The organism is Sulfurimonas sp. HSL3-1, from assembly GCF_039645995.1.
Taxonomy (GTDB): domain Bacteria; phylum Campylobacterota; class Campylobacteria; order Campylobacterales; family Sulfurimonadaceae; genus Thiomicrolovo; species Thiomicrolovo diazotrophicus.
On sequence record NZ_CP147920.1, the window covers coordinates 2,088,262 to 2,203,604 of the forward strand.

97 protein-coding genes, 3 tRNA genes and 3 rRNA genes (2 of these 103 only partly in view) are annotated in these 115,343 nt (G+C 57.5%); 30 read left to right on the forward strand and 73 right to left on the reverse strand.

The window, feature by feature from the left end:
- Together WCY31_RS10710 and gspG are read right to left on the reverse strand one after the other, a co-directional pair.
- Nucleotides 1-98: the 5' portion of a type II secretion system protein gene (locus tag WCY31_RS10710; RefSeq protein WP_345972369.1), read on the reverse strand. The gene continues 469 nt to the left of window position 1, outside the view; only the first 98 of its 567 coding nucleotides appear in the window; it begins with the start codon at nt 96-98; its stop codon lies off the left edge, out of view.
- Nucleotides 76-528 (reverse strand): type II secretion system major pseudopilin GspG, encoded by a 453-nt coding sequence (gene gspG / locus WCY31_RS10715; protein ID WP_345969802.1) that lies wholly within the window; start codon nt 526-528, stop codon nt 76-78. The genes WCY31_RS10710 and gspG overlap by 23 nt, the downstream gene beginning before the upstream one ends.
- A gap of 131 nt (nt 529-659) precedes the next feature.
- Here gspG and WCY31_RS10720 point away from each other — a divergent pair, with 131 nt between their 5' ends.
- From WCY31_RS10720 to WCY31_RS10760, 9 genes are read left to right on the forward strand one after another with little or no spacing between them, the layout of a single operon-like run.
- Nucleotides 660-1,589, forward strand: coding sequence for a hypothetical protein (locus WCY31_RS10720; protein WP_345972371.1), 930 nt, complete (start codon nt 660-662; stop codon nt 1,587-1,589).
- Nucleotides 1,590-1,611: 22 nt separating this feature from the next.
- Nucleotides 1,612-2,529 (forward strand): hypothetical protein, encoded by a 918-nt coding sequence (locus WCY31_RS10725; RefSeq protein ID WP_345972373.1) that lies wholly within the window; start codon nt 1,612-1,614, stop codon nt 2,527-2,529.
- A complete protein-coding gene (locus tag WCY31_RS10730) occupies nt 2,522-2,929 on the forward strand; it encodes a hypothetical protein (protein ID WP_345972374.1) in 408 nt (135 codons plus the stop codon). The genes WCY31_RS10725 and WCY31_RS10730 overlap by 8 nt, the downstream gene beginning before the upstream one ends.
- Nucleotides 2,926-3,456: a hypothetical protein gene (locus tag WCY31_RS10735; protein WP_345972376.1), complete on the forward strand. Its 531-nt coding sequence runs from the start codon at nt 2,926-2,928 to the stop codon at nt 3,454-3,456. Before WCY31_RS10730 ends, WCY31_RS10735 begins: the two co-directional genes overlap by 4 nt.
- Complete coding sequence (locus tag WCY31_RS10740; protein ID WP_345969807.1) at nt 3,440-4,249, forward strand: PDZ domain-containing protein; 810 nt, start codon at nt 3,440-3,442, stop codon at nt 4,247-4,249. Before WCY31_RS10735 ends, WCY31_RS10740 begins: the two co-directional genes overlap by 17 nt.
- Nucleotides 4,233-6,140 carry a type II secretion system secretin GspD gene (gene gspD, locus WCY31_RS10745; RefSeq protein WP_345972378.1) on the forward strand — a complete coding sequence of 636 codons (1,908 nt, stop codon included), beginning with the start codon at nt 4,233-4,235 and terminating at the stop codon, nt 6,138-6,140. The genes WCY31_RS10740 and gspD overlap by 17 nt, the downstream gene beginning before the upstream one ends.
- Nucleotides 6,141-6,142: 2 nt before the next feature.
- Nucleotides 6,143-7,657: a GspE/PulE family protein gene (locus tag WCY31_RS10750; RefSeq protein WP_345969809.1), complete on the forward strand. Its 1,515-nt coding sequence runs from the start codon at nt 6,143-6,145 to the stop codon at nt 7,655-7,657.
- The gene (locus WCY31_RS10755; protein ID WP_345969810.1) at nt 7,657-8,130 is read left to right on the forward strand and encodes a prepilin-type N-terminal cleavage/methylation domain-containing protein; all 474 of its coding nucleotides are present in this window, start codon (nt 7,657-7,659) and stop codon (nt 8,128-8,130) included. The genes WCY31_RS10750 and WCY31_RS10755 overlap by 1 nt, the downstream gene beginning before the upstream one ends.
- The gene (locus tag WCY31_RS10760; RefSeq protein ID WP_345972380.1) at nt 8,127-8,741 is read left to right on the forward strand and encodes a type II secretion system protein; all 615 of its coding nucleotides are present in this window, start codon (nt 8,127-8,129) and stop codon (nt 8,739-8,741) included. Before WCY31_RS10755 ends, WCY31_RS10760 begins: the two co-directional genes overlap by 4 nt.
- A gap of 6 nt (nt 8,742-8,747) precedes the next feature.
- Here WCY31_RS10760 and dxs read toward each other — a convergent pair whose 3' ends face one another.
- The 21 genes from dxs to WCY31_RS10865 form a co-directional block, all read right to left on the reverse strand.
- The gene (dxs, locus tag WCY31_RS10765; RefSeq protein ID WP_345972381.1) at nt 8,748-10,583 is read right to left on the reverse strand and encodes a 1-deoxy-D-xylulose-5-phosphate synthase; all 1,836 of its coding nucleotides are present in this window, start codon (nt 10,581-10,583) and stop codon (nt 8,748-8,750) included.
- A 74-nt stretch (nt 10,584-10,657) separates the two neighbouring features.
- A complete protein-coding gene (locus WCY31_RS10770) occupies nt 10,658-11,524 on the reverse strand; it encodes a hypothetical protein (RefSeq protein ID WP_345972382.1) in 867 nt (288 codons plus the stop codon).
- A gap of 12 nt (nt 11,525-11,536) precedes the next feature.
- Nucleotides 11,537-12,631: a histidinol-phosphate transaminase gene (hisC, locus tag WCY31_RS10775; RefSeq protein ID WP_345972384.1), complete on the reverse strand. Its 1,095-nt coding sequence runs from the start codon at nt 12,629-12,631 to the stop codon at nt 11,537-11,539.
- Nucleotides 12,628-13,734: a prephenate dehydratase gene (gene pheA, locus WCY31_RS10780; RefSeq protein WP_428837491.1), complete on the reverse strand. Its 1,107-nt coding sequence runs from the start codon at nt 13,732-13,734 to the stop codon at nt 12,628-12,630. The genes hisC and pheA overlap by 4 nt, the downstream gene beginning before the upstream one ends.
- On the reverse strand, nt 13,731-14,516 hold the full coding sequence (locus WCY31_RS10785; RefSeq protein WP_345972385.1) for an HAD-IIA family hydrolase: 786 nt from the start codon (nt 14,514-14,516) through the stop codon (nt 13,731-13,733). The genes pheA and WCY31_RS10785 overlap by 4 nt, the downstream gene beginning before the upstream one ends.
- A gap of 4 nt (nt 14,517-14,520) precedes the next feature.
- Entirely contained in the window at nt 14,521-15,735 is a 1,215-nt protein-coding gene (gene lysA / locus WCY31_RS10790; protein ID WP_345969816.1) for a diaminopimelate decarboxylase, read from the reverse strand.
- Between the two features lie 95 nt (nt 15,736-15,830).
- The gene (locus tag WCY31_RS10795; protein ID WP_345972387.1) at nt 15,831-16,910 is read right to left on the reverse strand and encodes an LptF/LptG family permease; all 1,080 of its coding nucleotides are present in this window, start codon (nt 16,908-16,910) and stop codon (nt 15,831-15,833) included.
- Nucleotides 16,911-16,933: 23 nt separating this feature from the next.
- Nucleotides 16,934-17,494, reverse strand: coding sequence for an aminoacyl-tRNA hydrolase (pth, locus tag WCY31_RS10800; protein WP_345973785.1), 561 nt, complete (start codon nt 17,492-17,494; stop codon nt 16,934-16,936).
- Nucleotides 17,494-18,030 (reverse strand): 50S ribosomal protein L25/general stress protein Ctc, encoded by a 537-nt coding sequence (locus WCY31_RS10805; protein WP_345969818.1) that lies wholly within the window; start codon nt 18,028-18,030, stop codon nt 17,494-17,496. Before WCY31_RS10805 ends, pth begins: the two co-directional genes overlap by 1 nt.
- Nucleotides 18,031-18,099: 69 nt before the next feature.
- The gene (locus WCY31_RS10810) at nt 18,100-19,320 is read right to left on the reverse strand and encodes a PilT/PilU family type 4a pilus ATPase (RefSeq protein WP_345972388.1); all 1,221 of its coding nucleotides are present in this window, start codon (nt 19,318-19,320) and stop codon (nt 18,100-18,102) included.
- A 3-nt stretch (nt 19,321-19,323) separates the two neighbouring features.
- The gene (locus WCY31_RS10815) at nt 19,324-20,307 is read right to left on the reverse strand and encodes a transaldolase (protein WP_345972389.1); all 984 of its coding nucleotides are present in this window, start codon (nt 20,305-20,307) and stop codon (nt 19,324-19,326) included.
- 70 nt (nt 20,308-20,377) lie between these two features.
- Nucleotides 20,378-22,162, reverse strand: coding sequence for a DUF4105 domain-containing protein (locus WCY31_RS10820; RefSeq protein ID WP_345972390.1), 1,785 nt, complete (start codon nt 22,160-22,162; stop codon nt 20,378-20,380).
- Nucleotides 22,163-22,254: 92 nt separating this feature from the next.
- Nucleotides 22,255-22,701, reverse strand: coding sequence for a DUF3015 family protein (locus WCY31_RS10825; protein WP_231019126.1), 447 nt, complete (start codon nt 22,699-22,701; stop codon nt 22,255-22,257).
- Between the two features lie 95 nt (nt 22,702-22,796).
- Nucleotides 22,797-23,369, reverse strand: a complete 573-nt coding sequence (locus WCY31_RS10830; protein WP_345969823.1) for a hypothetical protein — start codon at nt 23,367-23,369, stop codon at nt 22,797-22,799.
- 12 nt (nt 23,370-23,381) lie between these two features.
- Entirely contained in the window at nt 23,382-24,053 is a 672-nt protein-coding gene (gene aat / locus WCY31_RS10835; protein ID WP_345972391.1) for a leucyl/phenylalanyl-tRNA--protein transferase, read from the reverse strand.
- Nucleotides 24,050-26,254: an ATP-dependent Clp protease ATP-binding subunit ClpA gene (clpA, locus tag WCY31_RS10840; protein WP_345973787.1), complete on the reverse strand. Its 2,205-nt coding sequence runs from the start codon at nt 26,252-26,254 to the stop codon at nt 24,050-24,052. The genes aat and clpA overlap by 4 nt, the downstream gene beginning before the upstream one ends.
- Nucleotides 26,254-26,553, reverse strand: coding sequence for an ATP-dependent Clp protease adapter ClpS (gene clpS, locus WCY31_RS10845; protein ID WP_345969825.1), 300 nt, complete (start codon nt 26,551-26,553; stop codon nt 26,254-26,256). The genes clpA and clpS overlap by 1 nt, the downstream gene beginning before the upstream one ends.
- 173 nt (nt 26,554-26,726) lie before the next feature.
- Nucleotides 26,727-27,440 carry a Rieske 2Fe-2S domain-containing protein gene (locus WCY31_RS10850; protein WP_345972392.1) on the reverse strand — a complete coding sequence of 238 codons (714 nt, stop codon included), beginning with the start codon at nt 27,438-27,440 and terminating at the stop codon, nt 26,727-26,729.
- A 10-nt stretch (nt 27,441-27,450) separates the two neighbouring features.
- A complete protein-coding gene (locus tag WCY31_RS10855) occupies nt 27,451-28,815 on the reverse strand; it encodes an FAD/NAD(P)-binding oxidoreductase (RefSeq protein ID WP_345969827.1) in 1,365 nt (454 codons plus the stop codon).
- A 188-nt stretch (nt 28,816-29,003) separates the two neighbouring features.
- A complete protein-coding gene (locus WCY31_RS10860; RefSeq protein WP_345972393.1) occupies nt 29,004-30,695 on the reverse strand; it encodes an SUMF1/EgtB/PvdO family nonheme iron enzyme in 1,692 nt (563 codons plus the stop codon).
- 122 nt (nt 30,696-30,817) lie between these two features.
- Nucleotides 30,818-32,053, reverse strand: coding sequence for an aminotransferase class I/II-fold pyridoxal phosphate-dependent enzyme (locus WCY31_RS10865; RefSeq protein ID WP_345972394.1), 1,236 nt, complete (start codon nt 32,051-32,053; stop codon nt 30,818-30,820).
- Between the two features lie 54 nt (nt 32,054-32,107).
- On the opposite strand from WCY31_RS10865, the gene bioD reads away from it, so the two are divergent.
- From bioD to WCY31_RS10880, 3 genes are read left to right on the forward strand one after another with little or no spacing between them, the layout of a single operon-like run.
- Entirely contained in the window at nt 32,108-32,749 is a 642-nt protein-coding gene (bioD, locus tag WCY31_RS10870; protein WP_345972395.1) for a dethiobiotin synthase, read from the forward strand.
- Between the two features lie 23 nt (nt 32,750-32,772).
- Nucleotides 32,773-33,654, forward strand: coding sequence for an aspartate carbamoyltransferase catalytic subunit (locus tag WCY31_RS10875; RefSeq protein ID WP_345969831.1), 882 nt, complete (start codon nt 32,773-32,775; stop codon nt 33,652-33,654).
- On the forward strand, nt 33,641-34,573 hold the full coding sequence (locus WCY31_RS10880) for an aminodeoxychorismate synthase component I (protein WP_345972396.1): 933 nt from the start codon (nt 33,641-33,643) through the stop codon (nt 34,571-34,573). Before WCY31_RS10875 ends, WCY31_RS10880 begins: the two co-directional genes overlap by 14 nt.
- A 128-nt stretch (nt 34,574-34,701) precedes the next feature.
- Here WCY31_RS10880 and rrf read toward each other — a convergent pair.
- From rrf to mqnE, 11 genes are all read right to left on the reverse strand, one after another.
- Nucleotides 34,702-34,817: ribosomal RNA gene (rrf, locus tag WCY31_RS10885) — 5S ribosomal RNA — on the reverse strand.
- A gap of 133 nt (nt 34,818-34,950) precedes the next feature.
- Nucleotides 34,951-37,817, reverse strand: a 23S ribosomal RNA gene (locus WCY31_RS10890).
- 193 nt (nt 37,818-38,010) lie between these two features.
- A tRNA-Ala gene (locus WCY31_RS10895) sits at nt 38,011-38,086 on the reverse strand.
- Nucleotides 38,087-38,098: 12 nt separating this feature from the next.
- Nucleotides 38,099-38,175 (reverse strand) — tRNA-Ile (locus tag WCY31_RS10900).
- Between the two features lie 127 nt (nt 38,176-38,302).
- Nucleotides 38,303-39,806 (reverse strand): 16S ribosomal RNA (locus WCY31_RS10905).
- The 16S, 23S and 5S rRNA genes sit together here with 2 tRNA genes alongside, the layout of an rRNA operon.
- A 347-nt stretch (nt 39,807-40,153) precedes the next feature.
- Nucleotides 40,154-40,765 carry a type II secretion system protein gene (locus WCY31_RS10910; RefSeq protein ID WP_345972397.1) on the reverse strand — a complete coding sequence of 204 codons (612 nt, stop codon included), beginning with the start codon at nt 40,763-40,765 and terminating at the stop codon, nt 40,154-40,156.
- Between the two features lie 142 nt (nt 40,766-40,907).
- A complete protein-coding gene (locus WCY31_RS10915) occupies nt 40,908-42,725 on the reverse strand; it encodes a citrate/2-methylcitrate synthase (RefSeq protein ID WP_345969834.1) in 1,818 nt (605 codons plus the stop codon).
- 10 nt (nt 42,726-42,735) lie between these two features.
- Nucleotides 42,736-44,055, reverse strand: coding sequence for an ATP citrate lyase citrate-binding domain-containing protein (locus tag WCY31_RS10920; RefSeq protein ID WP_345969835.1), 1,320 nt, complete (start codon nt 44,053-44,055; stop codon nt 42,736-42,738).
- 85 nt (nt 44,056-44,140) lie between these two features.
- Nucleotides 44,141-45,334, reverse strand: coding sequence for a hypothetical protein (locus WCY31_RS10925; protein WP_345972398.1), 1,194 nt, complete (start codon nt 45,332-45,334; stop codon nt 44,141-44,143).
- Nucleotides 45,331-45,900, reverse strand: coding sequence for an aminodeoxychorismate/anthranilate synthase component II (locus WCY31_RS10930; RefSeq protein WP_345969837.1), 570 nt, complete (start codon nt 45,898-45,900; stop codon nt 45,331-45,333). The genes WCY31_RS10925 and WCY31_RS10930 overlap by 4 nt, the downstream gene beginning before the upstream one ends.
- Before the next feature lie 14 nt (nt 45,901-45,914).
- Nucleotides 45,915-46,964 (reverse strand): aminofutalosine synthase MqnE, encoded by a 1,050-nt coding sequence (mqnE, locus tag WCY31_RS10935; protein WP_231019143.1) that lies wholly within the window; start codon nt 46,962-46,964, stop codon nt 45,915-45,917.
- Between the two features lie 100 nt (nt 46,965-47,064).
- Here mqnE and WCY31_RS10940 point away from each other — a divergent pair, with 100 nt between their 5' ends.
- Both WCY31_RS10940 and glmS read left to right on the forward strand, forming a co-directional pair.
- Entirely contained in the window at nt 47,065-49,581 is a 2,517-nt protein-coding gene (locus WCY31_RS10940) for an HD domain-containing protein (RefSeq protein WP_345972399.1), read from the forward strand.
- Nucleotides 49,581-51,395 carry a glutamine--fructose-6-phosphate transaminase (isomerizing) gene (gene glmS, locus WCY31_RS10945; RefSeq protein ID WP_345972400.1) on the forward strand — a complete coding sequence of 605 codons (1,815 nt, stop codon included), beginning with the start codon at nt 49,581-49,583 and terminating at the stop codon, nt 51,393-51,395. The genes WCY31_RS10940 and glmS overlap by 1 nt, the downstream gene beginning before the upstream one ends.
- Before the next feature lie 285 nt (nt 51,396-51,680).
- Here glmS and WCY31_RS10950 read toward each other — a convergent pair whose 3' ends face one another.
- The 4 genes from WCY31_RS10950 to WCY31_RS10965 form a co-directional block, all read right to left on the reverse strand.
- Nucleotides 51,681-52,862, reverse strand: coding sequence for an ammonium transporter (locus tag WCY31_RS10950; protein WP_345969841.1), 1,182 nt, complete (start codon nt 52,860-52,862; stop codon nt 51,681-51,683).
- 8 nt (nt 52,863-52,870) lie between these two features.
- A complete protein-coding gene (locus WCY31_RS10955; RefSeq protein ID WP_345969842.1) occupies nt 52,871-53,209 on the reverse strand; it encodes a P-II family nitrogen regulator in 339 nt (112 codons plus the stop codon).
- A 147-nt stretch (nt 53,210-53,356) separates the two neighbouring features.
- Nucleotides 53,357-53,695, reverse strand: a complete 339-nt coding sequence (locus WCY31_RS10960) for a P-II family nitrogen regulator (protein WP_231018425.1) — start codon at nt 53,693-53,695, stop codon at nt 53,357-53,359.
- 67 nt (nt 53,696-53,762) lie between these two features.
- The gene (locus WCY31_RS10965) at nt 53,763-55,067 is read right to left on the reverse strand and encodes an ammonium transporter (RefSeq protein ID WP_345972005.1); all 1,305 of its coding nucleotides are present in this window, start codon (nt 55,065-55,067) and stop codon (nt 53,763-53,765) included.
- A gap of 224 nt (nt 55,068-55,291) precedes the next feature.
- On the opposite strand from WCY31_RS10965, the gene gyrA reads away from it, so the two are divergent.
- The 6 genes from gyrA (at nt 55,292) to WCY31_RS10995 (ending at nt 61,547) form a co-directional block, all read left to right on the forward strand.
- Nucleotides 55,292-57,811, forward strand: coding sequence for a DNA gyrase subunit A (gyrA, locus tag WCY31_RS10970; RefSeq protein WP_345969844.1), 2,520 nt, complete (start codon nt 55,292-55,294; stop codon nt 57,809-57,811).
- Nucleotides 57,812-57,833: 22 nt separating this feature from the next.
- A complete protein-coding gene (locus WCY31_RS10975) occupies nt 57,834-58,868 on the forward strand; it encodes an aspartate-semialdehyde dehydrogenase (RefSeq protein WP_345969845.1) in 1,035 nt (344 codons plus the stop codon).
- The gene (locus WCY31_RS10980; RefSeq protein ID WP_345969846.1) at nt 58,861-59,379 is read left to right on the forward strand and encodes a YqhA family protein; all 519 of its coding nucleotides are present in this window, start codon (nt 58,861-58,863) and stop codon (nt 59,377-59,379) included. The genes WCY31_RS10975 and WCY31_RS10980 overlap by 8 nt, the downstream gene beginning before the upstream one ends.
- 33 nt (nt 59,380-59,412) lie before the next feature.
- The gene (gene hemE, locus WCY31_RS10985) at nt 59,413-60,462 is read left to right on the forward strand and encodes a uroporphyrinogen decarboxylase (protein WP_345972401.1); all 1,050 of its coding nucleotides are present in this window, start codon (nt 59,413-59,415) and stop codon (nt 60,460-60,462) included.
- Nucleotides 60,463-60,485: 23 nt separating this feature from the next.
- Nucleotides 60,486-61,430, forward strand: coding sequence for a radical SAM protein (locus WCY31_RS10990; RefSeq protein WP_345972403.1), 945 nt, complete (start codon nt 60,486-60,488; stop codon nt 61,428-61,430).
- A 42-nt stretch (nt 61,431-61,472) separates the two neighbouring features.
- Nucleotides 61,473-61,547 (forward strand) — tRNA-Asn (locus WCY31_RS10995).
- A 248-nt stretch (nt 61,548-61,795) separates the two neighbouring features.
- Here the strand turns inward: WCY31_RS10995 and WCY31_RS11000 are convergent.
- Nucleotides 61,796-63,505: an ABC transporter ATP-binding protein gene (locus WCY31_RS11000; protein WP_345972404.1), complete on the reverse strand. Its 1,710-nt coding sequence runs from the start codon at nt 63,503-63,505 to the stop codon at nt 61,796-61,798.
- Nucleotides 63,502-65,508, reverse strand: coding sequence for an LTA synthase family protein (locus tag WCY31_RS11005; RefSeq protein ID WP_345972405.1), 2,007 nt, complete (start codon nt 65,506-65,508; stop codon nt 63,502-63,504). The genes WCY31_RS11000 and WCY31_RS11005 overlap by 4 nt, the downstream gene beginning before the upstream one ends.
- Before the next feature lie 74 nt (nt 65,509-65,582).
- On the opposite strand from WCY31_RS11005, the gene WCY31_RS11010 reads away from it, so the two are divergent.
- Nucleotides 65,583-67,406 carry a sulfatase-like hydrolase/transferase gene (locus WCY31_RS11010; protein ID WP_345972407.1) on the forward strand — a complete coding sequence of 608 codons (1,824 nt, stop codon included), beginning with the start codon at nt 65,583-65,585 and terminating at the stop codon, nt 67,404-67,406.
- Nucleotides 67,407-67,423: 17 nt separating this feature from the next.
- On the opposite strand, the gene rffA is transcribed toward WCY31_RS11010, so the two are convergent.
- The 5 genes from rffA to WCY31_RS11035 are packed head-to-tail and all read right to left on the reverse strand — an operon-like array spanning nt 67,424 to nt 71,755.
- Nucleotides 67,424-68,554 (reverse strand): dTDP-4-amino-4,6-dideoxygalactose transaminase, encoded by a 1,131-nt coding sequence (gene rffA / locus WCY31_RS11015; RefSeq protein ID WP_345972409.1) that lies wholly within the window; start codon nt 68,552-68,554, stop codon nt 67,424-67,426.
- Entirely contained in the window at nt 68,551-69,450 is a 900-nt protein-coding gene (locus WCY31_RS11020) for a methionyl-tRNA formyltransferase (RefSeq protein WP_345972411.1), read from the reverse strand. Before WCY31_RS11020 ends, rffA begins: the two co-directional genes overlap by 4 nt.
- A complete protein-coding gene (locus WCY31_RS11025; RefSeq protein ID WP_345972412.1) occupies nt 69,447-70,514 on the reverse strand; it encodes a TDP-N-acetylfucosamine:lipid II N-acetylfucosaminyltransferase in 1,068 nt (355 codons plus the stop codon). The genes WCY31_RS11020 and WCY31_RS11025 overlap by 4 nt, the downstream gene beginning before the upstream one ends.
- Entirely contained in the window at nt 70,511-71,278 is a 768-nt protein-coding gene (locus tag WCY31_RS11030; RefSeq protein ID WP_345972413.1) for a glycosyltransferase family 2 protein, read from the reverse strand. Before WCY31_RS11030 ends, WCY31_RS11025 begins: the two co-directional genes overlap by 4 nt.
- A gap of 15 nt (nt 71,279-71,293) precedes the next feature.
- Nucleotides 71,294-71,755 carry an acyltransferase gene (locus WCY31_RS11035; RefSeq protein WP_345969856.1) on the reverse strand — a complete coding sequence of 154 codons (462 nt, stop codon included), beginning with the start codon at nt 71,753-71,755 and terminating at the stop codon, nt 71,294-71,296.
- Between the two features lie 298 nt (nt 71,756-72,053).
- On the opposite strand from WCY31_RS11035, the gene WCY31_RS11040 reads away from it, so the two are divergent.
- Nucleotides 72,054-72,809, forward strand: a complete 756-nt coding sequence (locus WCY31_RS11040) for a lipopolysaccharide kinase InaA family protein (protein ID WP_345972414.1) — start codon at nt 72,054-72,056, stop codon at nt 72,807-72,809.
- On the opposite strand, the gene WCY31_RS11045 is transcribed toward WCY31_RS11040, so the two are convergent.
- The gene (locus tag WCY31_RS11045) at nt 72,806-73,894 is read right to left on the reverse strand and encodes a glycosyl transferase family 90 (RefSeq protein ID WP_345972415.1); all 1,089 of its coding nucleotides are present in this window, start codon (nt 73,892-73,894) and stop codon (nt 72,806-72,808) included. The genes WCY31_RS11040 and WCY31_RS11045 overlap by 4 nt on opposite strands.
- Nucleotides 73,895-73,981: 87 nt before the next feature.
- Here WCY31_RS11045 and WCY31_RS11050 point away from each other — a divergent pair, with 87 nt between their 5' ends.
- Nucleotides 73,982-75,028 carry a glycosyltransferase family 4 protein gene (locus WCY31_RS11050; RefSeq protein ID WP_345972416.1) on the forward strand — a complete coding sequence of 349 codons (1,047 nt, stop codon included), beginning with the start codon at nt 73,982-73,984 and terminating at the stop codon, nt 75,026-75,028.
- Nucleotides 75,029-75,098: 70 nt separating this feature from the next.
- Entirely contained in the window at nt 75,099-75,956 is an 858-nt protein-coding gene (locus WCY31_RS11055; RefSeq protein WP_345972417.1) for a sulfotransferase, read from the forward strand.
- On the opposite strand, the gene WCY31_RS11060 is transcribed toward WCY31_RS11055, so the two are convergent.
- Nucleotides 75,946-76,677, reverse strand: coding sequence for a sulfotransferase (locus tag WCY31_RS11060; protein ID WP_231019167.1), 732 nt, complete (start codon nt 76,675-76,677; stop codon nt 75,946-75,948). The genes WCY31_RS11055 and WCY31_RS11060 overlap by 11 nt on opposite strands.
- Nucleotides 76,678-76,720: 43 nt before the next feature.
- On the reverse strand, nt 76,721-78,043 hold the full coding sequence (locus WCY31_RS11065; protein WP_345972418.1) for a UDP-glucose/GDP-mannose dehydrogenase family protein: 1,323 nt from the start codon (nt 78,041-78,043) through the stop codon (nt 76,721-76,723).
- Between the two features lie 156 nt (nt 78,044-78,199).
- Between WCY31_RS11065 and WCY31_RS11070 the strand changes: the two genes are divergently transcribed.
- The 3 genes from WCY31_RS11070 to waaF are packed head-to-tail and all read left to right on the forward strand — an operon-like array spanning nt 78,200 to nt 82,342.
- Nucleotides 78,200-80,086 carry an LTA synthase family protein gene (locus tag WCY31_RS11070; protein ID WP_345972419.1) on the forward strand — a complete coding sequence of 629 codons (1,887 nt, stop codon included), beginning with the start codon at nt 78,200-78,202 and terminating at the stop codon, nt 80,084-80,086.
- A 25-nt stretch (nt 80,087-80,111) separates the two neighbouring features.
- Complete coding sequence (locus WCY31_RS11075; protein ID WP_345972420.1) at nt 80,112-81,374, forward strand: glycosyl hydrolase; 1,263 nt, start codon at nt 80,112-80,114, stop codon at nt 81,372-81,374.
- On the forward strand, nt 81,371-82,342 hold the full coding sequence (gene waaF, locus WCY31_RS11080; RefSeq protein ID WP_345972421.1) for a lipopolysaccharide heptosyltransferase II: 972 nt from the start codon (nt 81,371-81,373) through the stop codon (nt 82,340-82,342). The genes WCY31_RS11075 and waaF overlap by 4 nt, the downstream gene beginning before the upstream one ends.
- Nucleotides 82,343-82,520: 178 nt before the next feature.
- Here waaF and WCY31_RS11085 read toward each other — a convergent pair whose 3' ends face one another.
- The 3 genes from WCY31_RS11085 to rfaD are packed head-to-tail and all read right to left on the reverse strand — an operon-like array spanning nt 82,521 to nt 85,557.
- A complete protein-coding gene (locus WCY31_RS11085; RefSeq protein ID WP_345969864.1) occupies nt 82,521-83,123 on the reverse strand; it encodes a YfaZ family outer membrane protein in 603 nt (200 codons plus the stop codon).
- A complete protein-coding gene (gene rfaE1 / locus WCY31_RS11090; RefSeq protein WP_428837492.1) occupies nt 83,117-84,553 on the reverse strand; it encodes a D-glycero-beta-D-manno-heptose-7-phosphate kinase in 1,437 nt (478 codons plus the stop codon). The genes WCY31_RS11085 and rfaE1 overlap by 7 nt, the downstream gene beginning before the upstream one ends.
- Nucleotides 84,550-85,557 carry an ADP-glyceromanno-heptose 6-epimerase gene (rfaD, locus tag WCY31_RS11095; protein ID WP_345972422.1) on the reverse strand — a complete coding sequence of 336 codons (1,008 nt, stop codon included), beginning with the start codon at nt 85,555-85,557 and terminating at the stop codon, nt 84,550-84,552. The genes rfaE1 and rfaD overlap by 4 nt, the downstream gene beginning before the upstream one ends.
- 182 nt (nt 85,558-85,739) lie before the next feature.
- Between rfaD and WCY31_RS11100 the strand changes: the two genes are divergently transcribed.
- A complete protein-coding gene (locus WCY31_RS11100) occupies nt 85,740-86,036 on the forward strand; it encodes a c-type cytochrome (protein WP_345972423.1) in 297 nt (98 codons plus the stop codon).
- Between the two features lie 161 nt (nt 86,037-86,197).
- Here WCY31_RS11100 and mqnP read toward each other — a convergent pair whose 3' ends face one another.
- Both mqnP and WCY31_RS11110 read right to left on the reverse strand, forming a co-directional pair.
- A complete protein-coding gene (mqnP, locus tag WCY31_RS11105) occupies nt 86,198-87,058 on the reverse strand; it encodes a menaquinone biosynthesis prenyltransferase MqnP (protein WP_345972424.1) in 861 nt (286 codons plus the stop codon).
- Between the two features lie 4 nt (nt 87,059-87,062).
- Nucleotides 87,063-87,935 carry an alpha/beta hydrolase gene (locus WCY31_RS11110; RefSeq protein WP_345972425.1) on the reverse strand — a complete coding sequence of 291 codons (873 nt, stop codon included), beginning with the start codon at nt 87,933-87,935 and terminating at the stop codon, nt 87,063-87,065.
- Between the two features lie 62 nt (nt 87,936-87,997).
- On the opposite strand from WCY31_RS11110, the gene miaA reads away from it, so the two are divergent.
- Both miaA and WCY31_RS11120 read left to right on the forward strand, forming a co-directional pair.
- A complete protein-coding gene (gene miaA, locus WCY31_RS11115) occupies nt 87,998-88,894 on the forward strand; it encodes a tRNA (adenosine(37)-N6)-dimethylallyltransferase MiaA (RefSeq protein WP_345972426.1) in 897 nt (298 codons plus the stop codon).
- A gap of 89 nt (nt 88,895-88,983) precedes the next feature.
- Nucleotides 88,984-90,168 carry a diguanylate cyclase gene (locus tag WCY31_RS11120; protein WP_345972427.1) on the forward strand — a complete coding sequence of 395 codons (1,185 nt, stop codon included), beginning with the start codon at nt 88,984-88,986 and terminating at the stop codon, nt 90,166-90,168.
- On the opposite strand, the gene WCY31_RS11125 is transcribed toward WCY31_RS11120, so the two are convergent.
- The 20 genes from WCY31_RS11125 to WCY31_RS11220 all read right to left on the reverse strand — a co-directional run.
- Nucleotides 90,152-90,703 carry a DedA family protein gene (locus WCY31_RS11125; protein WP_345969870.1) on the reverse strand — a complete coding sequence of 184 codons (552 nt, stop codon included), beginning with the start codon at nt 90,701-90,703 and terminating at the stop codon, nt 90,152-90,154. The genes WCY31_RS11120 and WCY31_RS11125 overlap by 17 nt on opposite strands.
- Before the next feature lie 9 nt (nt 90,704-90,712).
- Nucleotides 90,713-91,963 carry a DUF4010 domain-containing protein gene (locus WCY31_RS11130; protein ID WP_345972428.1) on the reverse strand — a complete coding sequence of 417 codons (1,251 nt, stop codon included), beginning with the start codon at nt 91,961-91,963 and terminating at the stop codon, nt 90,713-90,715.
- Between the two features lie 62 nt (nt 91,964-92,025).
- Nucleotides 92,026-94,602 carry an HAD-IC family P-type ATPase gene (locus tag WCY31_RS11135; RefSeq protein ID WP_345972429.1) on the reverse strand — a complete coding sequence of 859 codons (2,577 nt, stop codon included), beginning with the start codon at nt 94,600-94,602 and terminating at the stop codon, nt 92,026-92,028.
- A gap of 162 nt (nt 94,603-94,764) precedes the next feature.
- Complete coding sequence (gene nuoN / locus WCY31_RS11140; protein WP_345969873.1) at nt 94,765-96,273, reverse strand: NADH-quinone oxidoreductase subunit NuoN; 1,509 nt, start codon at nt 96,271-96,273, stop codon at nt 94,765-94,767.
- Nucleotides 96,273-97,847 (reverse strand): NADH-quinone oxidoreductase subunit M, encoded by a 1,575-nt coding sequence (locus tag WCY31_RS11145; RefSeq protein ID WP_345972430.1) that lies wholly within the window; start codon nt 97,845-97,847, stop codon nt 96,273-96,275. Before WCY31_RS11145 ends, nuoN begins: the two co-directional genes overlap by 1 nt.
- Nucleotides 97,848-97,850: 3 nt before the next feature.
- Nucleotides 97,851-99,755 carry an NADH-quinone oxidoreductase subunit L gene (gene nuoL, locus WCY31_RS11150; RefSeq protein WP_345972431.1) on the reverse strand — a complete coding sequence of 635 codons (1,905 nt, stop codon included), beginning with the start codon at nt 99,753-99,755 and terminating at the stop codon, nt 97,851-97,853.
- Nucleotides 99,756-99,760: 5 nt separating this feature from the next.
- Nucleotides 99,761-100,069, reverse strand: a complete 309-nt coding sequence (nuoK, locus tag WCY31_RS11155) for an NADH-quinone oxidoreductase subunit NuoK (protein WP_231019190.1) — start codon at nt 100,067-100,069, stop codon at nt 99,761-99,763.
- The gene (locus WCY31_RS11160; protein ID WP_345969876.1) at nt 100,066-100,641 is read right to left on the reverse strand and encodes an NADH-quinone oxidoreductase subunit J; all 576 of its coding nucleotides are present in this window, start codon (nt 100,639-100,641) and stop codon (nt 100,066-100,068) included. The genes nuoK and WCY31_RS11160 overlap by 4 nt, the downstream gene beginning before the upstream one ends.
- A 9-nt stretch (nt 100,642-100,650) precedes the next feature.
- On the reverse strand, nt 100,651-101,265 hold the full coding sequence (gene nuoI, locus WCY31_RS11165; RefSeq protein WP_231019192.1) for an NADH-quinone oxidoreductase subunit NuoI: 615 nt from the start codon (nt 101,263-101,265) through the stop codon (nt 100,651-100,653).
- A gap of 9 nt (nt 101,266-101,274) precedes the next feature.
- Nucleotides 101,275-102,267 (reverse strand): NADH-quinone oxidoreductase subunit NuoH, encoded by a 993-nt coding sequence (nuoH, locus tag WCY31_RS11170; RefSeq protein ID WP_345969877.1) that lies wholly within the window; start codon nt 102,265-102,267, stop codon nt 101,275-101,277.
- Nucleotides 102,268-104,763 carry an NADH-quinone oxidoreductase subunit G gene (locus WCY31_RS11175; protein WP_345973791.1) on the reverse strand — a complete coding sequence of 832 codons (2,496 nt, stop codon included), beginning with the start codon at nt 104,761-104,763 and terminating at the stop codon, nt 102,268-102,270.
- Nucleotides 104,756-107,023 (reverse strand): 2Fe-2S iron-sulfur cluster-binding protein, encoded by a 2,268-nt coding sequence (locus WCY31_RS11180; protein WP_345972432.1) that lies wholly within the window; start codon nt 107,021-107,023, stop codon nt 104,756-104,758. The genes WCY31_RS11175 and WCY31_RS11180 overlap by 8 nt, the downstream gene beginning before the upstream one ends.
- A 9-nt stretch (nt 107,024-107,032) precedes the next feature.
- Nucleotides 107,033-109,066 carry an FAD-dependent oxidoreductase gene (locus WCY31_RS11185; protein WP_345972433.1) on the reverse strand — a complete coding sequence of 678 codons (2,034 nt, stop codon included), beginning with the start codon at nt 109,064-109,066 and terminating at the stop codon, nt 107,033-107,035.
- Between the two features lie 12 nt (nt 109,067-109,078).
- Entirely contained in the window at nt 109,079-109,300 is a 222-nt protein-coding gene (locus WCY31_RS11190; RefSeq protein WP_231019198.1) for an NADH-ubiquinone oxidoreductase subunit E family protein, read from the reverse strand.
- A 14-nt stretch (nt 109,301-109,314) separates the two neighbouring features.
- Nucleotides 109,315-110,553 carry an NADH dehydrogenase (quinone) subunit D gene (nuoD, locus tag WCY31_RS11195; RefSeq protein ID WP_231019199.1) on the reverse strand — a complete coding sequence of 413 codons (1,239 nt, stop codon included), beginning with the start codon at nt 110,551-110,553 and terminating at the stop codon, nt 109,315-109,317.
- 8 nt (nt 110,554-110,561) lie between these two features.
- Entirely contained in the window at nt 110,562-111,368 is an 807-nt protein-coding gene (locus WCY31_RS11200; protein WP_345972434.1) for an NADH-quinone oxidoreductase subunit C, read from the reverse strand.
- Entirely contained in the window at nt 111,368-111,877 is a 510-nt protein-coding gene (locus WCY31_RS11205) for a NuoB/complex I 20 kDa subunit family protein (protein WP_231019201.1), read from the reverse strand. The genes WCY31_RS11200 and WCY31_RS11205 overlap by 1 nt, the downstream gene beginning before the upstream one ends.
- Complete coding sequence (locus WCY31_RS11210; protein ID WP_231019202.1) at nt 111,859-112,248, reverse strand: NAD(P)H-quinone oxidoreductase subunit 3; 390 nt, start codon at nt 112,246-112,248, stop codon at nt 111,859-111,861. The genes WCY31_RS11205 and WCY31_RS11210 overlap by 19 nt, the downstream gene beginning before the upstream one ends.
- 237 nt (nt 112,249-112,485) lie before the next feature.
- Nucleotides 112,486-114,222, reverse strand: a complete 1,737-nt coding sequence (locus WCY31_RS11215; protein ID WP_345972435.1) for an ATP-binding protein — start codon at nt 114,220-114,222, stop codon at nt 112,486-112,488.
- A 30-nt stretch (nt 114,223-114,252) separates the two neighbouring features.
- On the reverse strand, nt 114,253-115,343 hold the 3' portion of the coding sequence (locus WCY31_RS11220) for an OmpP1/FadL family transporter (protein WP_345972436.1). Its footprint extends 157 nt past the window's final position; only the last 1,091 of its 1,248 coding nucleotides appear in the window; its start codon lies off the right edge, out of view; it ends in the stop codon at nt 114,253-114,255.

Here is a 115,343-nt window from a genome sequence, read left to right on the forward strand (position 1 = left end):
TTGTTGATGAAAACGCCGTAGAGAATGGCGATCAGTATGACAACCAGCAGCAGTTCAAAGAGGGTAAACCCCCTCCTACTGCTTGATGCACTCGGCATAGGTGATATCTTTGCTCTCCGCGCTGCCGCCCTCTTTACGGTCAGCCCCCAACGAGATCAGGTTGATCCCCTCTTCGCCCGGGACGTAGATGTAACGGTTCTTCCAGGGATCTTTGGGCAGGACGCCGTCTTGGAAATAGCCGCCCGCGCTGTAGTTGGGGTACTTCTCCGCATCCGGGTTCTTCGCCAGAGCCTCCAGTCCCTCCTCCGCGTCGGGGTAACTTCCGTTATCGAGCCGGAACATATCCAGGGCGTTCTTGATCCCCTTCATCTGGACGCAGACGAGTTTCTGTTTCGCCTCTTCGCTCTTGCCGATCAGGTTCGGCATGACCAGCGCCGCCAGCAGCCCCAGAATGATGATGACGATCATCAGCTCCATCAACGTAAACGCCCGGCGGGCCGCACCGCGGTAGACTTTTTTGCTCTGCATGCACATCCTTGGAACCCTTCGCAACATACGGTATCACCCCGCTTCACGAAAGATAATTTTTTCGGCGATTATAGTATACTTAAAATAAACAGAGATAAAATGCTGGTCCAAAGCACGGAAAGAGGTATGATTTGCACCGAAAAGGGATAGCGCTGCTGATGACGCTCGCCTTCGTTACCGCCATCGCAGCCCTGATCGCCGTCGGGGGAAGCATCCTAGAACGGGGCTATAGCCAGACGGAGACGAAAGCCTTCCTCGTGCAGAGCAACACCCTGCTGCCGAGCATCTATGCGATCCTGAAACAGAATACGGGAGACATCAACGACTCCGACACCCTCGATATCCTCTTGAGCGTGCCCCTCTTCTTCGAGAACAAGCGCAACGGGATGATGATGGACATCACCTTCGCTTCGGATGCCGGGAAAGTCAACATCAACCACCTCGTCAAAAGTAACAGCGAGGTTACGGCGGACCCCTATGCCCCCCTCCCCCTCGACCCCGCGGTAGAGGGTTACCTTGAACGTATACTGACCGTTTACAATGTTTCCGATACCATTCTGCTCATTTCCATGGTAGCGGACAGTATTGATATGGACACCAACGAACGTTTTCCGGGCTCTGAACTCAGCCTGAAAAGCCCGGATTTCACCCAGGGGCACCTTTACGACATGCAGCATTTCAAGCAGGTGCTCGACGCCTACAAGCTGCTGACGCAGGATTTCAACATCGACGACATCCCCTGGGAACACCTCATCGGCTTCCGCAATGAGGCCATCGACTTCAACCATATCGAACCCGACACCCTCCACTTCATCGACCCCGCCATCGACCCGGCGACTCTGGCGGAGATCACGACCAAGCGGGTCGCGACCTATGCCTCCCTCGACACCCTGCCCTTCGAACCGGAAACGAAACAGCTGCTGGAGGACCTCGGTGTCGCCTTTTACTCCCCGGACGTGATCGGCACCATGAACCTCCTGAGCAAAACCCGTAAGACGGCGTACACCTTTACCTATAATCTAGCCAACCAGAAAGTGAGCGAAATTGCAGTTTCCAATTAAGTTCCCCCGCTCGGAAACGCCCGTGACCACCCTGCTCCTTGACAAAGAGGCGCAGCCTGTCGACGTTCAGGGGAGGGTCGATCTGGTCCTCTCCCCGTCCCTGTACTGGTTCCGTTCCGAGGCGCTTCCCGTCAAAACGGTCTTCCAGGCCAGAAAACTCGCCCCCTCCGTCTTTGACGCCATTGTCCCGGAGGGCGTCTACAGCTACCATGTGCTCAAGCGCGACGACACTTTCTGGCTTTTTGCCTACAACGAAGAGCAGATCATCGATACCATCGCCCGGTCGGGTATCCGCCCCACCGACGTCCGGCACCTCTATTTCGCTCAGACCGAGTGCGCCGCCCTGGAAACCCCGCTGCGCCTCGGGGGGACACGGATCCTCTCCAGCGTCGACGGCGTCGTCACGGAACTGCCCGCCCGGTATGCCGCCGATGCCGAGGATGCGCGCCATTTCTTCGAGACCCATGCACGCAAAGGGCCCGCCGTCGGCATCACTCTCTACCACAGTGCCCTGCTGGACAAGAAGCAGTTCAAACGCCTCAGCATCGTCGCCGCCGTTTTCGCCCTGCTCTACGGCATCGAATATTTTACGGCCCGCGCCCATCTGGCCAGCGTGCTCGAGGAGCAGGCGAAGATCGCGGACACCTACCGCCTTCCCCAGACCTCCTTTGAGCGCAACGGGCTCATCAGCGCCCTGGAAAAGAAGCAGAAGCGTCAGACCCGGCTGCGGGAGACGGCCAAAGCCCTCTTTGACCTGCCCGCCGATACGGAGAACCACCTGGAACGTCTGACCCTGACCCCGCGCAACCTGACGGTCAGCGCCGTTTTCAAAGAACCGGCGAAGGCCGAGGCGTTCAAAAAAGCGCTCATGCGCATCGGAACCATCTCCTCGGACAAACGCAAGGGCGACACCCTCTACCTGGAGGTGGCGTATGAATAAGATCAATATCGTCTACGTCTTCGGCGCAGCCCTTTTTCTTGCCCTGCTGATGTTCGTACAGAGCAGCCGTACGGAGCACGCCGTCCAGAACGCCCTCAAAGAGAATGCGGAAACGGCACGGTTGGGCAAGCAGATCCGCACCGCGCAGCAGCAGTGGGATGACAGCAAGCAGATACAGCGTCGCATCGACGCCATCTTGATGCAGGGCGAGTTCAAATCTTTTGTGGACCGGAAAAACAAGAACGGACGTACCTACCAGGTACAGTTCACCCCGCTGCCGGCGCAGACCTTTGACCGCCTGACGACGAAACTCTTCAACACCCCGGTCACGATCTCGAAAATGACCGTCAGCCGGGGGAGCGACCAAAACGTCAGCCTGAGCGTGGAGTTTGCCCTATGAGCCGCCTGAAGATGCCCCTGTTCTACAGCGTTGCCTTCGTGCTCTTCCTCCTCGTTTTCCTGCCGAAGACGGCCCTCTACCACGCGGCGGAGGAGCAGATCAAGCCCTTCGGCCTCGCCGTCGCCGACGAAACCCCGGTAGACCGCGGGTTCGACTTCGTCCTCAGGGGCGGCAGCCTCTACTTCGAGGATCTGCACGTCGCAGACCTCGAACGGATCACCGTGACCCCCTGGCTGCTTTACAACACTGTCCGTATCGCCCCTTTTGCGTTCAGTCCGGATATGGAGGGGTTCACCCCGACCGGCGTCGACGGCTTCAGCGTCACCTACTCCGTGCTTGATCCGCTGCATATCCGCCTCGAGGGTTCGGGGGCATTCGGCAGCGTTACCGGCCAGGTCGCCCTGATGGAGCGCAAGGTGACGATGGACCTGATCCCCTCCGCCGCCCTGCGCGCCAAGCATCCCTTCTGGCTGAAACAGCTGCGAAGCATCGAAGGAGGGGCATACCGCTATGAAACAACGTATTAATCCGCTCTGGGTACGGCGCTTCATCGTTCTGGCCATCCTCGCCGCCGTCGCCAAAGCCCTGATGCTCGTACTGGCAACGCAGCTGCCCTACGGGGGCGTAGAGCCGACCGTCGCCGCGGGGGAGAGCCTCAGCTACTCCCGCTACACCCCCTCGCGTCTCTTCGGGATCGAAGCGCACAAAGCCGCGCCGAAAAGCGGCGGCAAGCAGACCGAGGTCTACCGCCTCGACGCTCTGACGCTCCGGGGGATCTACCTCGAGGCGCACAACGCCTTCATCCTCGTCGAAGAGGGTGTGAAGACCGAGCTGTTCTCTATCGGCGACCGCTACAAGCGCTACACCCTCGTCGACATCCTCCCCGACAAAGCGATTTTCGAAAAAGACGGGCAGCGCTATGCCCTTGCCTTCAAAGAGGAGAACATGGGGCCTATCGCAACCGCCCCCGTGCCGTCATCATCCGTTGTCACCCAAAACGGCTTCACCTCCATCAAACGCAAGGAAGTGCGCTACTACTCCGAACATTTCGACGCGATCTGGCAAAACATCAAAATCCAGGAGGTCTACCGGAACAAGAAGCTCACCGGCTTCGAGGTCAAATGGATCAAAAAGGATTCGATCTTTGCTAAAATGGGACTACAGGAGCACGACATCATTACCGGCATCAACGGCAAACCCCTCACCTCCGTGGCAGAGGTGCTAAAGCTCTACAAGAACATGGACCAGATCGACAACCTGACTCTGGATATCCAGCGAAACAACACAGAAAGGCAGCTTGACTATGCAATTTACGACTAAACTCCTCACCCTGCTCATCGCGGGGACCCTGGCATTCGGCACTGCCGCGGCCGCACGCGAACAGGTCAATCTGAAGCTCCAGGACATCAAGATCGAGGAGCTGATCAAGATGGTCGGCAAAGCCAACGGCAAGAATATCCTGCTGGACAAGCCGATCCCCGGCACCGTCAACTTCGTCTCCTCCACCCCCATCTACAAAGACGAACTCTTTACGATTCTGCTCTCCGTCCTGAACAGCAAGGGCTTCACCATGGTGCAGGAGGGCAGCTACCTGAAAATCGTCCGCCAGAACGTTGCCGTCAAGGAGAACCTGCCGATTAATGCCCGCAGCGGTTCGGCGCTGATGCAGACGCGCTTTATCTCCGCCAAAAACGAGAACATCGACGTGATCGCGGCAAAGGTCCGCCAGTTCCTCTCCCCGGCCGGCAAACTGCTGACGATCAAAGAGAACAACATGATGATCGTCAGCGACACCCCGGGCAATATCGGCGTCATCGAAACGATCGTCAAAAAGATCGACCGGGATCAGGCCAAAGACGTCCGCGCCGAATTTATCCCGCTCTCCAGTGCCAAAGCGAGCCGCCTGGCCGCCTCCATCACCAAGATCGCCAAAGCGATCATCAACCAGAAAGTCGAGAACAACAAGGTGGAGATCCTCAGCGACGACGCCACCAACGCCATTATTATTCTCGCGACCCAGGAAAACATCGACAAGTTGACCCCGCTCATCAGCCGCCTCGATGAAAAAGACGACTCGACCAATCAGCGTCTGACGATCATCCCCCTCGAGAACAGCGAAGCCAAGAACGTCGTTGCTTCCCTGCAGGCGGTACTGGACAAGAAAAAGTATGCCAAAGAGGCCGACAAGCCTACGGTGAGCGTCTATGACGAACTTAATGCCCTCGTCGTCTCCGGGCTGGAATCCGACATCAACGATATCCGTGCCATGATCAAAGTCCTCGACGTCGAAAAGCCGCAGGTCTTCGTCAAAGCCCGGATCATCGAGATCAACCAAAACATGGCCGACAGTATCGGTGTCAAATACGGTCTCGCGGGCGGGGCCGTCACCGATGCCGGCCTCTTCACCTTCGCCGCCGACCTCGGCGGCGCGGCCATCGCCTTCGACGGCGGCGGGCTGATCAATCTCAGCAGCGCCACCTTCGACTCGGGAATCGCCTTCGGCGCCACGATCGACTTCCTTGCCAGCAACGGCGCGGCGAACACCCTGTCGCAGCCGACCCTGCTCTGTGTGAACAACCAGGAGTCCTCCATCTACGTCGGGCGCACGGAGCCCATCGTCACCTCCACCGCCCAGGCCGCCGATACCACCTCCGTCGCGCGCAACACCTACACCCGCGAAGATATCGGTCTGACCCTCAAGATCAAGCCGCGCCTCTCCCAGGGGAACAAGGTGACCCTGATCACGACGGCCAAGCTTGAGGACATTCTCAACAGCTCCGTCGCGGGGCTTCCGAGCACGACCAAGCGCGAAGTCGTCACCACCGCCATTGTCGGCAACGGCGAAAGCGTCATCATCGGGGGGCTTATCTACGACAAGAACCGCGACGAAGCGCAGGGGATCCCCTACCTGCGCGACATCCCGCTCATCGGCGGCCTCTTCGACTGGCGATACAGTACGCACGAGAAGATCAACCTCGTCATCGTCCTGACGCCGTTTATCGTCCGCAACAGTGACGAGATGACGAAGATACGCAAACTGCTCCAGGAACTTGACGGTATCCAGGACGAATATGAGAAACTGATTGAGCAGAAACTCGAAGAGCGCAAAGAAGAGCTCGATAAGGATGCCTCCGACAGCAACACGAACGATGCTTCCCAGACATCCGCGTCCGACAGTGCCCTCTCCGTCATCACGCCGGCCAAGCGATAACCATGCTGAACATACCCGAACTCGAAGGGGTCGACCTCAAACCCCACCCGCTTGAGTCCGTCGACCTGAACCTCAGCCTGCGCAGCTACGTGCTCTTCAGTGAGATCGACGGCGAGGTCCATATCGTTCTCGGGCGGGCACACCTCTCCCAATCCTTCGATTTCCTGGCCAAGTTCGACCTAGACCTCCCCCTCGTCATCGTCGATGCCGACTCCTTCGACCGCCTCTACAACAAGTTCCTCGAGATCCGGACCGACTCCGAGCTCAGCGGGATCGAACAGGAGCAGGAGGAGATCGAAGAGGAGGAGATGTCGCTTTCGGACTTCCTGCACACCTCCTCGGACCTGCTGACCAGCGAAGAGTCCGCGCCCGTCATCAAATTCGTCAACGCCCTCTTCTATCAGGCCGTCAAACAGCGCGCCTCGGATATCCACGTCGAGGTACACGAATACAAAGGAGAGGTGCGCTTCCGCGTGGATGGGGCCCTCGTCAAGCACGCCGACATCGAGAAACGGGTCGCCAACCTGATCATCAGCCGTATCAAAGTCATCTCCAACCTCGACATCGCCGAGAAACGTGTCCCCCAGGACGGCCGTACCCACGTCAAGATCGCAGGGAAGACCCTCGATGTCCGGGTCTCCGTCCTGCCGACCTACTACGGCGAGCGGGTCGTTATGCGGATGCTGATGCAATCCGAGGATATCCCCCATCTCGAGGGGCTCGGCTTCGACCACGCACTGACACGGCAGCTTGACGAGATGCTCAAGCACTCCCACGGCATCATCCTTGTCACGGGACCGACGGGGAGCGGGAAGTCGACGACGCTGCACGCCTTTTTGCAACAGGTCGCGACCCCCGATATCAACATCATCACCGTCGAAGACCCCGTCGAGTACAAGGCCGACAACATCAACCAGGTCCAGACCAACGCCAAAGCGGGCCTTACCTTCGCCTCGGGACTGCGCTCCATCCTGCGCCAGGACCCCGATGTCGTCATGGTCGGGGAGATCCGCGACAGCGAAACGGCCGAGATCGCCATCCAGGCCGCACTGACCGGCCACCTGGTCTTCTCGACGCTGCACACCAACAACGCCACCGCCTCCATTACCCGTCTCGTCGATATGGGCATAGAGCAGTTCCTCATCAGCTCTTCGCTGCTGGGGGTCCTCGCCCAGCGCCTCGTGCGCAAACTCTGCCCCGAGTGCAAACAGCAGTGCGTCCTCGCCGACGAGTATGCCGAAGAGCTCGACCTGCCCCAAGGAGCCGTTGTCTTCGAGGAGCAGGGCTGCAAAGCGTGCAACTACACGGGGTACGCCGGCCGCCAGGCGATCGGGGAGTTCTTCGAAATGACCGATGAACTCGTCGCGATGCTCAAGGACCGGGTCAACGACCACGACCTCCGGGCCAAGGCGATCGCCCTGGGGATGACCCCGCTCTCCAGCCAGCTCAAAACCCTGCTGCTGAACGGAACGACATCCCTGCACGAGATCATCCGCGTCGGGGTCAAGGACGCCTGATGCGTCCCGCCTTCACCCTCGTCGAAGTGCTGGCCGCCGTCGCGATTGCAGCGATCGCGGGGGCGGCCCTGCTGAAAATGAACAGTTCAAACCTCTTCTTCCTCGGCCAGCTCGAACAGACCTCACGCATGACCGAAGATCTCGCCGTCGCAGCCCTGCATGCCGACAAACGCTTCCACCGCAGTGATAAGGCGTTGTATGACCTGCTACGCGACAGCTACACCATCGCGAACGACGATCTGCGTGCCTACCTGAAATCCCAGCAGTTCCGCTACACGGAAACCCTGGTCGATACCATCTCATTCGATACCGGGACACTGACCGAAGGTACAGGATCGGGCGAGGAGTTCGATGCCAGGGACATCGAGGCCGCCGGTGCCGTGCCGCCGATCCAGTTCGAACTTATCCAGGTGACACTCAGTGCCGAACGCCGGCACGGTTCCATGCTCACCATCAGGCCCATCTCCCAATGAAACGCACCGCCTTTACCCTGATGGAACTGCTGATCTCCGTCGTCCTGATCGCCATGCTGGCCCTTTTCCTCTACGGGGCCCTTGGGGGAAGCCGCGCCAGCAATCAGACCATGCAGCGCCATGCCGATGCGGAGGCCAAACGGCTCAAACAGTTTACCCTGCTCTACCGCGACTGCGTCGAGTCCTACGCCTTCGGCGTACTCTCCACCAACGACAAGCACTACCAGGTGCTGCAGTTGCAGACAAAGAACTCCCTCTACGGCATTGCCGCGCCGTATGTGACCTACTTCGTCCATGCGGAGACCCTGCAGCTTGTGCGCCTGGAAGCCGCCTTTCCCATTACCCTGCCCGTACCCTACGATGACAAGGAACGCATCCACATCAACGTCATCGACAGCGATGTGACCGACTTTAATATCTATACAGGGAAAGTGAAAGAGACGCAGGATCAGAATAGCACCACCGCAGCGGGCGATTCTGCGGCTGCCGCCGCGGGGACAGAGGGGTCTACAGCAGCACTGGAGGGGGGAGCCCGCACGATAAAATCCCACCTGCTCTATCTGAAAACCAAGGGGACGCAGCAACCGCTGCTGATGGAGCTTGCTTTCTAAGAGGCCTTACGCTTCCTGAAGGGTTTTGCGAATCCGCTCCGCAAGCTGTTCGGGGCGCAGCCCCAAGGACGCTTCCACTTTGAGCGTCGCGCCGTGGGTGATGAAGGCGTCTGCGTATTCGAAGCTTTGCAGACGAACATCTCCGATCTCTTCCGCAGCAAGCCACTCCAGCAGGGCACTTCCCACGCCGCCCGCGGCGGCAGAATCGCTGAAGACGTACCAGCGCTTGTGTCGGGCCGAGAGCATCCGGAGCAATTCCGCATCGAGGGGCTTGGCGAAGCGCAGGTCCAGCAGGGCCGCAGGCATCCCGAGCTGTGAGAGGGTCTGCGCCGCGCGGCCGACCCCGTTACCGTACCCGATCAGCAACAGATCGCTCTGCGCTTCAATCAGCAGCTCCGCCTTGCCGTATTCAAAGGGCGCCGATTCCGGCAGCTCCGCCTCCAAAAATGCGCCCCGGGGGTAGCGCAGACCCAGCGGGCGGTCAAAGGCCGCCGCGAAGGCCACGGCCTGATGCATCGACTTTTCGTCCCGCGGCGCGCAGAGCGTCATGTTCGGGATCGCACGCAGGAAACTGATATCAAAGGCGCCCTGGTGCGTCTCGCCGTCTTCGCCGACGATCCCCGCACGGTCCATCGCGAACACGACCGGGAGGTCCATCAGGCAGACGTCGTGGATCACCTGGTCGTACCCGCGCTGTAAAAAGGTGGAGTAGATCGTACAGAAGGGCTTGAACCCCTCTTTGGCCAATGCGCCCATCGACGTCACGGCGTGCTGCTCGGCAATCGCCACGTCCCAGAAACGGTCGGGATACTTCTCGAGTAGGGGCGTCAGGCCGGTGCCGCTCGGCATCGCCGCCGTGACGCCGACGACCTTCTCATCACGGTCGGCCTGATGCATCAGTGCCTCGGTGTAGATCTGTGTCGCACTCTTGCTTCCCCCGCTTTTCTTCCGCGAGATGCCGCTGTCGATATCAAAAGGACCGACACCGTGCCACTGTTCGTGCTGACCCTCGGCGATCTTGTACCCTTTGCCTTTGACGGTCTGGGCATGGATGATCACCGGTTTGCCCATTGCACGGGCCGTCTCGAAGGTCTCGACAAGACGCTTGATATCGTGACCGTCGACGGGGCCGATATACTCTATGCCCATCTCCTCGAAAATGATGCCCGGCGTGATCAGCTTGAACGACTCTTCAAAGCGCTTGGCCAGGTAGTGCGCCCCTTCGCCGAAATGGTCCACGAAGGTCTCCGTGCCGCGTTTGATCTTCTGGTAGAGCGGGCTCGCCATGGCGGAGCTGAGCATGCGGCTCACGGCCCCGATCGGCTTGGCGATGCTCATCTCGTTATCGTTGAGAATGATCACCATCGGGTATTCGCGCTCGCCCAGTTCGTTGAGCGCCTCATAGGCCATCCCCGCGCTCAGCGCCCCGTCGCCGATCATCACGACGGGAATCCGCTCGTGCTGCTCCTGCTTGAGCGCGATCGCCTTCGCCGCGCCGACGCCGAGGGAGATGGAGGTGGAGGAGTGTCCCGCGACATAATAGTCATGCTCGCTCTCCTTGGGCTTCGTGTAGCCGCTGAGGCCGTCGAACTGGCGCAGGGTGGCAAACTCCTCCCAACGCCCCGTCAGCAGCTTATGGGCGTAGGCCTGATGGGAGACATCGAAAATAAAGGGGTCTTTGGATGAATCAAACACCGCATGCATCGCCACGATCAGCTCGGTCGCCCCCAGGGTGGAGCTCAGGTGTCCGCCGTTGGTACTGACCACGTCCAGGATCCGTTCCCGGATCGCGCGGCACTGTGCCTCAAGCGCTTCATAATCGTGCAATGGTTTTTGATTCATCCTATCCTCGTACAATGGCCTCTCCCTGAAAAAGGGGGAAAAAGGTGAAGCATATTAGCGAAAAGGGGCTATTATCAACCTTCTCCGCCCCGGTGCGTATTCGCGGCTTCAGCTTCAAGTAATGTGATCAGCCCCTCGTGGGGGTGCCCGCGGCGCAATGCGTTCAGCAGTGCCGTGCGCGTCCCCGGAGAGAGGCTCCGGTAGATCGCGAGCATCTTCACCGTTGTCTCCGCGGGCCGCACCCTTTTTTGCAGCGCCTTCGCCTTCGCGGCAAAGAGCTCCGCCACCCGCATGCGAAGCCCCTCGTCACAGCTTCCGCTGAACGCCATCCGTTCCCAGACCCGGTCGCGTTCATGGGCACCCATCGCCTCCATGGCTGCGGCGGCTTCCGCCGTCGCCAGCCCGAGAAGGTAGACCGCGACGGTCTGGGGATGCTCCCCCTCGAACAGCCGCGCCGCTCCGAAGGCAGCACGGGCAGTCGGCACGGGGGCGGAAGGTTCCGGCGCCGGCCGCGTTTCAGTGTCCGCTGCAGCTGCCATGGGTGTCGCGATCGAGTCCCTTAGCAGCACAGCGAGCCGACGCGACACCAGTGCCAGCGCCCCCGCCGTCAGAAACAGCAGAAGCAACATGCCTCCCTGCGCCGCCCGGTCGGGCTGCGGCCGGGCCTCCCCCAATGAGAGCCCCTGGCGCTGGAGACGTGCCGCATCGCTTTCATCCACGAGGATGCTGCCGTCCTTCTGAACGCGGTAATCGGCGTCAAGCAGCTCCAGCCGTTCGATCAGCCGTGCCGTTCCGACCGGGTCCGCGATGGAACCGATAGCGATCTCCGTATGGATAAAGGTGCGGTAAAGCATCCCTCCTATCAGGAGAGATCCGCACAGCAGAAGCGCGAACAAAACGGCGGTTTTCGGGAGCGATGAAAAACCTTCCGCGCCCTTCATCCCGCCCTCCGGTCAGACCAACTCCGCGGCCAGGGCGAAAAAGCGGTCGTTCTCTTCGGGCTTGCCGACGGTCACACGGATCGCGTTGAGGCCGTACCCGGCCAGGTTGCGTACGATCATCCCCTGACGCAGCAGGGCGTCGGCGACCTCCGTGGAGCTCGTCCCCTCCTTCAGACAGAGGGTGACGAAGTTCGTATAGCTCTCGATCGCCCGGATGCCGTGCGCTTCGGCGAAGGCCTCGTAACGGTCCATCTCCTCGAAGTTCTTCGCGATGCACCTCTGCACGAACGCTTCATCCTCCAAGGCCGCGGAGGCGGCTTCGAGGGAGAGGGTCGTGATGTTAAAAGGCGGGCGGAGCTTGTAGAGCGCGGTAATGATATCGCGCTGCGCAATGCCGTACCCGACCCGCATTCCCCCGAGTCCGTACGCTTTCGAGAAGGTGCCCAGGTAGAGCACATTGTCATATGCTTCGATGAGCTCTTTGGGCTCCAGGGCCTTGGCGGAATCCTTGTAGCGGGCGTACTCCATGTAGGCGCCGTCGACGATGACGAGCGTCTCCCTGTCGATCTTGGAGAGAAACGCTTTCACGTCCGCCGCGTCGGCGCTGTCACCGGTCGGATTGTTCGGCGTGCAGAGGAAGATAATGGAGGGTTTATGTTCCAGGTAGAGGGCATAGAACTCGTCGAGATCATGCGCGCGTGATGCCGTGCGGATCACCTCCGCGCCCACGTGATGGGCGTAGATCTCGTACATCGCAAAGGTGATGCTGTTGATGAGGATCTTCTTGCCCGGCCCCGTCTTGGCGTGCACCGCGAACTCGATCACCTGGTCCGAACCGGCACCGATGACCACTTCATGCGGGTCGATGCCGAAACGTTTGGCCAGACCGTCCTTGAGCTTGTACATGGAGTCGTCCGGGTAGAGGGCCATCTTGGAAACGATCGCGCTGACCGCTTCTTGTACCTTCGGTGAGCACCCGAAAGGGTTCTCGTTGCTGGCGAGCTTGATAATGTCCTTGGGCTCGATCCCGAACTCGCGCACGACAAGCTCGATCGGCTTGCCCGCCTCATACACCCTGATGGCATCCAGTGTCTGATTGAAAGTCATTGTTCCCCTTCGACGTAGCTTCCCAGCCACGTCACTTCATCGGTATGTTTTTTCAGTATCTTCTGTACGTTTTTATCATCGATATGGCCGTAGAAATCGATGAAGAACCAGTACCCGAACCCCTCCTGGCTCTTCGCAGGGCGGCTCTCGATCTTACTGAGGTTGATCTTCGCCTTGTCGAAATCATGCAGGAAATGCACGAGGACCCCGGCGCGGGTCGTCTTTTTCAGCTTGGCGAGAATGGAGGTCTTGTCCTGCCCGCTCGGCGCGTTCTTGAAATCGCTGAGGATGATGAACCGCGTCGTGTTGTCATGGACATCCTCGATGTTCTCGAACATCATCGGCACGCCGTAGAGTTTGGCGGCGATATGGCTGCAGATCGCCGCGGCTTCCGGATCTTCCGAAGCCAGAATTGCCGCTTTTGCCGTCGACTCCACGGGGATCTGCTGTACGTTGAGCAGCCCGTGCTCGTTGAGGAAGTTCCGGCACTGCCCGAATCCCTTATCCTTGGAGTAGATCCGTTTGATGCCGTCCAGATGCGCCGCTTTGGTCGAAAAGGTCATGTGGATCGGCATGTAAAGCTCTGCGACGATCTTCATCGGGCTCGTCGCCAGCAGGTCGAGGGTCTCCCCGACGGCACCGTCCTGACGGCTCTCGATCGGGACGACGCCGAACTTCGCGCGGCCGCTCTCAAGCGCCTTGAAAACCCCCGCGATCGTACTCATCGGGAGGTATTCGCTCATGGCGCCGAAACGGCTCTCCGCGGCCTGGTGGGTGAAGGTCCCCTCGGGACCGAGGTAGACGATGCGTTCGGGCAGTTCCAGGTTGCGTGCCACCGCGAAGATCTCCAGGAAGATCGCCTCGATGGCACCGGCGTTGAGCAGTCCGTGCTGCTCGGCGTTGAGCGTCTCAAGACGCTGCAGGATCGCCTTTTCCCGTTCGGGGCGGTAGATCGGGGCCCCGCTCTTGTTTTTGATCTCCCCGACGCGTTCCACCACGGCCATGCGCTCATTGATCAGGGCCAGCAGCTCCGTATCGATGGCATCAATGGCGTCGCGGCACGCTTCGAGGCTGTCCAACGCTTTTATCGCTTCGCTTTTCACATCACACTCTTTCCGGGCGGAATCTCAGTAATGTCATTATACACCACCGTCCCCGATTCTTCCCTGCGCAACCGCGCTGTGAGCGCGTCTTCAGGGCGCACTTTGCCGCTGAGGACCAGGGCCGTGCGCATGCCCAGCGCCGCGGCACCGGTCAGGTCCCCCGCGTAGTCGTCGCTGACCATCGTCACACTCTCAAAGGCCGCTTCCGGGCGCTGCAGGCGCAACAGACGCAGTGCTTCGCCGTAAAAAGCGTCCGAGGGTTTTCCAACGACGGTAAAAGGGACGGAAGCCGCGTAGGAAAGCATCCGCAGCAGCGCCCCCACCCCTGGGAAGCGCCGCTGCTGCGTCGCGTAGAGCGTCGTATCGTGCATGCCAACCAGCCGTGCGCCCTGCATCAGGAAGGTGATCATCTGCGCAAACTCCTCCGCGCCGTAATCAGCACGGACGGAGAGCAGCAGGGTTTGCGGCTTTTCATGCTCCCGCACATACCCAAGGGCATCGAGCTGCGCCAGGAAGGTCTCGCTGCCGTAGGCGGCCACCCCCTGTTTTGGGACTTCCCGCTCCAGCAGCATCAGGGCGTCGAGATAGTGGGTCCGGGGAATGGCGAAACCGAGGGATTGGAGGTAGGCCAGGAAGTCGCTGCTGGCGCGTTTGGTGTTGTTGGTAACGACAAGGTAGGGAACGGCATCGCGGTTGAGGGCGTCGATAAAGGCGACGGCCCCAGGAATGGGCTGCTGGCCCCGATCATCGATCAGGGTCCCCTGAACGTCGATGAAATACATGGTTTCAGCCGAGGTATTTCAGCTCCGGCGCGACCAGGTCCTCGAAGGACTCCCGGTCCCGGATCAGACGGTCTGCGCCCGCTTCGACTGCGACTTCCGCCGCACGGCCGCGGGTATTGTAGTTGCTGCCCATACCGAAGCCGTAGGCCCCGGCGCTGTGGACGACAAGCAGGTCGTTGTGCGCCATCGGCGGCAGCGGATACTCCTTGGCGAGGAAATCCCCGCTCTCGCAGACGGGACCGACGATGTCCGCCGGCGTCTCGTCGCCTTCATGCGCCGTGGCGGGGGCGATGCGGTGGTAGGCGCTGTAGAGGCTCGGGCGGATCAGGTCGTTCATCGCCCCGTCGACGACGACAAAGCGTTTCGCGCCGTTTTGCTTCTCGTAGAGCACCCGTGTCAGGAAGTAGCCGGCGTTGGCCGTCATGAAACGGCCCGGTTCACAGACGACGGTGATGTCCATCCCCGTCAGGGTGGAGAGGACCGCCTGGGCGTAGTCGTACGGTGTGATCGTTGTTTCGTCCTTGTAGCGGATGCCGAGCCCGCCGCCGATATCGAAGAACTTCAGCTCGATGCCGATGGCCGCTTTGAGCGAACGCACGAGGTCGGCGACGATCTCGCTCGCTTCGCGGATCGGGTCGAGCTCGGTGAGCTGGCTGCCGATGTGGAAATGGATCCCCACGGGCTCCAGCCACTCCGAAGCGTTGGCCCGGATATACATCCGCTTGGCCGCGTCGATCTCGACGCCGAACTTGTTGTCGTGCAGGCCCGTGGAGATGTAGGGGTGGGTCTTGGGGTCGATGTTCGGGTTGACGCGGATGCTGATACGGGCGACCTGCCCCAGCTCCTGTGCGATCATCTCGACACGTCCCAGCTCCGCCTCGCTCTCGAGGTTGATGTAGAGGATATCCCGCTCGATCGCCTCGCGGATCTCGTCGTCGCGTTTGCCGACCCCGCTGAAGATCACCTTGTATTTCGGAACGCCCGCCATCATCGCGCGGCGCACTTCGCCGATGGAGACGCAGTCTGCGCCGGCGCCGAGGTCGGCGAACTGCTTGACGACGCTGAGGTTCGAATTGGCCTTGACGGCGTAGGAGATAAGGGATTTGCGCCCGCGGAACGCCTCTTTCAGCGTCTCGTACTGCGCACGCATCGCATCGAAATCGTACACATAAAGCGGCGTACCGTATGTCTCTGCCAGGGCGTTGAAGTCCATTGACATGCTTCCTTCTTTCGGGGCATCGGAAACGTTCTAGCGTCGTGGGATGCCCGGGAAAATTCTTGCGCGATAATAGCGAAAAAGGGCTAAAGGGGGCGTTAGGAGTGCGCGTCGACACCATGCCCGCGGTTGCGGTACCAGAGGATCAGCGCCGCCGTGAAAAGCGCCAGGACCGGCAGGACGATGCCCACCTCGCTGGGGATCGTCTTGTTGTTGGAGAGCTCGGTGAGCATAAAGAGAAACGACCAGGTCATCATCGTCGCCAAGATCGCGACGAAACTGAACAGCGTGATGTTGAGAAACCGGGGGCTGATCGGGACGAAAAAGAAGATCAAAATGATCAGGCTCGGCACGAAGAGCGGCGTGATGAAAATGCGGTAGAGCGCGCTTTTGATCTTATCGATATTGAGATTCTCGCTCCCCAGCAGCATCAGGGCGTCGATCGCATCAAGAATGGTGTAGTTCACCTTCCCCTCGTATACCTGGTCGAGGATCTTCGGACGGAACCCCTCGAGCAGGGTCAGGTCCTGCAGCTGCGTGACGGTGATCCCATCCCCCTCCAGGCTCAGCGTTTTGGGCTTCTGGAGCGACACGGCGTGGTTGAGGTGCCAGTGCTCGTCGGCGTAATAGGCCCCCTCGGCGGAGAGCACCTGCTGCAAAGCACCGTTTTCATGGGTAAAGATGCGGATGTCCTCGGCCCGTTCCTGGAGCGGGTAGAGCTTCCCGAAATAGACGTAGCGGTCTTTGAACGTGAAAAAGAGGTTGCTGGTCGGCTGCAGGTACTGCGCGGAACGGCGGATATTGTTCGCGTACTCGTCCGCCCGGGCAAACGAGGTCGCATGCAGGGCGATATAGAGGGTCATGATCGCCACGGCAACGCCGACGAAGGGCTTGATGACGTCGGTTTTGTTGTACCCCAGCGCATAGATCGCCACCAGGGCGTTGGAACGGATCAGGAAAATCTTCGTCGCGATCATTGCGAAGACCAAGGAGAGCGGCAGCAGCATATCGACGGCGAAAAACGTTTTGTACGTGAGGTAGATGACGATAAGGTTGGCCGACTGCAGCTTGTCCGCACTCTCCATGTAGTCAAACCCGACCATGAAAAAGACAAGGGCAAAGAGGATGACGGCGATGTACTTGAGGTAGTGATAGGCGATATACCGGAACATCAACATCGCAGGCCCCTGAAAAATATCGGTTATTGTAACGGAGTTTTTTTGACGGTGTACTTAGAGGCGACCTCGTCCATGCCCATACGCGTCAATGCCTCCACCGCGTCCGCGGCCCGCTCGATCCACTCGGGGAGGCATTCGGCCTCCTGCGGCGTAAAGGCGCTCAGGACATAATCTGCGACACGGTTGCGCTCCCCGGGGTGGCCTATGCCCATCCTCACCCGGACATAATCGGGTGAAATCGCCGTGTCGGTCGATTTGAGGCCGTTATGCCCCCCGTGCCCGCCCCCGCGCTTGAAACGCAGCGTCCCGAAGGGCAGGTCCAGGTCGTCATGGATGACGATGACCTCATCAATCTTGTAAAAACGTTTGACGTTGCCGATGGAACGGCCCGAAAGGTTCATAAAAGTGAGCGGTTTGAGTAAAAAATGGGAGGAAAATTTATAGAGGTCGCCTTCAAAGACGGCTTTTTTGACGGCATCGCATTGATGGCGCTGCAGGAGCGCATCAATGACCATGAACCCGACGTTGTGCCGGGTCTTCTCATACGCCGAACCCGGATTACCCAGTCCGACGATCAGCAAAATTACTTCGCTTTGATGATGGAGAGAACGGAAACGCGGTCAGCGTCTGTGAATGTAAACGCTTCGGATTTCTCCAGGTCGCGGATCAGGATGGAGTCACCGAGGTCGAGCGGAGCGACGTTAACAGTGATCGTATCCGGGATCTGATCGATCGCACCTTTGACGCGCAGACGCTTCTTCGCGATGTAGAGCATCCCTTTGTTCTTCAGACCAACCGGAGAACCTTCCGTTTTAACCGGAACGTTGTAGTGGGTAACGACACCCGGCTGCGCGACCATCAGGTCAACGTGCAGCAGGTTACCGGACACCGGATGAGACTCATACGCCTGAACGACAACGTTCATCTCCTGATCACCGACTTTTACCGGAAACGCCAGGGTGTTTTTGTTGCGAACTGTACGGATGAACTCATTCATCTTGAAAGCGGCGTGAACGTTTTCAAGCCCCTTTCCGTAGATGTTGGCAATCAGATAACCATCGCGGCGGAACGCTTTTGTTGCGCTTTTACCGGTACTCTCTCTAACAATACCTTCCAACATAGGTGTGTCCTTGTAATAAAATAGGACGGAATAATACTTAAATATTCTTTAAAAACAGCTAAAGAGCTGCTACTCGCTCTTGAGCTGGAAAATCTCGTCTTCGCTGAAGCGCGGCTTATCGTCATCCTCTCCTCTGGACTGCTGCGTACTGCCGTCTTTCGCGGTGACGCGGCTGGTGAGCCCCTCCATCCGGAGCTTGAGGTCAGCCGGCGACGTCGCATATTTGAACGCCTGCTCCGTCGAGATCCGCTTGGCGTTCCAGAGGTCCAGGATACCCTGGTCGAAACTCTGAGAGCCGTAGATATCCTTCCCCTCCTCGATGGCGTCACGGATCTCGCTATCACGGTCTTCCATAATGAGCTGCGCGATATAGGGCGTATTGACGAGGATCTCGAGTGCCGCCGTCCGTTTGCCGTCGACGGTGGGAATAAGGCGCTGGGAGATGACCCCTTCCAATACCGCCGCGAGTGTCATACGGACACGGTTCTGCTCGCCGGTCGGGAAGATGGAGATAACACGGTTGATGGTCTCCTTCGCATCCAGGGTGTGCAGGGTGGAGAAGACAAGGTGCCCCGAATCCGCCGCGTGCAGCGCCGTCTCGACCGTCTCGATATCCCGCATCTCCCCGACGAGGATAATGTCCGGGTCTTCACGCAGTACGGCGCGCAGGGCGTTGGCGAAGCTCTTCGTATCCTGCCCGACGCTGCGCTGGTTGACGATGCATTTTCGGTCCTTGTGGACGAATTCGATCGGATCCTCGATCGTGACGATGTGCTTGCGCAGCGACCAGTTGATCTCGTTGATAATCGCTGCAAGCGTCGTCGACTTGCCCGAACCGGTGACCCCGGTGACCAGGACCAGGCCACGCTCGGTATGGGCGAATTTGTGTACGACCTTCGGCAGCCCGAGATCATCGATGGAGACGATCTTGACGGGAATGACACGGAAGACCGCGGAGACCCCGTCCATCTGGAAAAAGATGTTGACACGGAAACGGGTATTCTCATCGAAAGAGTAGACAAGGTCGAGCTCTTTTTGCCGGACGAACTCGGCGAAGCGGGTCCGCAGCAGCTCCTTGGCAAAGGTGAGCGCCTCCTCTTTCTTGAAGATCTCGCCGCTGAGCGGCGTAATGTCGCCGTTGATACGGGCACGCACGACGGAGTTGGCCTTGAGGTGAAGGTCGGACCCCCCGGCATCCATCATCCGCTTCAGGTAGCCGCGCACCCGCCGCAGCGTTTCAAAGGTCAGGTTCTCAATATTGATATCGGTATCGACTTGATTTATACTCATAAATTACTCCAATTCCGCCAGGATTTCGGCAAACGCCGTTTTGAATGCTTCGAGGCCCTCGGCCATCAGTTGGGCGCAGACCGCTTCGAGATCGATCCCGGCCGCCGCCACGGCGTCGAAGTGCGCTTCGATCCGATCCGCTTCGAGGGGCAGTTTCGCCTCTTTGTCTCCATGGGCCACGAACGCCTCGATCGTCTCGATCGGCGCGGTGTTGACACTGTGCGCCGCCAAAAGCGCATCGACGTAGTAGGAGGGGCGCAAGCCGCCTCCCTTGACGCCGGTCGACGCAAACAGTGCCCGGCAGCGCGGCACCTCCAGCGCCTCGATCGCTTCATAGATCGCTGCGGCGTTATAGACTCCCGCCAAAGAAGGCTGTACCCCCTTGGACTCCAGGGCCGCATCGATAGCGCGGTCCAGGCGGCTGACGAAAATACTGATCACCGTATCGACCTGCGTGGCACCCTTCTCCAGTCCCCAGGCGAAGGAGTTGGCACAGGCCAAAGCCTGCGCCTTGGAGAAGATCAATGTCGCGTTGACGGGGGTACCTTCGCTGACGAGAGTCTCCATGGCGACATACCCTGCGTCCGTTGCGGGCACTTTAATCATCACATTGGGACGGCTGATCTCTCTGAAGAGGCGGCGCCCCTCCTCGATCGTGCCGACGGCATCGTCGCAGAGATAGGGGTCGACCTCGATACTGACATAGCCGTCATTGCCCTGATCGAACAGCGGCCGCAGCGCATCCGCCGCTTTCTGGATATCCGTAATCGCCAGGGCCTCGTACTTCGACTTGGGGCTATGATTCTGCAGCGTCTCGAGCTGCATCTGGTACGCCGGCGACGTCAAAATAGCGTTTTTAAAAATGGCGGGGTTGGACGTCGCTCCGTTGACAATTCCCTGTTCAACAAGCCGTTTCAGACCCGTATCGATAAAATCGCGTTCAATGAAATCGGCCCAGAGGGAAAACTCTATTTGCGGGATGTACATCGTCTCTCTTCTTTTCTGATATAGTCTACTGATTATAACCGAAAGCGGCACCGGTGTCTATAAAAGCATGTTAATAATAGTGCACGAATGCGGCGCTGAAACTGCGTTGCGCTCCCGCCGTTTTATCCGTGTAGTCGAAGGAAAGTTTCAGGGCGTTGTTTTGTGAGAGGCGGCTGGTGTGTTCCACCAGTCCCGTCCACTGGCGCATCCCGTCCGCATAGAAACGGTACCCCCCTTCCGCGGCCAGCTTGGAACCTCCCCCCACTTTGAAAAGGAGCCCGAGCGTCGTTTTGAGCGCGCCGTACCCTTTGTCCGTCACGAACAGTTCCGGCTCCGCCAGTACATACCCGTACCCCCAGGAACCTCCCGCCGCGACGCCCGCTCCCACGGCCGTACTGAAGACCGTGTCCCGGGTAACGAAGTTCTGGTCCCACCCCGCGTGCATCCGCCAGGAGAAGGGTTTGAAAAAGGCGCTCTGCGGGGCGAGGGACGTAATGGAGACGATGGTCGCCCGCTCAACCGCGGCACCGTCTTGGTCATAGCGCGCCAGAAGGTCCAAAAACTCAATCTGCGTTCCCGGCATGAATCCGATGTCACTGTCGCCGAGGTCGTGATAGGCCGGGCGGATGCCGAGCTGCTGATAGGGGTGGCCGTCCCGCCATCCCGTCCCCAGCCGCGCCCGGGTCGCCCGGTGCCCCTCGTCGGGATTGCGGGGCGTTGCCACCGGCAGCTGCTCCCCCTTCCCCAGCGACGCCCGGGCAGAGAGGATGGCGTGGAAACGCTCCGAATAGGTCGCCTTGTCCACTTCCCCTTTCATCAAGCGGTACTCGGCAAGCTCCGATGCGGCTTCAAGGGTGTAGCGTTTCATCTGCGTGGCATGCGCCGGGTCGTTCAAGACTGCTCTGGGGGCAAGCGTCCCGTCGGCCAGGGCCATGGCTTCGGCTTCGCCCCGGCGGTCCAGAACCTTTTCATAGGCCAGCAGCAGCGTCCGTTTCGACGGCCGGTAGTGCTTGGCCCGGACCAGCCTCTCCTCCTCGGTGGCATGCACGGTCTCCATCGGGATGATGTGATAGGCGAAATGGCCGCGCACATCGACGTCCGGCCGGGCAATCTCCATTAGCCAGAGCATGTTGTACGAACAGTTCTCGTCGAAGAAAAAATACCAGTTGTACACCCCCTTGAGCTCCCAGATATGGCGGATCATCGCCATCACCTCATCATGATGGAGGTCCAGATCATACTCCCAGACGTCGCGCTGTTCCGTATCCCGGTACTCTTTGAGCTTCTCATAATAGGGCAGCAGGGAGTAAAAACCGGGGTAGCCCCCGAAGAGCCCTTTGACCGCGAAGACGACACCGTTCTCTTTGTCGGGGTCTGCACCGGCAGCGTAATTGATGGCGTAGGAGAGCATCTTCGACTCATAGGAGGAGTCGATGCGCAAAAAGGTATGACCGAACATGGATGCCGGGGAGTTGATATGCGCCGAGGAGAAGACCAGCGTCACCGACTGCGGGTCCATCTTACGCACCAGCGTCTCGTAGGCGCTGCAGTGCAGTTCCGGCAACCCCTCGAGCCCCAGCTGCTTTTGCAGCCAAGCGCGGCGGGCGGGGAAACGGCATCCCGTCGCGTTGTCATCGAAACGGGTCTCGCCGTAGAGCGCCGTGAGCGTTGCGTTGAGTTCGGCTTCCGCATCGCTTTTGCCGCCCGGTGCGAGAAAAAATGCCGGGTCGTCGACTTCGCTGACGTCCCCGGGCATATGCAGCAGCAGATGCCAGTAGCGGCTGTGGGCCAGGCCCGTCGCCGCCGCCTTATCAAGGGCGTTTTCCAATACGTCTGCCTGCAGTATACACGGCAATATCATCAGCATAAGAAGGAAACGGTACAAGAAAAAGCCCTTTTGGGGAAGATGGGAGGATGGGCCGGGAGACCGGCCCGGTAAAAGTAGACTCAGCCCTCGACGGTTGCGATGTTGTCGAGAACGTCAGCCATCTTGACGTCGCCGGACGTGTAGATGCTGTTGTAGTTTTGCTGCAGGGAGGCTGCAAAAGCCGCTTTGTCGTCGACTTTGAGCAGTTCCGCGAGCGTATCGACGCTTTCGCCGCCACCGATCGCCGCCTCTTTTGCGAGCTGATCCATGTTGGATGCAACGAATTCGGCCGCACGGTCGTTCATCACCAGCGGCATGCGCTTACAGCCGGATGTACCGGACGTAATACCGAAGGTCTGGTTAGCAGAGGTTCCGTTCGTTGTCGCCTGCAGGGCGAGCATCAGCGCGGAGCTGTCATCTTTGATGATCATCGCGCCGAGACCGCAGCCTGTCTGGCTATTGACACCGGCGAATGCTGCCGAACTGAGTGCCGCAACCGCAGCAAGACTTACAAGTACTTTTTTCATAGTGACTCCTTCATCGTTTGATGATGGTTCAGTATAGGAATTGTTTCCTTAAAGCGGTCTAATAACCCACACTTTATCACCGCCATTAGCAGCGGCTATTCGTTGAGCTCGTCATCTTTCCAGTACTTCGTGCCCTGGATCGTCGCCTGCAGCGCCAGGCCCGTCTTGGTCAGCTGATAGAGGCGGATGCCGGGCGCCACGGTGATCGCCCCACCGAACGCCGCACCTTTATCATCCGCTTTGGCCGCAGCATCCGCCTGGGCATTGGCTTCCCACCCTTTGTTGATGAAGCCCTCGTAAACCTCCTTGTTTTCGAACAGGAAAACGCCGCGGAAGTCCTTGATGCCGATACCGAGGCCCACGCCGACGGTCCCCATATTCATATAGGTATCCTTGCCCGTCTTGTTGTCGTGCGCCACGCCGGAACCGCCGCCGGCGGAGACGAGGATGATATTCACCCCGATGTTGCTGAAGACCGCGTAGCCGTACGCTTTTTTAATGATCGCTTTCGCTTCCGGCGCCTCTTTGTAGAGCATCGCCAGCGTCTCCGTTCGCATCTTCTGCACCTCCTGGCGCTTCTCCTCGGCCGTCTTTCCGCTCCAGAATCCTGAAAGCAGCATGACGCCCAGCAGTGCCAGAACCGTTGCCTTGATCGTTTGCCGTTTCATGCCCGCTCCTTTTTATGCTTGCATGAAACCCATTATACCTTTATCACGTAACTGTTCAAGACGCAACAGAAAATAATTGCGGCTCACTTCGATCGCCCCCAGACTCTTGAGGTGCTCCGTCGGTACCTGCGCATCGATCATTTCGAAACCGCGGGCTTTCAGATGTTCGACGAGCGCGGCGAACGCGGCCTTGGAGGCGTCGCTGACATGGGCGAACATTGATTCGCCGCAGAACATACCGCCGACCTCGACCCCGTAGAGCCCGCCGACGAGCCGCCCCTCCTGCCACGCCTCGACGGAGTGCGCATGACCCATCGCGTGAAGGACCTCATAGGCCTCGACCATCTCCGGAAGGATCCAGCTCCCCTCCTGGCCCGGTCGCGGCGTCGTCGCACAGGCACGGACCACGTCGCCGAAGGCCGTATTGAAACGGATCTCGAAATGTTTAAGCCGCTTTCGCAAAGAGCGGCGCAGCACGAAGTCGTCAAGATTGAGAATGAACCGGGGATCGGGGGACCACCACAAAATGGGATCGCCTTTGCTGTACCAGGGGAAAATGCCGCTGCGGTAGGCCAGCAGCAGCCGCGAGGGCGAGAGGTCGCCGCCGAAGGCGACGATACCGGATTCGTCGGCGTCCCTCGGGTCGGGAAATGCCAGTTCGTATCGGATCTGCTGCGGAATCACACCGCCGCCTCTTCCTCCGCATGTTCGTCGTACGTGAAAACGATCTCGTTTTTGTAATCGACGTGGACCGTTCCGCCCGCCTTCAGACGGCCGAACAGCATTTCGTTGGTAAGGGGATCTTTGATCTTTTCCTGGATGATCCGGCCGAGCGGGCGGGCACCCATCGCTTTGTCGTAACCCATCTCCGCGAGGTAGCCGCGGGCTTTTTCGCCCAGGGTAATTGTAATACCCTTCGGCGCCAGCTGCGTATTGAGCTCGCCGATGAACTTGTCGACGATCCCCTCGACGATATCGCGGTCCAACGGCGCGAACTCGATGACGGCGTCGAGACGGTTACGGAACTCCGGCGTAAAGAAGGCCTTGAGCGCCTCGCCGCGGGCCAGGCTGCTGTCGGCATTGAAGCCCATGACACTGCGCTCCGTCGCGCCGACATTGGAGGTCATGATCAAGATGACATTCTTGAAGTTCGCCTTGTAGCCGTTGTTGTCCGTCAGCGTTGCGTTGTCCATCACCTGCAGCAGCACGTTGATCAGCTCCGGGTGCGCTTTTTCGATCTCGTCGAGCAACAGAACCGTATAGGGGTGCTTGCGGATTGCCTCTGTCAGCAGCCCGCCCTGCTCGTAGCCTACATAGCCCGGAGGAGCACCGACCAGGCGCGAAAGCGCGTGTTTCTCCATATATTCGCTCATATCGAAACGCTCGAAGTGGACCCCCAGCGTCTCCGCCAGGGACTTGGCCAGTTCGGTTTTGCCGACGCCCGTCGGCCCCGCAAAGAGGAACGACGCGATCGGCCGCTCTTCGGGGTTAAGCCCGGCGCGGCTGCGCTTGATCGCCAGGGCGACTTTTTCGACCGCCGCATCCTGCCCGATCACCCTGCTGCGCAGGTCGCGTTCCAGGTGTTCAAGCCGCAGCGTATCGTCTTCGCACACTTGCGAGGTCGGGATCCCTGTCATCTTCGCGATAACGTTTTCGATATCGAGGGCTTCGACGACGTTGCGGTCATGTTTTTTCAGATGGAACGACGCCCCCGCCTCGTCGATGAGATCGATAGCGACATCGGGCAGGAAGCGGTCGGAGATATACTTCTTCGACAGCGACACCGCCACTTCAAGGGCCTTGTCCTCGTAGGTCAGCTTGTGGTGCTTTTCATATTTCGGACGGAGTCCCTTGAGGATCTCGACGCTCTCCGCCTGGCTCGGCTCATCCACATCGATTTTCGCAAAGCGTCGGCTCAGCGCGCGGTCTTTCTCGAAAACGTTGCGGTACTCGGCATAGGTCGTCGCCCCCATACACTTCATCGCCCCTGAGGCCAGGGCCGGTTTGAGCTGGTTGGAGGCGTCCATGCTGCCGCCGTTGACGGCACCCGCGCCGACAAGAGTATGGATCTCGTCAATAAACATGATGGCGTTCTTGTGCGCCGTCACCTCATCAATAACCCCTTTGAGGCGCTTTTCGAAGTCGCCCCGGTACTTCGTCCCGGCAAGCATCGCCCCGAGGTCCAGGGCGTAGACGGGGGCCTCCTCGAGCAGTTCGGGGACCTCGCCGTCGGCGATGCGAATCGCCAGCCCTTCGGCGATGGCCGTCTTGCCGACGCCGGGTTCACCCACGAGGAGCGGGTTATTCTTTTTCCGGCGGCAGAGCGTCTGCACGACCCGCTCGATCTCATCGGTCCGGCCGATGACCGGGTCGATGCGGCCGGCGCGCGCCTGCGCCACCAGCTCCACCGTATACTTCTCAAGGTAGCTCTCCTCCGCGTCCGACACGGACTGCGGCTGCACATCCTTGTGCGAAATCACCTCCAGAACGTCGACGCGGTTGATATCGCTCTCGAGCAGTACCTGGCAGGCGTAGGTGTGTTTCTCTTCGTAAATCGCCGCCACGAGGTCACCGACTTCCGCCTGCTGCTTCTGCGCGCTCTGGATATGGCGGATCATCTGGTCGATCATCCGTGAAAGCGCAACGGTCTCGAAGGGCTCCTGAGTTACATCTTCAGGCAGGGGGTCCATCGTCATGGAGAGGTAACGGCTGACCATCGCGCGCATCGCCGCGACATCGCCGCCGCACTCCCGGATGATGGCGATCCCCTCTTTTGAACCGAGCAGGGCATAAAAGACATGCTCGATCGTCAGATATTCATGCCGCTGATCTTTGGCATACAGCAGCGCTTTTTGAAAGACGGCATTAAGTTCGGCACTGATCATCACGCTTCCTCCATCGTTGCCTTGAGCGGGTACCCATGCTCCCGGGCCAGGCGGCTAACTTGCATCACTTTGGTCTCTGCCACTTCATAGGTATAGACGCCGCAGAGTCCGCGGTCCTGGCGGTGGATATCGAGCATAATCTGCTCCGCTTCCTGATAATTTTTATGAAAAATACTCATCAAAACCTCGACGACGAAATCCATCGATGTGTAGTCGTCGTTAAGCAAAATCACTTTGTATTGTCCCGGCTCCTTGAGCAGCAGTTCACCCTCAAGTTCAAGCTCTTTTTTGGTACTCAAACCTTGTCCTTAAAACGTACATTCCACTGCCTCTGCGGTGAAAATGCATAAATCGATCTTGTTTATTACTTCTTTTAGTTACGTCAGTTAGATTAGCAGGGATTGTGTAAGCAACGACTTAAAAATGCAGATTAACGGCAGAGGCCCCGGAAAAGCCTGCCGCGCGAAGGGGCTCAGAGTTTGACGATGTCCCGGGTATAGTCGCTCAGCAGAACGGTTTCGGCACGTTCGGCCACTTTGGCTTTTGCCTTGCGTTTGCTTCCGAACTGTTCTTTCAGCTCGCGGCGGAAACTGCCGAAAAACTCGTGGAACTTGTCTTTGCCCAGGACGCCTACCGCCCAGAGGGTGTTGTCGCTGCCGACTTCGAGCACGATGGCCGCCAGCGGCTGCGGCGCCTTGCCCTCCTTAACCCGGCAGCCGCGCTCCGCGTCGTAGACGGAAGTATGCCCGTCGCAGACGATATCCCCCGCAAAACGCTCTCCGGGATTTCGGAACGTGATGAAACTGTCATTTTTGTTAATGTGCGTCAACTGGTGCGGGCAGATCCCGCTGTAGGCAACAATCGTTCCCTTGCTGCCGACGCCGCCCTTCCAGACGTATTCGTTCCCGAATTCGTCGGTCAGCTCAACGTCTTTCGCCGTCGGCATCGGCAGGTTGACCAACAGGCATGATGTGCCGGCATAGGGGTAGTTAAAGACATAATTCTCGCCTGTTTTCAGCGCATCGGCCTTCAAAGGAGCGCCGCTGCCGTCGACGAGCTGCACCTTGGCGTAACGTTTGTACAGAGCGCCGTCCTTGGCCATCAGGGTCTGCCCGATCGTGGAAGGGTTGATCGCGATCACCGCACCCGTTGCACTGAGTACCTTTAAAAAATTTCTGCGTTCCATTCCTTGCCTCCTATGCGTTGAACATGTCGCGGTACATGCCTTTGGCCCACTCCATCAGGCCACGACCGTTGTTGATGCCGACACGCCCGTCCCATGTCTCGTTGGTGTAGACATTGGCAAACGTAAAGCGTTTGGCCTTCGCATCATAAGCGTACCCGGCGTTGATCGAAATGGCCAGGACCGGATCGCTGGCAACGGCCGAGTAGCAGATTGTCAGCGGCGATTCCCACGGCGTTTCCTCTTCCCCATTGATTTTGGCGGCGATCCGTTTGGCGATGTAGACGCCTTCCGTATTGGCGGTATTGCCGGACTTGCTGAAGCCCATCGGGCGGACGTCGCCCCCGCAGTAGATCTCCGGATGGCCGTTGACCTCGTAGGTCAGCACGTTGATATCGGCCTCCATCTTGTTGAAGATACTATCTTTCGCGACCCCCGCGACCTCCAGGATCTTACCGCCGCGTACATGCGGATAAAACGCGGCATCCTCAAAGGCGATAACATCATCGTAATCGGTCATCACCTCTTTTTTGTCCAGATCGAACGTCGCGATCTTCGTCCCTGGGTGATACTCGATGTAGTCCTTATAGAGCTTCTCAAAGGCCGAGTGGAACCCTTCTGCCTTGATCGTGATATCGTCATTTTCATCGATCAGGACCACCTTGCCTTCGATGCCCTCTTTTTTGAAATAATCTGCGATGAGACAGGCCCGTTCGTAGGGTGCGGGAAGGCAGCGGTAGTTTCCGCCGGGCACCGTCAGGATGAAGTTGCCCTCTTCAAAATCAAGCACTTTGTTGCGCAGGGTGAGGTGTTCCGAACCCGGTTTGAAGCCCGCCGGGTACTCCGTACGGAGCCGACGTTCCAGCGCCGGGTCCTTCGTCCATCCCGAATAGTCGTAATCGATGCCGGGCGCAAGGACGAGGTAATCATAGGTAAGATCGCCGTCGCTCGTCATGACCGTGCGCTTTGCCTTGTCCACCCCGACGACCGTGGCGTTGAAAAAGGTGTAATTGTTTTCCCGAGCGGCCTGAAGGTAATCGTGTATCAGGAAGTCAAGCTCCACCGCCTCGACCAGCCAAAGGTTGCTGACCGGGCAGGACATGAATTCACCGCGCTGTTCGACCAGCACGACGTCGGCGTTCGGCGCATACTTTTTAACGTACTTGGCCACCGTCAGACCGGACCATCCCCCGCCGACGACGACCACCCGCGGTGCACCGGTTTTCGGCAGCGCCGCTTCCGTGCCGACACCGACGCTCCCGACATTCGTCATCTCCTCTTCATCCGGCCCGAGTCCCATCTGCGAGCACCCCGCAGCCCCTATCGCGGCAGCGGCGGCACCGGAAAGTTTGAGCAGATCTCTGCGTGACAATCCCATGATTCCCTCCTTGTACAATTCGTGTGGCATACTCAACCATTTTTGGTGAACACCCATTGTCACTTCTTCAAGCTTAAAGGAAGAAGAAACTATTACTGAAAATAATATATTACATTTTACTTATTATTTTAAATTTATAAATATTATTTTTAGTGATAGTAAGAATTGTGAGATGGCATGGAGCCCGTTCAGGGCTCGAGGATGAGCCTGAAACCGACGGTTTCGCTCCGGAAAGCGGGAATATTGGAATCGCGGTAGGAGGGCGAGAGTTCCTCTGCACTGCTCTTGATGGATCCCCCGCGGATGATCTTCATTGCCTCATTGTCGGAAACGAGACTCTCCGCTTTGGAAGGGGCGCTTTTATAATCGGGGGTTGCCCCGTCCTGACACCACTCGGCCACATTTCCGGCCATGTCGAAAAGACCGAAGGCGTTGGGCTGCAGCAGACCGCGGGAGTGCACGAATCCGTGGGCATTCGTTGCCATCCAACCATACTGGGCGGCATTAGAGGCACTGTCACCCCAGGCATAAAGCGTATCGCTGCCGGCACGGGCGGCGTACTCCCACTCCGCTTCCGTCGGCAGGCGGTAATGCTTGCCCGACATTTTGCTCAGCCACTCGGCATACGCGATGGCCTCTTCCCAGCTGACGTACGCCACCGCCGCACTCTCGTTTTTGAGCAGTTTTTTCTTGCGGTACTTTGCCCCCGATGCCTTCAAAAAGGCGCTGTAGGCTTTATTGCCGACTTCATAGGCACTCATTTTCAGCCCCGCTTTAACCGTCACCATATGCACGGGTTTGCTGTTTTCAAACTGCTCGGCACCCATCAGGAAAACGCCTTCGGGGATCGCCACCATCTCCGCCGGTTCAATGTATTGCGGAGCTTCCGCTGCGGCCGCTGTACCGTCGACCAGTGCCTTCTGCTCCGCTTTCAGGCGTGCGAGGGCTTCTTGCTGCGCTTTGAGTTCGGCTTCCACCTTCTCCAGCTCCTGGTTCTTGGAAGTGACCGCCCCTTTGTCGTCGGCAGCACTCTTCTCTTTGGCTTTGAGCGCATTGATGCGGTTGGCTGCCGTCTGCTTATATGCTGATTCGGGATAGGCGATCAGGAAGGCTTCATATCCGACGACACTGTTTTTGGCCTCTGCACGCTGCCACGCCTTGTCCGCGGGCGTCAGCAGCTTGGCGGGAACATTGAAATAGAAATCCGCCGCGGCAATACGGGAGTGGACCCCCGCTTTGGAGAGCTTGTCGGCCAGCGCATCCATATCGTCATGGCCTTTTCCGACCGTTTGCATGAGGTGGCTGAAAAACGGCGAACTGACCGATTTTCCGTTCCAGCGTACGAGGGTATCCGCCTCCTTGACATCCTTGACGGCGTCAAGAATCAGCTCTCCGTCCGTCGTATTCGCTTTGCCGCTGTAACGGAACGCATCGACGACGCCCAGGCTGACCCGGGGCGTGTGGCGCTGCAGCTTCTGCAGCAGAAAGTCAAAACTGACCGCGGAGAGACGCAGTTGGGGCAACCCCTCCAGCTTCATCCGAGCCGGCATCATCCACGCCTGTGAATCGTGTACGACCATCCGTCCGCTGTAAACAAGGGTGATGACGGCATTGGGGGTAATCCCTTTGTCAAAACTGCGGAAGGTTTTAATCAGCTCCGCCCGGTCAAGATTAAAGGCCGTGACCGTCGTGAAGCCCTTGGATTTCAGAAAAGACGCCAGCGCCTGTGCCGACGAAACTGCCCTGTCATCATTCGTCTCGGTGGTCAGTCCGTTCGCGATCACCAGCGCATAACGCTTCTCACTCTTCATCTGCTCTACGGTGGCGGAAAAGAGTAATGAAACACCCAGGAACAAAAAGAGGAAAATAGTACGCATCATAAGCCTTGCAGGGGTATCAAAAGGCCTATATTATCATTTCCTTAAGCTTACAACCTAATTAAATATAACAATCCATGTCTGCTAACGGCTTTTGTGACTCCCCTTGACGCACCCGCGCGCCGTTACTCGGCGGCCGCGATAAAGTCGCGGATAAGGTCATCAGGGTTCTCCAGCCCGACCGACACACGGATCAGCCCCGGTGTGATCCCGAGAAACGCGCGTTCATTGTCGCCGAAGTCACTGTAGATCGTCGAAGCCATATGCAGCGCCAGTGTCCGGCTGTCGCCGATGTTGGCCGTGATCGTCACCAGTTTCGTTTTGCGCAGAAAGTCGTAGGCGGCCTCCGCACTTCCCATATCGATGGTAAAGAGCGGCCCCGTCCCGTTGCCAAACTGCGTGGCATAGCGGTCGCGGTGCGGGTGGTCCCGCAGCGCAGGGTGATTGACATTCAGCCCCGCCTCTTTCAGCGCATGCACCACTGTTTCGACACTGTCAATGATCCGATTCAGCCGCAAGGGGAGCGTCTCAAGTCCCAGCATCGTCAGATAGCTGTTGAATGCCGACGGGCTCATGCCGAAGTCACGCATCGCCCGTTTTTTGCCGACCGCGACGAGGGCCATCGCCCCCATCTTGTCAATGAACTTGTGGATCGACGCATAGCGCGGCGTCTTGAACTTGTCTTTGCCCTCGCCGATCGCCCGGAAAACGGCGGCACCGCCCAGGGCCGACGCGTTTCCGGCGATCAGTTTTGTCGTCGAATAGACGACGACATCCGCACCGAGTTTCAACGGCTGGATGCTCAAAGGCGTCACGGTATTGTCCACCATCAGGGCAATCCCGTGTGCATCGGCGATCGCTGCGACAGCCTCAATGTCCGGCAGACGCATGTTCGGGTTCCCGACACTTTCGAGGTAGATCAGCTTCGTTTTTGCAGTGATGACCGCCTCGACCTCTTCGAGGGCATCAACGTCAAAAAAGGCGGTACGGATGCCGAAGCGTGTCAGGGTCTCCTCAAAAAAGGAGTACGTTCCCCCGAACAGACCGCCGATACTGATGATCTCATCCCCGCTCTCCAGCAGCGACATGACCGCCAGAGTCGTCGCGGCCATGCCCGAACTTGTTGCGATGGCACCGACGCCACCGTCCATCTGGGCCAGGAGGCTCTCCAGTTTCCCTGACGTCGGATTGCCCACACGAGCATACAGCGGCTTTTTCACACTGCCGTCAAAGATCCCTTCCGCCGTCTCCGGGTCTCCGTACGCAAAGGCCGCCGAGTTGGCGATCACGGGCGAGACTGCCCCCTCTTTCGCTCCCGCTCCTTGCACGAACTGTGTCGTAAACGCTTCAAAACGATTCATTGCTTTAAACCTGTTGATTGTAGAATTGGCACATTATAGCCGAAAGAGGATTAGTTGGCCCAACACATTTTTATCACAGCGACCAATACGGAGATAGGCAAAACTTATACGACAGTCAAACTGATGCATGCACTGAGTGCGCGCGGCCTTCATGTCGGTGTTGTCAAGCCGATCGAAACCGGTGTCACGACTGCCCCCGAGGACGGCACCCTGCTGCTGCAGGAGCTCAAACAGCTCAACCCCCAGGCGTGGCCCCTCGACATCGACGATATCGTTCCCGTACAGTTCCCGCTGCCCGCAGCCCCCTATGTCGCCAGGGGAAGTGCTTCCATCGACTGGCATGCCATTGACAGTGCCGTCGAAGCGATGGACGCGATCTGCGACGTCTGTCTGATCGAAGGGGCCGGCGGACTGCTGGTGCCCGTTGACGCCCAGACCGACATGATCGACCTGATCCCCCGGTACCGCGCCAAAGCGCTGCTGGTTGCCCACTGCCGTCTCGGCGGCATCAACGACCTGCGTCTCAGCCTCGAAGCGCTTGAACGGCGCGGCATCGCAGCCGAATGGGTGTTGAACTGCCGGGAAGGTGACGCGGGGTTCGATGAGACCTCCCGCCCCTGGTTCGATACCGTCGTGCCCGGATGGCACCGTCTCAAAGAGGATATTGAGCAACTTTGCGACGCGCTTTTGCTATAATTCTCCAAAAATAAAGAGGGTCCATGCAGCATCTCATCCGTACCGACGACTTCAGCACAGAAGAGATTCTTGCCCTCTACAACGATGCGGATCTCTACGCGCAGGGCGGATTTCACCGTATTCTACAGGACCGCATTATCATCACCCTCTTTTTTGAAAACTCTACACGGACCCGCAGCTCCTTCGAAATCGCCGCAAAACGGCTTGGGGCCGAAGTCGTCCACCTCGATGTCGGCAAAAGCTCCACGAAAAAAGGGGAGACCCTCGTTGATACGGCAATGAACCTTGACGCGATGGGGCCGGATGCCATCATCGTCCGTCATGCCAATGCCGGGGTACCGAAGATCCTCTCCAACCATACCCGTGCCGCCATCATCAACGCCGGCGACGGGGCCCATGCCCACCCGACACAGGCCCTGCTCGATCTGTTTACCCTGCGCAAACATTTCGGGGACGTGGGCGGCAAACGCATCGCCATCGTCGGCGATATCAAGAACTCCCGGGTTGCGAACTCCAATATTGAACTACTGCAGCGCTTCGGTATGAAGGTGACCCTCGTCAGCCCGCCCCAGTTCATGCCGCAGACCGACCTGCCTTCCACTTACCACCTGCAAGACGTGATTGACAACGTCGACGCCATCATGAGCCTCCGCACCCAGACGGAGCGCCACTCCCAGCCCAGCTACGCATCACTGCAGGATTATGCCAGCGACTTCTGCATCACCAAAGAGCTTGTCGGCGACCGTGACATCATTATCCTGCACCCGGGGCCTGTACACCGCAATATCGATATTGATGACGACCTTCTGGCCGATGAGCGATGCAAAGTCCTTGAACAGGTCTCCAACGGCGTTTCCGTACGCATGGCCGTGCTCAAAAAACTGATCCTTGATGGCAACCGCTAGTCTCAACGCCCTCTGCACGCAATCCGTTCCCTTCTTTTTTCTTTCCGATTTTGAAGGGAAGGATCTCGCCTGCTATCCCCTCGATACCCTGGCGGATGAGGACATCGAATTTGCATTCCATGCAACAGGCACCCCCCATGATACCAGGGTAGACAAACAGCCTGTCGGGTTTGAAACCTATAAAGAGAAGCTGCTAAGGGTTCAGGAGTACATTAGAAACGGCGAAACTTATCTGCTGAACCTGACCCAACCCACGCCAATCGAATGCAGCGATAGCCTGCATACCATTTACACCAAAGCCAACGCACCCTTCAAACTCCGCTTCAAAGATCAATTCGTCTGCTTCTCCCCGGAGAAATTCATTGAGATCATCGATGATAAGATCTATACCTACCCTATGAAAGGGACCATCGACGCGTCCATCCCCCATGCGGAAGCGACGATTCTCAGCGATGAAAAAGAGATGGCGGAACACCTAATGGTCGTCGATCTCCTTCGTAACGACCTCGGCATCGTAGCGACCAATATACAAGTCGAAAAATTCCGTTATATCGACAGAATTAAAGCCGGAGCCAAAACACTTCTTCAGGTCAGTTCCAAGATCTCGGGACAGCTGGAAAACACATGGCCGTCACGCATCGAAGAGATACTGCATTCACTGCTGCCCGCAGGGAGTATCAGCGGTACACCGAAAAAACGTACCGTGGAAATCATCAAAGAGGTCGAAGGATACGAACGCGGCTATTTTACAGGGGTATTTGGCTATTTTGACGGCACGAACCTCTACAGTGCCGTTTCCATCCGCTTTATCGAAAATACGCCGTATGGGCGCGTCTACAAGAGCGGCGGCGGCATCACAATAGACAGTGATGCACAAAAAGAGTATGAAGAGCTTATCGACAAGATCTATATTCCCTGAGCATGAGTGAGTACATTGATATTAAGTAGACAGATTGCTAAGATAATGTAGTTTGCATCCAGTGATTGTTTAGAAGAAAAAGGGTTTTAGTGATTGTGATTGATGTTGTAAAGGAGGTAAATCCGAGAACCAGGCGGCGACCTACGTTCCCAACCCTGAAAGGGTCAGTATTATCAGCGATGAGAGGCTTAGCTTCCGGGTTCGGAATGGGGCCGGGCGTTTCCCTCTCTCTATAGCCACCTGGACAATCGGATCTAAAGGCTCCGGAGAGCGCTTAGATCCGACTGTGTCGGTATTAAGATTGTTAAAGTCAACGGGTGCAACTACTTTGATTACAGCCTCTCATATTCAGTAAGGCAGTAAGACACTAATTTTAGGGAAAAAAGACGAACGGACTATTAGTACTGGTCAGCTAAACAGATTGCTCTGCGTACACACCCAGCCTATCAAGCATGTAGTCTTCATGCGTCCTTCAGGGAGAGTTCATCTTGGAGTTGGCTTCCCGCTTAGATGCTTTCAGCGGTTATCACATCCGAACGTAGCTACCCGGCGGTGCCCTTGGCAGGACAACCGGTGCACCAGTGGTTCGTCCAACCCGGTCCTCTCGTACTAGGGTCAGCTCTCCTCAACTCTCCTACGCCCACGGAAGATAGGGACCGAACTGTCTCACGACGTTCTGAACCCAGCTCGCGTACCGCTTTAAATGGCGAACAGCCATACCCTTGGGACCTGCTCCAGCCCCAGGATGCGATGAGCCGACATCGAGGTGCCAAACCTCCCCGTCGATGTGAGCTCTTGGGGGAGATCAGCCTGTTATCCCCGGCGTACCTTTTATCCTTTGAGCGATGGCCCTTCCACACAGAACCACCGGATCACTATGACCGTCTTTCGACTCTGCTCGACATGTACGTCTCACAGTCAGGCTGGCTTATGCCATTATACTCTGCGATGGATTTCCAACCCATCTGAGCCAACCTTTGTAAGCCTCCGTTACTTTTTAGGAGGCGACCGCCCCAGTCAAACTACCCACCAGACATTGTCCTGACAGAGGATAACTCTGCGCAGTTAGCTATCAGAATATTCAAGGGTGGTATCTCAAGGGTGCCTCATATACAACTGGCGTCATATAATCAACGGCTCCCACCTATCCTGCACATGAATATCCCAATAGCAGTGTCAAGCTATAGTAAAGGTGCACGGGGTCTTTCCGTCTTTCCGCGGGTAGGAGGAATTTTCACCTCCACTACAATTTCACTGGATCCCTGGTTGAGACAGCTCCCATCTCGTTACGCCATTCATGCAGGTCGGTATTTAACCGACAAGGAATTTCGCTACCTTAGGACCGTTATAGTTACGGCCGCCGTTTACTCGTGCTTCAATTCACCGCTTCGCAAAGCTAACGGATCCTTTTAACATTCGAGCACCGGGCAGGCGTCACACCCTATACATCCACTTACGTGTTGGCAGAGTGCTGTGTTTTTGGTAAACAGTCGGGAGGGACTCTTTGCTGCGACCCGCTTCTGCTCCACCCGCAGGGGTTTCACATACAACGGGCACACCTTATTCCGAAGTTACGGTGCTAGTTTGCAGAGTTCCTTAACCAGGGTTCTTCCACGCGCCTTAGAATACTCATCTCACCCACCTGTGTCGGTTTACGGTACGGGCGACTGTAGATATGCTTAGAAACTTTTCTCGGCACGACGGCATCAACGATTCTGTTTCTGCTCCGAAGAGCGTCGACAGCCTGTCAGATCTCGGTCTAGTGTGAAGCGGATTTGCCTACTTCACAACCTACATCCTTCGAGCCACTATTCCATCAGTGACCTCGTTTAGCCCTATGCGTCCTTCCATCACGCTCTACAGTCGGTATCGGAATATTAACCGATTTGCCATCGTCTACCCCTTTCGGACTCGACTTAGGTCCCGACTAACCCTACGATGACGAGCATCGCGTAGGAAACCTTGGGTTTACGGCGAAGCAGATTCTCACTGCTTTTATCGCTACTCATGCCTGCATGCTCACTTCCATCCGCTCCAGCACTCCTTGCCGGTATACCTTCAACGCTGAATGGAACGCTCTCCTACCACTTAGTAAAACTAAGTCTAGAGCTTCGGTGTACATCTTAGCCCCGTTATATTTTCGGCGCAGAATCGCTAGACCAGTGAGCTGTTACGCTTTCTTTAAAGGATGGCTGCTTCTAAGCCAACCTCCTGGTTGTTTCAGCAACTCCACATCCTTTTCCACTTAGATGTAACTTAGGGACCTTAGCTGCTAGTCTGGGTTGTTCCCCTCTCGACGATTGATTTTATCACCCACCGCCTGACTCCCGAGGTTAGGCATACAGTATTCGGAGTTTGATAGGGTTTGGTACCGCGGTGAGCAGCCCTAGCCCTGTCAGTGCTCTACCCCTGTATGCTAATAACTCGAGGCTATACCTAAATATATTTCGGAGAGAACCAGCTATCACTGAGTTTGATTGGCCTTTCACCCCTATCCACAAGTCATCCGGAGGCTTTTCAACGCCTATCGGTTCGGTCCTCCACCGGCTCTTACACCGGCTTCAACCTGCTCATGGATAGATCACTCAGTTTCGGGTCTGCAGCATCTGACTAATCGCCCTATTAAGACTCGCTTTCGCTACGGCTTCGCGTTCGCTTAACCTTGCCAGATACCACAACTCGCAGGCTCATTATGCAAAAGGCAGTCCGTCACCCCTCATAAAGAATGGGGCTCCGAATGATTGTAAGCTATAGGTTTCAGGTTCTATTTCACTCCGTTCACCACGGTTCTTTTCACCTTTCCCTCACGGTACTGGTTCGCTATCGGTCTGGTAGTAGTATTTAGCCTTGGAGGGTGGTCCCCCCATGTTCAGTCAAGATAACACGTGTCCCGACCTACTCGAATAACATGTAGATAGTTTTCGCTTACAGGGCTATCACCTTCTATGGCTCCTCTTTCCAAAGGATTCTGCTAACACACTACACGCTTTAGGGCTAGTCCCATTTCGCTCGCCGCTACTCTGGGAATCTCGGTTGATTTCTTTTCCTCAAGGTACTGAGATGTTTCACTTCCCTTGGTTCGCCCCCCGAAGGGTGACACGATTCGCACCGTGCCGGGTTGCCCCATTCGGAAATCCCCGGATCAAAGCTTCTTGGCAGCTCCCCGAGGCTTATCGCAGCCTAGTACGTCCTTCATCGCCTCTACCAGCCTAGGCATCCACCTATAGCTCTTAATATCTTTATTCTAATTAGCGCTTACTGCCTTACTCAATATGAATAAGACTGTAATATTTAATTGTAGTTGCAATACTCATGAATTTTACTTCATAAATATTTGTTGACTTTAACAATGATAATTCAATGAACGATTTAGACTCTTAGACACTAAGAAGTCTAATATGAATACTTCATCAAGTACTCGTATTAGGCTTCGTCCGTGGTGGAGAATAGCGGGATCGAACCGCTGACCTCCTGCGTGCAAAGCAGGCGCTCTCCCAGCTGAGCTAATTCCCCACATAGTGATCCTGGTGGGCCTAGGAGGACTTGAACCTCCGACCTCACCCTTATCAGGGGTGCACTCTAACCAGCTGAGCTATAGGCCCCTTCTCGGCATTTCTAATTCAATAGAACACAGATCACTGAAAACTAAGCAAGTAAGCGGACAGACACAATCTGAAATGTGAGATTTTCTCTTCGGGCCCTCAAACGAATGAGGCCCGGTTACTCTAGAAAGGAGGTGATCCAACCGCAGGTTCTCCTACGGTTACCTTGTTACGACTTCACCCCAGTCGCTGATTCCACCGTAAGCGGTAGCCAGTTTGGCATCCCGATTTCGGGTGAAATCAACTCCCATGGTGTGACGGGCGGTGAGTACAAGACCCGGGAACGTATTCACCGTAGCTTAGCTGATCTACGATTACTAGTGATTCCAGCTTCATGCACTCGAGTTGCAGAGTACAATCCGAACTGAGAGACGCTTTATGAGATTGGCTCCACCTCGCGGTATCGCAACTCTCTGTACGTCCCATTGTAGCACGTGTGTAGCCCTGGCCGTAAGGGCCATGATGACTTGACGTCGTCCTCACCTTCCTCCTCCTTGCGAAGGCAGTCTCCTTAGAGTGCCCAGCCGAACTGCTGGCAACTAAGGACGAGGGTTGCGCTCGTTGCGGGACTTAACCCAACATCTCACGACACGAGCTGACGACAGCCGTGCAGCACCTGTTTTCAAGCTCCAGTAAACTGGCACTACCGTATCTCTACAGTATTCTATCAATGTCAAGGCCAGGTAAGGTTCTTCGTGTATCTTCGAATTAAACCACATGCTCCACCACTTGTGCGGGTCCCCGTCTATTCCTTTGAGTTTTAATCTTGCGACCGTACTCCCCAGGCGGAATGCTTAATCTGTTAAGTGCATCACCGAAACTACAAGAGCCCCGACGACTAGCATTCATCGTTTAGGGCGTGGACTACCAGGGTATCTAATCCTGTTTGCTCCCCACGCTTTCACGCCTCAGCGTCAGTTATGTCCCAGCAGATCGCCTTCGCTTTCGGTATTCCTAGTGATATCTACGGATTTTACCCCTACACCACTAATTCCATCTGCCCCTTCCATACTCTAGGTTCCCAGTTTCAAGTGCAGTTCAATGGTTGAGCCATTGGATTTCACACCTGACTTAAAAACCCGCCTACGCGTCCTTTACGCCCAGTGATTCCGAGTAACGCTTGCTCCCTCCGTATTACCGCGGCTGCTGGCACGGAGTTAGCCGGAGCTTATTCATTAGGTACCGTCATTTTCTTCCCTAATAAAAGGAGTTTACACACCGAAATGCGTCATCCTCCACGCGGCGTTGCTGCATCAGGGTTTCCCCCATTGTGCAATATTCCTCACTGCTGCCTCCCGTAGGAGTCTGGTCCGTGTCTCAGTACCAGTGTGGCGGATCATCCTCTCAAACCCGCTATGTGTCATCGCCTTGGTGAGCTCTTACCTCACCAACTAGCTGATACAATATAGGCCGATCCCTCAGCGAAAAACCTTTCCCTGCGAACAGGAGTATCCGGTATTAATCACCGTTTCCAGTGGCTATCCCAGACTGAGGGGCACGTAACCTATACATTACTCACCCGTGCGCCACTCGTCAGCAAAGAAGCAAGCTTCTCCCTGTTACCGTTCGACTTGCATGTGTTAAGCACGCCGCCAGCGTTCACTCTGAGCCAGGATCAAACTCTCCATAATTGAAAAGACGCTCCATAAATGAAGCGATTACTGATCCAGCCCAAGATATAAAATCATTGGCTGTATAGTGTCTATACTTTGTCTCCAAAGTTATAGACGGTTATGTATTGTGTCTTATCTAAGTAAGACTTCCAGACCTTGTCTGTCCATCCCACTTGCTTAGTTTTCAATGATCTCAAACTCTCGCGATCTTCAACCCGAAGTACCGCTAGATCGGCTTCTTTCGATGCCTCTCATCGTTTGTGGACGGGAATTATAGGGGATTCCTAAAGCAATGTCAAGAGGTTTCTGCGCAAATTTTCGAATTTCGCGAAATTTCTAAAATTTGCCCGAAAAAGCGCCCCTATTTACAGGCCTGTAGCGTCTATTTTCGTCACTTTGACAAAACCGGTCTCTTTATAGACTGTGATCTCAGCACTATGCCCATCTTTGGTTCCCAGTGTTATCACACAATTGTTGTTTACTAAAAGGTTCCCTGCACTCCCGTATGGTCTGCCTAAATGATCAAACAGGATCTGATTGTTCGTTCCGCAATTCGTCAGTGTCAGACTGTCAACGCCGAACTTCTTCCACAGTAGCACATCGTCCGTTGTAGCCGTATTCTCATTACAGTTGATGTCCGAATAAAGGCGTTTACGCGTCAGTGGGTCAACCGCAGACTCGTTTTGATCCGCCTGAGTCCCCCCGGTAGCGTAGTCCTGGTTATTATAGACGGCATAACAGTTTTTGGTCGTCCGAAATGTAATGGCCCACATTCCTTTCCACCAGTCGCTGTCCGTCGTACTGAATTTGTCTTCCACCAATGCATGGTGCTGTGCCAGACGAATATGGCGCGCGATCTGATAAGCGGCTTCTCCCGCATTGTCACGTTCAAAACGCGGAATAAATACGGCAGCAAGAATACCGATGACAACGATAACGAATACAAGTTCCAGCATTGTGAATGCAGATTTTTTCATAGAAAACCCTATCGCAAATTTGTATGATAGGTCATTATAACATAAGAAAACAGAAGCGGGGATGGTGAAGATTCTGGGAAGAAATCCGGGGGAGCGCGCGTTGCGCTTCCCCGGGGCATTACATTTTGTCGAACGGTGCTTTTTAGAGCTCTTCCGCTTTTTCGACGTTGTAAAGAATGTCGTCCATCGGGTGGCGGTACATCGGCATACCGAGACGTTTTTCGTCCAGGATGTGACCGATAAAGCCGATAGAGCGGCCGACAACGAAGAAGGCGTTAAGGGCACCCGCATCGATGAAGCCGTCGATCTCTTCTTCGGAGTAACCGAGGGCACGCCACATGTCGACCATGAGGATACCGATCGTACCGTCGACGTTCAGGATCAGGTTGTCTTTCTTGGACGTTGTCAGCTTCTCGACTTCGAGGGCGAAGTCAAGCAGCGGAGTCGCCGGGAAGTTCTCAGCCGCGAATTTCTTCAGACCGGAAACGCGCAGGTCCGGGTTGCGGACAGATTTGATACGGTGACCGATACCGGAGATAGGCTTCCCTTCTTTTTTCATATAAGAGATGAATTCCGACGGACTCATACCGTTGTCGTTCGCATACTTGAAGTAACGCGCCGCGTCATCGATCGCACCGCCGAAACGCGGTCCGATTGTCAGAAGGCCTGTAACCAGTGACGAGATAACGTCTTTACCGGCACGTGCAGTGACTTTACAGTTATGCGCACCGGAAACCGCCGGGCCGTGGTCCGCAACGGTTTTCATAACCGTTTCGATGTAATCCGTCGCCCATTTCGGGTAGCGTTTCTTGAACCACAGCAGGGAGATGACGTCGCCGATACCGAAACCGGTATCCGGTGTTGCGACAGAGCTGATCGGGTGGCCGGCATAAGTCGCTTCTTCGCCGCGGTCGTCGGAAATCGTACAGATAAACTGTTTTGCGCGGCGGACTTTCGGCACTTCGCGCAGTGCAGGCTCTTCGATTTCACCGATAACGCCTTCAGCTTTAAGCTTCGTGTACACCTCGTTGATCTTCGCCGGAAGGTCGTTGAAGGATTCCGGTACGTAGATGCCGGCTTCCGCCATCGCTTTGTTTTTCGCCGCAGCTGTTTCAGCGTCAGCATTTGCAGAAGCACCAGCGTGACCGAACTGGACACCGGAGCTGAAGTGCTTCGCGATCGTACCGATACACCATGCGATGATCGGCTTCTTGATCTTGCCGGATTTAACCGCTTCGATTACTTTATACTCTTCCGTACCGCCGACTTCGCCGAGGAGGATCATATATTTGACCTGCGGGTTGTTCTCCATACGCAGGAGGTTGTCGATGAAGACGGAACCGACGAAACGGTCACCACCGATCGCTACACCCTCTGCAATACCGTCGGCATTGATGGAGATGATGTTGGAGAGTTCATTGAACAGACCGCCGGAACGTGTCACCAGACCGCAGGAACCTGCACGGTGCAGTTTGGAGTTGATAATGTTCTCGATCGTACCACCGACGTTGGCGATCTTAAATGCGCCCGGTGCGATACCGCCGACCGTTGCCGGCCCGATAACTGTGACACCTGCGTCACGCGCCGCCTGGTTCATACCGCGGGCAAGACGCTCAGGAATACCTTCAGCGGTGACCATGATCGTTTTGAACTGACCGTTCAGACCGATCGCTTCCATCGTAACGTCGTACGCCGTACGGAAAGAGGCGAAGTTCAGAAGAACGTCTGCGTTCGGATGCGCTTCTGCCGCTTCTGTAGTGGAGCGGTAAAGCGGTACCATGATCTCGTCCGGTCCGTAGAAGAACTTTTCGAACTTGTTTCCGGATGTCGGAGCGACGATCGCTGCGACGGAAGGTGTAGCGCGGTTGATAACATAGTCATAGTCCAGCATACGCTGGATCGCGCTTTTGTTGTTATTCCAGAAAATTGCCTGTGTGTCTTTTGTAAACAGTGCACCCATTCTTCTCTCCTTACTTCTCAAGTGCCATACGCACGATATCAGTGACGTGTGTTTCCGGCCCATAAACTTCGATGGACAGGCCGAGGCGGTCCGCCGCTTCTTTAATATCTTTAAGACCTTTTTCGTAGTTCGGTCCGCCGCGACGTACATAAATACGCGTATTGTGCGCTTTCATCTTCTCAGCATACTCTTCGAAAGACTGGATGATACCCGTAAAGGTCTTCGCAACGTCCGTAAAGTTCGCAATCGCACCGCCGATGATAAGGATCTTGTCACGACCCTGGGCATCTTTGTGACGTGTCATCAGGTCAAGCAGCGTATCGGCGTAGAACTTCGTTTCGCCCGTTGTCGGTCCACCGGAGTATTCGCCGTAGTTCGCCAGGTCTTTGACGTCGCCGGAAAGGTCTGCGATCGTATCGGCATACACAACAGAAGCACCGCCCCCGGCGACCATCGTCCAGATGCGGCCCATCGGGTTGAGGATCGTCAGTTTCAGGGATGCACCGGATTTCGCATCCGCTTCCGCGATCGCTTTCTCTTCCGGAGACTGGTCTTCCATACCGAATGCCGTCGGGAACTCGATCTCGCCCCAGGCATCCGCCATCATGAAGCCCGCTGTGTCATCGAGGCGTGCGACGAGGTCGAGGATCGCCATATCGTTGTCTTTAAGCATAACGATCGGGTTGATTTCAAGGTAGGCGAAGTTCAGGTCGCGGTAGAACTTGAAGAAAGCGATGGCAAAAGAGGTGAAAGACTCTTTGTTCTCTGCCGGGATGTCAGCAGGCACGTTGGCGCGGACCGCGTGTTCCATGTCCGCATCGCTCATCGTGATCGGGATATGAACTTCGTTGACTTTCTCGTCCCATCCCTCTTCGACTTCCATACCGCCTTCTGCAGACATGTACAGGACGTCGTCTTCGCCGACGGTCGTTGCAGAGATGTAGTACTCCTGCTCCTGGGTATGCGGAGTGAACGGCTCTACGACGAAGTGTGTCAGTCTGCCGTGCTGGCCGGAAAGCAGTGTGACGTCATGGGAGATCTTCTCGTCGATCCATGCCGCTGCGTCATCCAGCGTTACATCACCGGGTTTGTTCGTCTTAAAGAGAACGAGATCGTTTTTACCGCGCTTACCGAACAGCATATCCGGTTTCGCTACGAGCGGCTCCTGCTTCAACCACTCAAAACCGTGCTCCTCGGCTTTCGCTTTCAGTTCCGCACCGCTGGTAACAAGAACCGATTTGAATCCATAGTGAAAACCGCTGAAATATTTTTCCCAGTGGCGGGCAAAGATGGCTTTACCGTCGTATTCACGAATCGCTCTTTGAGCCATTTCAACTCCTTGAAAATCTTTTGGCTGGATTATATCACGTATGATCTCCCAGCCCGGCTTGAGACTTTCTCAGCGGATCGTGGAATTAATTTTTGGGTATATTTGTAACACCAAAAACAGCTACTGGAACATTATAGTAACGAATTGTTACATTTTGGGGGTCTGCTAGGCGCTCGGAGCGGACGACCGTCCCTTCGCACTCCTCCACACCGTAGAACCGTACCCGCAGCTGCATGGAGCGGTTATGCGGAAAGGTTGCGCAGGTGATATCCCGCGCCTTCAGGGCATCCGCCAGCTCCTTGGCGACATGAGCGCGGTAGGCAAAATAGCGGGAGGGCTCGTCCAGGAAAAGGTAGGCCGCTTTATTAAAAAAGACAGCCCCCGCATTGATCACAAGCAACGCGGTTGCAAGGGTAAACAGCAGGCGGTAACGTTTGCGGAAAGGCCGCAGCCGCACCCGGTAGGAGTGGTAGAAGGTCTGCATACCCAGCGGCAGGGCCGCCATCAGGAAAGGCGCGAACTGTTCGATCTCGATCCGTTGCCTGAAAGAGAGCAGCAGCGAAAGGACCAGCGCCGTCGCTGCAATAGAACAGAGCAGGTCAGCCTGCCCCGTCACGTAACGCCGGTAAAGCACGTAAACAAGGTAGACAAAAACGACAGGAGAAAAGACCGCGGCATAGAGCCCCATCATATCAAGGAACTGGTTCTGCGGCAGTCCTCCTGTATTGAAGCCCAATACCCAGACCGTGACCACGGTGAGGAGCAGATAAGCACCGACGTAGCGGTAGCGCTGCTCCCTGTAAGCCTGTACAGCCAATCCCATAAACAGCAGTGCAAACGCGACATCCATCAATGCCAGCAGCGGCAGCAGCAGGTCTGCCCGCCTGCCGAACCGCTGCTCCAGGAAGAGGTAGAGGAAAAGTCCGAGTGTCACCAGTGCGGCCTCGTCCACCAGGAGTGAAGAGCTGATCACCCCCGGCAGCAGCAGAAAAACCGCCACGAGCCAGACACGTTCCCGGGCATGTCTGCCGTAGGGTTTCGCCACGTTGTAGAGCAGCAGCGCACTGATAAGGTTCATCACGATCATCGGCAGGCGCAGCGCCACGTCGTTCTGCCCGAACAGCGCAATCGAGGCTTGAATGATCCGCGTCATGACGGAAGGCTCATAATCATACAGGAGCCTGGCTCCGTGGAAGGTCAGTGAGAGGGAGGAGGCTTCAAACAGGAGAATGGCGGCATCGATCCCGAGCAGGAGAAAGAGCGCCAGACGAGGGGTCATAGTTTGAGGAAGTTGTCCAGAATCTCGTGCCCGAACTCGCTCATGATCGATTCGGGGTGGAACTGTACGCCGTAGATCGGCTTGTCTTTGATCTGCAGGGCCATGATCTCACGATCGTCCTGGCTATAGGCCATCGGTTCAATCGACTCTGGCAGTCCCGCTTTTTCAACGATCAGCGAGTGGTAACGGGTAGCCGTGAAGTACTCCGGCAGATGCTTGAAGATCGCACATCCGGGTTCGCACTCCATCACCGACGTCTTGCCGTGCATCATCTTCCCCGCCCGCACGACTTTGCCGCCGAAGACCTGGGCAATGCTCTGATGCCCCAGGCAGATACCGAGGATCGGCACCTCATCCTTGAAACGGTCGATGACGGCGAGGCTTACCCCCGCTTCGTCCGGCGTCGCCGGCCCCGGGGAGATGATGATCTTCTCCGGCTGCAGCGCCGCGATCTCTTCCACCGTCATCTCGTCGTTTCGGATGACCTTCAGGTCTGCGCCGAGCTCGAGGCAGTATTGCACGATGTTGTACGTAAAACTGTCATAGTTGTCGATCATTAATACCATGGGCTGATTATACCTTACCAGACTTTCAGTTCGTTATAGAGGCTGTCGCGCTCGACAGGGGTGAACCCGCTCTCTTTAATCAGGTGCACAAACTCCTCGAGATCGACGCCGTTGGCGCTTTTGGCGCCAGCGGCGGAGTTGATGGACTCTTTCTCGATCGTACCGTCAAGATCGTTCGCGCCGAACTCCTGCGCTACCAGGGCCAGGTTCACCGTCGAGGTCACCCAGTAGGCTTTGAGATTGGGAACGTTGTCGAGCACGATACGGCTGATCGCCATCGTCTTGAGGATCTCGTTAGCCGTGATGAACTCCTTGACATTGAGGAAGTTGTTCTCGGACTGGTACACGAGCGGGATAAAGCAGTTGAATCCGCCGGTTTCGTCCTGCAGATCGCGGATGCGCATCATGTGGTCGATGCGGTGTTTGCGCTCCTCGACGTGGCCGAAAAGCATCGTTACATTGCTCTTTTTGCCCCGCTGGTGCCATTTGCGGTGGATCTCGAGCCACTGTTCGGAGGTGACTTTCCCCTTGCAGATATAGTCGCGGACCCCTTCGTCAAAGATCTCCGCCCCGCCGCCGGGCATCGAGTCAACCCCGTTTTCGACCATCAGGTCGAGGATCTCGTCGTAACTTTTGCCGTACTCCTCGGCGAGGAAATGCACCTCCGCCGCCGTCAGTGCCTTGACGTGCAGCTGCGGGTATTTCTCCTTGATCTTGCGGAAGACATCAAGATACCACTGCAGTCCCGTTTCGGGGTTGTGGGCCGAGACGATGTGCACCTCTTTGATATCACGCGAAACGATCTCATCGACAATCCCGAGAATCTCTTCGTGGCTCATCGTATAGGGGTTGGGGTTTTTGCGACTGGCACTATAGGCGCAGAATTTGCAGACATCCTTACAGACATTAGTCGGATTGATATGACGGTTGATATTGAAGTAGGTCTTGTCGCCGTGCAGCTCGCGCCGCAGTGCATCCGCGCTTTCGCCGAGGCTGAAAAGATCTTCGTCGTACAGTGCCAGCGCCTCTTCGAAACCGATGCGGCGGTTTGCAATTTTCGTCATGCTTTCTCTCTGCTTTTCTTTTCGCGCATTATAGCCAGATGAGCACCTCCAAAGGCTAAAAGCACTATAATAATAAGAATTCATCAGAGGAAAAGCCCCCTTGCAGACACTTGTAGAAGATATCGAGACCCTTATCGAGACGAACGCCAGCGATTTCGAGATTTCGAAACGGTTCAAACAGGCGATCAGCGTGTACCTCGATTCCCTGCCCGACCTCTTCGCACAAACCCAGGGGAAAGATTTCCTTGTCCGCCATACCAAAGCCCTCGACCAGTTCATCACCCAAATGTACAAAACGGTGCTTCGGCGGATGTTCGGCAACTATCTGCCGATGCGCAACGCCATCCCCATCTCCCTGATGGCCCTGGGCAGCTACGGGCGCGAACAGCTCTCCGTCTACAGTGACATCGACCTGATGATCGTCTACGTCCCCCTGGACGGCTACAATACCGAGGCGATCATCGAGAAGTTCCTCTACCTGGCCTGGGATGCCGGACTGAAACTCGGCCACCGGGTCCACAAGGTCTCCGAACTTTTCGATGCCGCCGACGAGGACATTACCATCCGGACGGCGATGATGGAGGCCCGTTTTATCGTCGGTTCCAACTTCACCTGGCACTCCACCCAGCGGGAGCTCGGACGTATCCGCCGCTATGAACCGCGCCGCTTCATCGAGGCCAAGCTCGCCGAAGCAGAAACGCGCCAGGCGAAATACCCCGTCTCCATGCAGCCCAACATCAAAGAGGGCGTCGGCGGAATGCGGGATTCCCAGCTGCTCTACTGGGTCGCCAAAACCCGCTATGACGTCACCAACCTCAAGGAGCTCGACGGCACGATTTTCACCGAGGAGTCCTACCGCGCCTACCGGATTGCGCTGGAGCTGATCTTCCGGGTGCGCAGCGCCCTGCACCTCGCCTCCGGCAAACAGAACGACCAGCTCAACTTGGAGTATCTGCCCAAGGTGCGGAAGATGCTGGGCTTTTCCGACGATATGAAACTCGCGACCCAGGTGATCGAAGCGATGTGGCGGATCCACAACTTCAGCAGCATCTTCGTGACCAAAATGATCCGGCCGATGTTTTACGACGCCTCACGTCTGCCTGCACTGCGGGGCCAATGGGTGCATCGCGGTGTCTTTGTCTCTGAAGACAAAGTACTCGCCTCCTTCCACCTCAAGGCACAGCCGATCGAATCCCTGCTGAACATCCTGATCAACCTCGATGACCGTCCCTACTGTTTTGACGACAGCTTTGTCAGCCAGTTTACCTATACCACCGTGCCGCACCCCCGGAGCAAAACCGTCAAACAGCTGCTCCGCAAGCTCTTCGAACGTGAACACACCTACGGTTTTCTCCGCCTCTTTTATGACGCCGGCGTCCTCGCGGAGCTGATCCCCGCGCTGAAAAAGGCACTCTTCCTGCCGCAGTTCGACGGCTACCACCACTACCCCGTCGGCCTGCACTCCATCCAGTGCGTCAAGGCCTTTGAATCCATCGATGATCCCGATGTCAAGGCCCTCTATGACACGATCAGCCTTGAAGACAGGACCATGCTCAAGATCATCGTCCTCCTGCACGACGCGGGCAAGGGACGGAAACTCGACCACAGCGAGGTCGGTGTCAAACTGATCCGCCCGGTCATGCAGAAGATGGGCTTCAGTGCTGACATCACCGATGACGCCGCTCTGCTCGTGCGCCATCACATCCTGATGAGCATCATTGCCCAGCGGCACAATATCCACAGCGAAAAGACACTCTACAAATTCATGTCGATCATCAAAACGCCGCGGCTGCTGACCCTGCTCTACATTCTCACTTATGCCGATATGAGCGGCGTCGGCCCCGGGACGTACAATGCGTTCAATGCGAAACTGCTCAACGAGCTCTACCACTCTTCCCTGGAGGTCGCCCAGGAGAAAGAGCGGATCACCGACGCCGCACGCCGCCTCAAAGTCGAGCAACGCATCCAGCGCCTCGACACCTTCAAGGCCCTCCCCCGCCTGTTGCAGAAAAAGATACTCTCCGTTGAATCGAATATCTTCTTCTCCCTTCACAGCCCGGAGGAGATCCTGCAGATCGCGCAGCGCGCCCGCGAAGTCAAGACCTACCAGTATGCCCTGGATTTCAGCACGGGGCTGAGCATCGAGATCCTCCGGAAGATCCCCCTGAACCTCACCTACCTGCTGGGACGGCTCGGCTACCTCGATGTCGTCTCGATGGAGGTCTTTACCCTCTTTGACGATGTCAAGTATTTCAAAATCGACTTCCTTCAGACGCCGACACCGGATATGTACGAAAGCATCCGGGAGGTCGTCGAGGAGTCCTTCGATATGCAAAAGAGCGTCTCTCTCGAAGCGCCCGACATCAAACCCGACCAGATCACCATCGACTGCGAACACTCCAAGAGCCTCGCCGAACTCGCCGTCCATACGGCAAACCAGCGCGGGCTACTGGCCTTTATCATCCAGTGCCTCGATGCCCTGGATATGCAGATTGTCACGGCCAAAATCCATACGACGAAGCGTCGTGCCCGCGACCATTTCTTAATCGAGAAGACACCGCAGATGTGCAATAATGCGGACCGATTAATCCCCCTGCTCTGTAAAGGAAAAGCATAATGTGCGGCATCGTCGGCTACCTCGGAAAACACGATACGAAAGCGATCCTGCTCGACGGCCTCAAAGAGCTCGAATACCGCGGCTACGACTCCGCGGGGATCGCCGTCCTGCAGGCGGAGGAGTTCTCCTACTTCAAAGCGGTCGGTAAGCTCGCCAACCTCGAAGCAAAAACGGCAGACTTCACAACCAGCGGTTTTGCCGCGGGCATAGGACATACCCGCTGGGCGACCCACGGAAAGCCGACAGAGATCAATGCCCATCCCCACCTGGGCGACGCCTCTTACGTTGTGCACAACGGCATCATCGAGAACTATCAGGAACTCAAGAACGCCCTGATCTCAGAAGGTGCCCATTTTCTGAGCCAGACCGACACGGAAGTGATCGTCCACCTTTTCGAATCCCTGTTGAACGGCGGGCTGAAGCCTTTCGATGCCTTCCGCGAAACCGTGAGCCGCCTCAAAGGAGCATACGCGATCCTGCTCGTCACCAAGCAGATGCCTGAAACGATCTTTTTTGCAAAGCACGGCTCCCCGATGATCGTCGGCGTGAACGAGAGCGATGAGAAGTTCTTCGGCTCCTCCGATGCGGCACTGATCGGCAAATGCCACCGTGTCATCTACCTCGAAGACGGCCAGCTTGGATTCGTGTCGCGCACGGGGATCCATCTCGAAGATGCGCATGCCGCTGCGGTCGTACCGCACTTTGCCTCGCTGCCGGAGTCGAAGCTCTCCGCGCAGAAAGAGGGATTCCGGTTCTTCATGGAAAAGGAGATCTACGAACAGAGCGAAGTGCTCTCCGATACTCTGATCGGCCGGCTCGCGGAGGACGCGATCCTCTTCGACGAACTCAACCCATCCCTGCTTGAGGGGATCAACGAGATCAAACTCTGCGCCTGCGGGACGAGTTACCATGCCGCCCTCGCTTCAAGCTACCTCTTCGAACGCCTCGGAAAGATCCGTACCTCCGTCGAGATCGCCAGCGAACTGCGCTACAAAGAGCCCCTGCTCTGCACCGACACGCTCTTCGTCGTTATCAGCCAAAGCGGTGAGACCGCCGATACCCTGGAGACGCTCAAGATGGCCAAGGCTGCAGGGCTGAAGACCCTTGTCGTCTGCAACGTCGACAACTCCTCCATGGTCCGCGAGGCGGACGCCGCCATTCTCACCCGCGCCGGGATCGAAAAGGGGGTCGCCTCCACCAAAGCCTTCGCGACGCAGATGGCGGTACTCTGGATGTTCTCCCTCTATGTCGCCCAGACCAAAGACACGATCGATGCCGAAACCCTGCGGAAGCAGATCGGTCTGCTGCGCGAAGTGCCGGCCGTCGTCCGGGTCCACGACGACCTGCACGAACGTATCCGCCGTCTCTCCAAGCGTTATCTGCACGGTCACGGCTTCTTCTTTATCGGGCGGGACATCTTCTTCCCCCTCGCCCTCGAGGGTGCGCTCAAGCTCAAGGAGATCAGCTATCTCCATGCCGAAGGGTACCCCAGCGGTGAAATGAAACACGGCCCCATCGCCCTGGCCGACCCGGAACTCTTTACGATTGCCCTGATGCCGAAGAACCTGCTCTATGACAAAACGAAGAGCAACGTCGAAGAGCTGAGTGCCCGCGATGCCACCATCTGCGCCATCAGCGATGTCCCCTTTGAAAAGGCGGACGATTTCATCCCCATCGCCGCGCATGACCACTATATGCTCGAATTCTTTGAAACGATGGTCGTCCTGCAGCTGCTCTCCATGGAGATCGCCATCCGCCTCGGCAACGACGTCGATATGCCGAGAAACCTCGCGAAAAGCGTGACCGTAGAATAAGTGCTATCCCCCAAGGGGACTTCCTCCGGGGCGAGTGCTAAGTGAAGCATGTCACTGTCCGCTTCATCTGTCAAGCCAGCAACGGTATTTAGCGTGTCAACCGGATCACCGGGGCGTGGAATGTCCCGAAAGCGACAGCCTTTCGCACTTTCTTCTTTCGGGTTCGGTTTCTTCTTTGTGCGCACAAAGAAGAAAGGGAACAATTAAAACAAAAGTATTCGTTGAGAACACCCTAAGGTGCAAGAAGGAAGGATCGCCTTCCCAAGCTATTGCCCGGGAAAGAGATCAAAATGCCCGTTTGAACTCCGGATAGGCTTCAAGACCGCATTCGGTCACGTCAAGCCCTTCAACCTGCTCATCGTCTCCCGCACGGAACGGCAGGAATCTATTGATGATATAGATCGCCGCGTACGACACGGTGAAAACGAACACCGCAACGACTGCGACCCCTTTGAGCTGTCCAAGCAGGGTGATCCCCGCTTCGGGCTCGGCGGCAAAGATGCCGACGGCCAGGGTTCCCCAGATGCCGTTTACCAGGTGGACCGACAGGGCACCGACCGGGTCATCCAGTTTCAGCCTGTCAAACAGCGGGACGGCAATGACAACCAGCGCGCCGCCGACGGCACCGATGATGATCGGTGTGTGGATATCGTAAAGATCAGGGCCAGCCGTAATGGCAACAAGCCCGCCCAGCGCACCGTTTAGGATCATCGTGATATCGAACTTGCGGTAGCGCAGATACATAAAGATCCCCGCGATCAGCGCCCCCGCCAGGCCGGCGGTATTGGTGTTCATGATCGTCAAAGCCACGGTATCCGCATTCTCTTTGCTCGCGATGGAACCGACGGAACCGCCGTTGAAACCGAACCAGCCGATCCACAGCAACAGTGCACCCAACACGACCAGGGGGATGTTCGACGCCGGGATGACATGGATCTTTCCGTCTTTATAACGCCCTTTACGGGGTCCCATGATCATGATAGCCGCCAGCAGCGCCCAGCCGCCCGTCGAGTGGATGACGGTCGAACCGGCGAGGTCGTACATCGTCAGATCCAGCACGGTCCCGGCCAGCAGATCCGCGCCCCAGGAGACGTTGACAACGAGCGGATAGATAAACCCTCCCATCAGAACGGTAAAAAGGGCTATCGGCAGAATCCGCACCCGCTCGCTCACCCCGCCGCTCATGATATTGACGGTCTTTCCGACGAAGGCCATCTGGAACAAAAAGGCGGCATAGATGCTCATTCCGCTGTTCTCCCAGCCGCCGAAGGCCAGTTGGTAGCCCACGAGCAGGAACATCACCGATGCAACAGCATAGATCATCGTATTGACGGTGAGAACGGAAGTGACGTTTTTCGTACGGACAAGCCCCGCTTCGAGCATGGCAAAGCCGGGCACCATAAAGATGATCAGCGTCATCGCAAAGAGGGCGAAGAGTGTGTCGACAATATAACCGAAATTTTCCATCGCGATGCCTAGATCGCTTCGGAACCGGTTTCACCCGTACGGATACGAATCACCTTTTCAATGCCGCTGACAAAGATCTTGCCGTCACCGATCTTGCCGGTACGCGCCGCTTCTGTAATCGTGTCAAGTACCTGCTCAAGCTGCTCGTCGCCTACGACCAGCTCCACTTTGATCTTCGGCAGGAAATCGACAACGTACTCCGCACCGCGGTAGAGCTCACTGTGCCCTTTCTGGCGCCCGTACCCTTTGACTTCGCTCACCGTCATACCGGTAATACCGATATGCGCCAGTGCATCCTTTACCTCTTCGAGACGAAACGGTTTGATAATCGCTTCAATTTTTTTCATGTATTCTCCTCATAAGACTAAATGAAATCTTATCAAGAAAACCATGATCTTTTTTTAGACAAATGATTATTAATTAATCATCAAACTCTTGACAATGGTACCGGATGTACAAAATCAAGGCAGAAAGCTCTGCCCTGATGGAAAAGGTTATACCGCTTCGGAGCCGGATTCGCCGGTACGGATACGGATAATTTTTTCGATATCGCTGATGAAGATCTTACCGTCACCGATCTTGCCGGTGCGGGCCGCTTCGACGATCGTATCGACGACCTGGTCGACCGATGCCGCTTCGACGACCATCTCCATTTTTACTTTCGGCAGGAAGTCAACGACGTACTCCGCACCGCGGTAGAGCTCGCTGTGCCCTTTCTGGCGCCCGTACCCTTTGACTTCGCTGACCGTCATACCGGTAATACCGATCTCAGCCAGTGCATCCTTCACATCCTCAAGCTTGAACGGCTTGATGATCGCTTCTACTTTTTTCATTCTGACAATCCTTTTTGTGCTTTGTATTGTAACACTGTTCGGAAGCCGAGGCTCCCGAGCCGTTCAATTAGAGGTTGAACCCGCGCTCGCCGTGGATGGATTCGTCCAGACCCATTGTCTCTGTCTCTTCGTCAACGCGTGCACCGCCGGTGATCGCAGAGGAGATCAGGTAGACAATGACCGTACCGACCAGGGTCCACAGACCGACGATCAGGACAGATTCGAACTGCACAAAGAGCTGACCCATACGGTCGCCGCTTGCTTTGAGCGGACCGTCCCAGAGGAGGTCCTGATCGTTCAGAGCGAAGATACCCGTTGCGATCGCACCCCACAGACCCGCGAGGAAGTGGATACCGAACGCGTCGAGGCTGTCGTCGTAGCCCAGTTTCTTTTTCAGGATCGCCACACCGAAGAAGCCGATGAGTGCACCGACGATACCGACGATGAAGGCACCGCCGACACCGACGAAGCCGGCTGCCGGCGTGATCGCGACGAGACCGGCAACGATACCGGAAGCGACACCGAGCAGGGTCGGTTTCTTGAACATGAACCATTCAATCAGCATCCAGGTGACACCGGCAGCTGCCGTAGCAATGGTCGTTGTCAGAACCGCCAGGCCTGCAACAGCGTTCGCACCGAATGCGGAACCGCCGTTGAAGCCGTACCAGCCGAACCAGAGGATCGCCGCACCGGCAGCGGTGAGGATAATGCTCGCCGGTTTCATGGCTGTCTTAGGATAGCCTGCGCGCTTGCCGAGCATGATTGCCAGGACCAGACCGGCCAGACCGCCGTTCATGTGGACAACCGTACCGCCGGCGAAGTCAAGGGCACCCTCATCGAAGAGGTAGGCACCGTCGCCGCCCCATACCATGTGCGTGATCGGTGCGTAAACCACCAGGCCCCACAGGACAACGAAGAGCATCCATGTTGAGAACTTCATACGCTCGATCGCGGAACCGGATGCGATCGCAACGGTGATCGCTGCAAACGTACCCTGGAACGCGATGAAGACGAAGGTCGGGTAGCTGCCGGAAAGGTCAGACCAGTTGATACCGGAAAGGAAGACGTTCCCGAAGCCGCCGAACACGTTCTGCAGTGCCGCGCTCTCGTTCGCGCCGAAGGCGATGGAGTAGCCTGCAATGACCCAGACCACAAACGCTACCACGAACGCACCCATTACCATTGCATAGGTATTAAGTACATTCTTTGTACGCGTCATCCCGGCGTAAAAGAGTGCCAGACCTGCCGGCGTCATCAGCAGTACGAACGCTGTTGACACCATCATCCAGGCCGTATCACCTGTATCGAGCGTATCCTCTGCCAGCGCCAGCGTCGGCAGAAGCATCATCATGGACAAAAGCCACTTCTTCATTGGTTAATCCTTTTTTCGCAGCCTTGACTGCGGAAGTTTCATGAAAATGGTATACAATTTTGTCGGTAATCTGCTCTATAAGATTGTTTAATTTTTAGGCACCCTTCTCTTTCCGTCGTCCATCCCCAGCGCCCCCGTCGTGTTTAAGTATATATAGGTTAATATAAGCGCCAAAAATCTTAGAACATGGGGCCTGCGGGCTCCTGTGCGAGGTGGGACAAGCCATGAGCGAACCGTTGGATAACAGCGAAATCGAAAATATCAATATTGAAGAGAGTCTGCAGAGCAGCTACCTCGACTACTCCATGAGTGTCATCATCGGCCGTGCGCTCCCGGACGTACGCGACGGTCTCAAGCCGGTTCACCGCCGTATCCTCTACGCGATGGACAAACTCAATCTCTCCGCAGGGGCGAAATACAAGAAATCCGCCCGTATTGTCGGGGACGTTATCGGTCAGTACCATCCCCACGGTGATACGGCGGTTTACGATGCCCTGGTCCGGATGGCCCAACCCTTCTCCATGCGTATGACCCTGGTCGACGGCCAGGGGAACTTCGGTTCCATCGACGGCGACAACGCGGCGGCGATGCGTTATACCGAAGCGCGTATGACCAAATACGCCGGGGAGCTTCTCAAGGACCTCGACAAAGAGACCGTCAATATGATCGACAACTACGACGCGACGACCCAGGAGCCCGAAATCCTGCCGACCCGCGTCCCGAACCTGCTGATCAACGGTTCATCCGGTATCGCCGTCGGTATGGCCACCAACATCCCGCCGCACAACCCCAAAGAGGTCCTGTCGGCCCTCGTGCACCTTGTCGATAACCCCAAAGCGACCCTGCCGGACATCATGCACTACATCAAGGCTCCGGACTTCCCAACCGGCGGTACGATTTTCGGCAAAAAAGGGATCATCGACGCCTATGAAACCGGCCGCGGCCGCATCAAGGTCCGTGCGAAGACCCATATCGAGCAGACCCGCAAAAAAGAGATCATCGTCATCGATGAACTCCCCTACATGGTCAACAAGGCGCGCCTGATCGAAAGCATTGCCAACCTTGTGAAGGACAAGCAGATCGAGGGGATCAGCGAGATCCGCGACGAATCCGACCGCGAAGGTATCCGTGTCGTCATCGAGCTCAAACGCGACGCGATGAGCGAGATCGTCCTCAACAACCTTTTCAAATCGACCAATATGCAGACGACCTTCGGGATCATCATGCTCTCCATCCTCAACCAGGAACCGCGCGTTTTCCCGATCCTGGAGATGTTGAACCACTTTATCAACCACCGCAAAACGGTCATTATCCGCCGTACGATCTTCGACCTTGAAAAGGCTAAGGCGCGTGCGCACATTCTCGAAGGTCTGAAGAAGGCGCTGGACCACATCGATGCGATCATCAAGCTGATCCGCGCCAGCAAAGACACCGAAAGCGCCAAAGAGGGGCTTATTTCCGAGTTCGATTTCAGCCCGGTCCAGGCCCAGGCGATCCTCGATATGCGCCTGCAGAAGCTGACCGGGCTTGAGCGTGAAAAGATCGAGAACGAACTCAAAGAGCTGCTTGAACTCATCGAGTATCTCGAGAGCGTTCTGCGCAGCGAAGATGTGCTCCGCGGCATCATCAAAGAGGAGTTCAACGAGGTGATGGAGGTCTACGACGATCCGCGCCGTACGGACATCGAAGACGACTACGACGATATCGATATCGAGGACCTGATCCCGAACGAGCCGATGGTCGTTACCATCACCCACCGCGGCTACATCAAACGCGTGCCGCTGGTGAACTATGAGAAACAGCGCCGCGGCGGCAAAGGCAAGACCGCCGTCACGACTTACGAGGATGACTTCATCGAAAGCTTCTTCACCTGCAACACCCACGATACGCTGATGTTCGTCACCGACCGCGGGCAGCTGCACTGGCTGAAGGTCTACCGCATTCCGGAGGGCTCCCGTACCGCCAAAGGCAAAGCGGTCGTCAACCTGATCCAGCTCCAACCGGACGAAAAGATCCAGTCGATCATCCCGACGGAGGACTTCAGCGAGGAGAAATCCCTGGTCTTCTTTACCGAGAACGGTATCGTCAAGCGTACCAACCTCAGCGAATTCTCCAACATCCGCAGCAACGGGGTGCGCGCCATCGTCCTCGACGACGAGGATACGCTCATTACGGCGAAGATCGCCACGACGGAGACGAAGTACCTCTTCATCCTGACCAAGTACGCGCAGTGCATCAAGTTCGAGATCGACAAGACCCGCGATCAGGGCCGCAGTACCCGCGGGGTACGCGGTATCAAGTTCAAGCATGACGGCGACCGTGTCGTCGACGCGAACATCATCGACAGTGACGAGCAGGAGATCCTCACCGTCAGCGAGAAGGGGATCGGCAAGCGCACGACGGCGGGCGAATACCGCCTGACCAACCGCGCCGGCAGCGGGGTCATCGCCATGAAACTCAATGCCAAGACCGGCCAGCATGTCGTCGGTTGTGTGATCGTTAACGAAAATATGGACATGATGGCGCTGACCAAAGCCGGCAAGATGATCCGCGTCGATATGGAGAGCATCTCCAAATCGAGCCGTAATACGAGCGGCGTCTACATCGTCAAGGGCGATGATGTCGTCAGCATCTCCCGCTGTCCGAAAAAAGAGCCCGTGACCGACGAAGAGGATGACGGTGAAGAGGGCGGATCGGAGAGTGTCCAGATCGAGCCCGAACAGCAATCTTTTGATTTAGAATAATTTTACAAGGTAGTAAGCAGTAATGAAACAATACAACGTAGCCGTCGTCGGCGCCAGCGGTGCCGTCGGCGAAGAGATCCTGCGCATTTTTGAAGAGATCGATTTCCCCCTGGCCAAGCTCGTACCGATGGCCAGCAGCCGCAGTGCCGGCAATACCGTTGAATTTCGCGGGAATGAGCTCGTCATCAAGGAGCTGACGGAGACCGTCTTTGACGAAGAGGAGATCGAGATCGCCCTCTTCAGCGCCGGCGGTTCGGTTTCGGCGAAATTCGCCCCCTTCGCCGCCGCGGCCGGTGCCGTCGTCATCGACAACACCAGCCACTACCGGATGGACGAAGAGGTCCCTCTCGTCGTCCCGGAGGTCAATCCCGAAGATATCCGCGAGTGGAAGAAGAAAGGGATCATCGCCAATCCGAACTGTTCGACCATCCAGATGGTCCAGGCCCTCAAGCCCCTCGACGATGCCTTCGACCTACTCCGCGTCGACGTCAGTACCTACCAGGCGACCTCGGGCGCGGGCAAAGCGGCAATGGAAGAGCTTGTGCAGCAGATGCAGGACTTCTTCGCCTTCCGCCTGGACGAAAGCGAACACAACAAGTTCCCCCACCAGATCGCGCTGAACCTTATTCCGCAGATTGACGTCTTCACTGACAACGGCTATACGAAAGAGGAGATCAAAATGGTCAACGAGACCAAGAAGATCATGCACAAAGCCGTCGAACTGAGCGCTACCTGCGTCCGGGTCCCTGTGCTTCGCGGCCACTCCGAAGCGATCACGATGACCTTCGACGGCGCCCTCAGTGCCGCCGAAGCTCGCGAGGTCCTCTCCAAGGCGCCGAACATCGTCATCCAGGACGAACCCCAGGAGGGTGTCTACCCGATGCCGGCGGCCTGTATCGACCGCAACGAAACCTTTGTCGGGCGCATCAGAAGCGACCTCTACCGCGACAATATGCTCCACATGTGGGTCGTCGCGGACAACCTCCGCGTCGGTGCCGCGACCAATGCCGTGCGCATTGCGCAGAAATGGGTAGAGATGGGGGGTGCCGATGTTTGAGAAGATGTTTGAATCCGGTCTCTGGAACAGCCGCCTTTTCACTCTGTTCGCCGTTGTCTTTTCGCTGATCGGCGCCATCATCCTCTTCGTCGTCGCCAGCCTCGACATCTGGGGCGTCCTGGTACTGGTATGGGACGTTGTCGCGCACCACGCCCACCCCGAACACCTGCACGAAGACGTCGTGGCGAGCATCATCGGGGCCATCGACCTCTACCTCATTGCCATTGTGCTGCTGATCTTCAGCCTTGGGGTTTACGAGCTCTTCGTCTCCAAGATCGATGCGGCCGAAGACGAGGACGGCAAAAGCTCCTCGGTGCTTCAGATCCACTCCCTTGACCAGCTCAAAGACAAGATCGCCAAGGTCATCGTCATGGTCCTGGTCGTCAACTTCTTCCAGCGCGTGCTACACACCCAGTTCAACGGGGCGCTGGAGATGCTTTACTTTTCGGGGTCGATCCTGCTGCTCGCACTCGCCCTCTACTTTCTGCACAAAGGCGATCAGCCCCACTGATCGCCGGCAAAATCAATACCCATAGGAATATAAATGAGTAAAATCTTCGTCGATGCCTGCCTCGGAAAAGAGACACCGTATACCCCTGTCTGGATGATGCGCCAGGCCGGCCGCTACCTGCCCGAATACATGGAAGTCCGTGCCAAAGCGGGCAGTTTCCTCAACCTCTGCCACGACCCGGAAAAAGCGGCGGAAGTTACGCTCCAGCCCCTTGATATCGTCGGCGTCGACGCAGCGATCCTCTTTAGCGACATCCTCGTCATTCCCGACGAGATGGGAATGGACCTCTCCTTCGTCAAGGGTGAGGGTCCGAAGTTCAGCGACCCGATCGAAACGCAGGCGGACGTCGACCGCCTCATCGGCGGCGAGGAAGCAGCGGACAAGCTCACCTACGTTTACGACACGATCAAGCTGCTGCGTCAGCAGCTCGACGAGCGCAGCGACGAGAAAGCACTGATCGGCTTTACCGGTGCCCCCTGGACCCTGGCGACCTACATGATCGAAGGCCAGGGCACGAAGACCTACAACATCTGCAAGAAGATGATGTACTCCAACCCGGAACTGCTGCACAGCGTCCTCAAAAAAGTCACCGAGGTCGTCAAGTACTACATGGAGAAGCAGATCCAAAGCGGCGTTGACGTCGTGCAGATCTTCGACTCCTGGGCCGCGGCGATCGAACCGGGCAAATACGACGAGTTCTCCTGGCAGTACATGGTCGAGATCGCCGAGTATCTCAAAGAGAAGTATCCGCACGTGCCGGTCATCATGTTCCCCAAGGGGATCGCGGCCTTCATCGAGCGCGGCCTCGTCTACGGCAACTTTGATGTCATGGGCATCGACTGGGGTACCCCGATGGCCCTGGCCAAGGAGAAGCTCGGCGACAAGTACGTCCTGCAGGGCAATATGGAGCCGTGCCGCCTTTACTCCAAGGAGGCCACGACAGCCTGCATCGAAGTGATCCAGAAGACGATGGGCGGCAAACGCCATATCTTCAACCTCGGCCACGGCATCCTGCCCGACGTTCCCGTCGAAAACGCCATCCACTTCGTCAACGAGTGCCACCGCGTCAGCACCAAAGCCTGACGCCTAAGAAGCAGGAGCAAGGGATGAGTGCGATCTTCGGCCCGGTCAACTCCCGCCGTTTCGGTACCTCCCTCGGTATCGACCTCTCCCCCGGTCTCAAACAGTGTAACTTCGACTGTCTCTACTGCGAGCTTGCCCCCGCTGCGCCTGTCACCGTACAGACTCAGCGCAGCGGTGTCGACGAGATCATCGCCGAACTGCGAAGCGCCCTGGCCGAACATCCCGGCATCGACGACATCACTGTCACCGCCAACGGCGAACCGACCCTCTACCCCGACCTGGCTACACTGGTAGACCGTATTGACGCCGTCAAAGGTAATACGAAGACCCTCATTCTGACCAACAGTGCTACCCTCACCGACCCGAAGACCTTTGCCACCCTGCTCAAGTTCGACCAGGTCAAGCTCTCCCTCGATGCGGTCACCCCGGAAGTCTTCCGCAAGATAGACCGCCCCGCCGAAGGGATCGAGATCGTTGCGCTCGTGGATGCCGTCAAAACATTCGCCACAGCGTACAAAGGTGACCTCTACCTGGAGATCCTCTTCGTCCACGGCCTCAATGACACGGACGAAGAGATCGCCGCGCTCAACAGCGTCCTGCACGACATCCCCTGCAAACGGGTCGATATCGGGACGATCGACCGCCCACCGGCGTACCCCGTACAGGGGCTTAGCTACGGCGAGCTGCACGAGGTCGCCTCCAAATTCGACCCCGACCTCCCGATCCACATCGCCTCGCGCACCCATGCCGAATCGTGCCAGGGACGCTACAGCGATGATGCGATCCTCAACACCCTCGACAAACGGCCGCTGAGCATGGAGGACATCGCCCTGCTCTTTGATGACGAGAGCCGGGAGCGGTTCCACTCCCTCGTTGAAACGGGACGTATCGTCGCCGAAGACAGCTCGGGAATCACCTTCTACATGCCCGCCAAAAACCTTCACCGTAAACGCGCCAAAAATCCTTGACTTTTCAGGGAGTTTTCCTTATAATTTCGGCCTCTTAACGATTCCGGATTAGCTCAGCGGTAGAGTAGGTGACTGTTAATCACTTGGTCACTGGTTCGAATCCAGTATCCGGAGCCATTTTCTTCGACGCTTTTTCCTTTACTCTTCGTTGTCAACAAGCTCATGTACATGAGTACACTTCACTTGTCTCCGCCTCGATTAAAGAAAAAATCGTCTTCGAAAATTTGCTTATCCAAAAAAACATGCATTTAGCATCTTTTTTATCGGTATATCGTTGTCGACAAGTTCATGTACAGCAGTACACTTCGCCTATCTGCCTCGATTAAAAAAAAATTGCCTGTAAAAGACTTATCGCTTCAGAACCTTTACCCTTCGTAGCTGCGGGCGATGCGCTGAAAATCCTCCGAACGCTCCATCAGCTCTGCGAAGCTTCCCGCGTCCGTGATCTCACCCGCCTTGAAGAAGTAGAGCCTGTCGGCGTGTTCGACAGTGGTGAGGCGGTGGGCGATCATGATGGTGATCTTGTCTTTCGTATAGGACGCCAGCGCCTTCTGAATGCGGAGTTCGCTCTCGTTGTCCAGTGCGCTGGTCGCCTCGTCGAGGATCAGTACGGAAGCGTTCTTGTAGATCGCCCGCGCGATGGCGATGCGCTGGCGCTGGCCGCCTGAGAGGTTCGCACCCCCCTCTTCCATCAGCGTATGGATCCCCTCCGGCAATCCCTGGGCAAAATCATAGGCATCGGCCAGCTTCAGCGCCTCGATGACCCTCGCTTCGTCCAGTTCCAGACCGTAGGCGACGTTTTCGGCGAGGCTGTCCTGCATGACGTAGACGCGCTGGGAGACGACGGCCATCTGCTTGAGCAGAGAACGGTGGTCATACTCCCGCACGTCCCTGCCGTTGATGCGCAGCTCTCCCTCTGATGGATCGTAAAAGCGGAGCAGGAGATTGACCAACGAACTCTTCCCGCCCCCGCTGTCGCCGACGAGGGCGATCTGCTCGGAAGGGTGGATGGAGAGCGACACATCCCGCAATGCGTGTGTCTCTCCATAATCGAGCGCGACATGACTGAATCCGATCTCCCGGATCGGTTCCTCCAGAAGCGCACTCCCCTCTTCTATCATGCTTTCGCGGTCGAGGACGCTGAAGATCCGCTCGCTGGCGGCGATGGCATTCTGGATCTTCCCGTAGATAGAGCTGACGCGCCGCAGCGGCTGAAAAGTGAGCCCCACGGCCGTCAGGAACGCCGTAAACTCCCCGACGGTCATCTGGTTGTTAAAGACCTGCTGCCCCGCGATAAAGATGACGGCGGCCAGGCCTGTGGCGCCCAGGACCTCCATCATCGGCGAGACGATCTCGTTCGTATAGACCGCTTTCATATTCAGCTTGAAGAACTTGTTGTTCTCCGCATCGAAGCGTCCCATCTCGTAGGCTTCGGTGCCGTTGGCCTTGATGATCTCCGCGTTGTTGAAGACCTCGGTCAGGCGCGTGACGACGTCGGCATTCTTCTCCTGCGACCGGTGCGAGAGGCGGCGCAGGCGCTTGGCAATGAGAATCAGCGGATAGATCGCCAGCGGCAGCACGACCAGTGAATAGAAGGCCAGTTCGGCGTTGAGGTAGATGACGTAGACGATCAGGCCGAGTGCCGTCAGAGACTCCCGGACCAGTTCGGGCAGCATGTTGGAGACAAAGTACTGCACCCGGTTAATATCGTTGGTGATGCGGCTGATCAGCTCCCCGCTTCGGTTGGCGTGCAGGAAGGCCATATCCAGATGCAGCATATGGTCGAGCAGCTGCGAACGCAGCCGGGTAATGATATGCTGGCCGATATAGTTCATAAAGACGGCCTGCAGGTAGCGCCCGACCGATTTGACGACGTAGATGCCGATCATCATCAAGGGGATGTAGTAGAGCATCTGCGGGTCTTTCTCGATGAACATCTTGTCCATCAGCGGCTGCATGATCTGCGCCGTCGCCACGGTGGCAAGTACCGTCATGATGATCCCGATGAGGACGATGAAGTAGTAGCCTTTATACCCCTTGATGTACGGCCAGAACCGCCTAAAAGTCTGTTTCATTCACTCCCCTTTTCCCATACGGGTTTCGCCTGTTCATGCGCCTGCCGCACCAGGTACTCGGTCACCGCCAGCGCGGCGTTGTACTTCTGCTCGCAGGCACGCTGCTGCGCATTGGCGGCATGGCCGGTTTTGAACGCTCCCCCCGCCGAGACGATGACCCCCGCGTCGTTATAGCCGCAGTGCAGCGCCGCAGGATCGTAGAGGTCCTCCCCGACGGCTATATAGGCCGTGTTGGAAAGGGTACGGCCGTAAAGCGTCGGGAAGAGGTCATTATGCGATGCGCTGACGTTGCGGTCGAACGGTTCGGTCTTCAAATACGGCGGCAGGTAGAGGTAGAACGGTACCTGCTTGCCTTCCTGTGGGGGGTTATCGTAATGCATGATCCCCTCGATGGTGTTGTTATCCGCGGTGATCGCAACGACAGTCCGTTCCCCCAGATCGGAGGCTTTGACCCCATCCATGAAACGCCCGGCCATATCGAGGGCGTACTGGTAATCCTGCAGCCGCCGGTGCGCCAGCTCCATATCCCCGGTAATGTGCGCCTGCAGTGCTTCCGTGAACTGCAGCGGCTTGGAGTCGTAGCTTTTGGAGAGGACATAGGGGGGATGGTTGTTCGTCGTCAGAATGTAGACGAACTGCGGCTTTTCCGCCTGCTCCAGCTTGTGCAGCACGAAGTCGTAGGTATACCGGTCGTAGACGCCGTAATCATGCTCCTCCGCCCCGGGATAGAGGCGTTCAATATCGCTTTTTCCTTCGACATGGTCAAACCCCTGCTCTTTGAAAAAACTGCCGACGTTGCGCCACGAAAGGTCCCCGCCATAGACGAAATTCGTCTCGTACCCCGCCTTTTTGTAGACCCGCGCCGCCGCCTGGGGGAAAGCGGTACGCTGGTAACGGCTCTGCCCGTAGGCGATACTGCCCGGGCGGGCGACGACGTTGAGCAAGAACGGTTCCATCGACGCGATCGTCCCGTTGCCGCCGGAGATGAAATCGGTAAAGAGGATATCCTCGTCAAAGTGCCGCTTGAGCCGGCGCAGGATGTCGAACGTAGGGCTTTGGTACTGCAGGATCGGCGCCCCGAAACTCTCCACCATGACAACGACGACATGGGGCGGTTTCGCCGCTGCCGCTTCATTTTGCTGCGTCGTACGCACGAGGTTCGACGCGAGATCGGCCGTATTGATCCGGTCCCGACCGAGATAGTCCCTAAAGGCTTGCGGCACTCTGCCTTTGTAACCGCTGCGCTTGATCAGATCGTAACCGCCGTTTTTATCCTTCAGATACTGTTTGAGCGCTTTTTCGAAGGCAAAAACGCCGCTGCGCGGGATGGCGTTCACAAAAACGTCCGTCGAAACCTCCGGGACATCCTTGAGCAGGGGAAAAAGCCCGAGGCTGCCCCGCGCACCCACCCCGACCAGCAGCAGCAGCACAAGATAGACGGCTGCCGTTTTCATCGAACCGGTCTTGGCAACGGAAGGACGGAGCTCACGGAAGAATCGGCCGACGAGCCAGACCAGCGCAAGGGTGTAAATGAGGATCAGCCCTGTGATCAGGGTGACATTGTAGTTTTTGAGCCCGATCTGCACGAGGGCCCAGGTATCGTCGTCGAAGAAGCCGAAGAGCATTATTGTGATGTGTTCGCCGAAATAGGAGTAGAACCCGAAATCGATCCCGACCAGGGCACTTACGATCAGGTAGACGGCGGTGAAGTATCCGCGAAAAAGCCGCGGCAGCCACGGCAGCGGTACGACATTGCGGGCCAGGTGGTTCAGGATGATCACCAGCAGCGGCAGTGCCATGAGGTAGCAGACAAGCACCAGGTCGATCCGCAGCCCCAGGAAGAACGCTTCCGCCAACTCCCGGCCGGGGAAGGAAGCCTTCGAAGGCGAAAACTGCCAAAAGAAAAGCAGACGGGAAAGGGAGAGCAGCAGCAGGAAAATCAGCTGGAGTTTCACCGTCTGCCGCAGCAGACCGAAATAGTATTGCGCCGGCGAGTATGTCACGCGTCTATGCCCTTTTTAAGGCGTATTATACAGTGTTGGCCCCCTCTGGTATACTTTCACAAAAAAGTGACACCATGACATCGCAGCATCTTGCCCTCTTTTTCAAAGCCAATCTGCTTCTGACCGGTCTGCTCTCACTGGCTTTTGCCCTCTTCAACAGCCACTACACCCCCTCTGCCCTGCTCTTCACCGCGGCGGCCCTGCTCTCGACGGCGGCGACGCTTTACCTGATCTACTGGCTGCTTCTGCGCGCTTTTTTCCGCCTGACCCGTCTGGCGGTGGTGCTGCTTCTGCTGCTGTTCTTTCTCACCGATCTCCTGCTCATGACCGACTTTGCCATCTACCGCATCTGGAACTTCCATATCAACGGCATGGTGCTCAATATCCTCTTTTCGCCGGCCGCCTACGACAGCCTGCAGATGACGGGCCAGGCCGTCGTGATCGTCTTCATCGTCATTGCCGTCCTGGCGGCGCTGCTGCTCCTTGGACTGAAACGGATCGCCCGGATTCCTGCCCAGAAGGCATTGCGGGTCAACCGCCGGCTGAACCGCAGCCTCGTGCCCCTGCTCTTCCTCGTCATCGTCGGCGAAAAGCTGACCTACGCCGTCGCCAACCTTCACCTGGACGGCAACATCCTCGAACGCACGAAGGTCGTCCCCCTCTACCAGCCGCTGCTGATGGACGACCTGCTCATCGGCACTTTCGGCATGAAAAAAGCCCAAAACGACGGGATCAGCGTCAATATCAAAAAGATCACCAACATCCGCTACCCGCTGCACCCCATCAGCGTCACCCATCCCAAAACGCCCAACATCTTCATCTTCGGCGTCGACGCCCTCCGCCCCGATATCGTCAACGACGACAACATGCCGAACATGGCCGCGTTCAAACGCGAGGCCGTCGATTTCGAGCGCCACTACAGCGGCGGGAACAATACCCGTTTCGGTTTCTTCTCGATCTTCTACGGCATCAACTCCAGCTACTGGTTCGGCTTCCTCAATGCCAAAAAGGGGCCGGTACTCTTCGAGACCCTCAAGAAACTGGGCTACCAGATCAGCATCGACTCCAGCGTCAACACGGCGTGGCCGGAGTTCCGGCAGACGATCTTTTTCGACGTCCAGGACGAAATCAAGGATGACTACAACGGCACCAAGACCGAGAACGACCTGGCGACCGTCACCTATTTCGACGACTGGCTCGGAAAACAGGAAATGGACAAACCCATGTTCGCCTTCGTCTGGCTCGATTCGGTCCACAGCCGCGCCTACGACGACGCTTTCCGGAAATACACCCCCGACCAGGTCAGCAGCCAGTACCTGACGGCGACCGCCGAGGAGAGAACGGAGCTCTTCAACATGTACAAAAACGCCGCCTACGAAGTCGACGACCGCTTCGCGCGCTTCATTGCCGCCCTCAAAGCAAAGGGGCTCTACGACGACGCCGTCATCATCGTCCTCTCCGACCACGGGCAGGAGTTCTTCGAACACGACCACTACGGGCACAACTCCGCCTATGACCGCGAACAGGTCGGTACGCCGCTGTATATCCGCATCCCGGGCACGGCACCGAAAAAGGTGACCCGTCTCACCTCGCACCTCGATATCGCCCCGACGCTGATGGCGATGCTGGGAGCGGACAACCCTACAAGCGACTACGCCCACGGCTACGACCTCTTCGCCCCGGACTATAACCGCGAATGCGCCTTCGTGGGGAACTGGAATGAAAACGCCATTATCTGCGGAAAAGAGACCTTCGTCATCTCCGACGTCATCTCCAAAGCCTTCAACAACGAGATACGGGATACAGAGACCTACAAAAAGATCAAACTGAACGATAAAAAAAGGATGAATGAAATCCTGATCAAAAGTCTGGAGGAGAACCGGCAGTTCAGCCGGTAATACGCGGGACTGGAGGTCTAGTCACCGTAGAAGGATGTGACGACGTCGATGACGCGCTGACGCGTCGCCTCGCCCATCCCGTAATAGAGCGGCAGGCGGACAAGACGCTCGCTCTCGACGGTCGTAAAGCGGTCTTCGCCGTGGAAACGGCTGAACCGTTTACCCGCCGGCGATGCATGCAGCGGGATGTAGTGGAATACAGCCAGTATCTCTTCCGTTTTGCAGTGCTCCAAGAAAGCGGTACGCTCCTCGAACGAAGTGCACTTTAAGTAGAACATATGGGCATTGTGCTCGCAGTGTGCCGGTATCGCCGGCAGGTCGATACCCTTTTTTTCCAGTGCGGCAAACGCGTCGTAATAGTGACGCCAGCTTGCCAGACGATCCGCATTGACGGCATCGGCCGACTCCAGCTGCGCATAGAGATAGGCCGCGTTGATGTCCGCCGGAAGGTACGATGAACCGATATCGACCCAGGTGTACTTGTCCACCATCCCCCGAAAGAACTGGCTGCGGTTTGTCCCCTTCTCCCGGATGACCTCCGCCCGCTCAGCGAAACGCTCGTCGTTGATGATCAGCAGTCCGCCCTCGCCGCCGGCGGTGTAGTTCTTCGTCTCGTGGAAACTATAGGTTCCGATGTGCCCGATGGTACCCAGCGCACGCCCCTTATAGGTCGCCTGCATCCCCTGCGCGGCATCCTCGATGACGTAGAGGCCGTGGCGTTCAGCGATCGCCATGATCGTATCCATCTCGCAGCCGACGCCGGCATAGTGGACCGGCACGATCGCCTTCGTTTTGTCGGTGATCGCCGCTTCGATCTTCGTCTCGTCGATATTGAGCGTATCGGGACGGACATCGACGAAAACGATCTTTGCCCCTCTCAGGACAAACGCGTTGGCCGTCGACACGAAGGTGTAACTCGGCATGATCACCTCATCGCCCGGCTGGATCTCTATCAGCATGGCCGCCATCTCCAGGGCATGGGTGCATGACGTCGTCAAGAGCGCTTTGGCACACCCGAGCTCCCGCTCGAACCATTCGTGGCACTTCTTCGTGAACAGGCCGTCACCGGATATCTTCCCGCTCCGAACCGCTTCGAGCATATAGGCATCTTCTTTGCCGGTGTACGCCGGTACATTAAAAAAAATCATGAGGGTCTGTCCACCTTTTCAAATCGGGATCGAAACTGTTTCAGGGGCAATACGCTTTCACCCGTTTTGCTCTTTCGGGCATCGAGGATCCTGAGCAATCCCCGCTTGCAAACAACGACCGGGTACCCCTCCGCGTAAAAGACCACTTTGCCGATATGGCTGTCGCGGTCCTCAATCGTCACATCGGAGCACACTTCGACGCTGACCAGCGTGATCATCTCACCGTTCAGCGACAGCTTGGCACCATCGTACGGCGAACCGAGGGCGTCCACTTCGCGTTTGATGCGTTCGGCGTCTTTATGCAGGTCAATACAGTAATCTTCCGCATCCCGCCAGAGGCTGTAGGTGGCTTCCGACTCCCTTTGCGGCGTCCCCGCAACCCCTTTGCCGCCGATAATGGCCGCACTGATGGTGTTAACCAGCTTGGAATAGAGCGGCGCAACCTTTTCAATCGCCTGCTGGATGGTCATAGGATAAACGATATCGATCGCTTCCTGAGCGACGATATCCCCTTTGTCATACTCGTCTGCGGCGAATATGGCCGTGACGCCGAGACGCTCTTCCCCGTTGATCAGGGCGTTGACGAGCGGCGCGAACCCCCGGTATGCCGGCAGAAGAGAGTCATGGAAGATGATCAGGTTCGCCGAGGAAGGCAGCAGCCAGCGCCAGCCGATCGTAAACGCATAGGTCTCCGCCGCTCTTGCCGGCTCTTCACCGCGTGTAAAAAATGCGATGCCGTGTGTAGCGCAGAGTTGCCGGATCCTGTCAAAATAATCCGTCTCCATCTGTGCATCCCTCGCCGAACAGACATAGGTGATCTTCTCTGTGCCGTATACTTCGACAAAGTTTTGAAGGGTGACATACCCTTTTTCCGTCATAAGGTAAAAGACGATCATCGCTGTTCGCTTTCCTGAAAAATCTCTGCCCACTGCGTTTGCAAGACGGCATCCGAGAAAAGCGTTTGGATGCGTTGGCAGTTCGCTGCTTCTGTCTCAGCGGGCAACCGCTCAATCGAAAGCGGACCGCAGCTGTCAAACAGCCGCACCCCTTTCTCCTCGAAAAGCCCCCACGTGGAGATGTCGCTGCGCAGATAGACTTTCTTGCCAAGGCCAAGCAGCGTGATGATGTTTCCCATTGCCTGCTGCCGTTTATGGTTGAACACCGCGATGTCAATCTCGGCAAGGGAGTTCAGGTACTCTTCATAGGGGAGAAACGTCATCAACGGCTGGAACTTGTCGCCGAACCACGCTTTTCCCGTCGCCGCCACCTTCTTTGCATGCTGTTTGCTTCCGTACGAAAGCGGACAGATGATTTTGATCTTTTCATCGGCATAGGGGCGGAGCTTCTGCAAAATCTCCAGATGGTTGTTCGTGGGGTTCGCCGAATTCCCGACCTGGATACAGACCTCCTCTTTCGCCGTTTCGGGAAGCGGGATCGCCTTGTAGGTATTGCTTTGGTACATCAGACATTCATGATAGCTGCCCTCGGCGCCGTACCAGCGCCTCGCAAGCTCGTAATCGCCGCGAATGTAGGTGATGAGACCCGCAATGCGCTTGATCACCTGACGCTTCTTATACAGATAAAATTGCCGCTTGAGCTTCTTTTTCTTGGCGGGGTAGTCATAGAGGTCTCCCCCCCATACGACCCAATACGCTTTGGTGCAGAACCGCAGGTTGTAAAAGAAAAAGTCGATGATCCCGCGGATCAGCAGACTGTGGATGATCACCTTTTCCGCCTGTTCAAAATAGGGCTTCAGCTGCTTGACGGCCGAGAAATAGCGCAAAGGGCTGTTCATACTCTTGATAACGATCACATTGGGATGATCCGGTACCGGGTGCTTCTCCTGCGACACGCCCCCCAGGATGATGAACAGATGTTCATCGGGGTTGAAATGGGTGTGGATGAAGGTGATGAAAGAGGCGATGAACTTCTCGTTCTTCATGATGTGCAGGTACTTCATGCCGACGTCTCTTCCTCTGCTTCATTCTCCTGCATCTCGATCAGGATCATGTATTTCATATAGGTGTTGAACCCGGAGATGATGGAGACGGTCCAGCCGGGCATGCCGTGGAACATCCCCCCTTTGACGACCAGCTTTTTGAAGAACGTCAGTCCGCCGTGCAGGAACGGGTCGTACCATCGGGCCCGCTTCCCCTTCGCGTGCAGCATACGCGCACCGCGGGCGGCAAACTTTTCGATGTTGTTGATCATCTGCCCGTAGCTCTTATAGGAGTAGTGCAGCAGGTCCGCGTCAAGTTCCTTGACCTTCTCCGCCTCGACTTTCGCATGGCCGATCGCCTGCGTGAACCCGGCGCTGTTGCGGTTGTAGAGCCGCACGAGCCGGTCCGGATACCACAGCTTGATGAAGTGTCTTCCGATAAAACTCTTCCGGCGGAAGGCGTAGGCGTCATACCCGCTGTTCGCCAGGTCAAGGCCGGCGATCGCTTCGACCGCATTTGCGTCAAGCCGCTCATCGGCATCGAGGCTCAAGATCCAGTCGTTCGCCGCCAGCGGTGCGCCGAATGCTTTTTGCGGTCCGTCCCCGAGGTAGGGCTGGACGACGACCTTGGCCCCGAGGGATTCGGCGATCTCCCTCGTTTTGTCCGTGCTTTGCGAATCGACGACGAGGACCTCATCGCAGACGGCCTGAACGGAACGGATCGCATCCGCTATGTTCTCCTCTTCATTCAGTGTAATGATATTTGCTGTAATTTTCTGCTTCATTCAATCCGTTCTTCGTTAATTAGGTAGTGCTTTTTTATAGGCGACGGGGATACCCGCGTAGATGCCCGCATGCTCCAGCGGACGGTTGACGACCCCTTTGGCCGCGACGACGCTGTTCGCCGGAAGCACGCTCCCTTTGAGCACATTGACGTCGTTCGCCAACCAGCACCCCTCTCCGATCTCAACGCTGCCCAGCGTATAGTCGCTTTTCGAGACCTTCCCGCCGGCAAGCCTGTGATCGTGGTCGTAGATCTTGACGCTCTCCCCGAAAAGGCAGTCCGCCCCGATACAAATCGCGTCGCGGCAGACGATCGTGCAGTTGCGGTTGAAGAAACACCCCTCGCCGATACGGAGCGAAGCGTTTTTGCGGACGCCGATCAGCGTGCCCGACTTCAGGGTGATGTCGCCCTCAATCGTCAGGGTCGCCCCCCTGGCGACTTCGATCGTAAAAAAACCGTTTGCGTGTATGCGCCCCATAAGCTTCACCCTCTTGGAATAGAAGAGCTTGAGATAATATGAATAAATAAATGTGTAGAGCCGTGCAATCGATTTCAATCGGTGTCCCAGTCTTGTATAGTGATAGCTAATTTTATCAGATTACCGGCCCAACAATCCTTGCGCAGGCCCTTGTGCGTTGTGAAAACATTCGGATTCAATATTCTTTTCCCCCCCGGTTGTTATAATGCTGCCCATCGTCCGTTATTTCCATCGCGGCCCCGCTGTGACGCAAGTCAGAAGCACATCACCATTCCACTCACCTACAAAAGGGTTGCCGTTGTCTGTCAGCTATACGATCCATCCCGACTATGCCGAGTTTGAAGCAGAACTGCTCTCGGTCGAAGCGCAATTCTCCTCCTCGGATGAGAGCATCCACAAAGCGCGCAACGAACTGCGGATCGTCCCCATGCACGGTATCAAGACCGTCATCAAGGCCTTCAAGGTCCCCCACCTGCTCAACCGTTTCGTCTACGCCTATCTGCGCGATTCGAAGGCGAAAAAGTCCTACAACAATGGCGTCCGGCTTCTGGAACTGGGCGTGCCGACCCCCCAGCCCATCGGCTACATCGAGTTCTTCCGGGGCGGACTCTTCGCGCAGAGCTATTTCATCTCCACATACGAGCCCTACGACTTCACCATCCGCGAAGTGCTGCACCACCGTGTCGGCGACGTTGAGGCCATTCTGAAGGCCTTCACCGCATTTACCCATATGCTGCATCAAAAAGGGGTTTGGCACGAGGACTATTCGCCGGGCAATATCCTTATACGGAAGACGGCGGAGGGGTACGGTTTCATGCTCGTCGATATCAACCGGATGCAGTTCCGTCCGATCCCGCCGGCGGAGGGGATCAAGAACTTCGGTAAACTCTGGGCCAAGGCGCCCGAACGCGCCCTGATCGCCCGGGAGTACGCACGGCTCAGCGGGATGGATGAAGCCGCGACTCTGCAGGCCATTGAGAGCTGCACCCGCAAAACCGAGGCCGCCGTCGCCCTGAAAAAGCGGCTCCGGGGCAAAAAGAAAAAAGCCTCCTAGATCCCCAGGGCGGCCAGACGCGGCCGCTTCAGACGCCATGCCGGCCGTGACCTTCTGCGCGGATGCGGCGTGCCCGCTTCCAACTGTCCCGAACGCTCGAAATATTTCTCCATCACCGACAGGGATACGACCGCTTCGCGTTCCGCATCCCGGAAGCGTGCGACGTGGCGGTGGGCATTGGCAATGATCGCCTTCGCCTCCTCCGGATGGGCGCTGTAGTAGGCGATCTTCTCCTCCAGATCGGAGTAGTCGTCTTTGAGCAGCACATAGTGGTAATCGGGGATGAGGGTCCCCTCCATAAACCAGGTCTCGTACTTCGGGCGGGCCATCAGCGCCAGGGAGTTGGAGGACATGATCCATTTGAGGTTCGACGCGACGTCGTTTCCTTCGATGGAGATGACGAACTTGTACCGTAGCTGTTCTTTGAGCGTCATCCGTCCCTTCTGCCACGGCACCTCTGTCTCGAACTTCGTATTCGTCTGCCCGATATCGCAGCGCGGATGGTTGTAAAAGCGCTTGACAAAAGCCCTACGGTGTTTACCGTACGCCTTCCCCCGCCAGACGGCCATGTTTTTTTTCGCCTCGAAGGGAAGCGCATCGTTCACAAAGACGAAATGGCGCACTTTATTGAGATTCATCAGGACAGAGTTGCGGTTGTCCCCGGCGATGGGACGGCTCTTGACCAGCGTCGGCTGCGGCGGCACATGGGTGATGTCGCCGAAGAGGTAGGCGCTGCGGCACTCGGGACGGAAATAGCGCCACCAGCCGTAAAGGTCGAAAAAGTAGGTCTTTTTTTTCACCTTTCTGAAGGCGTCCAGCGACTGGGCTTCACTGCCGAGACGAAACGCGGCATCGCACCGGTTGTAATAGTGCAGTCTCTCTTGCACCTCCCTGTCCGTTTTCCCTTTCTCCAGCAGCGCGTCCCGGCGCGGCCGGAAAAGCACCCCCGGCAGCGGGTAAGCGAGCACGTTTTGAAGATAATAGGTAAACTTGCTGTTCCTGTCCACGTCGATCCGCAGATAGCGGGAGTTCCACATCGCCATGCACCCTTCGGCCCCGGCGCGGGGCATCGTGATTTTTGGCAATGTTACAGTACCATACGGCATCCTTCCGACACGAACCGGTTACTGTTCGGATACGTCGGAAAAGCGCCGACGAGAGGACTTCCAACCATGACGCATTCCGCCACCGGCATGCTGATCGCCCACGCCAACTTTGCCAAGGGGTTCCGCGGCGGCGAGCGGCAGACGCAGCTGCTGATCGAAACACTCTCGCAGCGGGGCTACCGCCAGCGGCTGCTCGTGCGTAAAGGTTCGGAACTGGGACGGCGCTGCCGGGGCATCGAAAACCTCTCCGTCATCGAAATCGGCAAACCCTACGCCCTCCACCTGGGCCATCTCAAAGGCGCGGGAGTGCTGCACGCCCATGAAACAAAAGCGGCGCAGTTCGCCCTCTTTGGCAAATGGCTTCTCGGCGTCCCGTACATCGTCACGCGTCGGGTCGACCACGCCATCACGAACAACGCTTTCAACCGGGCGATTTATGCCTCCGCCACGCAGTGCGTTGCCCTCTCCGAAGCCATCAAAACGGAGATCCGAAAGATCGTCCCGGAGACCGATGTTGCCACCATCCCCAGCGCCTGGAGCAGGCTGGAGACCGATGAGGCACGTGTCCGACAGCTGAAAACCCGGTTTGAGGGGAAATTCGTCGTAGGGCAGATCGGCGCGCTTGTCGACGCCCACAAGGGGCAGGCCATCCTCATCGAAGCGGCCCGCATCCTGGAACGGAGGCACCCCGATATCCAGTTTATACTGCTCGGGGGCGGCAGCGACGAGGCCATGCTGAAAGCGGCGGCGGCCGATCTTGGCAATATCACCTTTGAAGGGTTCGTCAACAACGTCGGCGACTATCTGGCATGTTTCGACCTCTTCGCCTTCCCCTCCCGCTACGAAGGGCTTGGATCCATCCTCTTCGACGCCATGCAGTTCGATGTGCCCATCGTCGCCTCGAACGTCGGCGGCATCCCCGATATCGTTCATCATGAGGACAACGGTCTGCTCGTGCCGCCCGGCGATGCCCGCGCCCTTGCCGAAGCCATCAAGCGCCTTTACGGCGATGCTGCCCTGCGCGAACGGTTGAGCGCCCGTGCCCGGGACGAACTCGACGCCTACTCGCCCGCCGCCATGACCGAAAAGTACGAACGGCTCTATCGGCGCTAGGCGCTGAAAATCAGCGAACCCCAACACCCTTTACTGTATGATTATCACCACAAAAGCAAGGAAATACTCTATGTTCGGAAACGTCAAAGCAAAGCTCGACCTGCTCAAAGACTACTTTTATACGAAACAGGCGCTGAAAGCCGAGCCGCACCTTTTTGACCATGTCGAAACCTACTGCATGTTCGTCGGCTATCCGCGCAGCAGTCACAGCCTGATCGGTTCATTGATCGATGCCCATCCCCAAACCAATATCGCCCACGAGCAGGATGTGCTCAAGTATATCAAGTACGGGTTTTCGAAAGAGGCCATCTTCCACCTGCTGCTGCGCAACGCCAAGCAGTTCACCGAGGCCGGCCGAGAGTGGACGGGCTACTCCTATGCGGTCGAAGGCCAGTACCAGGGAAAATACACCGACCTGAAGGTGATCGGCGACAAACGCGGGGGGAACAGCTCCAGGCGTTTCAGCCGCAACCCGGAACTGCTGAAGAAGCTGAAAAAGACGATCGACCTCCCGATCAAGTTCATTCACGTCATCCGCAACCCCTACGACAATATCAGCACCATGGCCTACCGGGCCGTCGGTTCGGACAAGAGCAAAGTGACGCCGGAGGCGCTAACGGGGGAACTCGAACACTACTTCTCCCTCGTGGAGACGGCGAATTCGGTCTTTGAGCAGGTGGATGTAGCGGACGTCATCCATGTCAAGATCGAAAACTTCATGGAACACCCGAAAGAGGAGCTGAAAAGAATATGCGATTTTCTCGGCCTTGAGACAACCGAGGAGTACCTCGACGCCTGCGCGGCGATCGTCTATACGAAACCGCATAAAACCCGCAATGACTATACATGGGACGAGGCGCTCAAAGCGCGGGTAAGTGGGGAGATCGAAAAGTACCCCTTCTTCGAAGGCTACAGCTTTACGGCTTGAAAGCGTAGCCGAGCTCTTCCATCTTTTCCCCGGCGATCTCCCAGAACTGCTCTTTCCAGTGGCGCGGCCATTCGTCATACTTCGGGAAGAACTCGATGCGGTTCCGGTTGACTTTCTTCTCCAGCGAAGCGCGGACCTTTGCTTCGTCATAGACCAGGCCGTCAAATTTCGCCAGGATGTCGAAGATGAGCTCCTTGTTCGTCTTAAAGAGCTCTTCGAACTTGATGATCATGTCCGGCTGGGTCTCGATGGCGCGGGTATTGACCGTTTTCCAGTACCAGGCCAGTTTCTGCAGCGCGTTCCAGTTCTCCCACAACGCCTGCGCCGGGTCGCCGGGAATATGGAAAGGGGTCATATGGTCGTTCGTGATATAGCGGCCGCGGTTGAGCCATGACGTGACCACGTCCCTGCCGTCGCGGACGATGTGGAACACCAGCGCGTCGGGAAAGGCGTCCCGGATCAGCGGAATGGCGGCGAAGAGGTGGTAGTTCGTTTCAACGTACCACTCTTCCGAATGCTTCATATGCCACCAGCGCCGCGGCAGCGCAAAGTAGTATTTTTCCCACATCGTGTGGGGGCGTGACATCAGCTGATGCCCCCGCTTTCTGAATGCGGGTTTCGGTTCGTGCAGGCTCCAGGAGTTCTCAACGACATTATTGAAAAAATCGGTAAAAAAGTCGGTCCCGGTCCGTCCCGTAGAAACAAAAAAAGCTGTCTTCAAGCTTTCTCCTTCTGTAGTTTTTTTCTTATCGGAAATAACGTTCTCAGACCCCGATCTGGAAGTATTCGAATCCGAGACGCGCCATACGCTCCTTGTCGAACTGGTTGCGGCCGTCGAAGAAGATCGGGCTGTTGAGGCGTTTGTCGATCTCGTCGAAGTCGGGGCTGCGGAACTCCTGCCACTCGGTGACGAGGATGAGCGCATCGGCGCCGGTGAGCGCGTCGTATTTGCTGTCGACGTATTCGACGCGCTCATTGCCCTTGAGGTAGTAGCTCTCCGCCTCGTGGCGGGCTTTCGGGTCGTAGGCCTTGATCTTCGCGCCGCGCGTTGTCAGGGCGTTGATGATCGTGATGGAGGAGGCTTCGCGCATATCGTCCGTTTCCGGTTTGAACGCCAGGCCCCAAACGGCGAAGGTAAGGCCCGAGAGCTCCTCGCCGAAACGTTTGATCACCTTGTCCGCCATGACCATTTTCTGATCGTAGTTTACCGCTTCGACGGCGTCGAGGATCCGCGGGGTATAGCCGAAATCCTTGGCCGTTTTGGCCAGGGCCTGCACATCCTTCGGAAAGCAGCTGCCGCCGTAGCCGCAGCCCGGGTAGATGAAGCTGTAGCCGATGCGGCCGTCGCTACCGATACCGTGGCGCACCTTGTTGACGTCCGCGCCGACACGTTCGCAGATATTGGCCATCTCGTTCATAAAGCTGATCTTCGTCGCGAGCATCGCGTTCGCGGCGTACTTGGTCATCTCGGCGCTCTTGATATCCATTCCGATAAAGCGGTCGCTTTTTTTCATGAAGGGGGCGTAGAGGTCGTGCATCACCTGCATCGCCGTCTCGCTCTCGGCACCGATGACGACGCGGTCTGGGTGCATGAAGTCCTCGATGGCCGCGCCCTCTTTGAGGAACTCAGGGTTGGAGACAACGTCAAATTCCAGGTCGACGCCGCGCTTGTCCAGTTCTGTCTGGATCGCGGCTTTGACCTTGTCGGCCGTACCGACGGGAACCGTCGATTTGTCGACGACGACCATGTAATGCTGCATATGCTCGCCGATGCTTTTGGCGACGGCCAGCACGTACTGAAGGTCCGCGCTGCCGTCTTCGCCCATCGGGGTACCGACGGCGATAAAGGCGACATCCGTCGAAGCGATCGCCTCCTGGATATCGGTCGTGAACGCCAGGGTGCCCTTCTCATGATTCTCGAGGACCATCGTCTCCAGACCCGGTTCATAGATCGGGATGATCCCCTGGCGCAGTTTCGCGATCTTTCCCTCATCGATGTCCACACAGGTGACGCTGTTGCCCATCTGCGCAAAACAGGTCCCGCTGACCAGGCCGACATAGCCCGTGCCGATGACGGATATTTTCATCTCTTCGCTCCTCGCGGTTTTCTTGGAGGTGATTGTACCCAATGGGGTATTAGAAATAGGATACAATAGGGTTACATTCTGACAACAAAACAGCGCATTCCGGGGAGAACGTCCCCCGTACTCCCCCGATGCCGGTAACCGGGGAGAGGGTAGTCCATGATTTTTTTGCGCAACTACTTTACGCTGTTTGCACTCGCCTATCTGCTGCTGGCGGCGACCAAACTGCTTTTTCTCGCCTTCTACGCCGATCGTTTCGGCGGCTACCCCATCGCATCCCTGCTGCACGCCCTTGTATGGGGGTACCGTTTCGATTTCGCCGCCGCCGCCATCGTCACGCTGTTTGCGACGCTGGGGCAGTTTAATGCCCGGCTTCTGCACATCGGCGCCGCGCTGCTTCTCGGTTCGCTCGTCATGCTGCAACTCTCCGACATCCTCTACTTCGAGGATGCCTCCCGCCATATCGCCTACGAGATCACCGATGTTTTCAACGATGCCGGCGGACTTTTTATGACGGCGCTCGGGCAGAATACCCTCTTCACCCTCACCGCACTGACCGCCGTGCCGCTGATGGTATGGGGCTTCTACCGTTTTGGCCGCGCCCGGCTGCACCCGGTTCCCCTCGACCGCTACTACCTTCCGAAAACCCTGCTGCTGTTGGGCCTTTCCGTCTTCTTCATCCGCGGGATGTTCGCGCACATCCCCCTGACCCCCTGGCAATCAAGCCAGATCGGAGACGCCCGCCTGGCGCAGCTGGCGCTTAACGGGAGCTACAGCGCCCTCTTCTCCCTCGTCGACACGGAAGGGCGTCTCCTCCCCCGACGCGTCGCCAAGCTTTCCCCACGGGAAGTCAAACGGGGATTTGCCGAAATCTATGACGACGGCCGTACCGTGACCGGCATGAACGCCACCCCGAACGTCATCTTCTTCTTCCTCGAAGGGTGGAGCGGCGTCAACATGCAGCCCTACGGGCATGCACTCCAAACAACACCCTTTTTTGACAGCATCCTTCCCCGCTCGCTCCGTCCGAAAGCCGCGATCGCCGGCGGTCACCGGACGACGGAAGGGATGTTCACCACCCTGGTCTCCTATCAGAACCCCCTTGCCAGGAGTGTCGCGAAAACTCAGCTGCAAAACTTCCGCTACCGTTCGGTCATCGACCTCTTTAATGCCCGCGGATACCGCAGTATCTTCTTCCAAGGGACGGCCAAAGAGACCAGCGGCACGGGCGCGCTGGCACAGAAACTGGGCTTTAGCGAAAGCTACGGCAAGGAGGACGTTACCGAACGCCGATTCGGGACCAATTTCTGGGGCGTCTACGACCAGGACCTCTACGCCTTTGCCTTACAGAAGCTCGGGGAGAGTTCTTCGCCTTTCGTGCTCGGTATCAACGGTGCTACAACCCATGACGACAAGCTCCCGGAGGGGGTCGGGAAAACCCGTTTCGCCGATGATGAAAAACAGAACAACCGCCTGAATGCGCTGCATTTTGCGGACGCAGCCCTGGGAGAGTTCGTCGCGGCGGTGCAGGCACACTACCCGAACACGCTCTTTGTCTTTTTCGCCGACCACTGCGGCGGAGGCGTCGACGGCACCTTTGAGAACTTTATGATCCCCCTTGCCTTCTACGGTGCCAGCATTGCACCGCACTACCTCGACCATTATGTGTCGCAGCGCGACATCGCCCCGACCGTCGTCGACATCGTCTTCGGGGATTACAAAAAACTGATGCCGGATTTCAGCGGAAAATCGCTTGTCAGCGATCAGCATTTCGTCGCCGATTATTACCGCAACGGCATCCTGGGATGGGTCGAGGGGATGCAGGCCGTCGAGTACCTTGCTGACACGGGAGAAGTCACCTGCTATGACGTCTCCCGATACAGGGCAAAGCCCGCAGCGTGCGAGCGCAATTCCGAAGACTATACCCTGCGCGCCGCCGCCTTTACCGACGTCTCCCAGCGACTGCTGTTTGCCGGAGAAACAGGCCGTTTCCATACCTACCGCGCAACCCGGCCGGCGTACGCCTCTTTGGCGGGCAGACGCTGACACCCGCTTCGCTATAATACGTCCCATGAAACCGCCGTACGCATGGGATTTCCACTCCGATCAGCCTTATCAGCTCAAAGACCGCCCCCTCAAACGAAGGCTGCGAAAAGCACAGCGTGCCTCCCTCGTCAAAACGGCGCTCTCGGGCCTGCTGTGGCTGCCGCTGGCCCTCCTGGCCATGCCCTTCCTGCGCCGCCACCCTATTGACGCCCCCCACTTTGCCGGGCTGATCGTCGACCCCCTGCGCGCGCCGGACGCTACGCTGGAGGCACTTCCTTCGCTCGACGTGGAAGAGCTGCTGATCCGGGTCAAACTCTGGGAGCGCAGCGAACTGGATGCCATTGTTTCCTTCGTCAGGCAACTTGAGGGGAAACGGCTCTTTTTCGTCCTGATGCAGGACCGCGAACACATTGAGGACGCCGCGCTGCGAAAAGAGACGCTCGAACAGACCTTTACCGCCCTCGCCCCCTTCGGGAACCGCTTTCAGATCGGGACCACCCTCAACCGTGCCAAATGGGGGTTTGCCAGTGTCAACGAATACCTGGATTTTTTCAAAACGGCGCAGCAGCTCCGTGACGATGCTTTCCCGGAGCTGCAACTTATCGGCCCGGGTGTCATCGATTTTGAATACCACTTCGCCGCCCACGCCCTTTTCAACCTCCGCGGTGTCCGTTTCGACGCCGTCAATGCCCTGCTCTACGTCGACCGCCGCGGGGCGCCGGAAAACACCCAGGCCGGGTGCGACCTCCCCTGCAAGATCAACTTTCTCTCCTCCCTGACGATGCTCTCCCCCCGTGCAAAGCGTCCCCTTTACCTCACTGAAACGAACTGGCCGCTGACGGGGACGGCCCCCTACGCACCGACCAGCGAAAAAGAGTGCGTGGACGAGGAGACCTACGCCTCTTACATGGTGCGCTACTACCTGCTTGCCCTTGCCACGCAGCAGGTCGCGACCGTCTACTGGCATCAGCTTGCCGCCCCGGGCTACGGTCTCGTCGATACGCGGGACGGTTGGCGGGAGCGCCCGGCATTTCACGCCTTCAAGACCATGACCTCCTTGTTGAAGGAGGCGCGGCACATCGCCCTTCAGCAGCGCCGCGAACGGTTCGAAATGGTGCTGCAGCGCCCCGATGGCCTGCTGCGCATCTTCTGGACGAACGACGAGGCATATACCCAGCACTTTGCCGAGCCCCGCCGCTTTATCGGCCGCGACGGCCGCACCTTTACGACGGATGCCCTCGCGGTCTCCGGCGCCCCGGTCTATCTGATTGAAAAGGACGAAGCGTGAAACTGCTGATCATCCTGCCCAACTGGCTCGGCGACGCGGTCATGGCCACGGCCGCCATCGAATCGCTCTGCGAATGTTACCCCGAGGCACGTCTCACCCTGGTCGGATCCCATGTCGCTATCGAAGCCCTTAAACACCACCCGATGTGTGTCAATGCCTACGTTGACGAGACAAAAAAGGGCGGGAACCGCCTCGCCAATACCTACCGCTTCGCCAAAACGATCGGCCGCCACGATGCCGCGGTCAGTTTCCGCAACCAGCTGCACGCCTCGCTGCTGCTGCGCTGGACGGGAACCCCCAGAAGCGTCGCCCGTGCGAGCTGGCATGCGCGGCTGCTGCTCAGCGACGCCGTCGCCCTTTCGCGCGAGGAGCATCTTACGCAACAGTACCAGCGGCTGGCCGACCGCCTCTGCGGCACCGAAACCGCGCCGGGGCCGCTGCGCCTCTTCATCCCGCCCCGCACCTTTGAACGACCGACGCTCGGTATCAATCCCGGGGCGACCTACGGTTCGGCCAAACGGTGGTACCCCGAAAAGTTTGCCGCCGTCGCCGCCCATTTTTCAGACCGCTACGACATCGTTATCTTCGGCGGTCCCGGCGAAACGGCCATGGCGGAGGCGATCGAAAAGGATCTGCAGGCACGGGAGGTCGAGAACTACCGCAACCTTGCCGGAAAAACGACCATCACCGAACTCTGCGCCGCTGTCGGGGGACTTTCGCTCTTTGTCACCAACGACAGCGGTCCGATGCACGTCGCGGCCGCCTACCGCGTCCCCACCGTCGCGATCTTCGGCCCGACACGCCACAAAGAGACCTGCCAATGGGGCAATCCTAAAAGCGCCATCGTCCGCCACGACCTGGAGTGCGCTCCCTGCATGAAACGCGAATGTCCGCTCAAACATCATGAATGTATGAAATCGATTGAAGCGTATGAAGTCATTGAGGCAGCAGAAAAACTTATTGTCTGATTCTGCCTTGTCAAAGGCTAGCTTCAGCGCCACAGCGGCCAGCGTAGCTCATGGGACTTGGTTCCATGGGCGTTTTCATCAATGGTGACACCATGAATGTATGAAATCGATCGAAGCGTATGAAGTCATTGAGGCGGCGGAGCGTCTGATCGTCTAGCCCCGCCGAGAAAGAAAGTGTTTAAAAGCGGAATTTGACGCCGACGTACCACGCCTCGTTGAAGGTAAAATCTCCGCCGGAGAGATCGAAATCCGTATCGATTTTCCGGTAGCCCGCCGTCACCGCGGCGCGGTCGATGATCCGGATATCGAGGGAGAGGTCGTATTCGAGGTAGTTCTTCGCATCCTGCCACGCCAGCACCTCCGGTGCGTAATAGAGCGCCCCGCCCACGATAAAGGGAACCGGTAGGTTCAGCGGCAGCTCGTAACGCGCAAAAACACCGATCGGCAGGGCGTCAAAATCGTACCCTTCGATCGAGGTATAGACGAATTTCACCCCGAGCCCGAGGGTCAGGGCATCGTTGCCCGAGAGACGCTGCGCTACGGCAAAGTGCGCATCGAAGAGATCGTGGTCCTTGTCGCGGAGTTCGTCGCTGTGATGATAGGAGCCGCGGAGGTAACGGGCCCCGAGAAAGACCGTCTCCGGATCGACGGCATCGTTGAACTGTCCCATGTCAAAGTCGAGCTTCGCATTGAGATCGTAGTTGTTCAGGTTCAGTTCCGCTTCGTGCATCGCGAACAGCGAGCAGCCGAGCGCCAGCGTGGTTACCAAAGTTTTCAGCATGTTGTTCCCTCCTGGATTCTTGCTATGGTCTTCGTCGTACTTTTGCCTTCGACGAAATCGACGAGTTTCAGCTCGCCTGCAAATTCGGTTCCGACGACGGCTTTACCCTCATAGTCCCCCCCTTTGACGAGGACGTCGGGGCAGAGCATCTTGATCAGCTCGTAGGGCGTATCGTCGCCGAACTTGACGACATAGTCCACCGACTCCAGCGCGGCGAGGATGTAGGCGCGGTCATCTTCGCTGTTGACCGGGCGCGAGGGGCCTTTGAGGGCGCGGACGGAGGCGTCGGAGTTGAGCCCGACGATCAGGATGTCGCCGAAGCTCTTGGCGACCTGGAGGTACTTGACGTGTCCGACGTGCAGAATGTCGAAACAGCCGTTGGTAAAGACGATGCGTTTCCCCCCGGCCCGGCAGCGGTTGACGATCCGGTCGATCTCCTCGAAGCTCTTGATGTGCGCATCGGAGCTGCTCTGGTGCAGCATCGCCTCGTACTCTTCGATCTCATCCAGGGTCACCGTTGCCGAACCGATCTTGCCGACGACGACCCCGGCGGCGAGGTTCGCGAAACGGGCCGCGTCGTCGATGCTGAGACCCGAACTCAGCCCAAACGCGATGGAGGCGATCACCGTATCGCCCGCCCCCGTCACGTCATAGACCTCCTGGGCCACGGTCGGGAAACGCTTGAGCTTCTCGTCGAAGATCGCGATCCCGTCCTCGGAGAGAGTGATCATGGAGCGGTCGAGGCCGCACTCGCTTTTCAGCCACAGCAGCGCTGCCTTCAGGCTCTCGTCGTCTTTGATCTCGATGCCGGTCGCCTCGATCGCCTCTTTTTTATTGGGGGTCAGCAGGTGCGCGCCGCGGTACTTCGTGTAGTTGCGCCCTTTCGGGTCGACGAGCACCTTCTTGCCCCCCGCGCGAGCCCGGGTGATGACCCCCTGCGCCAAGGCCGGGGTGAGCACCCCTTTGCCGTAGTCGGAGAGAATAATGATGTCGTAGAGGAAAAGGTCCTTCTCCACCGCGGCGAGGATCTTCGATTCGGAGGCTTCGGTAATGGCATCCTTGGACTCTTTGTCGTAACGGAGGATCTGCTGGTTCGCGGCGATAACGCGGCTCTTTTTACTCGTTTTGCGGCCCGGCTGCGTCACCAGCCCCTCCGTCTTCACCCCGATGCTTTTGAGCATCAGCGTCAGCTCCTTGCCGTTGGCGTCATCCCCGATGGCCGAGGCGACGCTGACGGAGGCGCCCAGGGCGGTCAGGTTGTTGATGACGTTGCCCGCCCCGCCCAGCACCGTCGTCTCGTTGGCAACGTCGACGACCTGCACCGGCGCCTCGGGGGAGATGCGTTCCGCCCGGCCCCAGAGGTAGTGGTCGATCATCAGATCGCCGATGACGAGGATATTGGGACGGCTGTTACGCAGCAACGGGATCATTTGACCTCTTCTTCAAAGAGGCGCTTGATCTCGGGAATGTAGGCTTTGATCCCGTCTTCGAGCTCATAGCGCGGTTTGTAGCCCAGTCCCCGCATCGTGCTGCCGATGTCCGCTTCCGTATGGAACTGGTAGCGTCCGACGAAGGGGTTCGGAATATACTCGCACGGCAGCGCTGTGCCCAGCTCTTTTTGGAGCGAGTCGACGATGGACTGGAAGGAGCGCGCCTTCCCGGTCCCGACGTTGTAGATGCCGTTCTCTTTTGGGTGCATCGCCAGGACGTTCGCCTGGATGATATCCTCGATGTAGATAAAGTCGCGCACGATCTTGTCCGAGCCTTCGAAGAGGCGCGGGTTTTTGCCGGCGAGAATCTGGTGGCCGAACTGTACGACCATCGAGGCGGTCTTGTTCTTGAAGAACTCCCGCGGCCCGTAGACGTTGAAATAGCGCAGACCGACGATGCCGATCTTCTCGCGTTTCATATAATCACGGCTGAGATGGTCCATCATCAGCTTCGAAAAGCCGTAGACGTTCTGCGGTGCTTCGACCCCGACGCGCTGCGGCGAGGAAGCGTCGCCGTAGGTCGCGCCCGAAGAGGCGTAGATCATGTTTGCCCCCTGGCGCACTGCCATGTCGAGCAGGTCCTTGTAGGCGTTGAGGTTCGTACGGATCATCAAGTCCTGCTCCAGCGCCGTCGTGTCGGAGATCGCCGCCTCGTGGAAGATGTAATCGAAATCGTAATCCCCCTCCAGCTTGGCCAGCAGCGCCTTGTCGTTGATGTCGCCGCTGATCACCTCGCCGCGGAAACCGATCAGGTTTTTGAAGTGGCCGAAGCTCTTGAGGTTGCCGTTTGAGAGGGTCTCGCCGCTGCGGAAACTGTCGAGCACGACGACATGGGCTTCGGGATGATTCTCCTGAAAGTAGAAGGCCAGGTTCGCGCCGATAAAGCCTGCGCCCCCCGTGATCAGAATCGTCTTGTTTTTCAGGTCGTCATCAATATAGCGCATCGTTTTTCCCTACGTTAAAAATTAGGGGATTTTACCATTTTGAACGTAACAACCCTCTAAGGGCCAGTTTTTGTTCAACAGAAGTGAACATCTCGTTAAGTGAAACTAATAGGAATGATTAACAATGTTTAAGAGTCAAATCTGTATAATGAACCCCGAAATTTTCACTTGGAGACCTAAAAATGAAAAAAATCGCTCTGACTCTGCTTGTTGCTAGCGTATCTCTGATGGCGGCTGACGGTGCTGCTCTGTACAAAAAATGTGCTGCGTGCCACGGTGCAAGCGGCGAGAAAAAAGCCCTCGGTAAATCTGAGATCATCAAAGGCTGGGATGCTGCTAAAACTGCTGCAGCTCTGACTGACTACAAAGCCGGTACACGTAACATCCACGGTATGGGTGCACTGATGAAAGGTCAGGTTGCTCCGTACTCTGAAGCAGACATCAAAGCTGTTGCAGCTTACATCGCTGGCCTGAAGTAATTCCGGCCCCGTTCCGCATCCCTGCGGGACACCTCTTTTCTACACGCAATTTTCCACCCTACCCCGCTTTCACAAAACGTTCAACCGTATCCATACGAACGCTATCCATTATCACGTCGTTCTGACAGCGATTACACCACAGCAGTTTCAGCCTCAACGGCCTACCGCACCCACTGGTCCAGAATGATGAGCACCAGGAAAACGATCCCGAGGTAGCCGTTGACGGTAAAGAAGGCGCGGTCGATCTTCGTAAAATCCTTGCGGACAAGGTAGTGTTCATACCCCAGCATCAGCGCACTTGCTGCCACCGCCATCCAGGCGAAGAACCCCAGCTCTGCCGCCCAGACGAACATCCACCAGAACAGCACCGTATTGAGGTGAAAGAGGGTTGAGATGAAGAGGGTCGCTTTCGGACCATAGACGGAAGGCACGGAGTGCAGCCCGTGAAGCTTGTCGAATTCGATGTCCTGCAGCGAATAGAGCAGATCAAAGCCGGCCACCCAGAAAAGGACGCCAAGGGAGAGCAGTACCGACCATTGCGGCACGCTTTCGCTCACCGCGACCACCCCGGCCAGGGGCGCAAGCCCCAGGGAAATGCCCAGCACGACATGAGCCAGCTCGCTGAAACGCTTGAAATACGAATAGCTTCCCAGCACCGCCAGTACGGGAATCGCCAGCATAAAGGCCAGATCATTGATCAGATAGGCGACAATGATAAAGACGAGGGCGTTGACAACGGAAAAGAGCAGGATCGTCGTGCTGTCGAGACGGCCGTCGGCGTTGGGGCGCTCCTGGGTCCTCGGGTTCAGCGCGTCGATATCGCGGTCGGCATAGCGGTTGACCCCCATGGCGAAGTTGCGCGCCGATATTGCCGCCAGAATCCCCAGCAGCAGCAGCGAAAAGCCGAACCAACCCCCGGCGGCGACGATCATCGCAATGAAGATGAACGGAAGAGAGAAGATGGAGTGCTGGAACATCACCAGCTCATTGAAATCATGCAGTTTGGCGACGATGCGTTTCACCCGGCTACTCACTTTTTTGTTTAATTGTATCAAAAATCAGCATAGCCGAGGCATCCTTGTCAAAGAGAGGCCTGCGCAGAAACGACAAAAAGCGCTGCCGCACCCGGGGATGGGCGAAGGCGTTGATATGCCCGGCACTCGTTATGAGCCAGAAGGCGCGCGGCCGCGCCGACGCATCAAAGAGCTGCCAGCTGTGGTTGGGGGAGATGATGCTGTCTTTGGAGCCGGCGAGGTAAAGCTTCGGTACCGCCAGCGACGGAGCGATCCCGATGGGATCGTAACGGTCCGTCAGGGCCAGCGACGCGCTCCACTGTACGGGCCACCCCACGACGGAGCGGTCAAGCGCCTCCCTACCCGCCTGGGGCAGCGAAGCAAAGGTACTGTCCAAGACGGCCAGCGCGATCCTCTCCGTCCCCTGCCGCGCCAGGGCATTGAACAGAAGCGCGCCTCCCAGCGACTGCCCGATCACGGTCACCTTCCCGCTGCGCCGGGCCAGCACGTATGCCAGGGCGGCTTGGGTATCTTCCACCGCACCCTCCAGCCCCGGGGTGCCCTCCGAGGCGCCGTACCCCCGGTAATCGAAGATAAACACCTCGTATCCCGCCCGTACTAGCCAGTCAAAACCGGTAAAGTGCGCCGAGATGTTCTGCGCGTTTCCGTGCACGATGATCACCGTGCCCAGCCGTGCGGACCGGGGTTCAAGCCACCAGCCCGACAGCCGCGTACCGTCTTTCGAATCGAAATGCGCTTCCCGGTAACTGATGTTGAGATCCGACGGCGTCGCATAGAGCCGTGAATCGGGCTGAAACACCATCGCTTCGCACCCCCACAGCGCCAATAATACCGCGAAAGCAACCGCATAGCCCGTCCATTTCATCCCGCTTCTCCTTGTGCCTTTTCTACACAACTTTAACAGCGATTGTAGCGTATACTGTCGTCATGAAAACGATCGCCCTCATCGGACCCACGGCCTCGGGCAAGAGCGACCTTGCCCTGCGGGCCGCCGCCGTCACGGGCGCGCGTATCCTCTCCCTTGATTCCCTCAGCATCTACAAGGGGATCGACATCGCCTCGGCCAAGCCCACGCTCGAAGAGCGCAGGGAGATCATCCACTACGGCATCGACGTCCTGACACCGGACCGGCCCTTCGACGTCACGACCTTCGTCGATCTCTACCGACAGGCGCTCAGAGACTGCGAAGCCGCCGGTGTACCGCTGATCATCGTCGGCGGGACCTCCTTTTACCTTAAGGTGCTTTTCGACGGGATCTCCGAAACCCCCGCGACCGATGACACCACCCGCGAGAAGGTCGCGGCACTGCTGCAGGAGCAGGCAAAGGCGTACGCCCTGCTGCAGCGCGTCGATCCGGAGTATATGGCCGGGATCGACGCCAACGACCGCTACCGCACCGAAAAGATGCTCACGATCTACCTGCAGACGGGCACGCCCCCCTCGGCATGGTTTGCGGCCCACCCCCCCGAACCGATCCTGACTGATGCCCCCCTCTTCGCGATCGACGTCCCCCGCGACCTGCTGCGCGAACGCATCACCCTGCGCACCCACAAAATGATCGCCTCCGGGCTCATTGACGAAGTCGCCCGCCTGGAACGGCAGTACGGCCGTGCACCCAACCCCATGAAAGCGATCGGCATCATCGAGGTGCTGGAGTACCTTGACGGGAAGGTCTCCACAGAGGAGATGACGCAGCAGATCATTACCCACACGGCGCAGCTGGCCAAACGGCAGCAGACCTTTAACCGCAACCAGTTTGCGCGGCAAACCCTGCTGCCCTACGAAGCGCTGCTGGAGCCCATAATTTCCGCCCTTTCCGATTAACGTTTACGCCCCCTTTCACCTTAATTCCCTCCGTGTTATAATAGATAAATATACACTTAATAATATCGATCAATCAGGGAGTGCAATCAATGAAGGGCAAAATCGCCTTACTCGCAGGCGGATGGATTTTAGTCGTCCTCTTCTCATGGACATGGGAGTTTTACCATAACAAAAACCTTGAGGAGGACGCCATGCTCAAAAGCGGGCGGGCCTTCTTCCAGCAGATCGTGCTGACCCGCGAGTGGAATGCACGCCACGGGGGGGTCTACGTCTTCGCCGACGAAACAACACCGCCCAATCCCCACCTCAAGAATGTGCGGCGGGACATCCCCCTGCCGGACGGGCAGCTGCTGACCCTGGTCAACCCCGCCTATATGACCCGACAGCTCTCCGAACTGGCGGAAAAGTACGACGGCCTGCAGATCCATATCACCAGCCTGAAACCGATCCGTCCCGAAAATGCACCGAAGGCCTGGGAACGCACGGTACTCGAATCCTTTTACCACGGGACAAAAGAGTACGGCGCCTTTTTCGACGGCGGGTACCGTTACATGGCCCCGCTCTATACGGAGAAAAGCTGCCTGAAATGCCATGAATCCCAAGGCTACAAGGTCGGTGATATCCGCGGCGGTGTCAGCGTCACCATTCCCCACGTTATCGCCCCGCAGCTTCCGCTGGGCGGCGGTCATCTCCTCATTGCCCTGAGCGGGCTGGGGATCATCCTGCTGGTCGGCTGGCGCCTGCGGCGTGCCTACCAAACCGTCAAAGAGCAGAGCATGATCGATCCGCTCACCGGCATCGCGAACCGCCGCCACTTTATGAAGCGTCTGAAAGAGGAGTACCAGCGCTCATTGCGCGAACAGCATCCCGTCGCGCTGATCATGGCGGATATCGACTCGTTCAAAGCCTATAATGACACCTACGGCCATATCGAGGGGGACCAGTGCCTGCTCAGCGTGGCTCATACGATGCAGGAGTCCCTCAAACGCCCCGGCGACTGCATCGCCCGTTACGGGGGCGAGGAGTTCATCATCATGCTTCCCAATACTCCCCTTGCCAACGCCGCGCATTTTGCGGAGGAGCTGCGCCGTCATATCGAAGCACTGAAAATCCGTCATGAAAGCTCCGCCGGCGGTGATATCGTGACCGCCAGTTTCGGGGTCGCCGAAACGGAAGCCGGCGACGCCGACTATGAAGCTGTTATCCGGCGGGCCGACGCCGCGCTATACGCGGCAAAAAAGGCGGGACGGAACCGCGTCAACGCTGTCGTCTGACGATGCGCCATCCCCAGACCGCCATCGCGGCAAGGGCGACCCCGAGGGCACCATAGAGGGCATAGCGGTGCGCCTCGGCGAAAAAGAGCGCCACGGTATGCCCCAGCAGGTAACCCGCCAGTGCAACGGCAACGGCCCAGAGCGCCGCACCGGCGGCATTGAGCAGCAGAAACTTTCCCGGGGCGATCCCGCTCGCGCCGAGCAGAAAAGGGGTGACCGTCCGCAAACCGTAGAGAAAACGGAAGCCGACGATCAGCGCGTTCTGTCGGCGATGCAGCAGCGAACGTACCCGTTCGGATTTTGCCTTCCAGCGCGGGCGTTTCTCCAGCAGCGCCATTCCCTGCTTCCGGCCGATGAAAAAATAGAACTGATCCCCGACAAAACTGCCTGCAAAGGCGGATACGATCACCCACGGCAACTCCAGATAGCCTGCATGGGCAAGGTAGCCGCCGATCACGAGGACCGTCTCCCCTTCCAAAAAGGTGCCCGCGGCGATCATCGCATAGCCGTACGTCATCACCAGCGCTTCAAGCATCCTCTTCTCCTAGATAATAAACGCCACACCTACGGTCGACATCCCGAGCAGCAGCAGCCACAACGCGGCAATCCGGCCGGCGGCAAAGCCCCCGAACCAGACGGCATAGATCGCCTTGAGCAGATTGTTACTGCCTGCGGCGATCATCACCGATGAGACGATCACCGGCGTTTTCAGCGCCTCATGGCCTGTCAGCAGCGACAGGACAAAAGGATCGATGTCGGTAAAGCCGACGGCAAAGGAGAGCAGCTGCAGCCCACCCGTGCCGAAATGGGCCGTGACGAGCTGCGTTGCCGCCATCATCACGACAAACAAGACGGCAAAAAGGAACGCGGTCCCCAGTTCCAGCGGGTTTCTATCCACACTCTCTTCCACCTTTACCGTCTCCCCGCTTTGCCGCAGGGCATACGGTGCGGCAATCGCAAAGGCCGCCAGGGCGAAGAGCATGAAAGGGAGCAGGAGGGCCCGCGCCACCTCCGGGGTGAAAATCAGGGCGATCACGATAAGGCGCAGGTACATCATGGCCGAGGCGGCGACGATGGCCCCCGTCATCAGACGTCTGTTCCCGATCTCGGCGGCCTTGCGCGAGAGCACGACCGTCGTCGCCGTACTGGAGTAAAGCCCGCCGATCAGCCCGGCGATCAGGTACCCCCGCTGGCGGAAGATGTATTTTTGGGCCAGGTAGCCGCCGTAGGAGATCGACGAAACGATCACGACCGCGCTCCAGAGCTCGAAAGGCGACAGGGGCAGAAACGTCCCGATGCGCTGATGCGGCAACAGCGGCAAAATGACGGCCGAGAGCAGTACCATTTTGCCGACGGTCTCCAGCTCAGTGGCATTGAGGCTTTTAGACAACGCCTGCAGGCGCGGTTTGGCGTTGAGCAGAAAGATCATCAGGACGAAAACCAGTGAAGGCAGCCAGATGGCAAAACGTTCCGACAGCGGCCCGAAGGTATAGACGAGCAGCGCCGCAAGATAGAAAAGAATAGAGGGACGCCCCTTGGAGAGCTGCTGGACGTAAAAAAGTGCAAACAGCAGGGTAACTCCCGCCATCGCAACAAGGTAGGGGGCTATACCGAGCAACCAGCACAGATAACCGAGAATACCGAGAAACGTATACGTCCGCGCCGAGCCGAACGTATGCTCCTGGTCCGTGGGATGGAACCGCAGCCGGTAGGTCTTGATCTCCAGGCCGATCAGGAAACTGAACATCGCCGTGAGGGCAAAATCCGCCAGCCGGCTGTCAAAATACTCTTCCATCTCTCGACTCCTCAAAAAGGCATCACCCCGCCTCAGCGTCCGGTGGTCCGTCTGTTTGCCCCTCAGATCACCGCGATGCCGAACCGTTTACGATAATAGCGCAAAACCGCCATTTTTACGACATCGTTGAAGATGAACCAGATGAAAGCGTATGCCCCGACAGCCGCGGCGGCACCCCAACCGATCGGTACCATCACGCCGAATCCGTAGACGCCGACGACGATCCCGGCGGCGGCGCTGAGCAGCGATGCCGACAGCAGCGGTGCCGAGGGGAAGGGACGGCGGAAAAACCACTCATCGATGCGCGTATTGAATATCGTGCCGTGCCCGGCGATGATGAGCTTGACGAAAAAGAGCGACTGTACGAAGTCAAGCGGCAGATGCATCAGCGACATCGTGATCCAGAAAAGGGTAAACGAGGAGAGCACTCCGGCAATCCCCAACCAGGTCGCCAGAACGAATACCTCGCGCATATCCCACCGTACCGGTTTCTGCCTTACTTTCGTATTGTCGTAGGCGATGGTCATGATCGGGATGTCGTTGAGCAGCGCCAGGATAATAATCATCAGCGCCGTCACCGGGTAGAAGTCGTAGAGCACGATGGCCAGCGTCATAAAGATGATGACGCGGATCGTCTCGGCGATGCGGAAGATCGTATAGCTCTTCATCCGTTCGAAGATCTGCCGCGCCTCCTTGATGGCGTCGACGATCACGTGCAGGCCAGGCGCCGTCAGCACGATATCGGCCGCGGCGCGCGCCGCATCCGTCGCCCCGTCGACCGCGATGCCGCAGTCTGCCTTTTTCAAAGCCGGAGCGTCGTTGACCCCGTCGCCGGTCATCCCCACGATATGGTCCGCCTTCTGCAGCTCATCGACGATGAAATATTTATCTTCCGGGTAGACCTGGGCAAACCCGTGCGCCGCCTCGATCAGGGCGATGATCTCCGATTCGTGTTTCTTCACCGCCCCCTTCGGTATCGGCATGTTGTAAAGCTCACGCTGCACCTTCTGCAGGATTTCCCGTACTTTCGTATCCACTTCGGCCGCAGCGGCATGCGGCATCACCGCCTCGGTGATGGCCGAGGTCAATACCTTCGAGAGGTAGAGATACTCTTCGATCGATTCGCCCTTCAACGCCCGGACATCCTCGATCTGTTCCCCGATGGTAAGCAGCCGGGCGATATAGGTCGCAACGGCGATATTGTCCCCCGTCACCATCTTGACATCGATCCCGTTCGCCTCCGCCTCCGTGACGGCCAGTTTGGAGTCGCTTCTCGGCGGATCGAAAAAGGGGAGAAGCCCCACGAAATGGTAGACATCCTCTTCGCATTTGCGGAAAGCGACCCCCAGGGTGCGGAACCCCTTTTCCGCGAACAGCCGTACCCCCTCGTAGGCATGCTCACGGTCGAACTCATGCGCATCGCTCTGTTCGATAATGATCTGCGGTGCCCCCTTGGTGACGATCAGCTCGCACTCCCCACCGTCGTAGATCCCCTCGGTACGTTTATGGACGGGATCGAACGGCAGAAATTTCTTGAGCTGCCACGGCGTCAGCCGCTCCCGCAGCCCCCGGGTGTCAATCATGTCGAAAATAGGACGTTCGATGGGATCGCCGTTCTCCTCCCTGCTTGCGAGGGCGGCGTAGACGTACAGCGCCTCTTCGTCGAAACCGTCGGCGATGTAGGGGTCAGCCAGGCTCATGCGGTTCTGCGTCAGCGTCCCCGTCTTGTCCGAACAGAGCACATCCATGCCGGCAAGCTCCTCGATCGCGGCCAGCCGACTTACGATGGCCTCTTTCAGCGCCAGGACATGCGCCCCTATAGCCATTGTCACGGTGAGGACCGCGGGCATGGCCACGGGGATGGCCGAAATCGTCAGCACCAGCGAAAAGATCAGCAGTTCGACCGTCGGTTCGTTATTCTGCACTCCGTGGTAGACGATGACGGCGATCATCGCCAGTGTCAGCAGAATGAGGAAGTTCCCGACGCGCACGACCATTTTCTGAAAGTGGCTCCGCCCTTCGCGTTCCGCCTTGGCGACGAGCCCGACCGTTTTTCCGAAATAGGTGTGCGATCCGGTGCCCGTGACGTGGGCGATCAGCTCCCCCTGGCGGATGATCGCGTTGGCGTAGAGGTCGTCACCGACCTCTTTTTCAACGGGGAGGGACTCCCCCGTCAATGCGGACTGGTCGACCTGGATATAGTCGCTTCCGCTGAGCAGTTTGGCGTCTGCAGGGATGATATCGCCGATTTTGATCTTGATGATGTCGTCGGGGACAAGCGCTGAAGCATCGATCGTTTTCCATGCGGCATCCCGCAGGACCAGTGCTTTTCTGGCCAGCTTCTTCTTGAGCACCTCGATCGCATTGAGTGCTTTCGACTCCTGGTAGAAGTCGACCGCCGCGTTGACGATCAGCATGACCATGATGATGGTGAACTCTTCCCATCGCCGCACGCTCAGCGCCAAAACGGCGGCGGTCTCGATCATCCAGGGGATTGGACCCCAAAAGCGTTTGAAAAGACGCGCCGCCCAGGAAGCCTGCTTCTCCTCGATCGTATTGGGTCCGAACTGCGCAAGACGGGTTTCGGCCTCTTCGCTGCTCAGGCCGCGCTGTAGTGAGTCGGGCGTCTCCGTATCCATCGTAGCTCCTTTTCAGGAATTCCGGTTGCCCCAAGCATGCCCATCGCACATTCAGAGCCTTATGGCATCATTGTAGCACTTTAATAAAATCGGTAGTAAACGGAAACAGAACGGCGAAGCGCCGACAAAGAAGAAAAGATGGCGGCCGCGCCGCCCCCGGGATCAGTACCCGGAGTTGTAGACGAGGGTCGCGATAAATTCGATGAGCGGGTTGACCGCGATAACGGCGAAGATCGTCGCAAAAGCGGCGATCCCGATGATCGTCTTGAGCGAGAGCGAGGCGTTCATCATGTAGTATTCGTGTACGCCGTGGATGACCGGCTCTTTCATGAACATATAGATGATCAGTTTCAGGTAGTAGTACCCGGCAATGGCGGAGTTAAGCGCCATGATAAGCGCCAGGACCGTATAGCCGCCGGTGACCGCGGAGCTGATCATATAGAGTTTACCCCAGAAGAGGCCGAACGGCGGGATACCCGCCAGCGAAAGCATGAACAGACCCATCAGGACCGCTGCGAACGGCATGATCTTGACCATGCCGGCGAACTTCTCGTACGGATGATCCGAACTCTGACCCGGCAGCAGATGCTTCTGGCGGTTGACCCACAGCATCGTAAAGGCACCGAGGTTCGTGAAGCTGAAGAGCACCCAGTAGAGGAAGAGCGCCGTATTCGCCTGTGTCGTACCGATCAGGATCGCCGCGAGGACGAAACCGGCATGGGAGATGGAGCTGTACGCGAGCATCCGTTTGACGTCGGTCTGCACCAGCGCCCAGATGTTCGCCGCGGTCATCGTCACGACGACGCCGCCGTAGAGGATCACCTGCAGCCAGACGACTTCGCTGTGGACCATGAACTCGAACAGACGCATGACGACGACGAAGCCCGCGATCTTCGGCACGATGGACATGTAGCCCGCCAGCGCCGCGCTGGAACCCTCATAAACGTCCGGTGTCCACGTATGGAACGGAACCAGGGAGACCTTGAAGCCCAGCGCTGCGAGCATGAAAACACTGCCGATACTGGCATAACCGATATTGGCAAAGCTGTCCGCCGCCATCACTTCGGCGATCGTATGGATCTCGACCGAACCGCTGATCGCGTAGAAGATCATCGCACCGAAGGCGTAGAAGCCGGCGGCGAGCGCACCCATTGTAAAGTACTTGACCGCCGCCTCGAAGGACTTGGAGCGGTTATGCAGGGCGATAAGCGTATAGAGCGCCAGAGACGCCGTCTCGAGACCTACGAAGACGAGGATCAGGTTGTCCGTCGCGACCATGAACTGGAAGCCCGCGATCATGAACAGGAACAGCGAGAAGTACTCCGGGTAGTTGTACTCGTGGAAACGCTTCGACGTCAGGGCCAGCGGGATGAAGAGCATCGACGCGCCGACGATGATGAGCTGCGACAGGATGGAGATCCCGTCCATCAGCATGACATTGAAGAACCCGAGCATCGTGCCGTTTTCCGTGAAGATACCGGCGAAATCGACAAGCGAGCCGAAATCGAGCAGCAGGAACAGCAGGGAGACCATGACGTAGAAGGACTTGTGCAGCCCGCTCTTCGCCAGATCGACGACCAGGATCGCGAGTGCGCCCGTGATCGCGATGAGCATCGGGGCGAGGGTGGCGAGGTTCAGCTCACCGAAAGATACATTGACAGCTTCCAACATTATTCTGCCTCCCTTTCAACGTCCACTTCGACTTCCGTCACGGAAGCCATAGCGATTTTTGTTTCGGCCGGGTTCGGGATCGCCGCTTTTGCCTCCGGCGTAATCGCCTTCTCGTGCATCAGCTGAACGATGGATTCGACCGAGTTATTGATCGGCGTCAGGACCGGTTTCGGGTAGACACCGAGCCAGACCGCGATAATGGCCAGCGGAATCAGGGCGACCAGCTCTTTCTTGTTGACGTCTTTGAGGTTCTTGTTCTCCTCTTTGGTGACGTCGCCGAAGAACGCCTTCTTATAGGCGGAGAGCATGTAGATCGCACCGACGATGATCGCCGTACCGGCAAGCAGCGTCATCATATGCGACTGGGAGTAGAAGCCCAGCAGGCTCAGGAATTCGCCGACGAAGTTGATCGTGAGCGGCAGGCCGACGGAGGCCATCATCATGATCCCGAAGATCGTCGCGTAGCGCGGCATCACCTGTGCCAGGCCGCCGAACTCGCTCATCAGCTTCGTATGGCGGCGGTCGTAGATGACGCCGACCAGGAGGAAGAGCGCGCCGGAGACGACCCCGTGCCCGATCATCAGGAAGACCGAACCGCTGATCCCCTCCACGTTCATCGCGAAGGTACCGAGGATGATGACACCCATGTGGGAGATGGAGCTATACGCAACGACCTGCTTGATGTCTTCTTGCGCATAGGCGACCATCGCCGTGTAGATGATCATGATGATCGCGATGACCGCGACCGGGACCATAAAGAAGACCGAAGCGTCCGGGAACATCGGCAGGGAGAAACGCACAAACGCGTAGGTCCCCATTTTCAGCAGGATCGCCGCCAGGATAACCGAACCGATCGTCGGCGCCTGCCCGTGGGCATACGGCAGCCAGGTGTGGAACGGGAACATCGGGACTTTGATCGCGAATCCGATGAAGAAGGCTACGAAGAGCCAGAGCTGCAGGTTCTCCGGCAGGACCAGGCGGTACCACTCGAGGATCGAGAAGCTCCACTGGCCTGTTGCCTGGAAGTAGAAGTACGCCATGAAGAGCATACCGACGAGCATGACCAGCGATCCCGTAAAGGTATACAGGAAGAACTTGATCGACGCGTAGATGCGCAGCGGCCCGCCCCAGGCACCGATGATATAGAGCATCGGCACAAGGGAGAGTTCCCAGAAGACGTAGAAAACGACTGCATCAAGCGCCGCAAAAACACCGACCATCGTCATCTGCAGGAACAGCAAGGTGATGATCATGTCCTTGACACGGCGGGTCTCCGTCAGCGACGCAATACCGATCAGGGTAAAGAACGCCGCCAGGATGATGATGAACAGTGAGATCCCGTCAACCCCCAGGAGGTAGTTGATGCCGAAGGCGGGGACGAGGGCGAACTGTTCCATGAACTGCATGCCGCTGACGGCAGGGTCATAGACGTACCACATGACCAGGGAGAGCACGAACTCGATGGCGCTGACCGTGATCCCGTAGGCGCGGATGCTCTCTTTGGACACGATAAAGCCCAGCATACCGGCCAGTGCCGGGAAGAAAATCAGAATCGAAAGAATATGATCAAACATCGGTTAAGCTCCTAAACCTGGGAATACCATCTGCATCAGCGCAAAGATGTCATAACGCTTGATGTAGAGGACTGCAAGCACCAGGAGGCCAACGGTACCGATGACCATCCAGCGCAGCATGGATGAGAGGTTCCCGTTTTGCATCGTGTGCGTCCCCTCACCTGTTTTGTAGATCGTTGTCGCAATCAGGTCGACGGTCGCGTCGACGACTTTGAGATCGATCTGTTTCCAGAAGAGCTTGGAGAGTTCCGCATACGGCTTGGAGAAGAACTCATCGTAAAACTTCGGAATGTAGTACTGGTTGAACAGCATCTTATACACCGCCGTCTGTTGCAGTTTCGGGTTGAGCAGACCCTTGCGGTAAAGCAGGATCGCGACGACGATACCGCCAATGGCCATCAGCGAGGTGACGGCGATCAGCATCATCTCGACGTGGTGCGTATGGAACGTGAACGTCGGCAGCAGCTCGGTGACAAAGTGGACGAACTGGTGCTCGAACCAGCCAGCAATGACAGCCAGGACCGCCAGCGGTGCCATCGCCCAGAGCATAAACTTGTACGCTTCATGCGGATGGAAACCGTGCTCTTTGTAACGCTCTTCGCCGGAGAAGAACGTCAGCATGATCAGACGGAAGGAGTAGAACGCCGTCAGACCCGCCGTGATCCAGAGGACCGCCCAGATGACATAGTGCTCACTGCTGAAGGCGACTTCGAGGATCTTGTCCTTGGAGAAGAAGCCCGCCAGCGGCCAGATACCGGCCAGGGCGACGGAAGCGAGGATCATCAGGATCGCCGTCCACTTCATCACTTTGTAAAGCCCGCCCATCTTGAACGGGTCGAGTTCGTCACTCATCGCGTGCATGACGTTACCCGCACCGAGGAAGAGGAGCGCTTTGAAAAAGGCGTGCGCCATCAGGTGGAACAGTGCCACCCAGTAGGCACCCAGGCCCGCCGCGACGAACATGTAGCCCAGCTGCGACAGCGTCGAGTAGGCGATGATGCGCTTGATGTCGCGGTTGACCAGCGCCATCGTAGCCGCGAACATCGCGACGAAGGCGCCGAGGCCGGCGATGAAGTAGCCGACGTCCGGGATCAGGCTGTAGAGCGGGTTGGCACGGACGACGAGATAAACCCCCGCCGTAACCATCGTCGCCGCGTGGATGAGCGCGGAGACCGGCGTCGGGCCCTCCATCGCATCTGCGAGCCAGGTGTGCAGCGGGAACTGCGCCGATTTACCCATCGCACCGATGAAGAGGAAGATCCCCATCATCGTGACAACGGCAGTGTCGAGGTTCGGCACCGCAGCAAAGACGGCATCATACTGCAGGCTGCCTGTATGCCAGTAGAGCAGGAAAATACCGATGAGCATCCCGAGGTCGGCGATACGGTTCATGATGAACGCTTCGTTCGCCGCCCACGTCGCGGACTCTTTGTGGTACCAGAAGCCGATCAGAGCCCATGAACAGAGACCGACGCCTTCCCAGCCGATGAACATCCCCGCGAAGTTGTCGCTCATGACGAGGATCATCATGGAGAAAACGAATGCCGAGAGCCATGCGAAGAAGCGGTTGAACGCTTTGTCGTGGTCCATGTAGCCGATGGCGTAGACGTGAACGACCGTCGAGACCGTCGTGACGACGATCATCATCGTCGCGCTCACCTGGTCGACGACGAAGCCGAACGGGATGTAGAGGCTTCCCGTCTCCATCCAGGTCATCAGTTCCGTATGGATCGGTTCACCGCCCTGGAGCAGGTAAACAAACAGTGTGACGCTGGAGACGAACGATGCAAAAAGCAGCGCCGAGGTGACGACCCCCGTCCAGAGCGTTTTCGGTGACGCACCGAACAGCGCCGCGAAGAGCGAGCCGACAAATGGTGCGAACAGTGCAATATAGAGATACATTTCCATTCTTATTACCCTCGCATCGATGTCATAGTATCAAGATCGATCGTACCGGTACGCTTGTACCAGATGATCAGCAGGCCGAGGCCGACCGCGACTTCGGACGCCGCGATGGCGATGACGAAGAACGCGAACATCTGCCCCGTCAGGTCGCCGTAGTAGTGACCGATGGCGGCAAAAGCGACGTTGACGGCGTTGAGCAGGATCTCCGACGCCATAAAGAGCATCAGCAGGTTCTTGCGGCGCATCACGCCGACCAGCCCGATCGCGAACAGGATCGTTGCGAGTACCAGGTAGTGTGTCAGTCCGATTTCCATCATAATGTCACCTTCTGCTCAGTCTCTTCTTGGCGGATCATCGTGATCTCCTCCTCTTTCATCTTCGTCAAGCTGCGGTCCATCTTCTTGCCGGCCATAACGATACCGGCGATCATCGCGACGAGCAGCATGACGGCGGCAACCTCGAAGGGGACGAGGTACTTCGTAAAGAGGACGATACCGACTGCCTGCGGGTTCGCAACACCCTCCGGTTCCGGGAAGGCCGCACTAATGTTCTCCGCTGCGATCGGCATCGCAAAGATCGTGATAACGAGCAGCGTCGCCAGGACGCTGAGTGTCAGGACGATCACCTTGGAGGTGTTATGCTCTTTGACCGCACGCGTCGTATCGAAGAACATCATACCGAAGGCGTACAGGGCCATGACCGCACCGGTGTAGACGATGATCTGGACGACGCCCAGGAAGTCCGCGTTCAGCAGGAAGAAGAACGCCGAGATCATGATCATCCCCGCCGCCATGGAGCTCAGTGCGTAAAGGGCCTGGCTGCTCATAACGGTGTAGGAGAACATCGCGATGGTCAGGACCGCGAAAAGGTAAAATGCAATTGTTTCCATTCAGGCTCCTTAATACGCCAGCGGCGTCTTCTTGACGCGCGCATCTTCGTTCGGGGTGACGGCACCGAATCCCGGGTACTCTTTCTGCTCGCCCTTGATCGCCATGTCAATCGGGGTCAGCATATCCTCGAACAGGATGAAGTGCTCGCGCTGCTCCGAGGTGTTCTCGTAGCGCGGCCCGTGGACGATCGCCAGTTCCGGGCAGACTTCGGCGCAGTAGCCGCAGAAGATACAGCGGCCGAGGTTGATCGTATACTCCGTCACCGCTTTGCGGCTGTTCTCGTCGATACGCGTATCCATGCGGATACAGTCGGAGATACAGATCTTCTCGCAGAGCCCGCAGCCGATACAGCGCTCCGTACCGGATTCGAAGAGGCGCTGCATCTCGTGGACGGCGCGGTAGCGCGGCCCGATCGGCAACTTCTCTTTCGGGTACTGTACGGTATGGATGTCAAATTTGATCATCTCGCGCATAACGACCCAGAGGCCGACGAAGAGCTCACCGCTGAGCCCGCGTTTGACCACCTGTTTGAACCGGTCCCATCCTGTCTCCGGATAGTCCTCGATATCGACTTTGAAGTAGTGCTGCTGCACGTTTCTGTCAGTAAATTGTTCCAGACTCATCACGACCCCTTAAAACATCATCACAATGCCGGTAACGACGACATTGATAACCGCGAGCGGCATCAGCACTTTCCAGCAGAGCCACATCAGTTGGTCCGGACGGACATCCGGCCATGCCGCACGCGTCCAGAGGAAAAAGAAGAAGAAGAACGCCACTTTGAGCAGCAGTCCCAGCGCGCCCATCACCGTACCGTCGCCGTAGCCGCCGAGGAAGACGATCGCCATGACGAAGGAGATGAAGAACATGTTCGCGTACTCCCCGATAAAGAAGAGGCCCCAGCGCATCCCCGAATACTCCGTACCGAAACCGTCGATGATCTCGTGGTCGTTGGCAACGAGGTGGAACGGCGTACGTCCCGTCTCGGCGAACGCCGCGATCCAGAAGAGGATAAAGGAGATGAAGCCCATCGGGTGCGCGAAGGCCATCCAGCCGTTCGCGGCCTGGTACTCGTTAAAGTCCAGCAAGGAGAGCGACCCGATGATCATCAGCGGCACGAGCAGCGCCAGACCGGTGACCACCTCGTAGGAGATGAAGATCGCCGCGCCGCGCGCCGCGGAGATGAGCGACCACTTGTTGTTCGACGCCATACCCCCGAGCAGCGGACCGTAGAGGCCGATCGCCATCACGCCCAGGATATAGAGAATCCCGATGTTGACGTCGGCGATGATCGGGTGAACCGTGTAGCCGAAGATGGTGAACTCCGGCAGGAACGGGATCGCCGCCGCCGCCATGAATGCCGTTGCCGCCGTGATGACCGGTGCAATCTTGAAGATCGGTCCGACGACGCCCGACGGCACGATATCCTCTTTGGTAAAGAGCTTGATCCCGTCGGCCGCGATCTGCAGCAGGCCGTACGGACCGACATGCATCGGTCCCAGACGGCGCTGCATAAACGCGAGCACTTTACGTTCGAAATAGGTTCCGAAGCCGGCCAGTGCCGAGAAGACCAGCAGTACCACGACGATCTTGACGAGCGTCTCGATAATGAATGCTGTATCCATTTACCCCTCCTTATGAATGGATGCTGTCGCAAAGCGGTATGCGCCGAACAGCTCCTCTGTTTTGATGTTTGGATCGAAGGTCGTGACGCACATGACGCTTCCGTCGATCTTGTTGTCCTCGACCACTGTCAGGTTCTGTTCACCCGATGCCGTTGTGACAAGGACGGCGTCGCCTGCCGCCAGTCCCGTCGCTTCAAGCTGCGCCGGCGAGAGGTAGATACCGCTCTGCTCGTTCAGCTGGTGCGGCTTCATCGTGAACGCCGTAAACTGGCGTACCGGGTTGGCCGCGTAGATGACGTTTTCGCCTTCAAGCGTCAGCGCCTCGTCGATCTTCAGGGCAGAGGCTTCGCCGGCGGCAACGGCGACGTTCTTCAGCGCGTAGCCGCGGACTTCCGTGCCGTCGTTGTCGAAACGGTTCGGCAGGCTGTCGAACTCGCGCGCCTCGAATCCGGCTTCAACCGGGAGCTGCGCCGTGTAGTCGATCGTATAGCGCGCATTGAGACCGAGGGCATTGGCGATGTCGTTGAGCACGTATCCGCCGTACGGCAGTGCCGCATTGGTCGGGTTGACGCGCTTCTCGATGCCGGTCAGCGTTCCCTCCTGCTGGTTCATCGCCGGCATGTCGAGGTCGCCATCGCCGAGCGCGCTGAGGACAAAATCGCCCGCCGTGTTGTAACCGATGCTGTAATCGCCCGCTTCCGCGTCCAGGTCGCAGATCAGTGCGACGCCCAGCGTATTGGAGAGCGGCGGGATCATCGTGAGGCTGAAGTCCGTAAACTTCTCGACGAGGGCCAGCAGGCGCGCCAGGTTCTTCGCGTTCGGGTGCGTATAGAGATCCGGACCCGCGATGAGGGCGAAAGCATCTTTTTTCTTGAGGTTCTTGTCCAGGAATGCCGTCCACTCGTCTGCATCGATGTCAAGCAGTTCAAGCAGGCGGTTCTCGTCGACCTCGACCTCTTTGGAGACCTTCTTCGGCACCATGGTCGTCTTCTCTTCCTCGACCTCTTCCTCTTCGCCCGTCTCTTCGTTGACCTTCTTGACCATCACCTTCTCGACGACCTTCTCTTTGATCGTCTCTTCGACCGTCATCGTTTTGAGGGTATGGAAAGAAGCGAGGTACTCCGCAACGTCGGCAGGCATTTTCTCTTTGTCACCGAAAAGATCGAGGATCAGGTAGAGCGCCGCCTCTTCGCGCAGCGGTTTGTGGTAGGCCGGGAAAACCCCCTTGCCGATCCCTTCGATGACCGGGTCCGCGAGCGGGTGGAAATAGATCCCTGCACCCTTGTTCATCTTGATGGCGTTGTTGAAAGCGTAGCGGGCGTTCGGGTTGTCCGATTTGAGGGCCGTACCGACGGAGACAACGAAGTTCGCGTCGTGCGCCAGCTTCAGGTCGCCGCCGTAGAGCTGCTGGCCGCTGACTTCGGCGTAGTCGTCGAGGAACGTTTTGAAAGTACGCGCTTCCTCGTTGATGAGGCGGTACCCTTTGCGCTCTTTGAGCTTCTGCAGCATCAGCGCCTCTTCGTTGCTGATCGTGCTGGTGAAGCGGATCGTGTCCGCTTTCTCGAAGGCAGAGAGCGCCGCGTTGAACGCGGTTTCGTCTTTTTCGACGTCGCGGTTCTCGAAGTCGTAACCGTAGCGTCCGGCGCCGCAGAGGGAGACGTAGTTCCACTCGTTGCTTGTACGGTAGATCTTCTCCTCGTTGCTCGCCACGGAGGTGTGCTTCACTTCGTAGTTAAGCTGACAGCCTGCTGAACAGTGCGAACAGGTCGCCGGAACCTTCTGCTGCTCCCATGCATTGGTCGTATAGACGAAGTCCGTATCCACGAGGGCGCCGACCGGACAAACCGCCGCACACTCGCCGCAGGAGGTACAATCAAGCATCTCTTCGCCGGAGGTGAGGCCGATGATCGATTTGTTGAGCTTGTTCCACATGGAGTAGGCATCTTTCGGCATGCTCTCTTTGAACGCCGCATCGATCCCCTCGCCGCCGCGCGGGACGGTCTTGAGGCTGTTGTCGCCGATCATATCCTTACAGACGGTGACACAGCGCTCACAGACGATACAGAGGCCCGGATCGTAGTGGAGGTGGCCCCAGTCTTTGATGGGACGTTCGACGTCGGCGATGGTGTAGCTTTGCGAATCGACGCCCATTTCCAGGGTGTAGTTCTGCAGCTCGCACTCGCCGGACTGGTCACAGACCCCGCACTGCAGCGGGTGGTTGACGTCATAGACCTCCATGATAGAGCGGCGTTCCGTCTCGATGTTGTCGGTCGTCGTCGTGATGTCCATGCCCTCTTTGGTCTTGGCATTACAGGCGTAGACCTGTTTGCCGTCGGCCTCAACCAGACAGATACGGCATGCCAAGGTGGGGCTGCAGCGCGTCAGGTAACAGATGGCGGGGATGAAAATACCGTTTGCCCGGGCGGCATTGAGGATATATTCGCCCTCTTCGCACTCAATCGGCCGCCCGTCGATGGTGATAGTGATTTTACTCATCATTGCTCGCTTTCATAATATTGACTTTCTCAAACCTGTAGGCCCCCGGGTCTACGGAGAGACCGCGATCGAAGGTCGGTTCAAGGGCAATAGTCCCCTTCAGGCTGGAATCGATGACAAATCGGCGTTCGCGGGCCGCATCACCGCTGCCGATCACGACAAGGTCGCCGTCTTTGAGGCGTGCCGCAACCGCAAACTGTTCGCTGCCGCGCAGCTCCGATGTTTTCTCCAGCTGCGCCGTACGCGCCGTAAACTGGTTGAACTGCAGGACCGGGTTGCAGGCGTAAACGACTGTCCCGTTGAACTCCGGAAGATCCTCAACCTCGTCGCACTGCTGCGCCGCCGGTTTCTTGACCTTCTCCAGACGGTACCCGCGCGTGTCCTCGCCCAGTGGAGAGTAGAAGTTCTCCAGGGCATCGAAGGCAAGCCGCTTGAACCCTTTTTCCGCCGGCAGTTCCGGCGTGAAATCGATGGTGTAGCGTTTGCCGACACCCAGGGCGTTGGCCAGGTCATTGAGCACGTAGCCGTCGAACCCGACGGCGACGTTCATCGGCAGGAGCTGACGGTCGAGGTTGACCACCGTTCCCTCCTGCTGATTCATCGCCGCCACCGTCAGATCCGCATCGCTATCCGCCGCAATGACGAAATCGCCCGCCGCGTTGTAGCCGACGACGCCGCTATTGCTGCCGCTGTCTGCATCCAGGTCACAGATCAGTGAAACCCCGACGCTATTGACCTCTGCCGCCGCGACGACGACTCTGTAGCCGCCGAAACGCGCCAGCAGACCGGCCAGTTTCGCGATGTTTTCCGCGCGCGGATGGGCGAAGAGGTCACTGCCCAGGACGAGGGTTTTCGCCTTGGCGCGTTTGAACTGCTTGCCGATCAGGGCCAGTTCCTCTTCGCCGACGTTGCTCTCCGCACTGAGGTAGCCGTCATCGAGCGCCGCGAGGAAGGCCTCGGTCGTCTTGTTCGTTTCGGCATCCGCGAGCAGCGCCTGCGCCAGCAGCGCCATGACACCCTCTTCGGTTCCGACTTCGTACTTGATGAACTGCGTCACAATGTTCTGCATCAGCGCATCCTCGAGCGGATGCATGTAGACGATCTTCGCCCCGCGGTGGCGGGCCGCCGTCGTCATCGCGTAGCGCAGCGCCGGGTTGTCGGTCCCGATGCGGCTGCCCAGCACGATGATGCCGTCGCTGGCCTTGAGGTCGGCCATTGTAGCGAGTTCGGCCTTGCCGTCCGCCGTCGAACCGAAGGCGTTGACAAAGGCGCCGTAGCGGCGCGCATCCTCGTTATAGAGCTTGAGGCCCGTCTTCTCCTTGATCCGCTGCAGGATCAGCGCCTCTTCGTTGGTGATGATCGAGGAGAAGCGGATCGCCTCGGCGCTTTTGATGGCTTCCAGGGCCGCCACGAATGCTTTGCCCTCTTTTTCGCCTTTGACATCGAAGTCGAAGCCGAAACGTCCCGCCCCGCAGAGGGAGGCGAATTCAAAGTTGTTCGTGACGCGGAAGATGCGCTCTTCGCCCGGCTTGGCGGCGCCAGAGGTCTTCACTTCGTACTCCAGGGCGCAGCCCGCGGAACAGTGGGCACAGGTGGAGGGGATACGTTCCAGTTCCCAGGCGTTGGCCTTGTACTGGAAGTCCGCGCTCACCAGCGCGCCGACCGGACAAACGGCGATACACTCGCCGCAGAAGGTACAGTCGAGCTGCTCGCTGTTTTTCGGGATGATCGTCGATTTGTAGCCGCCGAATTTGAGTTCGATGGCATCGTCGCCAATCACCTCGTTACAGACGTGCGTACACTTCTCGCACATGATGCAGAGGTTCGGATCGTAGTTGATCAGCCCCCAGTGCTCGATCTTGCGCGACTGCTCTTTCGCCGTAAAGTTCTGCGAGCCGACATTGAACTCCAGCGTCTTGTTCTGCAGGTCGCACGCACCCGATTTGTCGCAGACCCCGCACTCAAGCGGGTGGTTGACGTCGTAGAGGCGCATGATGTTCGTACGCTCTTCGTGCAGGACGTTGTTGTTGGTAATGACGGCCAGCCCCTCGGTCGGAGGCGTCTGGCAGCTCAGGACCATCCCGTCGACGCCCTCAGCTTCCACGACGCACAGACGGCATGACGCCGCCGGGTTCGTTTTTTCCAGGTAACACATCGTCGGGATGTAGATCCCCTCGCGGCGGGCGACCTTGAGAATGGTTTCGCCCTTTTTCGCACTGACGTTGCGGCCGTCAATGGTAAAGTTGATCATTTCACTCATCCGGCCTCCTTAGTTCGCGACCATCGCGATATAGTAGCAGCGCATACAGCGTTCAGCCTCGCTGATCGCCTGCTCCTGCGTGAAGCCGAAGTTGACTTCCATGTTGTTGACTTTGCGGATATCGACGTCGACGACCTCACTGTGCTGGCGCGGCAGGCCCGGCAGCCAGCCGGTGACCTTTTCGTTCTTGTCGTAGACCCGCATTTTGCGCAGCTGGTCTTCCATTACCTCTTCGTCGGTGAGCGTAATCTCGCCGTTCTGGACGTAGCGGGCAATGACGGAAGCGGCGCGTTTCGCCTGCCCGACGGCATTGACGATGGTCATCGGGCCGTATTCGCAGTCGCCGGAAGCAAAAATGCCTTTGTGTGATGTCATGTAGTCCTTGCCGTTCGTCTTGATCGTCGCCCAGGAGGTCATCTCGATCTCCCACTCTTCGGGGAGCAGGTCGAGGTCGGCGCTCTGCGAAACTGCCGGGATCAGGTAGTCGCACTCCATATCAAAAGAGGCACCTTCGATCTTGACGAGCTGCGGACGGCCGCCGTCGGGATCGGGGACCAGTTCGAACTTGTCGACGACGAGAGATTTGAGCACATCGTTCTCATCGACGATCGCATTGACCGCGGAGTGGAAGATAAACTCGACACCCTCTTCGACCGCTTCGTGGTACTCCTCGTAGGTCGTGTTGCGGATGATCGTCTTCTCGTCACGGCGGTAGAGCATGACGACACGCTTCGCGCCGGCACGGATGGAGCAGCGGACGACGTCCATGGAGGTGAAACCGCCCCCGACACAGACGACGGTTTTGCCCGTCAGGTCGACGTACTCCTTGTCGATGGCGTACTCTTTTTTCTGCTCCTCGGTGAGGGTGATCCCAAACTTGACGTAAAGGTTCACGCGGTCGAGGAAGTCGATCGCTCCCCAGTAGCCGGTAATCTCCGGGCGCTCGTTGTCGCAGCGCACCTTCTTGGAGATCCGCGTACCCGTCGCGACCATCACCGCATCGTACTCCTCTTCGAACCGACGCATCATCTCCGCGCTCACGCGGCTGTTGGTGATGAAGTTGACGCCGAGGTCCTTGACGGCCTCAATGTCCTTTTCATACTTGTCCCACGGCATGCGGTACTCCGGGACGCCGACGGTGACTTCGCCGCCGAGAACCGGCAGCTCTTCGTAGACGTCGCAGTGCACCCCTTCTAGGGCCAGGTAATAGGCGGTGGTGAGGCCCGCAGGGCCCGCACCGATAACGGCGACCTTCTTGCCCGTGGCAGGTTTCTGCTCTGAGGGGTGGAAGAAGCCGAAACCGTGGTCCGTCTCGTAATCGGCGCCGAGGCGCTTGAGCTCCATGATCGCGATCGGTTCGTCCAGGTTCGTACGGCGGCACTCGTCCTCGCACGGGTGCGGACAGACGCGGCCGCAGGTGTGTGCCAGCGGCATCGTCTGGCGCGTAGCCATCAGGGAGTCGTCGAAACGGAGGTCGCGGACACCCTCGATGTACGCCGGGATGTCGACGTGCGCCGGACAGGCATCCGTACACGGCGCCGTGATCTTGGCGATGTAGCCGACCTCCTCGTTGTAGTGCTTTGAAGGCTTCTGCCCGTCGATGCACTCAAGGAAGTCCGCTTCGAAATGCGTCATCAGGTCCAAGAGAGGGTTCGGCACGGTTTTGCCGATCTCGCATTTGGAGGTGAGCTGCATATTGCGCGCAACCTCTTTGAGGTGATCCATATCACTGAGCGCACCTTCGCCCCGGGCGATCTTGTCCAGCAGGTCGTACAGGATCCGTCCGCCCCAGCGTCCGGGGGCACAGCGCCCGCACGCCTCGGAGTAGACCTGGTACTGCGCGGCATACTCGGTCGCCAGGCGTACAACATCCACCTCGGGATCGTACAGCGCCACGCCGTCCCAGCCGATAAAGGCCTTGGCATCGCTGTGCTCGTTGTACTGCATCGGCAGCTTGTACGCACTCTCTTCCCACGCCGCTTCGGATTTGCCGATATTATTGATCTGCTCCGATTTCCACGTGGAGAAATAGACTTTACTCAACTCTTCTTCCTCTTATTTACGGACAACCAGGGTCCAGTCGACTTCGTTGAATTTCAACGAATTGAGCAGTTCGTATCCCTGCTCTTTCATCAGGTCGGCACTGCGCTGTACCGGCGAGAAGTCACCCACTTCGAACAGGAAGATGATCACTTCGCCCGCAGGAGCCGTTTGCATGATCTCCATCATGCGGCCATCAAACTCATTATGCAGATGTCTAAGGTCGTAACGTAACATTCATGCGCTCCTTATTAACGGTCGACTTCGCCGAAGACGATATTGGTCGTTCCGATGATGGAGACGACGTCCGGGATGTAGTGGCCCGGGAGAAGATCGGTGAGGATCCCCGTGTGCCAGAACGACGGCGCGCGCAGTTTCAGGCGGTACGGGTATGCGCCGCCCTGGCTGTTGATGAAGTAGCCCAGCTCTCCCTTCGGAGACTCGGTCGGGACGTACACCTCGCCGACCGGCGGGCGCATCCCCTGCGTGACGAGGACGAAGTGCTGCATCAGCGCGTAGTTCTGCGTCATGATGTCGAGCTTCGGCGCGGAGATGTACTGCGGCGCGTGGGCCATCAGTTCGGTCTGGTTGTTCTTGACCGTCTCTTCGTACATGTCGATCGTCTGGTAGAGGATCTTCGCGGATTCGCGCATCTCGGCCATGTAGATCTTGTAGCGCGCGTAGTTGTCGCCTTTGTCGGACCACGGGACGTTGAACTCGACTTCGTCGTAAAGTTCGTACGGCTCCTCTTTACGGATATCCCACTGGACGCCCGAAGCGCGCAGCATCGGTCCCGTACAGCCCCAGGAGAGGGCCATCTCCGTCGAGATCGTCCCGACGTTTTCCATACGCATCTTCCAGATACGGTTCTGGTCGAGCAGGTCCTCGTAGTCTTTGATGTTCTGCGGCAGTTTGTCCAGGAACTTCTTCAGGTCGCCCAGGAAGTTGTCCGGAATGTCGAGCGGCACGCCGCCGATGCGGATCGCCGCGTGCGTCAGGCGCGCCCCGCAGTAATCCTCGACGAGGTCCATCAGGTATTCGCGTTCGCGGAAGGCGTAGAGGAAGACCGTCATCGCCCCGATGTCCAGCGCCGTCGTCGCCAGCCAGAAGAGGTGCGACATCAGGCGGTTGACCTCAAGCAGCATCATACGGATGACTTTCGCGCGGCGCGGCACTTCGAGGCCGATCAGTTTCTCAACCGCCAGGGCGAAGCCGTAGTTGTTGGAAGAGGACGCGATATAGTCCATACGGTCAGTGGTTGGCATGAACTCGTTGTAGATCATGTTCTCCGCCATCTTCTCCATCCCGCGGTGCAGGTAGCCGACATCCGGGTGGGCCTTGACAATCTGCTCTTGCTGGAGGTGCAGCATCAGGCGCAGCTGTCCGTGTGCGGAGGGGTGCTGCGGTCCGAAGTTGAGCACGAGTTCGTTGTCGTCACGCTCAAAGGTGATGTTTTCAAAAAACGGTCGTAATCGGTTCGTCTGTTGCATTGCTCGCCTTATCTGTCTCTGTCTTCAATAACGACAGATTTTTCTTCGTGGAATTTCGAAATCATGAAGACGCCGCCATCTTCTTGGAGTTCGAGGCCCCGTTTCGTTTCGCCACCGGAGATATCCGTCCCTTTCGGCACTTCGTAGCCGAGGCGGGCGAAACGCGTCGTATCGTAGCGGTTGACTTCCGCCGGGTCGCGCAGTTCCGGCCCGATGACGTCGCGGTACTCTTTGCCGAAGATCTTATCGACTTCGTACCATGCCGCGAACTCATCGCCCTGCAGCGGGTAGGTCTTGCGCAGCGGGAACCCTTCCCAGTCGTCCGGCATCAGGATGCGTTTCGGGAACGGGTGGTTATTGAGCTTGATGCCGAACATGTCGTACATCTCGCGCTCGCTCCAGTCAGCGCTGCGGAAGAGCTTCTCGACGCTGTTGACCGCTTCGGTCTCGTCGATGAACATCTTGATGCGCAGGCGCTTGCGCTTGGACATGCTCAGCATCTGGTAGAAGACCTCGAACTGCCCCTTTTCCGCCAGCCAGTCGATGGCGCTCAGCTCGGAGAGCTGGGTATAGCCCAGCGCATCGCGCAGCAGTTCGAGCACGCCGTAGTTGTCCTCGGGCTTGATGTAGACGACCATCTGCTCGACCTGAATATAGGCCTCGCTGACGTCGAATTTAGCCTTGATCGCTTCGAGGTCCGCCGCGAAGATCTCATCTTCGCTGACGTCGCTTTTGGCGACCTGCGGTGCGACCCAGTAACGGTCCGTATAGTAAGGCTTAGCCTGTACGTCGTCTTTCGGGGTATAGCGTCTCATTACAGCAGCCTTTTCGGTTTCTGAGCTTTGATCGCCTTTTCGCGGCGGATCTTCTTCTGCAGCATCAAGACCGCGTACTGCAGCGTCTCCGGACGCGGCGCGCAGCCCGGCAGGTAGAGGTCAACCGGAATAACGCGGTCACACCCCTGCACGGTGGCGTAGGTGTTGAACATCCCGCCCGTATTCGCGCAGGAGCCCATGGAGATGACCCATTTGGGTTCTGTCATCTGGTCGTAAAGACGGCGGATAAACTCCGCGTGCTTCTTCGTCAGCGTTCCCGCGACGATCATCACTTCCGACTGGCGCGGCGACGCGCGAAAAATCGTACCGAAGCGGTCGAAGTCGTAGCGTGACGCCCCTGAGGCCATCATTTCGATCCCGCAGCAGGCCAGACCGTATGTCAGCGCCCAAAGCGAGTTCGAGCGCCCCCAGTTGACCACCTTGTCGACGGTCGTCAGTGCGACGGGAAGCCCGCCGTCTTGCATGAAATTTACTTGATGTTGTGCCATTCAAGCGCTCCTTTCTTCCAAGCGTACACGAAACCGATGGCCAGCAGCAGGATGAACAGCATCATCTCCGCAAAGCCGAACCAACCGAGCAGTTTGAAGTCAATTGCCCACGGGAACATGAAAACGATCTCCACGTCAAACAGCAAAAACAGCAGCGCGAACAGGTAAAACTGCGGCGAGATTCTGTTGGGCTGTTTGGTCACTTCCGGTCCACATTCGTAGATGGAAAGTTTGATCTTCTCCGTATCTTTTGCCGCCATTGCGCGGCTGGCCCATCGCGCCAGGACCGTCGTTCCGTAGAACGCACCGAAGGTCAGCACGAAGAGGATAAAGACCCCAAAATAGGGGTGAGCAACACCTACATGTTCCATGTATCCTACCTTTTCTAGTGGTATCAAACCGGACAAATCCCCGAAAATCAGGGCTTTCTCCAAGCCAGATTCTATATCAAAACAGTTGCAAGCAATATAGCGAAAAGGTCATTAAATCCCCTAAATTCGGCCTTCCCAATTGGAGGGCATGTCACCGATGGAAACAGGTCAAAAATGGGGGTGCGGGAGGTGTTGTTTCTTTTTGTAGCAAAGAAAAAGCGGGGGATGATGAAAAATTCACCCCTGCAGGAATCCCATCGCTTTTTCCGTATCGAAGGTACCCCGTTTCTCTTTTTCGATCTCCTCGACGAAGGCCTCCAGGGTAAAAAGAGGCTCCTCCATCGTCGCGACGTTGAAGGCCGTATTCTTGATGACGAGGCTGATCTGCCCGCCGCTGAGATCGTACCCGGCGAGTTTATCGATATCGAAATCTTCTGCATAGGGCGCTTTCACAGGCAACATCTTCTCCCAGAGCGTACGGCGCTGTGCTCGGTCGGGGCGCTTGAACTCGATCTTGTAGTTGAAGCGGCGCGAAAAGGCGCTGTCGATGTTCTCCAGCAAGTTTGTCGTCGCGATCAGAATCCCCTTGAAGCTTTCAATCTGCTCGAGAAAGATGTTCTGCATCTGGTTGTGCATCTGTTCGGCGCTGCTGCCCGTGCCGGAGGAGCGCGCGCTTAGAAACTGGTCGGCTTCGTTGAGCAGCAGAACCGGTTCCGTCTTCGTCTTCTCCGTCAGTTCCTTGTAGGTATCGAAGATCTTTCGCACGTTCTTCTCGCTCTCGCCGACGTACATGGAGAGAATCTTCGAGCAGTCGAAGCTGAGTACCTGGCGCTTGAGCGACTTCGAGAGGGAGTAGGCCGTCATCGTCTTACCGGTGCCCGGGGGGCCGTAGAAGATGATGCGGGCATCGACGCCCTGCTTCTTGTTCTTAACCCCCCACTCCACAAGCCGCTGCACGACCCGCTTATCCATCTGGTGCATCAGATTGTCGAGCACCCGGCGCGTCGAAGGGTTCAGGACAACGTCGTCGAGGGAAGTGACCGGATCGATCAGTTCGAAGATCTCCTGCTCCTTGATGAGCATGTCGAGTTTGAGCTTGTGCACCTTCTTCTTTTTCTGGGGGTGCATGATGTTCTGCAGCACCTCATCGACGATGTAGAAGGCCCGGGCGATCCCGCCGAAAGGGTTGAGCATCTCTTCGTAGTCGATGATCTCCTCGGTGAGCAGCTTGGAGCCCTCTTCGAGCAGGGCGCGGTTGCGGATGCGGTCGTATTCGTCACTGCTGATCAGGTCGATCAGCGCCGTCATCTCCCGCAGGGAGTTGTCGCCGGCGCTGTACTCCTCTTTGAGCAGGGCCAGGAAGATCACCTCTTCTTTGCCTTCGAGCTCGCTGGTACGGAGGTACTTCTCCAGCGCGATCTCCGACGTCGTCTGCGCGATCCGCTCTCCGATCCGTTTCTCCAGGATCTCCAGCTTGTTCTGCAGCCGGTGGATGGAGAGGGACTGTTCGTTGCCCTGGTGGCGCACCGTGCCGATCTTCTGGTAAAGCTCGATACGGAAGAACTGGTCCTGGAGGTACTCCAGGTGGTCTTCGTAGGGTTTGATCTCGGGCAGCGTCATCTCCAGCGAGCCCAGTTCCAGCAGCCGCAGGAACGGGGTGCTCAGCGCAACCTGCGTATTGAGCAACTCCAGGTTGCACGCCTCGCTGACCTTGAGCGGCGTGAAGCTCTGCTGGGCGATCCAGCCGAGTTCCAGCAGGTTCTTGATCTGATCGAGGTGGGCGAGGTAGCCGTACTCCTCCTCCCCGAAAAGCTCCTGTAGCAGCTCCAGCACCCCGCTGTCCTCCTGCCCCGTAATGTAGCGGCGCGCCATCGTCTGAAGGATCTTCGCCTCCTCGACACCGCACTTGAGCTGGGCGAAGATGGCGCTCTGCTCCACCTCCCCGCGTTCGACGAACTCCACCAGATACTTCACTTCAGTCACTTCCTTTGTTGTGTTCGGAACCTAGAAACGGTACTCCGCGCCCAGTGTCACCAGGATAGCGGCCGTATTCGTGAAGGTCCCGTCGATATTGTTGTCGTTGACGGTGCCGTCGATTCTGCGATCCTCTTTGTGGTCATAGAGGATGCCGCCGCCGAGGTTCCACGCGTCGTCCAGGTGGTAGCGCGCCCCGGCGGAGAAGATGATGGCATTGGCATCGGGCAGCTCGAAATTGAGCGTCTTCTCGGGAATCGGGGTCTCGTCGATTGCGATGCCCGCCATCAGCGTCCACGCGTCCAGCCCCTGGGTGACGCCCAGGCGGTAGACGTTCGTATCCTTCCAGTTCTTCGGGATCGGGTCATCGAAGTACATGGCCAGCGCCCCGATGTCGGTGTCGTAATCAAAATCCAGGTCCTTGAAGGCGGACCAGTAATCTTTTTCATACACGAATTCGACCGTCGTTGACTGTGCACTCCCTTCATTGAAGGTGTATGCCGCGGCCACCTGCAGCACCGCCGGCAGCGGCAGGCTGACCGAACCTCCGGTGTCGTAAAGCAGGGTACCGTTATAGGCGCCGTCGTCGGGGAAGTAGAGTTTCGCATCCCCTTCGATATTGAATTCGATGCCGCTGCGGTAGGTCGCCGCGAGTTTGAGCGCCTCCGTCGGACGGTAGCTCAGCGCCAGGTTGTACCCGAACGCGAACCCGTCGCCCGCCATGTCCCGCGAACCGATGGAACCGCTTTTCACGACGCCCTGCACGTAGAGCGCCCGCAGGCCGCCCCCGACGGAGAGTTCCGGCGTGATGCGGTAGGCCACCGTCGGATTGAACTCGATCGTCTGCACGGTCACCTCCCAGGCGTAGCTTCGCGCCGGCTGGTCGTTCCAGCGCTTGGAGAGCCCGCCCGGCGAGAGCATGGAGGCACCGAAGCGCCAGTCGCCGAAGGCCGGAGAGACATAGTGCAGCGTCGGGACGAAGAAGTTCTCGCGTTCCGCATCGGAGCCGCTCGTATCCGTGCCGACGACCCCCGCCTGGGGCGCAGAGCCGTTGAAGTGCACCCCGGTCAGGCCGATATAGGTCAGGGCTGCCTCCGCCTTCTGCACGGCATCGTCAAAGA

Bases quoted from the DNA above. Each gene is read 5' to 3' on its own strand.
- gspG (WP_345969802.1), bottom strand. From the start codon at position 528: ATGCAGAGCAAAAAAGTCTACCGCGGTGCGGCCCGCCGGGCGTTTACG.
- WCY31_RS10730 (WP_345972374.1), top strand. From the start codon at position 2,522: ATGAATAAGATCAATATCGTCTACGTCTTCGGCGCAGCCCTTTTTCTT.
- WCY31_RS10735 (WP_345972376.1), top strand. From the start codon at position 2,926: ATGAGCCGCCTGAAGATGCCCCTGTTCTACAGCGTTGCCTTCGTGCTC.
- WCY31_RS10740 (WP_345969807.1), top strand. From the start codon at position 3,440: ATGAAACAACGTATTAATCCGCTCTGGGTACGGCGCTTCATCGTTCTG.
- gspD (WP_345972378.1), top strand. From the start codon at position 4,233: ATGCAATTTACGACTAAACTCCTCACCCTGCTCATCGCGGGGACCCTG.
- WCY31_RS10750 (WP_345969809.1), top strand. From the start codon at position 6,143: ATGCTGAACATACCCGAACTCGAAGGGGTCGACCTCAAACCCCACCCG.
- WCY31_RS10755 (WP_345969810.1), top strand. From the start codon at position 7,657: ATGCGTCCCGCCTTCACCCTCGTCGAAGTGCTGGCCGCCGTCGCGATT.
- WCY31_RS10760 (WP_345972380.1), top strand. From the start codon at position 8,127: ATGAAACGCACCGCCTTTACCCTGATGGAACTGCTGATCTCCGTCGTC.
- dxs (WP_345972381.1), bottom strand. From the start codon at position 10,583: ATGAATCAAAAACCATTGCACGATTATGAAGCGCTTGAGGCACAGTGC.
- WCY31_RS10770 (WP_345972382.1), bottom strand. From the start codon at position 11,524: ATGAAGGGCGCGGAAGGTTTTTCATCGCTCCCGAAAACCGCCGTTTTG.
- hisC (WP_345972384.1), bottom strand. From the start codon at position 12,631: ATGACTTTCAATCAGACACTGGATGCCATCAGGGTGTATGAGGCGGGC.
- WCY31_RS10785 (WP_345972385.1), bottom strand. From the start codon at position 14,516: ATGTATTTCATCGACGTTCAGGGGACCCTGATCGATGATCGGGGCCAG.
- lysA (WP_345969816.1), bottom strand. From the start codon at position 15,735: ATGTCAATGGACTTCAACGCCCTGGCAGAGACATACGGTACGCCGCTT.
- WCY31_RS10795 (WP_345972387.1), bottom strand. From the start codon at position 16,910: ATGTTGATGTTCCGGTATATCGCCTATCACTACCTCAAGTACATCGCC.
- WCY31_RS10805 (WP_345969818.1), bottom strand. From the start codon at position 18,030: ATGTTGGAAGGTATTGTTAGAGAGAGTACCGGTAAAAGCGCAACAAAA.
- WCY31_RS10810 (WP_345972388.1), bottom strand. From the start codon at position 19,320: ATGAGTATAAATCAAGTCGATACCGATATCAATATTGAGAACCTGACC.
- WCY31_RS10815 (WP_345972389.1), bottom strand. From the start codon at position 20,307: ATGTACATCCCGCAAATAGAGTTTTCCCTCTGGGCCGATTTCATTGAA.
- WCY31_RS10825 (WP_231019126.1), bottom strand. From the start codon at position 22,701: ATGAAAAAAGTACTTGTAAGTCTTGCTGCGGTTGCGGCACTCAGTTCG.
- WCY31_RS10830 (WP_345969823.1), bottom strand. From the start codon at position 23,369: ATGAAACGGCAAACGATCAAGGCAACGGTTCTGGCACTGCTGGGCGTC.
- clpA (WP_345973787.1), bottom strand. From the start codon at position 26,254: ATGATCAGTGCCGAACTTAATGCCGTCTTTCAAAAAGCGCTGCTGTAT.
- WCY31_RS10850 (WP_345972392.1), bottom strand. From the start codon at position 27,440: ATGGAACGCAGAAATTTTTTAAAGGTACTCAGTGCAACGGGTGCGGTG.
- WCY31_RS10855 (WP_345969827.1), bottom strand. From the start codon at position 28,815: ATGGGATTGTCACGCAGAGATCTGCTCAAACTTTCCGGTGCCGCCGCT.
- WCY31_RS10860 (WP_345972393.1), bottom strand. From the start codon at position 30,695: ATGATGCGTACTATTTTCCTCTTTTTGTTCCTGGGTGTTTCATTACTC.
- WCY31_RS10865 (WP_345972394.1), bottom strand. From the start codon at position 32,053: ATGAATCGTTTTGAAGCGTTTACGACACAGTTCGTGCAAGGAGCGGGA.
- WCY31_RS10875 (WP_345969831.1), top strand. From the start codon at position 32,773: ATGCAGCATCTCATCCGTACCGACGACTTCAGCACAGAAGAGATTCTT.
- WCY31_RS10880 (WP_345972396.1), top strand. From the start codon at position 33,641: ATGGCAACCGCTAGTCTCAACGCCCTCTGCACGCAATCCGTTCCCTTC.
- WCY31_RS10910 (WP_345972397.1), bottom strand. From the start codon at position 40,765: ATGAAAAAATCTGCATTCACAATGCTGGAACTTGTATTCGTTATCGTT.
- WCY31_RS10915 (WP_345969834.1), bottom strand. From the start codon at position 42,725: ATGGGTGCACTGTTTACAAAAGACACACAGGCAATTTTCTGGAATAAC.
- WCY31_RS10920 (WP_345969835.1), bottom strand. From the start codon at position 44,055: ATGGCTCAAAGAGCGATTCGTGAATACGACGGTAAAGCCATCTTTGCC.
- WCY31_RS10925 (WP_345972398.1), bottom strand. From the start codon at position 45,334: ATGACCCCTCGTCTGGCGCTCTTTCTCCTGCTCGGGATCGATGCCGCC.
- WCY31_RS10930 (WP_345969837.1), bottom strand. From the start codon at position 45,900: ATGGTATTAATGATCGACAACTATGACAGTTTTACGTACAACATCGTG.
- mqnE (WP_231019143.1), bottom strand. From the start codon at position 46,964: ATGACGAAAATTGCAAACCGCCGCATCGGTTTCGAAGAGGCGCTGGCA.
- glmS (WP_345972400.1), top strand. From the start codon at position 49,581: ATGTGCGGCATCGTCGGCTACCTCGGAAAACACGATACGAAAGCGATC.
- WCY31_RS10950 (WP_345969841.1), bottom strand. From the start codon at position 52,862: ATGGAAAATTTCGGTTATATTGTCGACACACTCTTCGCCCTCTTTGCG.
- WCY31_RS10955 (WP_345969842.1), bottom strand. From the start codon at position 53,209: ATGAAAAAAATTGAAGCGATTATCAAACCGTTTCGTCTCGAAGAGGTA.
- WCY31_RS10960 (WP_231018425.1), bottom strand. From the start codon at position 53,695: ATGAAAAAAGTAGAAGCGATCATCAAGCCGTTCAAGCTTGAGGATGTG.
- WCY31_RS10965 (WP_345972005.1), bottom strand. From the start codon at position 55,067: ATGAAGAAGTGGCTTTTGTCCATGATGATGCTTCTGCCGACGCTGGCG.
- gyrA (WP_345969844.1), top strand. From the start codon at position 55,292: ATGAGCGAACCGTTGGATAACAGCGAAATCGAAAATATCAATATTGAA.
- WCY31_RS10975 (WP_345969845.1), top strand. From the start codon at position 57,834: ATGAAACAATACAACGTAGCCGTCGTCGGCGCCAGCGGTGCCGTCGGC.
- WCY31_RS10980 (WP_345969846.1), top strand. From the start codon at position 58,861: ATGTTTGAGAAGATGTTTGAATCCGGTCTCTGGAACAGCCGCCTTTTC.
- hemE (WP_345972401.1), top strand. From the start codon at position 59,413: ATGAGTAAAATCTTCGTCGATGCCTGCCTCGGAAAAGAGACACCGTAT.
- WCY31_RS10990 (WP_345972403.1), top strand. From the start codon at position 60,486: ATGAGTGCGATCTTCGGCCCGGTCAACTCCCGCCGTTTCGGTACCTCC.
- WCY31_RS11000 (WP_345972404.1), bottom strand. From the start codon at position 63,505: ATGAAACAGACTTTTAGGCGGTTCTGGCCGTACATCAAGGGGTATAAA.
- WCY31_RS11010 (WP_345972407.1), top strand. From the start codon at position 65,583: ATGACATCGCAGCATCTTGCCCTCTTTTTCAAAGCCAATCTGCTTCTG.
- rffA (WP_345972409.1), bottom strand. From the start codon at position 68,554: ATGATTTTTTTTAATGTACCGGCGTACACCGGCAAAGAAGATGCCTAT.
- WCY31_RS11020 (WP_345972411.1), bottom strand. From the start codon at position 69,450: ATGATCGTCTTTTACCTTATGACGGAAAAAGGGTATGTCACCCTTCAA.
- WCY31_RS11025 (WP_345972412.1), bottom strand. From the start codon at position 70,514: ATGAAGTACCTGCACATCATGAAGAACGAGAAGTTCATCGCCTCTTTC.
- WCY31_RS11030 (WP_345972413.1), bottom strand. From the start codon at position 71,278: ATGAAGCAGAAAATTACAGCAAATATCATTACACTGAATGAAGAGGAG.
- WCY31_RS11035 (WP_345969856.1), bottom strand. From the start codon at position 71,755: ATGGGGCGCATACACGCAAACGGTTTTTTTACGATCGAAGTCGCCAGG.
- WCY31_RS11050 (WP_345972416.1), top strand. From the start codon at position 73,982: ATGACGCATTCCGCCACCGGCATGCTGATCGCCCACGCCAACTTTGCC.
- WCY31_RS11055 (WP_345972417.1), top strand. From the start codon at position 75,099: ATGTTCGGAAACGTCAAAGCAAAGCTCGACCTGCTCAAAGACTACTTT.
- WCY31_RS11065 (WP_345972418.1), bottom strand. From the start codon at position 78,043: ATGAAAATATCCGTCATCGGCACGGGCTATGTCGGCCTGGTCAGCGGG.
- WCY31_RS11070 (WP_345972419.1), top strand. From the start codon at position 78,200: ATGATTTTTTTGCGCAACTACTTTACGCTGTTTGCACTCGCCTATCTG.
- WCY31_RS11075 (WP_345972420.1), top strand. From the start codon at position 80,112: ATGAAACCGCCGTACGCATGGGATTTCCACTCCGATCAGCCTTATCAG.
- WCY31_RS11085 (WP_345969864.1), bottom strand. From the start codon at position 83,123: ATGCTGAAAACTTTGGTAACCACGCTGGCGCTCGGCTGCTCGCTGTTC.
- rfaE1 (WP_428837492.1), bottom strand. From the start codon at position 84,553: ATGATCCCGTTGCTGCGTAACAGCCGTCCCAATATCCTCGTCATCGGC.
- rfaD (WP_345972422.1), bottom strand. From the start codon at position 85,557: ATGCGCTATATTGATGACGACCTGAAAAACAAGACGATTCTGATCACG.
- WCY31_RS11100 (WP_345972423.1), top strand. From the start codon at position 85,740: ATGAAAAAAATCGCTCTGACTCTGCTTGTTGCTAGCGTATCTCTGATG.
- WCY31_RS11110 (WP_345972425.1), bottom strand. From the start codon at position 87,935: ATGAAATGGACGGGCTATGCGGTTGCTTTCGCGGTATTATTGGCGCTG.
- miaA (WP_345972426.1), top strand. From the start codon at position 87,998: ATGAAAACGATCGCCCTCATCGGACCCACGGCCTCGGGCAAGAGCGAC.
- WCY31_RS11120 (WP_345972427.1), top strand. From the start codon at position 88,984: ATGAAGGGCAAAATCGCCTTACTCGCAGGCGGATGGATTTTAGTCGTC.
- WCY31_RS11125 (WP_345969870.1), bottom strand. From the start codon at position 90,703: ATGCTTGAAGCGCTGGTGATGACGTACGGCTATGCGATGATCGCCGCG.
- WCY31_RS11130 (WP_345972428.1), bottom strand. From the start codon at position 91,963: ATGGAAGAGTATTTTGACAGCCGGCTGGCGGATTTTGCCCTCACGGCG.
- WCY31_RS11135 (WP_345972429.1), bottom strand. From the start codon at position 94,602: ATGGATACGGAGACGCCCGACTCACTACAGCGCGGCCTGAGCAGCGAA.
- nuoN (WP_345969873.1), bottom strand. From the start codon at position 96,273: ATGTTGGAAGCTGTCAATGTATCTTTCGGTGAGCTGAACCTCGCCACC.
- WCY31_RS11145 (WP_345972430.1), bottom strand. From the start codon at position 97,847: ATGTTTGATCATATTCTTTCGATTCTGATTTTCTTCCCGGCACTGGCC.
- nuoL (WP_345972431.1), bottom strand. From the start codon at position 99,755: ATGGAAATGTATCTCTATATTGCACTGTTCGCACCATTTGTCGGCTCG.
- nuoK (WP_231019190.1), bottom strand. From the start codon at position 100,069: ATGATGGAAATCGGACTGACACACTACCTGGTACTCGCAACGATCCTG.
- WCY31_RS11160 (WP_345969876.1), bottom strand. From the start codon at position 100,641: ATGGAAACAATTGCATTTTACCTTTTCGCGGTCCTGACCATCGCGATG.
- nuoI (WP_231019192.1), bottom strand. From the start codon at position 101,265: ATGAGTCTGGAACAATTTACTGACAGAAACGTGCAGCAGCACTACTTC.
- nuoH (WP_345969877.1), bottom strand. From the start codon at position 102,267: ATGGATACAGCATTCATTATCGAGACGCTCGTCAAGATCGTCGTGGTA.
- WCY31_RS11175 (WP_345973791.1), bottom strand. From the start codon at position 104,763: ATGAGTAAAATCACTATCACCATCGACGGGCGGCCGATTGAGTGCGAA.
- WCY31_RS11180 (WP_345972432.1), bottom strand. From the start codon at position 107,023: ATGAGTGAAATGATCAACTTTACCATTGACGGCCGCAACGTCAGTGCG.
- WCY31_RS11190 (WP_231019198.1), bottom strand. From the start codon at position 109,300: ATGTTACGTTACGACCTTAGACATCTGCATAATGAGTTTGATGGCCGC.
- nuoD (WP_231019199.1), bottom strand. From the start codon at position 110,553: ATGCAACAGACGAACCGATTACGACCGTTTTTTGAAAACATCACCTTT.
- WCY31_RS11200 (WP_345972434.1), bottom strand. From the start codon at position 111,368: ATGAGACGCTATACCCCGAAAGACGACGTACAGGCTAAGCCTTACTAT.
- WCY31_RS11205 (WP_231019201.1), bottom strand. From the start codon at position 111,877: ATGGCACAACATCAAGTAAATTTCATGCAAGACGGCGGGCTTCCCGTC.
- WCY31_RS11210 (WP_231019202.1), bottom strand. From the start codon at position 112,248: ATGGAACATGTAGGTGTTGCTCACCCCTATTTTGGGGTCTTTATCCTC.